The 106,972-nt window shown below is 65.5% G+C and carries 100 protein-coding genes, 2 pseudogenes and 2 riboswitches; of the genes and pseudogenes, 69 read left to right on the plus strand and 33 right to left on the minus strand.

Features of this window, described 5'->3' with window-relative positions:
• From F3H87_RS21865 to F3H87_RS18160, 8 genes and pseudogenes are all read left to right on the plus strand, one after another.
• Nucleotides 1-235, plus strand: a pseudogene (locus F3H87_RS21865) (hypothetical protein); the annotation flags it as partial.
• On the plus strand, nt 232-1,254 hold the full coding sequence (locus F3H87_RS18130; RefSeq protein ID WP_149789317.1) for a branched-chain amino acid ABC transporter permease: 1,023 nt from the start codon (nt 232-234) through the stop codon (nt 1,252-1,254). The pseudogene F3H87_RS21865 and the gene F3H87_RS18130, both read left to right, overlap by 4 nt.
• On the plus strand, nt 1,251-2,009 hold the full coding sequence (locus F3H87_RS18135) for an ABC transporter ATP-binding protein (RefSeq protein WP_223228120.1): 759 nt from the start codon (nt 1,251-1,253) through the stop codon (nt 2,007-2,009). The genes F3H87_RS18130 and F3H87_RS18135 overlap by 4 nt, the downstream gene beginning before the upstream one ends.
• Entirely contained in the window at nt 1,996-2,715 is a 720-nt protein-coding gene (locus F3H87_RS18140) for an ABC transporter ATP-binding protein (protein WP_223228121.1), read from the plus strand. The genes F3H87_RS18135 and F3H87_RS18140 overlap by 14 nt, the downstream gene beginning before the upstream one ends.
• Nucleotides 2,705-4,357: an AMP-binding protein gene (locus tag F3H87_RS18145; protein ID WP_223228122.1), complete on the plus strand. Its 1,653-nt coding sequence runs from the start codon at nt 2,705-2,707 to the stop codon at nt 4,355-4,357. The genes F3H87_RS18140 and F3H87_RS18145 overlap by 11 nt, the downstream gene beginning before the upstream one ends.
• A gap of 66 nt (nt 4,358-4,423) precedes the next feature.
• Nucleotides 4,424-5,092: a TetR/AcrR family transcriptional regulator gene (locus tag F3H87_RS18150; protein WP_149789318.1), complete on the plus strand. Its 669-nt coding sequence runs from the start codon at nt 4,424-4,426 to the stop codon at nt 5,090-5,092.
• The gene (locus tag F3H87_RS18155; protein WP_149789319.1) at nt 5,089-6,741 is read left to right on the plus strand and encodes a class I adenylate-forming enzyme family protein; all 1,653 of its coding nucleotides are present in this window, start codon (nt 5,089-5,091) and stop codon (nt 6,739-6,741) included. The genes F3H87_RS18150 and F3H87_RS18155 overlap by 4 nt, the downstream gene beginning before the upstream one ends.
• A gap of 131 nt (nt 6,742-6,872) precedes the next feature.
• Nucleotides 6,873-7,577 carry an IS6 family transposase gene (locus F3H87_RS18160; RefSeq protein ID WP_149789320.1) on the plus strand — a complete coding sequence of 235 codons (705 nt, stop codon included), beginning with the start codon at nt 6,873-6,875 and terminating at the stop codon, nt 7,575-7,577.
• Between the two features lie 234 nt (nt 7,578-7,811).
• Here F3H87_RS18160 and F3H87_RS18165 read toward each other — a convergent pair whose 3' ends face one another.
• The gene (locus tag F3H87_RS18165; protein WP_149789321.1) at nt 7,812-8,345 is read right to left on the minus strand and encodes a maleylpyruvate isomerase family mycothiol-dependent enzyme; all 534 of its coding nucleotides are present in this window, start codon (nt 8,343-8,345) and stop codon (nt 7,812-7,814) included.
• Complete coding sequence (locus tag F3H87_RS18170) at nt 8,342-9,442, minus strand: cupin domain-containing protein (RefSeq protein WP_149789322.1); 1,101 nt, start codon at nt 9,440-9,442, stop codon at nt 8,342-8,344. The genes F3H87_RS18165 and F3H87_RS18170 overlap by 4 nt, the downstream gene beginning before the upstream one ends.
• Nucleotides 9,443-9,726: 284 nt before the next feature.
• Between F3H87_RS18170 and F3H87_RS18175 the strand changes: the two genes are divergently transcribed.
• Entirely contained in the window at nt 9,727-11,862 is a 2,136-nt protein-coding gene (locus F3H87_RS18175; RefSeq protein ID WP_188129258.1) for an acetate--CoA ligase family protein, read from the plus strand.
• 33 nt (nt 11,863-11,895) lie between these two features.
• On the opposite strand, the gene F3H87_RS18180 is transcribed toward F3H87_RS18175, so the two are convergent.
• Entirely contained in the window at nt 11,896-12,678 is a 783-nt protein-coding gene (locus tag F3H87_RS18180; protein WP_149789324.1) for an IclR family transcriptional regulator, read from the minus strand.
• Between the two features lie 349 nt (nt 12,679-13,027).
• Between F3H87_RS18180 and F3H87_RS18185 the strand changes: the two genes are divergently transcribed.
• From F3H87_RS18185 to F3H87_RS18235, 11 genes are all read left to right on the plus strand, one after another.
• On the plus strand, nt 13,028-14,170 hold the full coding sequence (locus F3H87_RS18185) for an FAD-dependent monooxygenase (RefSeq protein ID WP_149789325.1): 1,143 nt from the start codon (nt 13,028-13,030) through the stop codon (nt 14,168-14,170).
• A gap of 101 nt (nt 14,171-14,271) precedes the next feature.
• Nucleotides 14,272-17,016 (plus strand): benzoate-CoA ligase family protein, encoded by a 2,745-nt coding sequence (locus F3H87_RS22180; RefSeq protein WP_149789326.1) that lies wholly within the window; start codon nt 14,272-14,274, stop codon nt 17,014-17,016.
• Nucleotides 17,017-17,045: 29 nt separating this feature from the next.
• Nucleotides 17,046-18,011, plus strand: coding sequence for a TAXI family TRAP transporter solute-binding subunit (locus F3H87_RS18195; RefSeq protein ID WP_149789327.1), 966 nt, complete (start codon nt 17,046-17,048; stop codon nt 18,009-18,011).
• Between the two features lie 67 nt (nt 18,012-18,078).
• Entirely contained in the window at nt 18,079-20,031 is a 1,953-nt protein-coding gene (locus F3H87_RS18200; RefSeq protein WP_223228123.1) for a TRAP transporter permease, read from the plus strand.
• Nucleotides 20,032-20,062: 31 nt separating this feature from the next.
• Nucleotides 20,063-20,758 carry a fumarylacetoacetate hydrolase family protein gene (locus F3H87_RS18205; RefSeq protein ID WP_149789328.1) on the plus strand — a complete coding sequence of 232 codons (696 nt, stop codon included), beginning with the start codon at nt 20,063-20,065 and terminating at the stop codon, nt 20,756-20,758.
• A gap of 25 nt (nt 20,759-20,783) precedes the next feature.
• Complete coding sequence (locus F3H87_RS18210) at nt 20,784-21,608, plus strand: universal stress protein (RefSeq protein ID WP_149789329.1); 825 nt, start codon at nt 20,784-20,786, stop codon at nt 21,606-21,608.
• An 11-nt stretch (nt 21,609-21,619) separates the two neighbouring features.
• Nucleotides 21,620-22,267, plus strand: coding sequence for a maleylacetoacetate isomerase (gene maiA, locus F3H87_RS18215; protein ID WP_149789330.1), 648 nt, complete (start codon nt 21,620-21,622; stop codon nt 22,265-22,267).
• Between the two features lie 264 nt (nt 22,268-22,531).
• Nucleotides 22,532-23,806 carry an acyl-CoA dehydrogenase family protein gene (locus F3H87_RS18220; RefSeq protein WP_149789331.1) on the plus strand — a complete coding sequence of 425 codons (1,275 nt, stop codon included), beginning with the start codon at nt 22,532-22,534 and terminating at the stop codon, nt 23,804-23,806.
• 141 nt (nt 23,807-23,947) lie between these two features.
• Nucleotides 23,948-24,538: a GntR family transcriptional regulator gene (locus F3H87_RS18225; RefSeq protein ID WP_149789332.1), complete on the plus strand. Its 591-nt coding sequence runs from the start codon at nt 23,948-23,950 to the stop codon at nt 24,536-24,538.
• Between the two features lie 512 nt (nt 24,539-25,050).
• Nucleotides 25,051-26,091: a phosphotransferase gene (locus F3H87_RS18230; protein WP_149789333.1), complete on the plus strand. Its 1,041-nt coding sequence runs from the start codon at nt 25,051-25,053 to the stop codon at nt 26,089-26,091.
• A gap of 29 nt (nt 26,092-26,120) precedes the next feature.
• Nucleotides 26,121-27,161 (plus strand): zinc-binding dehydrogenase, encoded by a 1,041-nt coding sequence (locus F3H87_RS18235; protein WP_149789334.1) that lies wholly within the window; start codon nt 26,121-26,123, stop codon nt 27,159-27,161.
• Nucleotides 27,162-27,208: 47 nt separating this feature from the next.
• Here F3H87_RS18235 and F3H87_RS18240 read toward each other — a convergent pair whose 3' ends face one another.
• Complete coding sequence (locus F3H87_RS18240) at nt 27,209-27,802, minus strand: TetR/AcrR family transcriptional regulator (RefSeq protein ID WP_149789335.1); 594 nt, start codon at nt 27,800-27,802, stop codon at nt 27,209-27,211.
• Between the two features lie 251 nt (nt 27,803-28,053).
• Here F3H87_RS18240 and F3H87_RS18245 point away from each other — a divergent pair, with 251 nt between their 5' ends.
• The 13 genes and pseudogenes from F3H87_RS18245 to F3H87_RS18305 all read left to right on the plus strand — a co-directional run bounded on the left by F3H87_RS18245 (nt 28,054) and on the right by F3H87_RS18305 (nt 41,423).
• On the plus strand, nt 28,054-28,539 hold the full coding sequence (locus F3H87_RS18245; RefSeq protein ID WP_149789336.1) for a 6,7-dimethyl-8-ribityllumazine synthase: 486 nt from the start codon (nt 28,054-28,056) through the stop codon (nt 28,537-28,539).
• 289 nt (nt 28,540-28,828) lie between these two features.
• Nucleotides 28,829-29,812, plus strand: coding sequence for a TRAP transporter substrate-binding protein DctP (gene dctP, locus F3H87_RS18250; RefSeq protein WP_149789337.1), 984 nt, complete (start codon nt 28,829-28,831; stop codon nt 29,810-29,812).
• Between the two features lie 119 nt (nt 29,813-29,931).
• Complete coding sequence (locus tag F3H87_RS18255; RefSeq protein ID WP_149789338.1) at nt 29,932-30,708, plus strand: alpha/beta fold hydrolase; 777 nt, start codon at nt 29,932-29,934, stop codon at nt 30,706-30,708.
• A 121-nt stretch (nt 30,709-30,829) separates the two neighbouring features.
• Nucleotides 30,830-31,918 carry an LLM class flavin-dependent oxidoreductase gene (locus F3H87_RS18260; protein ID WP_223228124.1) on the plus strand — a complete coding sequence of 363 codons (1,089 nt, stop codon included), beginning with the start codon at nt 30,830-30,832 and terminating at the stop codon, nt 31,916-31,918.
• Nucleotides 31,919-31,947: 29 nt separating this feature from the next.
• The gene (locus F3H87_RS18265) at nt 31,948-32,769 is read left to right on the plus strand and encodes an alpha/beta fold hydrolase (RefSeq protein ID WP_188129259.1); all 822 of its coding nucleotides are present in this window, start codon (nt 31,948-31,950) and stop codon (nt 32,767-32,769) included.
• Nucleotides 32,770-32,971: 202 nt separating this feature from the next.
• Nucleotides 32,972-33,595, plus strand: a pseudogene (gene ribB, locus F3H87_RS18270) (3,4-dihydroxy-2-butanone-4-phosphate synthase); the annotation flags it as partial.
• Between the two features lie 113 nt (nt 33,596-33,708).
• Nucleotides 33,709-34,206 carry a TRAP transporter small permease gene (locus tag F3H87_RS18275; RefSeq protein ID WP_149789341.1) on the plus strand — a complete coding sequence of 166 codons (498 nt, stop codon included), beginning with the start codon at nt 33,709-33,711 and terminating at the stop codon, nt 34,204-34,206.
• The gene (locus tag F3H87_RS18280) at nt 34,206-35,504 is read left to right on the plus strand and encodes a TRAP transporter large permease (RefSeq protein ID WP_149789342.1); all 1,299 of its coding nucleotides are present in this window, start codon (nt 34,206-34,208) and stop codon (nt 35,502-35,504) included. Before F3H87_RS18275 ends, F3H87_RS18280 begins: the two co-directional genes overlap by 1 nt.
• A gap of 130 nt (nt 35,505-35,634) precedes the next feature.
• Complete coding sequence (locus F3H87_RS18285) at nt 35,635-36,405, plus strand: flavin reductase family protein (RefSeq protein WP_149789343.1); 771 nt, start codon at nt 35,635-35,637, stop codon at nt 36,403-36,405.
• Nucleotides 36,406-36,434: 29 nt separating this feature from the next.
• A complete protein-coding gene (locus F3H87_RS18290; protein WP_149789344.1) occupies nt 36,435-37,211 on the plus strand; it encodes an SDR family NAD(P)-dependent oxidoreductase in 777 nt (258 codons plus the stop codon).
• Nucleotides 37,212-37,268: 57 nt separating this feature from the next.
• Nucleotides 37,269-38,393, plus strand: a complete 1,125-nt coding sequence (locus tag F3H87_RS18295; RefSeq protein ID WP_149789345.1) for a zinc-binding dehydrogenase — start codon at nt 37,269-37,271, stop codon at nt 38,391-38,393.
• 37 nt (nt 38,394-38,430) lie between these two features.
• On the plus strand, nt 38,431-39,219 hold the full coding sequence (locus F3H87_RS18300; protein WP_149789346.1) for an SDR family NAD(P)-dependent oxidoreductase: 789 nt from the start codon (nt 38,431-38,433) through the stop codon (nt 39,217-39,219).
• 422 nt (nt 39,220-39,641) lie between these two features.
• A complete protein-coding gene (locus F3H87_RS18305) occupies nt 39,642-41,423 on the plus strand; it encodes a histidine kinase N-terminal 7TM domain-containing protein (protein WP_149789347.1) in 1,782 nt (593 codons plus the stop codon).
• Nucleotides 41,424-41,494: 71 nt separating this feature from the next.
• On the opposite strand, the gene F3H87_RS18310 is transcribed toward F3H87_RS18305, so the two are convergent.
• Nucleotides 41,495-41,998 carry a MarR family winged helix-turn-helix transcriptional regulator gene (locus F3H87_RS18310; protein ID WP_149789348.1) on the minus strand — a complete coding sequence of 168 codons (504 nt, stop codon included), beginning with the start codon at nt 41,996-41,998 and terminating at the stop codon, nt 41,495-41,497.
• A gap of 241 nt (nt 41,999-42,239) precedes the next feature.
• On the opposite strand from F3H87_RS18310, the gene F3H87_RS18315 reads away from it, so the two are divergent.
• The 7 genes from F3H87_RS18315 (at nt 42,240) to thiC (ending at nt 49,523) form a co-directional block, all read left to right on the plus strand.
• Entirely contained in the window at nt 42,240-42,893 is a 654-nt protein-coding gene (locus tag F3H87_RS18315; RefSeq protein ID WP_149789349.1) for a cysteine hydrolase family protein, read from the plus strand.
• A gap of 44 nt (nt 42,894-42,937) precedes the next feature.
• Nucleotides 42,938-44,116 (plus strand): substrate-binding protein, encoded by a 1,179-nt coding sequence (locus tag F3H87_RS18320; protein ID WP_149789350.1) that lies wholly within the window; start codon nt 42,938-42,940, stop codon nt 44,114-44,116.
• A gap of 23 nt (nt 44,117-44,139) precedes the next feature.
• The gene (locus F3H87_RS18325) at nt 44,140-44,883 is read left to right on the plus strand and encodes an ABC transporter ATP-binding protein (protein ID WP_149789351.1); all 744 of its coding nucleotides are present in this window, start codon (nt 44,140-44,142) and stop codon (nt 44,881-44,883) included.
• Complete coding sequence (locus F3H87_RS18330; RefSeq protein WP_149789352.1) at nt 44,876-45,583, plus strand: ABC transporter ATP-binding protein; 708 nt, start codon at nt 44,876-44,878, stop codon at nt 45,581-45,583. The genes F3H87_RS18325 and F3H87_RS18330 overlap by 8 nt, the downstream gene beginning before the upstream one ends.
• Before the next feature lie 7 nt (nt 45,584-45,590).
• Nucleotides 45,591-46,436, plus strand: a complete 846-nt coding sequence (locus F3H87_RS18335; RefSeq protein WP_149789353.1) for an ABC transporter permease subunit — start codon at nt 45,591-45,593, stop codon at nt 46,434-46,436.
• Nucleotides 46,433-47,413 (plus strand): branched-chain amino acid ABC transporter permease, encoded by a 981-nt coding sequence (locus F3H87_RS18340; RefSeq protein WP_149789354.1) that lies wholly within the window; start codon nt 46,433-46,435, stop codon nt 47,411-47,413. The genes F3H87_RS18335 and F3H87_RS18340 overlap by 4 nt, the downstream gene beginning before the upstream one ends.
• A 94-nt stretch (nt 47,414-47,507) precedes the next feature.
• A riboswitch (TPP riboswitch) is annotated at nt 47,508-47,624 on the plus strand.
• Between the two features lie 90 nt (nt 47,625-47,714).
• Nucleotides 47,715-49,523 carry a phosphomethylpyrimidine synthase ThiC gene (gene thiC / locus F3H87_RS18345; protein WP_149789355.1) on the plus strand — a complete coding sequence of 603 codons (1,809 nt, stop codon included), beginning with the start codon at nt 47,715-47,717 and terminating at the stop codon, nt 49,521-49,523.
• Between the two features lie 64 nt (nt 49,524-49,587).
• Here thiC and F3H87_RS18350 read toward each other — a convergent pair whose 3' ends face one another.
• From F3H87_RS18350 to F3H87_RS21870, 8 genes are all read right to left on the minus strand, one after another.
• Nucleotides 49,588-50,037, minus strand: coding sequence for an NUDIX hydrolase (locus F3H87_RS18350; protein WP_149789356.1), 450 nt, complete (start codon nt 50,035-50,037; stop codon nt 49,588-49,590).
• A gap of 32 nt (nt 50,038-50,069) precedes the next feature.
• Nucleotides 50,070-50,205: riboswitch (TPP riboswitch) on the minus strand.
• Nucleotides 50,206-50,304: 99 nt separating this feature from the next.
• Complete coding sequence (locus F3H87_RS18355) at nt 50,305-52,137, minus strand: acetyl-CoA hydrolase/transferase C-terminal domain-containing protein (RefSeq protein ID WP_188129260.1); 1,833 nt, start codon at nt 52,135-52,137, stop codon at nt 50,305-50,307.
• 3 nt (nt 52,138-52,140) lie between these two features.
• Complete coding sequence (locus F3H87_RS18360) at nt 52,141-54,228, minus strand: 3-hydroxyacyl-CoA dehydrogenase NAD-binding domain-containing protein (RefSeq protein ID WP_149789357.1); 2,088 nt, start codon at nt 54,226-54,228, stop codon at nt 52,141-52,143.
• Nucleotides 54,228-55,505 (minus strand): acetyl-CoA C-acetyltransferase, encoded by a 1,278-nt coding sequence (locus tag F3H87_RS18365; RefSeq protein WP_149789358.1) that lies wholly within the window; start codon nt 55,503-55,505, stop codon nt 54,228-54,230. The genes F3H87_RS18360 and F3H87_RS18365 overlap by 1 nt, the downstream gene beginning before the upstream one ends.
• Nucleotides 55,502-57,751: an acyl-CoA dehydrogenase gene (locus tag F3H87_RS18370; RefSeq protein WP_149789359.1), complete on the minus strand. Its 2,250-nt coding sequence runs from the start codon at nt 57,749-57,751 to the stop codon at nt 55,502-55,504. Before F3H87_RS18370 ends, F3H87_RS18365 begins: the two co-directional genes overlap by 4 nt.
• A gap of 134 nt (nt 57,752-57,885) precedes the next feature.
• On the minus strand, nt 57,886-58,083 hold the full coding sequence (locus F3H87_RS18375; protein ID WP_149789360.1) for a dodecin family protein: 198 nt from the start codon (nt 58,081-58,083) through the stop codon (nt 57,886-57,888).
• 72 nt (nt 58,084-58,155) lie between these two features.
• Nucleotides 58,156-58,713, minus strand: a complete 558-nt coding sequence (locus F3H87_RS18380) for an RNA polymerase sigma factor (protein WP_149789361.1) — start codon at nt 58,711-58,713, stop codon at nt 58,156-58,158.
• Nucleotides 58,710-58,886, minus strand: coding sequence for a NepR family anti-sigma factor (locus F3H87_RS21870; RefSeq protein ID WP_188129261.1), 177 nt, complete (start codon nt 58,884-58,886; stop codon nt 58,710-58,712). The genes F3H87_RS18380 and F3H87_RS21870 overlap by 4 nt, the downstream gene beginning before the upstream one ends.
• Nucleotides 58,887-59,006: 120 nt before the next feature.
• Here F3H87_RS21870 and F3H87_RS18385 point away from each other — a divergent pair, with 120 nt between their 5' ends.
• The 4 genes from F3H87_RS18385 to F3H87_RS18400 all read left to right on the plus strand — a co-directional run bounded on the left by F3H87_RS18385 (nt 59,007) and on the right by F3H87_RS18400 (nt 63,372).
• On the plus strand, nt 59,007-59,822 hold the full coding sequence (locus F3H87_RS18385; protein ID WP_149789362.1) for a response regulator: 816 nt from the start codon (nt 59,007-59,009) through the stop codon (nt 59,820-59,822).
• A 116-nt stretch (nt 59,823-59,938) separates the two neighbouring features.
• A complete protein-coding gene (locus F3H87_RS18390) occupies nt 59,939-60,454 on the plus strand; it encodes a pyridoxamine 5'-phosphate oxidase family protein (protein ID WP_149789363.1) in 516 nt (171 codons plus the stop codon).
• A gap of 211 nt (nt 60,455-60,665) precedes the next feature.
• Nucleotides 60,666-62,429, plus strand: a complete 1,764-nt coding sequence (locus tag F3H87_RS18395; protein ID WP_149789364.1) for a sensor histidine kinase — start codon at nt 60,666-60,668, stop codon at nt 62,427-62,429.
• A 55-nt stretch (nt 62,430-62,484) separates the two neighbouring features.
• Nucleotides 62,485-63,372: a formate/nitrite transporter family protein gene (locus F3H87_RS18400; protein ID WP_149789365.1), complete on the plus strand. Its 888-nt coding sequence runs from the start codon at nt 62,485-62,487 to the stop codon at nt 63,370-63,372.
• 20 nt (nt 63,373-63,392) lie between these two features.
• Here F3H87_RS18400 and F3H87_RS18405 read toward each other — a convergent pair whose 3' ends face one another.
• Entirely contained in the window at nt 63,393-64,373 is a 981-nt protein-coding gene (locus tag F3H87_RS18405; RefSeq protein ID WP_149789366.1) for an SDR family oxidoreductase, read from the minus strand.
• A gap of 144 nt (nt 64,374-64,517) precedes the next feature.
• Between F3H87_RS18405 and F3H87_RS18410 the strand changes: the two genes are divergently transcribed.
• Nucleotides 64,518-65,009, plus strand: coding sequence for an MgtC/SapB family protein (locus F3H87_RS18410; RefSeq protein ID WP_149789367.1), 492 nt, complete (start codon nt 64,518-64,520; stop codon nt 65,007-65,009).
• A 106-nt stretch (nt 65,010-65,115) separates the two neighbouring features.
• Here the strand turns inward: F3H87_RS18410 and F3H87_RS18415 are convergent, their stop codons facing one another.
• The 15 genes from F3H87_RS18415 to F3H87_RS18480 all read right to left on the minus strand — a co-directional run bounded on the left by F3H87_RS18415 (nt 65,116) and on the right by F3H87_RS18480 (nt 78,476).
• Complete coding sequence (locus tag F3H87_RS18415; protein ID WP_149789368.1) at nt 65,116-66,066, minus strand: PRC-barrel domain containing protein; 951 nt, start codon at nt 66,064-66,066, stop codon at nt 65,116-65,118.
• Nucleotides 66,067-66,226: 160 nt separating this feature from the next.
• The gene (locus F3H87_RS18420; RefSeq protein WP_149789369.1) at nt 66,227-66,412 is read right to left on the minus strand and encodes a DUF3008 family protein; all 186 of its coding nucleotides are present in this window, start codon (nt 66,410-66,412) and stop codon (nt 66,227-66,229) included.
• 348 nt (nt 66,413-66,760) lie between these two features.
• Nucleotides 66,761-67,882, minus strand: a complete 1,122-nt coding sequence (locus F3H87_RS18425) for a c-type cytochrome (protein ID WP_149789370.1) — start codon at nt 67,880-67,882, stop codon at nt 66,761-66,763.
• Nucleotides 67,879-68,457, minus strand: coding sequence for a cytochrome c oxidase assembly protein (locus F3H87_RS18430; protein ID WP_188129262.1), 579 nt, complete (start codon nt 68,455-68,457; stop codon nt 67,879-67,881). Before F3H87_RS18430 ends, F3H87_RS18425 begins: the two co-directional genes overlap by 4 nt.
• Nucleotides 68,451-68,822 (minus strand): hypothetical protein, encoded by a 372-nt coding sequence (locus F3H87_RS21875; RefSeq protein ID WP_188129263.1) that lies wholly within the window; start codon nt 68,820-68,822, stop codon nt 68,451-68,453. The genes F3H87_RS18430 and F3H87_RS21875 overlap by 7 nt, the downstream gene beginning before the upstream one ends.
• Complete coding sequence (ctaD, locus tag F3H87_RS18435) at nt 68,819-71,359, minus strand: cytochrome c oxidase subunit I (RefSeq protein ID WP_149789372.1); 2,541 nt, start codon at nt 71,357-71,359, stop codon at nt 68,819-68,821. Before ctaD ends, F3H87_RS21875 begins: the two co-directional genes overlap by 4 nt.
• Nucleotides 71,356-72,384, minus strand: coding sequence for a cytochrome c oxidase subunit II (locus tag F3H87_RS18440; protein WP_223228125.1), 1,029 nt, complete (start codon nt 72,382-72,384; stop codon nt 71,356-71,358). Before F3H87_RS18440 ends, ctaD begins: the two co-directional genes overlap by 4 nt.
• A 50-nt stretch (nt 72,385-72,434) precedes the next feature.
• The gene (locus F3H87_RS18445; RefSeq protein WP_149789373.1) at nt 72,435-72,620 is read right to left on the minus strand and encodes a PLDc N-terminal domain-containing protein; all 186 of its coding nucleotides are present in this window, start codon (nt 72,618-72,620) and stop codon (nt 72,435-72,437) included.
• Nucleotides 72,621-72,760: 140 nt separating this feature from the next.
• Complete coding sequence (locus tag F3H87_RS18450; RefSeq protein WP_223228126.1) at nt 72,761-73,720, minus strand: YihY/virulence factor BrkB family protein; 960 nt, start codon at nt 73,718-73,720, stop codon at nt 72,761-72,763.
• 7 nt (nt 73,721-73,727) lie between these two features.
• Nucleotides 73,728-74,555 carry a DUF3618 domain-containing protein gene (locus F3H87_RS18455; protein WP_149789374.1) on the minus strand — a complete coding sequence of 276 codons (828 nt, stop codon included), beginning with the start codon at nt 74,553-74,555 and terminating at the stop codon, nt 73,728-73,730.
• Nucleotides 74,545-74,943, minus strand: coding sequence for a phage holin family protein (locus tag F3H87_RS18460; RefSeq protein WP_149789375.1), 399 nt, complete (start codon nt 74,941-74,943; stop codon nt 74,545-74,547). Before F3H87_RS18460 ends, F3H87_RS18455 begins: the two co-directional genes overlap by 11 nt.
• The gene (locus tag F3H87_RS18465; protein ID WP_149789376.1) at nt 74,940-75,467 is read right to left on the minus strand and encodes a hypothetical protein; all 528 of its coding nucleotides are present in this window, start codon (nt 75,465-75,467) and stop codon (nt 74,940-74,942) included. Before F3H87_RS18465 ends, F3H87_RS18460 begins: the two co-directional genes overlap by 4 nt.
• Nucleotides 75,468-75,648: 181 nt before the next feature.
• Nucleotides 75,649-77,052, minus strand: coding sequence for a dihydrolipoyl dehydrogenase (locus F3H87_RS18470; RefSeq protein ID WP_149789377.1), 1,404 nt, complete (start codon nt 77,050-77,052; stop codon nt 75,649-75,651).
• 25 nt (nt 77,053-77,077) lie between these two features.
• Nucleotides 77,078-77,557 carry a hypothetical protein gene (locus F3H87_RS18475; RefSeq protein ID WP_149789378.1) on the minus strand — a complete coding sequence of 160 codons (480 nt, stop codon included), beginning with the start codon at nt 77,555-77,557 and terminating at the stop codon, nt 77,078-77,080.
• 79 nt (nt 77,558-77,636) lie between these two features.
• A complete protein-coding gene (locus F3H87_RS18480) occupies nt 77,637-78,476 on the minus strand; it encodes a DUF305 domain-containing protein (RefSeq protein WP_149789379.1) in 840 nt (279 codons plus the stop codon).
• Between the two features lie 186 nt (nt 78,477-78,662).
• Here F3H87_RS18480 and F3H87_RS18485 point away from each other — a divergent pair, with 186 nt between their 5' ends.
• The 8 genes from F3H87_RS18485 to F3H87_RS18520 all read left to right on the plus strand — a co-directional run bounded on the left by F3H87_RS18485 (nt 78,663) and on the right by F3H87_RS18520 (nt 83,949).
• Nucleotides 78,663-78,944, plus strand: coding sequence for a hypothetical protein (locus F3H87_RS18485; RefSeq protein ID WP_149789380.1), 282 nt, complete (start codon nt 78,663-78,665; stop codon nt 78,942-78,944).
• An 82-nt stretch (nt 78,945-79,026) separates the two neighbouring features.
• Entirely contained in the window at nt 79,027-79,587 is a 561-nt protein-coding gene (locus F3H87_RS18490) for a type 1 glutamine amidotransferase domain-containing protein (protein WP_149789381.1), read from the plus strand.
• 84 nt (nt 79,588-79,671) lie between these two features.
• Entirely contained in the window at nt 79,672-79,869 is a 198-nt protein-coding gene (locus tag F3H87_RS18495) for a CsbD family protein (protein ID WP_149789382.1), read from the plus strand.
• 56 nt (nt 79,870-79,925) lie between these two features.
• Nucleotides 79,926-80,567, plus strand: a complete 642-nt coding sequence (locus tag F3H87_RS18500; RefSeq protein ID WP_188129264.1) for an HdeD family acid-resistance protein — start codon at nt 79,926-79,928, stop codon at nt 80,565-80,567.
• A 39-nt stretch (nt 80,568-80,606) separates the two neighbouring features.
• A complete protein-coding gene (locus F3H87_RS18505) occupies nt 80,607-80,831 on the plus strand; it encodes a hypothetical protein (RefSeq protein WP_149789384.1) in 225 nt (74 codons plus the stop codon).
• A 50-nt stretch (nt 80,832-80,881) separates the two neighbouring features.
• The gene (locus F3H87_RS18510) at nt 80,882-81,079 is read left to right on the plus strand and encodes a hypothetical protein (RefSeq protein WP_149789385.1); all 198 of its coding nucleotides are present in this window, start codon (nt 80,882-80,884) and stop codon (nt 81,077-81,079) included.
• A gap of 906 nt (nt 81,080-81,985) precedes the next feature.
• Complete coding sequence (locus F3H87_RS18515; RefSeq protein WP_149789386.1) at nt 81,986-82,558, plus strand: TRAP transporter small permease subunit; 573 nt, start codon at nt 81,986-81,988, stop codon at nt 82,556-82,558.
• Nucleotides 82,558-83,949 carry a TRAP transporter large permease gene (locus F3H87_RS18520; protein WP_149789387.1) on the plus strand — a complete coding sequence of 464 codons (1,392 nt, stop codon included), beginning with the start codon at nt 82,558-82,560 and terminating at the stop codon, nt 83,947-83,949. Before F3H87_RS18515 ends, F3H87_RS18520 begins: the two co-directional genes overlap by 1 nt.
• A 71-nt stretch (nt 83,950-84,020) precedes the next feature.
• Here the strand turns inward: F3H87_RS18520 and F3H87_RS18525 are convergent, their stop codons facing one another.
• Nucleotides 84,021-85,115, minus strand: a complete 1,095-nt coding sequence (locus tag F3H87_RS18525; RefSeq protein ID WP_149789388.1) for a TRAP transporter substrate-binding protein — start codon at nt 85,113-85,115, stop codon at nt 84,021-84,023.
• Between the two features lie 316 nt (nt 85,116-85,431).
• Between F3H87_RS18525 and F3H87_RS18530 the strand changes: the two genes are divergently transcribed.
• Nucleotides 85,432-87,069, plus strand: coding sequence for a GMC family oxidoreductase (locus F3H87_RS18530; protein ID WP_149789389.1), 1,638 nt, complete (start codon nt 85,432-85,434; stop codon nt 87,067-87,069).
• A gap of 99 nt (nt 87,070-87,168) precedes the next feature.
• Nucleotides 87,169-87,780, plus strand: a complete 612-nt coding sequence (locus F3H87_RS18535) for a TetR/AcrR family transcriptional regulator (RefSeq protein WP_149789390.1) — start codon at nt 87,169-87,171, stop codon at nt 87,778-87,780.
• 37 nt (nt 87,781-87,817) lie between these two features.
• Here F3H87_RS18535 and F3H87_RS18540 read toward each other — a convergent pair whose 3' ends face one another.
• Nucleotides 87,818-88,540 (minus strand): TetR/AcrR family transcriptional regulator, encoded by a 723-nt coding sequence (locus F3H87_RS18540; protein WP_223228127.1) that lies wholly within the window; start codon nt 88,538-88,540, stop codon nt 87,818-87,820.
• An 87-nt stretch (nt 88,541-88,627) separates the two neighbouring features.
• Here F3H87_RS18540 and F3H87_RS18545 point away from each other — a divergent pair, with 87 nt between their 5' ends.
• Together F3H87_RS18545 and F3H87_RS18550 are read left to right on the plus strand one after the other, a co-directional pair.
• Nucleotides 88,628-89,788 carry an efflux RND transporter periplasmic adaptor subunit gene (locus F3H87_RS18545; RefSeq protein ID WP_394852176.1) on the plus strand — a complete coding sequence of 387 codons (1,161 nt, stop codon included), beginning with the start codon at nt 88,628-88,630 and terminating at the stop codon, nt 89,786-89,788.
• A 22-nt stretch (nt 89,789-89,810) separates the two neighbouring features.
• Nucleotides 89,811-92,954, plus strand: a complete 3,144-nt coding sequence (locus tag F3H87_RS18550; protein WP_149789391.1) for an efflux RND transporter permease subunit — start codon at nt 89,811-89,813, stop codon at nt 92,952-92,954.
• Between the two features lie 19 nt (nt 92,955-92,973).
• Here the strand turns inward: F3H87_RS18550 and F3H87_RS18555 are convergent, their stop codons facing one another.
• On the minus strand, nt 92,974-93,612 hold the full coding sequence (locus tag F3H87_RS18555) for a TetR/AcrR family transcriptional regulator (protein WP_223228129.1): 639 nt from the start codon (nt 93,610-93,612) through the stop codon (nt 92,974-92,976).
• Between the two features lie 174 nt (nt 93,613-93,786).
• On the opposite strand from F3H87_RS18555, the gene F3H87_RS18560 reads away from it, so the two are divergent.
• The 7 genes from F3H87_RS18560 to F3H87_RS18590 are packed head-to-tail and all read left to right on the plus strand — an operon-like array spanning nt 93,787 to nt 101,203.
• The gene (locus F3H87_RS18560) at nt 93,787-94,611 is read left to right on the plus strand and encodes an ABC transporter ATP-binding protein (RefSeq protein WP_149789392.1); all 825 of its coding nucleotides are present in this window, start codon (nt 93,787-93,789) and stop codon (nt 94,609-94,611) included.
• Nucleotides 94,608-95,489, plus strand: coding sequence for a branched-chain amino acid ABC transporter permease (locus tag F3H87_RS18565; RefSeq protein WP_149789393.1), 882 nt, complete (start codon nt 94,608-94,610; stop codon nt 95,487-95,489). Before F3H87_RS18560 ends, F3H87_RS18565 begins: the two co-directional genes overlap by 4 nt.
• A gap of 3 nt (nt 95,490-95,492) precedes the next feature.
• The gene (locus tag F3H87_RS18570) at nt 95,493-96,536 is read left to right on the plus strand and encodes a branched-chain amino acid ABC transporter permease (protein ID WP_149789394.1); all 1,044 of its coding nucleotides are present in this window, start codon (nt 95,493-95,495) and stop codon (nt 96,534-96,536) included.
• Nucleotides 96,537-96,570: 34 nt separating this feature from the next.
• On the plus strand, nt 96,571-97,752 hold the full coding sequence (locus F3H87_RS18575; protein ID WP_149789395.1) for an ABC transporter substrate-binding protein: 1,182 nt from the start codon (nt 96,571-96,573) through the stop codon (nt 97,750-97,752).
• A gap of 5 nt (nt 97,753-97,757) precedes the next feature.
• Nucleotides 97,758-98,567, plus strand: a complete 810-nt coding sequence (locus F3H87_RS18580; protein WP_149789396.1) for an ABC transporter ATP-binding protein — start codon at nt 97,758-97,760, stop codon at nt 98,565-98,567.
• Nucleotides 98,568-98,585: 18 nt separating this feature from the next.
• Entirely contained in the window at nt 98,586-100,388 is a 1,803-nt protein-coding gene (locus tag F3H87_RS18585; protein WP_149789397.1) for an AMP-dependent synthetase/ligase, read from the plus strand.
• 17 nt (nt 100,389-100,405) lie between these two features.
• Entirely contained in the window at nt 100,406-101,203 is a 798-nt protein-coding gene (locus F3H87_RS18590; protein WP_149789398.1) for an enoyl-CoA hydratase/isomerase family protein, read from the plus strand.
• A 10-nt stretch (nt 101,204-101,213) separates the two neighbouring features.
• Here F3H87_RS18590 and F3H87_RS18595 read toward each other — a convergent pair whose 3' ends face one another.
• On the minus strand, nt 101,214-102,197 hold the full coding sequence (locus F3H87_RS18595; RefSeq protein WP_188129265.1) for a LysR family transcriptional regulator: 984 nt from the start codon (nt 102,195-102,197) through the stop codon (nt 101,214-101,216).
• A gap of 386 nt (nt 102,198-102,583) precedes the next feature.
• Here F3H87_RS18595 and F3H87_RS18600 point away from each other — a divergent pair, with 386 nt between their 5' ends.
• The 5 genes from F3H87_RS18600 to F3H87_RS18620 form a co-directional block, all read left to right on the plus strand.
• Nucleotides 102,584-103,351: an SDR family NAD(P)-dependent oxidoreductase gene (locus F3H87_RS18600; protein WP_149789400.1), complete on the plus strand. Its 768-nt coding sequence runs from the start codon at nt 102,584-102,586 to the stop codon at nt 103,349-103,351.
• A 195-nt stretch (nt 103,352-103,546) separates the two neighbouring features.
• Nucleotides 103,547-105,064 carry a flavin-containing monooxygenase gene (locus F3H87_RS18605; RefSeq protein WP_149789401.1) on the plus strand — a complete coding sequence of 506 codons (1,518 nt, stop codon included), beginning with the start codon at nt 103,547-103,549 and terminating at the stop codon, nt 105,062-105,064.
• A gap of 105 nt (nt 105,065-105,169) precedes the next feature.
• The gene (locus tag F3H87_RS18610; protein WP_149789402.1) at nt 105,170-106,153 is read left to right on the plus strand and encodes a TRAP transporter substrate-binding protein; all 984 of its coding nucleotides are present in this window, start codon (nt 105,170-105,172) and stop codon (nt 106,151-106,153) included.
• Between the two features lie 26 nt (nt 106,154-106,179).
• The gene (locus F3H87_RS18615) at nt 106,180-106,686 is read left to right on the plus strand and encodes a TRAP transporter small permease (protein ID WP_149789403.1); all 507 of its coding nucleotides are present in this window, start codon (nt 106,180-106,182) and stop codon (nt 106,684-106,686) included.
• 14 nt (nt 106,687-106,700) lie between these two features.
• Nucleotides 106,701-106,972 (plus strand): TRAP transporter large permease subunit (locus F3H87_RS18620; RefSeq protein WP_149792011.1); only part of this gene is annotated, 272 nt, incomplete at its 3' end.

Here is a 106,972-nt window from a genome sequence, read left to right on the forward strand (position 1 = left end):
GAAATCCGAAAGGGCAAAAGTGGACGACTTTTACGCCGCCCGCGACAACACTATGCCGTCGCTACCGTGGCCGAGTATTGCTCCGCCGTTCACAGCAGCCTTGCTGCTGGGCATGATCGAAAGTTTCGGCACTTATCTGTTCCCGCAGTATCCGGGCATCTTCTTCCTGCTGGCGCTGGCGGTCATTTTGCTGGTCAAGCCCTCGGGGATCATGGGCAAGGAGCAGACCGCATGATCGACTATCGCGTAAGGTTCCGTACAAACCTGGTGATCGCCGCCTGCGGTCTGGCCGCGTTCGCGGTGGTGCCATTTGTGGCCAATAGCGGGCTGTTGTTCCTGGCCGGTCTGGTTGCCATCAACATCGTCTTCGGTCTGTCGTGGAACTTTCTGTTCTCGGGCGTTGGATTGCTGAGCTTCGGTCATGCCATGTTCTTCGCGGGTGGGGCATATGGCATGGCGCTGATCACGCGGCATGTCCCCGAAATGCCGTTTCTGCTCGCACTTGTGCTGGGCGCGGCCTGCGGTGGGCTGATTGCGCTGGTCTTTGGCGTGGTTGCCCTGCGCCGGGCCAGCGGGGTCTACTTCGCGGTTCTGACCTTGGCCTTCTCAGAGCTGATTCACATCCTGATCACCAAGACCACCTTTCTGGGCCGCAATGACGGGCTGACCGGCATCCCGCGCCCGGTGATCGAGCTTGGTTTCGGAACGCTGAACCTGACCAGTGCGACGGCCTATTATTACTTTATCATCATCGCGATGACGCTGGTGGCGGTCATGATGTGGTGCTTTCAGAATGCACCGGCCGGGCGTTTGCTCCAGGCTATCCGGCAGGACCAGATGCGCACCGCTTTCCTGGGCACACCGATCCAGGGCTGGCAATTGACCGCCTTTGTCATCTCGGGCACGGTTGCCGCCTTCTGCGGTGCGGTCATGGTGCCGTTCACGCAGATCGCCTCGCCCGAAATCGCTTATTGGACCGTTTCGACCCAACCGATCCTGTTCACCCTGCTGGGCGGCGCCGGGCAATTCTGGGGGCCGGCGGTGGGGGCCATTCTGTTCGGCGCTATCGACTATGGAACACGCACTATGCATGGGTTGTCCGAGATCACTGTGGGCGTCCTGCTTTTGGCAGTTGTGCTGATTATTCCGGGTGGCTTGCTGGGGTTGCTCAAGCGCCGCCGCGCGGCTGCAAGCAAGTCCGCCCGCTCTGAAACCGCTGGCGAACGGACATCCGAAACGGAGGCTGGCAAGTGACCCGGATCATGGAAGCACGCGCCATGCACAAATCCTACGGTCAGGTAAAGGTGCTGGAGGATGTCAGTTTCGATCTTGAGGAAGGCGAAGCGCATGTAGTCATCGGGCCGAACGGTGCTGGCAAGACCACGCTTTTTCGCTGCCTGAGCGGGGAAACCCGTATCAACAGTGGCTCGATCATGCTGAACGGCCAGGATGTGACGGGGCTTGCAGGTTGGCAGCGCGTTCAGCGTGGCATCGGGCGGTCATTCCAGGTCGCACGGATATTCCAGGACATGTCAGCCTTTGAAAACCTGATCGTGGCGATCGAGACGCGAGAGCGCAGTGAAAAGGGTCTTTGGGCCAGTTTCGGCCATATCGCGCCACGGCGAGCCGTGATGGACGAGGCTGAACGCCTGGTTCATGAACTGGGGCTCGAGGGGACGCTGGACGACCCGGCCGGAACCCTGTCGCATGGCGACAAGAAGCGGCTGGAACTGGCGATGAGCCTTGCATTGCGCCCCAAGGTTCTGATGCTGGATGAACCGACTGCGGGGATGTCACCATCTGACCGATCTGAAGCTGTGCGCCTTATTTCAGATGTGCGTGCCCGGTATGGTCTGACGCTTCTGCTGACCGAACACGACATGGAGGTGGTGTTCGGCCTCGCGACACGTCTGACAGTTCTGCATCACGGCGCGATCATCGCCTCGGGCGAGCCGCACAAGGTGCGCGCAGATGCGCGCGTAAGGGAGGTTTATCTTGGCCAGCACTGAACCCTTGCTCAAGGTACGAGGCCTGAACGCCTATTACGGCGGCAGTCACATCATCCAGGATGCCGCACTGCGCGTGGAGCCCGGTGAAAGCGTGGCGCTTTTGGGCCGCAATGGCGCAGGCAAATCCACGTTGATGAAAAGCCTTCTGGATGCAGGCCCCCGCGTGACGGGTGAGATCATGTTCGACGGTGTTGCTCTGGCGGGGGTGGCCACCGATGCACGCACCCGGCACGGCCTGGTTCTGGTGCCCGAAGACCGGCGGATCTATCCCAACATCACCGTGGCCGAGAATATCGCGCTTGGCCGTCACGCCGCCCGACCCGGTGCGAAAGTCAACAGTGACGAGATCTATGACTTGTTCCCGTTGCTCAAGCCATTGCTGCAGCGTGCGGGCTACCAACTTAGCGGCGGGCAGCAGCAACTGGTTGCGGTTGCGCGCGGCCTGATGGGTGCGCCGCGTCTTTTGCTGCTTGATGAGCCGGTCGAAGGGTTGGCCCCTGTCGTGGTCGATGAGATCGCCCATGATATCGGGCGCATCCGGCAGACCGGCGAGCTTGCGCTGCTGATCGCGGAACAGAACCTTGGCTTTGCGCGCCGCGTCACTGATCGGGTCGTGCTGATCGACAGCGGGCGTATCGTCTTTGATGGAGGCTGGGATGCCTTTGACGCCGACCCGCAATTGAAGGAGCGTTACCTTGCAGTCTGAATCCATGTCCAAACCGCAGGGCGGGTGGCCACTGCGTTTCGCGCCGGGCGAACGTGAAGCCCGCCGGGCTTCGGGGGAATGGCCCGGCCTGACATTGGCTGATAGGGCAACCGAAAGGGCCGAGCTGCAACCCGAGGTGATCGCCGTTATGGACGAGAAGGGGGCAGTTGACTATGCCACCTGCCTCGCACGCGCCACCGACGTGGCGCGTGGGCTGCTGGAACTGGGGATTGCCCCCGGCGATACTGTCAGCTTTCAACTGCCGAACTGGACCGAGGCGGTGATCCTGAACCTGGCATGTGCCCTTGGCGGGTTTGTCATCAATCCCGTGATACCCATCTATAGGCAGGCGGAACTGGCCTTTATCCTGGCCGATTGCCGCGCGCGGATCGCGTTCATTCCAGGGGAGTGGCGTGCGGTCGATTATGCCAAGATCTATGACGAGCTTCGCCCCGACCTGCCCGATCTGGCCCATGTCGCCAGCGTGCGCGGGAGTGGGGAGCTGACCTTCGACGCGATCGAGGCGCTGGGGCAAAGCGTCAAACACCCGCTGAAGGCGGCAGACCCCGACAGCGCCAAGCTGATCATCTATACTTCGGGTACAACGGGTCTGCCAAAGGGCGTGATTTATTCGCACAACCAGTCGCGCCGTCCGCTGTGGTCCAGCATGGAGGCTTGGGGGTTGAGTGCGGGTGACACGCTGTTGATGCCCAGCCCGGTTACCCATGTTACGGGGTACTCCTATGGAATGGAGATGCCGTTCCAGTTCGGTACACGCAGCGTGCTGATGGAGCGTTGGGACGCGGCGAAGGCCGTCGAGATTTCCCGTCGCGAAGGTGTGGACTTCATGATCGGCGCCACGCCCTTTCTGGCCGAACTCGTAGATCAGGCGGGACGGCAGGGAGAGCGGCTGCCCAACCTGCGTGTCTACGGTTGCGGCGGGGCTGCCGTGCCCCCAGCGCTGATCGACAGGGCCAACCGTCACTTCGTCAATTGCCGCGCTTTCCGGGTATTTGGAAGTTCTGAATGTCCCATGGTTACGCAGGGCTGTCTTGATGACACGGAACTTGCCGCGCATAGCGATGGGCGGGTAACGGATTGGGACGTCAAGGTGGTCGATGACGCGGGGCTCCCCCTACCCGCCGGGAGGGAGGGCGAGATTCTGGCCCGTGGTCCTTCGCTGTTCCGGGGGTACACCGACCCCGCCGCCACCAAGGAATCTTTCGACGGCGAAGGGTATTTTCGCACCGGCGATCTGGGCATCGTGACCGAAGATGGCATCCTGACTGTCACTGGCCGCAAGAAGGATATCATCATCCGCGGCGGCGAAAACCTGAGCGCCAAGGAAATCGAGGATGCCCTGCACACACACCCTGCCATCCGTGAGGCCGCTGTCGTTTCGATGCCGCATGACCGGCTGGGCGAGGGCGTCTGCGCCTACGTGATCCCCGCCGTGGCCGTGCAGGTGCCGCCTTTGGCCGAGATGACAGAGTTCCTGCTGGACTATGGGTTGGCGCGGCAGAAATGCCCCGATCTTTTCGAAGTCGTGGATGACCTGCCCCGCACCGCCTCGGGGAAGGTGCAGAAACATGTTCTGCGCGCGCGCATCCGCGACCTTCTTGCCGCCGAGGGCACAGGCTAACGGCGACAAGGCGTCCCTGCCTTGCCCAGGGCCCGCCCGGTCGCATATGCAGGCAAGGTCAAGAGGGTGAAAGATGATATGGCAAAACGCGCTCGGAAAGCACAGGAGACACGGCAAAACATCCTTGATGCGGCTGCTGTGGTTGTAGGTCGGTATGGATATGGCAAAGCCTCGATAGGGCGCATCGCCGAAGAAGCAGGTGTGGCCCATGGTTTGATCTACTTGTACTTCAAGAACCAGCAGGATCTGTTCGACCAGTTGCTGCCTCATGTGGGCGAAGCCATGCTGCGTTTCATCGCCGAAGTGACGCTGGATGCCTCGACCTTTGCCGAGCGCGAACGCAAGGGCCTGGATGCCAACTTTGAATTCCTTCAACGGCATCCCGCCCTGCATCGTATCCTGAACGAAGCGGCCTTTTTCGCGCCTGAAGCCCACCAGCAATATCTGCGCCGTATGGCGGGCGGTTACACGCGGTCGCTGCAGCGCGGCTGGGCCACAGGCGAAATCCAAGGATACGATGAGAGTGAGCTCGAAGTCATTGCCTACATGATGATCGGTGCGCGCGAATACCTGCTGGAACGCTATGCGGCCCAAGGCACCGTGATCACTGATCTGCCCGCCGAGGTTAAGAAAACATATTTGCGGATCGTGGCGCGAAGCCTTGGGTTGGATGACAGTTTGATGTTCCCCGACCAGAATGATCCTTCCAGGTCGGCGTCACGCGCACAGCCATGACAGACAAGAATACTCAGTATCAGGGCCGTTTGGCAGATCAGGTTGATCATGATGGTTTGAGTGTTCCTGCGCTTATGGAGTTGCAGGCTCGCACACGCGGCGACGCGCTGGCGCTGTCGGCGATGACATGCGGGGCCGAACGCCGACGCCTGACTTATGCCGAACTGAACGCGGCAAGCCGACGCGCGGCCACGCGGTTTCAAGACATGGGGATGCAGCCGGGCGATCGGCTCGGGATCTATCTGACCAATGATTGGGCGCTGGAGTGTTTCGTTGCCGCCCTTGGAGCATTGAGGTTCGGAGCCGTGGTGGTGCCGTTGAACACCCGCAGTTCGGCAGCAGAGCTGTCGCATGCGATTGCTTTGACCGCACCATTCGCCATCCTGAGCAACGCCGATGGCCGCGCGCCCTTGGACGCGGCAGTTGCCCTGACAAAAGCCCAGGGCGCCATATCGCCCGTCAGCATAGATGCCGGGCACATCACGGAACCCGGTGACGAACAGCCACAGATACCCTTGGACGATCCGGGGGCAGATGCGCTGGGATGTCTATTGTTCACGTCCGGCACCACGGGAAAGGCCAAGGCGGTGATGCACAGCCATCGCACGATGATCGCGACGGGTCACTGCAGCGGCGGTGCGTTGGGCCTGCGTTCGGATGACGTATACCAGGGCGCTTTCCCGTTCTTCACCAGCTCGGCGCTCAATCTTGCGGGCATGTCATGTTGGGTCGCCGGGGCCGGCCTGGTGATCGAAGGCCAGATTGACACCGGCGCCCGGCTTGACCTGATCCGTAGCGAAGGCACGCGTTTCTACCACGGTGTGCCCTCGATCCTGAACTTCATGATACAGGCCCATGATACGGCGCGGCATGACCTGCGCGGGTTGCGCGTCATCGCCAATGGCGGCGCTACAATGCCGGGTGAACTGACCGAGCGGATTGCGAGAACATGGCCCTGGGTGGATCAGGTTCAGATTTATGGGATGACCGAAAGTGGCCCGGCTGGCACGGTTTTGCCGTCCGATCGCCTTGCCGAAAAGGGCGGATCCGTCGGGCGGGCAATGGCGGGATTGAACGTGGAAATACTGGATGACGCGGGCCACCCCTTGCCCGCAGGCACGATGGGCGAGATTGCTCTGACAGGTGCGCCTGTGGCCTTGGGCTATTACCGCAACGCGGCCGCCACCGCCGCGGCCTTTGACGGGCGGCGCATCCGCACGGGTGATGTCGGGCAGCTCGACCGCGACGGTTTCCTGTGGTTCGGGGATCGCAAGAAAGACCTGATCAACCGGGGCGGATTGAAGATAGCCTCGGTCGCGGTCGAGAACGCGCTTTATCGTCACCCAGATGTGCTGGAGGCTGCGGTGATCGCCGTGCCGCATCCTCATCTGGGAGAAGATGTCGCCGCCATTGTCACGGCGCGACCCGGGAGGGCGGGCGATGCTCTGGCGGTCGCATTGCAGGATATGTGCCGCGAGGAACTGGCCGATTATGCCGTGCCGCGTCGTATCCTGTTTCGTGAGAGCCTGCCGCGCAATCCGATGGGCAAGATCCTGAAGGCCGATCTGCGCCGCATCATGGCGGATGAAGTAGCAGCGCGCGATGCGACGGACCGTGTGAAAGACGACGGAGAAGAGGACTGCACATGACCCCGGACGGGCAGGGTGCTATACGTACGTCACTGGAGTTACCCTTGGCGGACCCGCCTGACTATGGGCGCCATGATACTGTCAAAGAAAACTGGGTTTAGACGGGCAGGGCGGTTTCGTAGCGTTCGCGTATGACAAAACCCGATCCATTCAAATACTTTACAACGAGCCGTGAGATCATCCGCCTGGCGGTGATGTTGTACGTGCGGTTCCCACTGTCTCTGAGAAATGTCGAAGACCTGCTGCACGAACGCGTTATCGATGTGAGCCATGAAGCCATTCGATATTGGTGGCATCGGTTCGGGCCGATGTTTGCATCGGAAATCCGAAAGCGGCGGATTTCCGGGATGAAATCCAGCAACTGGTGCTGGCATCTGGATGAGATGTTCGTGAAGATCAACGGCGAGCGCCACTACCTCTGGCGGGCTGTGGATCACGAAGGCGAAGTCCTGGAAAGCTTTGTGACCAAGACGCGAGACAAGAAGGCGGCGCTAAAATTCCTAAGGAAAGCAATGCGCAAGCACGGACGCCCAGACGTCATTGTCACGGACAGGCTGCGTTCGTACGGCGCCGCGTTGAAGGAGATCGGCAATGCAGATCGACAGGAAACGGGGCGTTGGCTGAACAACAGAGCGGAGAATTCACATCTGCCGTTCCGACGGCGAGAACGGGCGATGCTGCGCTTCCGACGCATGCGAAGTTTACAGAAATTCGCCGCCGTCCACGCCTCGATCTACAACTTGTTTAATTCGGAGCGCAGCCTTTCCTCCAGGTCACATTTCAAATCGAACCGCGCCGCGGCCTTGACCGAGTGGCGTGGTCTCTGCACGGCATAAGGGACAGGCATTCTGTCCTTGTGGAGACTGGTTCGAATTTGTCTGGCAGCACCCTCATCGGTCTGACAGCTCCCTTGCGGACGATCTCGATCCCGCATTGCGCGGCGTAACGCCTTTTGGGGAGCTTCCGAGGCAGGTGCTGGTGGAAAACGAGCAGGCGGCATTTCGCGGCAGTGGCGCGGCCTGCATCTTGCCACTGCAGGGGCAGGCGGGGAAACGGCGATTTGCGTCGTGTCAGTCCTTGTTTTCCAGCTGCGCAGCGGCTTCGGACAAAAGCCTTGCGCGCAGGGCGGGCAGTTGGTGCACCGGCATCTGCGACCCGTCGAGGAGGCGCACATGGCGGTCCCACCCGGAGTCTTCGAGGTCGCGCCATTCGACATCGAGATGCACCCGGGAATGGTCGAACAGGTGTCGCAGGGCGCGGGGGGGCAGGGTAGCACCGTGCGCGATCTCGGCGTCGCGGGCCTCGGGCGAGGGATACATCGGTTGTTCGACGCCGCTGCGCACGCCTTCGATCAGCCGTGTCAGCGCGCGCGCCTGGTAGCTGACGCCGGCCACAACATGGGCGCGGGTCAGGCCCGGCACCGATGACGGTGCGTAAAGGGCGTCGTCGGACAGGTCGTTCAGCTTGCGGGCGAAAAGGGCGGTCGCGCGTCGGGCCAGCAACAGCTCGTCATGCGGTGCCTGTGCCGCGTCATAGCGCGCGCCCGCGCCCTGCCGCGCGCGCAGGGCATCGCGCGCGGCCTGTTCTTCGGCTGTCAGTTTCACGCGCCGCCTACCTGCGTCCGCATGAAGTGCAGCCGCTCCATGATGGGGGCATCGGAAAAGCGGAACAGGTCGAACTGCGTTTCGGCCTGAAGCGACCAGGACACCCACGAGGGCACGACGAAGATATCGCCTTTTTCCAGCGTCCTCGTCTCGCCGCCCAGAACCACGGTGCCCTTGCCTTCGAACACCTGGAACACGGTCGACCCGACCTCTTGCCGGGCCGGGGTTTGGGTGCCGGCGCGCAGGCGGTGAAACTCGCACCGGATGGTGGGCATTACGTCGCCGCCGGTGGTCGGGTTCACATAGCGGATGGCCGCGTGGCCCTGTTCGACGGTGGCGGGCTGGCCCTCGTCCTCGAGCAGCAACTGCTCGGTCAGGGCGCGGTCGGTGAATTCCCAGCGATAGGCGCCGATGGGCGAACTGACGGTGTCGTTCAGCTGCGACAGCGGGCGCAGGCCCGGGTGACACCAGAGCCGCTCGCCCTGGCTGTAGTTCGGCGTGGCGTTATCGGTCACCCGGTCCGAGCCGAACTCGAAAAAGCCCACGTCCATCTGCTGGCTGAACGGAATGTCGAGCCCGTCGATCCACGCCATCGGTTCGGTGGCGACGTTGTGATGGCCGTGAAAGTTCCAGCCCGGGGTCAGCAGCAGGTCGCCGCGGCTCATGCGCACCGGGTCGCCGTTGACCACGGTCCAGACGCCTTCGCCCTCGACGACGAAGCGAAACGCGTTTTGCGAATGGCGGTGCTCGGGGGCATTTTCGCCGGGGCAAAGATACTGGATCGCGCACCATAGCGTCGGGCTGATATAGGCGTTGCCGCCCAGGCCGGGATTGGCCAGGCCGATGGCGCGGCGTTCGCCGCCGCGGCCGACCGGCACCAGCTCGCCCGATTTTTCGGCCAGGGGCAGCAGGTCGGACCATTTCCAGACATGCGGCAGGGCCCGGGGTTTGGGGGTGATCGGCATCAGGTCGCCCAGCTGGGTCCAGAGCGGCAGCAGGTTGGCCTGTTCGAACCCCTTGTAAAGCGCGCGCAGCTCGGGCGTGTCCTCGGGCTGCATGCCGTGTTCGACCGTGTCGTGCGTCGTTGCCTCGGTCATGTGGTGTCCTCCTGGTTTCTCGGCGCAGGCGAGCCGCGCGGGGGGCGGGCAGGGCGGTTTCCACCGGTTCGCACCGGGGCCAACCGGCCATATCCCCACCTTGTCCGGCCGTGGTTTCCGCGTGCGGCGGTCTCTCTCCCGGAAAGGACGGACAAGGCTGCGGGGAACCTAGACATGTTTTCCATAATATGCAAATAGTTTTCCAAAAAGGAAATATGCGGAGGCCGGACCCGGGCGTTGACGCGCCCCGGGGTCGCGCCGGCCTGCCGCAAGGAGGAGACGTGATGATGACGCAATACGGCAGCACGGCCGGCGGCGATACCGGTACAGGGTCCGCCGGCGAGCGGACCCGGCGCGAAAACCTGGACCGCATGTTCAACCCGCGTTCGATCGCTGTTGTCGGCGCCTCGCGCGATCCGGCCAAGGCCGGGTCGCAGGCGCTGGCCACGCTGGCGGGGTTCCCCGGCACGCTGGTGGCCGTGCATCCGCGCGAAACCGAGATCCGGGGTGTGCCCTGTTACCCCGGCCTGGCCGATCTGCCCGAGCCTGTCGACCTTGCCATCCTGGCGATTCCCGCGCGGGCCTGTGTTCAGGCCGCGGCCGAGGCCGCGGCGCGTGGCGTCGGCGGTGTCTTTATCGTGTCGGGCGGGTTCGGCGAAACCGGGCCCGAGGGCGCCCGGCTGGAACAGGATCTGGTCGATATCTGCCGTCACACCGGGTTGCGCCTGCTGGGGCCGAACACGTCGGGTTTCGTGAATCCGGCGGCGGGCTGCATCGCCAGTTTCGTGCCGGGCGTCGACACGCTCGCGCCCGGACGGATCGCGGTTCTCGCCCAGTCGGGCGGCGTGAACCTGAGCCTCGGTTACCTGCTGAACGGCCTGGGCGAGGGGGTGTCGATCGCGGCGGGGTTGGGCAATGCTGCCGATACCGATACGCGCGACATGCTGGAACTGTTGGCCGAGGACGACAATACCGACGCCATCGCCCTGCACCTGGAAGGCGTCAACGACGGGCGGGCGCTGTATGAAACGCTGTGCCGCGTGACGCCGCGCAAGCCGGTGGTGGCGGTGGTCGCGGGCCGGGCGGATATCGGCGATTTCGCGGTGTCGCATACCGGCAACCTGATGGGATCGCGCGACCGGACCGTTGCCGCGCTTGTCCAGGGCGGAGCCGTCGTCGTGGATACGCTGGACGACCTGGCGCAGGCGGCAGCCGTTTTGGCCCGTCGACGTTTACCGCCCAAGCCGCGTAGCGCAATGACGCTGATCACCGGGCAGGCCGGGCCGGGGTTGCTGATCACCGACGCGCTGAAGACCGCCGGAATCGACCTGCCCGAGCTGGGGGGCGCCACGCTGGAGCGGATCGGCGGGCTGTTGCCGCCGATGACCTATATCAGGAATCCGATCGACACCGGACGGCCCGGGCCGGGTTTTCCCGATATCGTGCACGCAGCGGCGCAGGATGCGGCCATCGACGCGGTGCTGGTGTTCGGGATCAGCGAGCCCTCGGTTCTGGACCCGGCGCAGGCGCTGACGCCCGCGCACGAGGCCACGGGCAAGCCGGTGCTGTTCGGCACGCTGGGCCCCGACGGAGACCTGGAAAAGGCGCGGCGCGACCTGCGCGCCTCGGGCACCCCGATGGTGCTGGGGCCGGACCGGCTGGCGCTGGCGGGGATCGTGCTGGACGCGGATGCGCGCCACCAGTGGCTGCTGGCGCAGCGCGGCGACGCGCCCGAAACGCCCGACGCGCCGGGGGGCGCAGCGCTGACCGGCCCCATCGACGAAAGCGCGGCCAAGGCGTTGATGCGGTCCTATGGCATCGCGGTGCCGCGCAGCATGTTGTGCGAAAGCCGCGCTGCGGCGCAGCGCGCCTTTGCCGATCTCGACAAGCCCGTGGTGGTCAAGATTGCCGCTGCGGATGTTGCCCACAAGACCGAACTGGGCGGGGTCGTGCTGGACGTGCGCGACGCTGCGCAGCTTGACGCGGCGCTTGACCGGATCGCACGCATTCCGACGGCAGCGCCGAACCGTGTGTTGATCGAGGAAATGGCCCCCGCCGGGGTCGACCTGATCCTGGGCGGGGTCCGTGACCCGTCATGGGGACCGTGCGTCGTGATCGGGCTGGGCGGGGTGCTGGCCGAGGCGGTCGCGGATTCGGCGGTGGCGATCGCGCCGGTGGGGCGGGCCGACGTGGCGCACATGCTCGACAGTCTGCGTGGCAAGCGGATGCTCGACGGGTTCCGCGGCCTGCCGCGTTGCGACAGGGCGGCGATTGCCGACGCCGCCGCCGCGATTGGCCGGATAATGCGGGACCACCCCGGGATTTCCGAGGTCGAGATCAACCCGCTGCGGGTGAATGAGGTCGGCGCGCTGGCGCTGGATGCGCTTGTCGTGCTGGGCGACGACGCGGGCGTGCAATAGGCATCGACCAATCGGCGGTGGAGCGGGGCCGGTTCAGCCGGCTTTCCGCTCGACCGATTTCTCGGCGCAATAGGCGGTCAGAATGCGCACCTGATCGGAGTCGGGTGCCAGAATTGCCGGGTCGGTGCCGACCAGGGTAATGGCGGCCTGCGCCTCGCCTTGCCAGTCCAGGATCGGTGCGCTGACCGCGATCAGTCCGGGAATGAAGCGGCCCTCGACCGTTGCGAATCCCTGTTTGCGCAGGCGGGCGACCAGCGCGGCCACGCTTGCCTTGGTCGGCTCGACATCCTGCAATGCGCCCGACTGGCGCGCCAGGCGCCTGATCTGGCTGTCGCGGGCGGGGGCGATGGCGCGCGGCGGCCCCCAGGCCAGGAACACCCGCCCTGTGGCCGAGTTGAGCAGCGGCAGTGTGGTGCCGAGCCCCATGGACGTATCGGTGGGTGAGGCGCCCCTTTCCCATCGCACGACGGTTGCGCCGTCATTGGCCCAGACGGCCAACAGCACGGTCATCCCGGTTTCGGCCGACAGGTCGGGCAGGCCCTCGGTCGCGGAGTTCACGAAATCGTGCCGCGTCAGCGCGGCAAGCCCCATCTGCAACGCGGCCGGGCCCAGATCGTAGCGCCCCGAGCGGCCCTGTTGCTTGACCAGCCCGGCCGAGACGAAGGACGCCAGGTAGCGGTGCACCTTGCTGGCGGGCATGTCATGCGCGCGGGCGATTTCCGACAGGGTGGTGGCGCCGTTGATGGACACCAGGTGATTGAGGACGCTGAGGGCCGCATCGAGAGACTTGAGGCCGTGATTGCCTTCGGCTGACATGGTTTTCCCCCATTGCTGGCCGGGTTTCGTTCATCTGTGCGGGTGGTCCGTTCCGCCCGAATCCGCCCCGAATCGCCGCCCCGACTGGTGCCGGGCTCCATGCGGATCGGTGTCGGCGGCTCCGGTCCGGCGTGGCCTTCCGCGGGGCTGCCAAGGTTGCAGCATAGGCGCAAATGCCGCCCCTATCCAGCGAAAGATATTGGGATATTCCCACCGGATCGCGGATTGGGTCGGGGTTGAGCAAAGGGCGGGCCGCGCATCTCATGATTTTCGCTATATGAAAATATTTGCTTATAATGGAAATATGGGCTAGCCCCGTGGCGAAGTCGATAGGTTTGAGGGAGGAACCATGACCAAGGTATCCAGCGTCGATATTCTGGGCGGCGGTCCGGCCGGACTTTACACGGCGATCCTGCTGCGCCGGCACATGCCGGATGTGAAGGTGCGGGTGACCGAGCAGAACCCGAAAGGCGCGACCTGGGGGTTCGGTGTGGTGTTCTCGGACCGGGCGCTCGATTTCCTCAAGGCGGACGATCCCGAGACCCATGACCTGATCGTGCCCGGCATGGAACGCTGGGAAAACATGACGCTGAACCTGCCCGACGGCACCGTGACGCTGGACGGCGTCGGTTTCACCGCCATCGGGCGACTGGAACTGATCGAGACCCTGCGCAAGTGCGCCGAGGAGCTGGGTGCGGAACTGCGCTTTTCGCAGCATGTGGATACGCTCGACGAGCTGGAGGGTGATCTGATCGTGGGGGCCGACGGGCTGAACTCGCTGGTGCGCGCCAGCGACCCCGAGGCATTCGGCGAAACCATCGAGCAGCGTAACAACCATTTCGCCTGGTTTGGCGCCGACCGGCCCTTTGACACGCTGACGCAGACCTTCGTGAACACCGACAAGGGCGCGTTGAACGCGCACCACTACCGGTTCTCGCCCGACCGCTCGACCTTTATCGTGGAATGCACCGACGAGGTGTTCCGCGCCTGGGGTTTTGCCGACATGGACGAAGACCAGAGCGCTGCGGCCTGCGAAGAGATTTTTGCCGATGTGCTCGAGGGTGCCAGGCTGATCACCAACAGGTCCATCTGGCGGCAGTTTCCGAAACTGTGGTGCAGCCAGTGGTATTCGGGCAACCGGGTGCTGATGGGCGACGCGGTGCACACGGCGCATTTCTCGGTCGGGTCGGGCACCCGTATCGCGATGGAGGATGCGCTGGCGCTGGTGCAGGCGCTGGCCGCCGAGGACAGCATGGAGGCGGCGCTGGAACGCTACCAGGAAAGCCGCCCGCCGATCGCCCACAAGATCGTGGAGGCGGCCACCGTTTCGGCGATCTGGTACGAGACATTCGGCCAGAAGATGCAGATGCCGCCGATGGAATTCGCCCATGACTACCTGATGCGCTCGGGGCGGATCACGCCCGAACGCCTGCGGGAAATGGCGCCCGGATTTTCCGCCGACTACGCCGCCTACAAGGCGAAATCCGCCTGACACGATCCATCGTGACCGCCTGATCGGGCTGCGCCGCGTGGCGGCGCCTGCCGCGCGGTCCGGCAACCGATCACAACATCCACCCAGCAGAGGGGCCCAGAATGTCCAGTTTCTCAACCGTCGATATCCTTGGTGCCGGCCCGGCGGGCCTTTATGCCGCGATCCTGCTGCGCCGTCATTTCCCGGATGTGTCCGTTCGCGTGATCGAGCGTAACCCGCGCGGGTCGACCTTCGGGTTCGGAGTGGTCTTTTCCGACCGGGTGCTGGCCACGCTGCAAGCGGACGACCCCGAAATATACGGCCTGATTGTGCCGCACATGACGCAATGGCGCGACATGGCGCTGGTGACGCCCACGGGCCGCGAGGTGATCGACGGCATGGGCTATGCCGCGATTGCGCGTGTCGCGTTGAATGAGTTGCTGACCAAACGCGCCGAAGAGCTGGGCGCGGTGCTGGAATTCGGGCGCGAGGTGACCGATCCGGCCGCGCTGGATGCCGACCTGGTGATCGGGGCGGATGGGCTGAATTCGGTGCTGCGTGACAGCGATGCCGCGGGTTTTGGGCCGCAGCGCGACCATTTCGGTAACCATTTCGCCTGGTTCGGTGCGCCGGTGGCGTTCGAGCGGCTGACCCAGACATTCGTGAAGTCCGACAGCGGCACCTTTACCGCGCATCACTATCCCTTCGGCCCGGATCGCAGCACCTTTATCGTCGAATGCGACGACGCGACCTTCCGCGCCTGCGGCTTTGCGGAGATGTCGGAAGAGGAAAGCGCGCGCCAGTGCGGTGCGGTTTTCGCGGATGCGTTGCAGGGCCGCGGGCTGCTGACCAACAATTCGGTCTGGCGGCAGTTTCCCCGGCTCTGGTGCGACAGCTGGGTTTCCGGCCGGCGCGTGATCCTGGGCGATGCCGCGCACACGGCGCATTTTTCCATCGGGTCGGGCACGCGCCTGGCGATGGAGGATGCCTTTGCCCTGGTCGCCGACCTGCGTGCGCATGACGACCTCGACGCCGCGCTGGCCGCGTTCCAGCGCGAGCGCCCGCCGGTGGCCAGGGGCATCGTGGATGCGGCCAATACCTCGGCCCGCTGGTACGAGGATTTCGCGGCCAGGCTGGACCGGCCGGCCCTGGATTTCGCCTTTGACTATCTCACCCGGTCGGGGCGCATGGACATGGACCGGCTGCGCGAGGCCGCGCCGGGCTTTATGGCGCGGTATGACAGCATCAAGGAGGCGGCGCCCGATCCCGTCGTCGACCCGGTGGCCCCGGATGTCGCCGGGGCGCACGAAATCGGGTTCGACAAGGCCGCGCATAGCAATTGTTCGGGGCTGCTGTGGCAGAACCTGGACCGCAACCCTGACAAGATCGCCATCGTCAGCCCGCTGGGCAGCCTGACCTATGCCGAACTGATCGCCGAGGCCGCGCGCTGGGGCGATGCGTTTCGGCGGGCGGGGCTGACGCGGGGCGAGCGGATCGCCTTTTTCCTGGACGACACCCCGGTTTACCCGGCGGCGTTCTACGGTGCGGTGCGGTCCGGGTTCGTGCCGGTGCTGCTGAACATCCAGACCAAGCCCGATGTGCTGAACTATTTCCTGAAAGACAGTGCCGCGCGTTTCGCGCTGGTCGAGTCCGAGCTTGCCGGGGTGTTCGATGCCGAAACGCTGGAGGACACGCGGCTTGAAACGTTGATTATCGCCAATGGCATGTCGGATAACGGCCTGGCCGTCAGCGCCGAAACCTTTCTGGAGGGGACCGCGACTACACTGGAGCCCGCCGATACCGGCCCCGACGACATGGCGTTCTGGATGTATTCCTCGGGGTCGACGGGGCGGCCCAAGGGCATCGTCCACCTGCATCACGACATGGCCTATATCCAGCAGAGTTTCGGCCAGCATGTGCTGAAGCTGACCCGCGATGACATTTGCTATTCGGTGCCCAAGGCGTACTTCGCCTATGGCTTTGGCAATTCGCTGGTGTTTCCCTTCGTCTGCGGGGCGACCTCGGTCATGGTGCCGGGACAGCCGCAGCCGGACGTGGTGCTGGACGCCATCGCGGCCTTCCGACCGACGGTGTTGTTCGGCCTGCCCACGCTTTATACGGCGCTGGTGCGGGCGCAGGATGTCGCGCAGCGCGACCTGTCGTCGTTGCGGAAGTCGATGTCGGCGGCCGAGGTGCTTTCGGCAGATGTGTATACCGCCTGGAAAGAACTGGTCGGGCATGGCCCGACCGAGGGGCTGGGATCGACCGAGATGCTGCATATCTACCTGTCGAACCGGCTGGACGATCACCGGCTGGGCGCGGCGGGCGCGCGCGTGCCGGGCTATGAGATCCGCCTGGAGACGCCCGACGGCAAACCCGCCGCGCCGGGCGAGGAGGGCGTGATGTTCGTGCGCGGCCATTCCTCCGCGCCGACCTACTGGAACCGCCCCGACAAAACCCGCGACACCATGCGCGGCGACTGGATCTATACCGGCGACCGTTTCGTGGAAGAGGACGGATTCTATTACTTCCGCGGGCGTTCCGACGACCTGGTGAAGGTGTCGGGCCAATGGGTCTGGCCGCTGGAGGTGGAACGCTGCCTGAACGAGCACCCGGATATTCATGAATGCGTCGTTTTGGCCGAGCAGCTTGAGGACAAGCGCACGGCCCTGCGCGCGGTTGTCAGCCTGGTGCCCGGTGTCGCCGCCGACGAGGCCGAGACCAAAAAGCTGCGGGATTTCGTCAAGGTGCACCTGACGCCGTTCAAATCGCCGCGGCTGTTCGACTATGTCGCCGAGCTGCCCAAGACGGGGACCGGCAAAATCGACCGTCAGGCACTTGTCCGCAAAAGCGATGCGGTTGCCTGACCCTTACGTATCTCAATGGGAGGAATGACATGAAATACCTGACAAGACTTGCTTTGGCGGGCGTCGCGGCGATCGGATTTGCCGCGGCCGCGCATGCCCAGGTTCTTTCGTTTTCGACGCCGCCGCAGGGGTCGGTCTGGAACACGATGGCCTCGGTCATCTCGGGCCAGGCGCGCGGGTCGGCGGACATGCGTCTGGTGGTGCAGCCCTATGGCGGCAACGCGCAGATGATGCAGGCAGTCGACGAGGGGCTGGCGGAATTCTCGCTCAATGACGTGAACGACGTGATCACCGCGGTATCGGGCACCGGCGAATATGACACGCCGATGCCGAACCTGCGCGTCGTGGCGCGGGTCAACCCGTTTCCCGTGGGACTGTATGTCAAGGAAAGCTCGGGGCTGAGCCACGTTTCCGAGCTTGCCGGGCGCAGCGTGCCCTCGGGCTGGGATGCGTTTCCCATCGCCCGGTCGCATATCTCGGCCATCCTGGCCGCCGGCGGGCTGAGTTGGGACGATGTCGACCAGGTGCCGGTGCCCGAACTGATCCGCGGATCGGATGATATGGCGTCGGGCCGTGTCGACAGTGCCTTTTTCGCGGTGGGCGGTCCAAAGGTGGCGGAAATCGACGCTGCGGTGAATGGCGTACGGTTCCTGGCGGTCGAGGCCAATGACGAGACACTTGCCAGCATCCGGCAGGTGCGCCCGGCCTTCTACTTTTCCGAGGTGACGCCGGCGCCGGTGCGCGTGGGCGTGCCCGAACCGATGATGTTCGTGACCTGGGACAACGTGCTGGTGGCCGGCGCGCATGTGCCCGACGCGCAGGTGCAGGCGCTGCTGGCCGTGCTGTTCGACGAGCGTGAGGCCATCGCCGGGGCGTATCCGCCGCTGGGCGCGCTGAACCTCGAAACCGCCTACAAGCAGTACCCCGGTGTCGAGTATCACCCCGGCGCTGCCTCCTTTTTCGAAGAGCGTGGCGTTGCCATGACAACGGACTGACGGCGTTCGGTACGACGAACCAATGCGGGGGCGAAAGGTCGCCCCCGCTGCAATGAAGGGGAACGGTTTGGAACAGAACGAAAGACCCGTGCCGTCGATCGGCGCGAAGGGCCTGGTGGTCAGCCTTATGGCCGGCGCGCTGACCCTGGTTGCGATGGTGCAGGCGGCCGGTCTGCCATCGCGGCTTGGCTTTTCATATTATACCGAGCAGTTCCTGGCCGTTGTCCTGGGGCTGAGCCTGGCGATCGTGTTCCTGGTGTCGGATCGCGGCGAAAAGGGCAGGACGGAGCGCGGCCTTTCGGGGCTGCTCGACTGGACGTTGTCGGCACTCGGGCTGGGGCTGTCGCTTTACGTGGCGGTGGCCTATCCCACGCTGGTGTCCAGCGCGATGTCGTTGCCGTGGGATGCGCTTGTCGTCGGTGCGGCGCTGTTCCTGTTGGTGCTCGAAGGGTTGCGTCGCGCGGTGGGCTGGACGCTGGTCATCGTGGTGCTGGTGATCGTGGGCTACGGCACGATCGGCCACCTGGTGCCCGGCGCCCTGCAAACCCGCGAGGTCGCGCCCGCGCGGCTGGCTGTCTACCTGGCGTTCGACCCGAACGGCCTGTTGGGGCTGACCCTGAATGTTGCGGCCACGGTGGTGGTGGCCTTTGTCTTTTTCGGCCAACTCCTGCTGCGCTCGGGCGGGGCGGATTTCTTCAACGATATAGCCATGGCCACGATGGGCCGGCGGCGCGGCGGGGCGGCCAAGATCTCGATCGTCGCGTCGGGGCTGTTTGGCTCGATCTCGGGCGTGGTGGTGTCGAATATCGTGGCGACGGGCGTCGTCACGATCAGGTTGATGGTGCAGTCGGGCTTTCGCCGCACCACCGCCGCCGCGGTCGAGGCGGTCGCCTCGACCGGCGGGCAGATCGCGCCGCCGGTGATGGGGGCGGTGGCCTTTCTGATGGCCGATATCCTGCAACGGCCCTATGCCGAGATCGTGGTGGCCGCGATCATCCCGGCGCTGCTGTATTACGTTGCGCTTTTCGTGCAGGCGGACCTTCAGGCCGCGAAGCAGAAGATCAGGCCGCTGGACCTGGACGACATTCCCGCGACGCGGGCGGTGATGGCCAGGGGCTGGGTGTTCATCCTGCCCTTCGCGGCGATCGTGATCGCGCTGTTCTGGTTCAACCAGCGGGCCGAGACGGCCGCGCTGTGGGGCGGTGGCGCCGCGCTGCTGATCGGCCTGACCGTGGGCTACGGCAAGACCAGGATGGTGCTGCGCGACCTGTGGAAATCGGCGGTGGAGGCCGGGCGCTCGATCACCGAGATCATCATGATATCGGCCGCAGCCGGGTTCATCATCGGGGTGCTGAACGTCACCGGCCTTGGCTTTGCGGCAACCTTTGCGCTGGTCGACCTGGGGCAGGGCAGCCTGTTCCTGCTGCTGCTGATCTCGGCGCTGGTCTGCCTGGTGCTTGGGATGGGTATGCCGACCGTCGGGGTTTACCTGCTGCTGGCCGTTCTGATCGCGCCCTCGCTGGTGCAGTCGGGGGTGGAGCCGATCGCCGCGCATCTCTTCATCTTCTATCTGGGCATGATGTCGATGGTAACACCGCCCATCGGCATCGGCGCCTTCTTTGCCGCGGCCATCGCCAAGGCGTCGCCGATGGCGACGGCGTGGGAGTCGATGCGCTTTGGCTGGACGGCCTATATCGTGCCGTTCCTGTTCGTCTTTTCGCCGTCGCTGCTGCTGGTGGGCGAGCCGGGCGAGATCGTGCTGGCGGTGCTGACCGCGGTGATCGGCGTCTACGCGGTTTCCGCCGCCTTCGTTGGCTGGCTGCATGGACCGGCCGGCGCCATGCGCCGGGGTCTTGTTGGCGTCAGCGGTCTGGCGCTGCTGCTGCCGCCGGGGATCGGCGGCGCGCAGACCTTATGGATCAACGGTGCGGGTCTTGTCGTCCTTGCCGCCTTGTGGCTGCAGGCGCGGCGCGATCACGCCGCGCCGGACGCCACCCCGGAACCCGAAACAAGGGGCTGATGCCTGCCCCCAACGACCGAAAGGAAAGATCATGGCTTATGTCTTTGAACCCCCGGCGCAACCCAGCGTCGCTGTCGCAAACAGCGACGACCGCCTGCCGGTGCGCCGCATCTTTTGCGTCGGGCGCAACTATGCCGCCCATGCCCGCGAGATGGGCAAGGATCCAGATCGCGACCCGCCGTTTTTCTTTACCAAGCCGGCCGATGCCGTCGTCGACAGCGGCGAAACCGTCGCCTACCCGGCGCAGACCGAGAATTTCCACTACGAGGCCGAGCTGGTCGCTGTCATCGGGACGGGCGGTCGCGACATCGCCGAAGAGGACAGCCTTGCCCATGTCTGGGGCTATGCCGTCGGCAACGACCTGACCCGCCGCGACCTGCAACTGAAAGCGCGCGAGCAGGGCCGCCCCTGGGACTGGGGCAAGGCGTTCGACCGCTCGGCTGTGATCGGGCCGGTGCATCCGGTCGCCGAGGTCGGGCATCCCGACAAGGGCGCGATCCGGCTGACCGTGAATGGCGAAGTCAAGCAGGATGCAGACCTGGCCGAACTGATCTGGTCGGTGCCCGAGATCATCTCGATCCTGTCGCACTCGATCGAGCTGCGCCCGGGCGATCTGTTGATGACCGGCACGCCCGCCGGTGTCGGGCCGCTTGCCGAAGGCGATACCTGCAAGGTGGAGATCGCAGGGCTCGGGGCGATCGAGACAGCCATCGGCCCTCGGGCCTGACACCGCCATCGGAAGGGGACGGATCATGTCGCTGAAGAACCTGCTTCTGGCCTATAGCGGCGAGGCGTCGTTCGCGAGCAGCCTGGCCCATGCGATCCGGCTGGCCCGGCATCACGATGCCTGGATCACGGCGATCATGCGCAACGGTCCGTCCTATATCGACCGCTACGGTGCCGGGCTGACCGATGCGCTGCGCGCACAACTGCTCAGCAGCGAAGAGGCCGACGTGAAAACCGCCGTGACCCTGTTCCGCGATGCAGTGGGCGCGGCGGGGCTGGATCACCGGGCCGAGTTCCTGTTGCCGGACCAGACCGGCGGCCTGCGGCCCAGCGAGATGGCCCGGCATTACGATCTGGTGATCACCGGCCCGCAATCGGACCTGCCGGGGGAAGAGCACCATGCCGCCAGCCCTGACCTAATCGCCCTGCGCAGCGGCCGACCCGTCGTGGTGGTGCCTGGCGGTTATGACGCGGCGACGCTGACCGATCATGTGCTGGTGGCCTGGGATGACAAGCGGTCGGTCGCGCGGGCGCTTGGCGATGCGATGGGCATCCTGGAGGGCAAGCGGCAGGCCACCATCCTGACCGTCGGCGGCGCGCGGCCCGCAACCCCGGCGGATGGCGGCATCATGCGCCACCTCGAACGGCACGGCATTGCGGCGCAGCACCTGCACAAGACCCATCGCGGGCGCAACGTCGCCTCGGTCATCAAGGACACCGCCGACGAGGTCGGCGCCGGGTTGATCGTGATGGGCGCGTATGAACACAGCAAACTGACGCAAGACCTGTTCGGCGGTGTCACGCACGAGGTCATACGGACCACCCGCGTGCCCGTCTTCATGTCGCACTGAGAGGGACACGGATGACTTACCGGCTGCACAATTTCTTTCGCTCCTCGACATCGACCCGGCTGCGCGCCGCGTTGAACCATAAGGGGCTGGCCTATGACTACGTGCCTTACGTGCTGCGCGACGGCGAAACCCGCACACCTGATTACCTGGCGATGAACCCGCAGGGGCTGGTGCCGACGCTGGAGCGGGACGATGGCGCCTTCATGATGCAATCGCTGGCCATCATCGAATGGCTTGACGAAACCCACCCCGAGCCGCCCCTGTTGCCGGCCGACCCTGATGGACGGGCCCGGGTGCGCGCGCTGGCCTACATGATTGCCTGCGAGATTCACCCGCTCAACAACCTGCGTGTTCTCTTTCGCCTGCGCGATCAGTTCGGCGCAGATGAAGAGGCGCAAAAGGATTGGTTCACCCATTGGGTTACCACGACATTCGACGCGCTGGAAACCGCACTGGCCAGCAGCGACCGTACCGGCACCTGCTGCCACGGTGACACGCCGACATTGGCCGATATCTGCCTTTACGCGCAGGTCTGGAACAATCGCCGCTTCGGCATCGCGCTGGATAGCTGGCCGACGATCGCCCGCATCTACGCGGGCCTCGACAAGTTGCCTGCCTTTGCCGCCGCCGCGCCGCCGGAACAGCCCGACGCGGGCTGAGTCGCGCCGCATCGTCGTGCGTTTGCCGGCCTTTCGGCCGGGCGCCGATGTCTTCGCATATTTGTAAACCCGGGAACCGGCGCGCCGCCGGGCGTGGCGGCTGCCGGCCTGGGCCCGGCTGCCGTGGGCATGTGCGCGCCGCCGGCCGATCATCCAGCAGATGCAGCAGGAAAAGGCAATTTCGTATATTTTTTCGTCTGACAATATTGTTGTCAGAAAGTTTACGGAGTATGTCATACCCAATGCAACAATAGGAAGACGTCGATGATCCCTGAGAAATCGGAAAAGACACTTCGCCTCGAGGCAGAGCTGATCGAGTTCATGGAAACCCATATCTATCCTAACGAGGCGCGGTTTTATCGTGAGTCCGAAGAGGTCGGGCCCTGGGGTGTGCAGCCGGTTGTCGAGCAGCTCAAGGCCAGGGCGCGGGAGCAGGGGCTGTGGAATCTCTTCCTTCCCGAGTCCCATCGCGGCGCCGGGCTGAAGAATGTCGAATACGCCCCGCTTTGCGAGATCATGGGGCGCAGCCACCTGGCCCCCGAGGTCTTCAATTGTTCCGCGCCCGATACCGGCAACATGGAAACGATCGAACGCTATGGCACCGAAGAGCAGAAAGCGGCCTGGCTCGAGCCGCTTTTGCGCGGCGAAATCCGGTCTGCCTTTGCGATGACCGAACCCGCAGTCGCCTCGTCCGACGCGCGCAATATCGAAAGTTCGATCATTCGGGATGGCGAGGAATATGTCATCAATGGCCGGAAATGGTATACCACCGGCGCGACCGATCCGCGTTGCAAGATCATGATCTTCATGGGCAAAACCGACCCGGATGCCGAAACCTATCGCCAGCAATCGATGATTCTGGTGCCAAAGGACACGCCCGGCGTGACCGTGATGCGGTCGATCCCGGTTTTCGGCTTCTACGGCGTGCCGGACCGGGCTGCGGAGGTGGTGTTCGAGAATGTGCGCGTGCCGGCTGGCAACATGCTGCTGGGCGAAGGGCGTGGGTTCGAGATTGCCCAGGGCCGGCTGGGGCCGGGTCGGATTCACCATTGTATGCGGTTGATCGGGCTGGCCGAAAGGACGCTGGAAAAGATGGTAGCGCGCGCCGCCGACCGCGTGGCCTTTGGCAAGGCACTTTCCGAGCAATCGGTCACGCGCGAACGGATCGCGGAATCGCGCATCATGATCGAACAGTCGCGCCTGCTGACATTGCGGGCGGCCCACATGATGGACACGGTCGGCAACAAGGAGGCGCGGCGGGAAATCGCGATGATCAAGGTCGCGGTGCCGAACATGGCCTGCCAGGTTGTCGATTGGGCGATACAGATGTTCGGCGGCGGCGGGACGAGCAACGATTTCGGCCTGGCCAGAGCATATGCCACGGCGCGGCTGCTGCGGCTTGCCGACGGGCCTGACGAGGTGCATCGCGACCAGCTTGCCCGTCTCGAATACAAGAGGCAGGCGGCAAGGAACATGAACGCGCAACCGCAGGACTGGCGCCCCGCGCTGAGTGCCGTCGCACTGGGGCCGCAGGGCTGAGGCCCGGCACATGGCTCCGCCATATGGACAGTCTGCCGGTGTTGAACTAGTGTCTGCCCGGCGTATTCATCAGCAAGTCGGAATGTGATCCACGTGACACCCCAAGGCGAAAGGCCAACCTCTGGCGCTGCGGAAACGGTCGTGCGCGACATCATGCGCGGGCTGTATGAGGGGCGCTATGTCTCGGGGCAGCGGTTGGTCGAACCTGACCTGATCGACCGTTACGGCGTCAGCCGCTCGACAGTGCGCGAGGCGATAAAACGGCTTGCCGCGCAGGGCGTCGTGGAAACGCGCCACTACCATGGCGCCCGGATCATGACCGTGACCGAGGAAGAGGCCCGAAACATCCTGCTGATCGCCGAGCTTCTCGTGGGGCTTGCCGCACGGCAGGCGGCGGAAAAGATTGACCGGGGAACTGCCAGGCAGGATCTGCGCGAGGCCCTCGATGCGGTGACGGCCGCATCCGAGGGGAGCGACCGCTTCGACGTGATCCTGGCCCGCAACCGGTTTCACCGCACGCTTGCGCGGATCGCCGGCAGTCGTGTGCTGGAAACCACGCTTGGCAACCTGCACGTGCACCTGGTGCGCAATAAGCTGGTGATGACATCCGAGCAGCGCGCAGCCTCTTACAACAGGATCGCCGATGCCATCCTTGCCGGCGATGCGGATGCCGCCGAGGCCCACGCGAAGGCGCATGTGCGGGCGATGATCGAGTTGCTGGAAAAGACCTGAACCTGCGCCGGTCGCTGAACGCCTTTCGCAGGCTGGACCCGCTTCTTGACCGGCTGTTTGCCGATTTCGACGCCGACGAAGCGGTGGCCGGGCACACGAACCGGCGCGGATGGGATACCGTTCTTTCGTCGAAGGACGCGATGGAAGGGGCCAGGGGCCATCGCGTTCAGGGAATGCCGGCCACCCGAGTGGCGGGGTGAGCGACCGGATATGCGCGGGGGAAATTGAAAGGATGACAGGTGCTATGCGGCGCGATATCGACTTTCTCATCGACGACCGCCCGCGCGGGCCGGGGAAACGACGCGGATCTTGCCGGGGAAAAGCGAAGGGTGTGCCGCTACTATTATGGTGTCAAGGTTCTCCGCATTCCGGCTATTTTGGCGCTGGTGCGCGATCGGCAGGGTCTGACACGCGAGGTTCCGAACCATGTTTCCGCATGAACCGTGCCATGTGAAACACGAGGACCGGGCGGCCGCGCGGCGCCCCGACGCAGATAGACCGGAGTAACGGCAATGACCCAAACCCAGAGAAACCCGGGCCAATGGCCCGATGAAACCAGGCTGGCCGCGTGGATGCAGGAAAACGTTGCCGGTTTTCAGGGGCCCGTCGCCTTGTCGAAATTCGAGGGCGGGCAATCGAACCCCACGTTTCGCGTGGATGCGGCATCGGGCCGGTATGTCCTGCGGCGCAAGCCGCTGGGTCCGGTGCTTCCCAGTGCCCACGCCGTCGATCGGGAGTTTCGTGTTCTCGAAGCGATGCGCAAGGGGGGCGTGCCGGTGGCCGATGTTCATGCGCTGTGCCAGGATAGCAATGTCATCGGCAGCGATTTCTACGTTATGGATTTCGTCGACGGCCGCGTTTTCTGGGATCCTCGCTTGCCCGACATGTCACGCGACGAGCGCGCCGCAGTCTTTGCGTCGATGAACAGCACCATCGCCCAGATCCACAGCCTGGACCCGGATGCCATCGGGCTGTCCGATTTCGGCCGGAAAGAAGATTATCTGAAACGGCAGATCGCGCGCTGGACACGGCAATACGAAGCGGCGCGCACCGGCCCGAACCCGGCGATGGAAGGGTTGATGAAATGGCTGCCCGAGCATGTGCCCGCCGAGCATCCCGTGCGGGTCGTGCATGGCGATTATCGACTGGATAACGTGTTGATCCATCCGGCCGAGCCAAGGATTGTAGCGGTTCTGGACTGGGAATTGTCGACACTGGGAAATCCTATCGCCGATTTTGCCTATCACATGCTGAGCTGGCATTTCTCGGCGGCTCTGTTCCGCGGCATGGCGGGAGAGGACCTGGCGGCCCTGGGCATCCCGGATGAACGGCAATACCTGGAGCAATACCTTGCCAGCACTGGCCTGGATGCACCCGGGGACTGGGAGTTCTACATCATTCTCAGCATGTTCCGCATCGCCTCGATCCTGCAAGGGATCGCCAGGCGTTCGCAGGACGGAAGCGCGGCCAATGCCGACGCCGCCGAGATCGGCGCCAAGGCTGTTCCCATTTCCGAGCTGGCCTGGGGACTGGTGCGGGCGCGCAACGACTGACCCGTCAGGAGCGACCGGGAGGGAATATTATGAAAGCTGCCGTATTCAAGGGGCCGGGAGAGCCTTTGGAGGTGCGGGACGTGCCTGCCCCCATCCTGGGAGCGAACGAGGTGATCCTGAAGGTGGAAGCGTGCGGTATCTGCGGATCGGATCTGCATGCGACCGAACAGGGCCCTTTTCTTCAGGCCCCGGGGACGATCTTGGGCCATGAATTCGCCGGCACGGTCGTGGCCTCGTCGGATGCGGCGGTGCCCGAAGGGCTGCGCGCCACGGCGGTTCCGGTGAACGTGGGGGCCTGTGTCGAATGTCGCGCCACGGGCACCTGCGGCAAGGGGCTTGGCATCTTGTGCCCGAACAGAAGACTTACGGGCCTGAACCGGGATCTTCCCGGTGCCTACGCAGAATATGTGAAGGTCGACTCGCGTCAGGTCGTGTCCTTGCCCGCCGGAGTGAGCTTTGCCAGCGGCGCCCTTGTCGAACCGTTGGCGGTGGGGCTGCACGCGGTGAACCTGGCGGCGCTGACGCCCGGTGCACGGGTTCTGGTGATCGGCGCGGGCTTCATCGGGCTGTCTGTCCTGTTGTTCGCAAAAACGCTGGGGGCGTCGGTCGTCGTTGTATCGGAACGCTCGGCCGGGCGCCGCGATGCGGCGCGGGCCGCAGGGGCCGACGACGTGATCGACCCGCTGGCCGAATCTGACCTGGGCGCCGCCTTCGCGGCTCGTGCCGGCGGGGCGCCTGACGTGATTTTCGAATGCGTCGGGGCGCCTGGCGTAATCCAGAGCTGTATCGATGTCGCGGCGCCGCGTGGCACGGTGGTGGTCGTGGGGGTTTGCCTGAAAGAGGATACGATCCTCCCGGCGCGGGCGGTGCACAAGGAACTTAGGCTGCAGTTTGCAATGGGGTATTCCGAGGCGGATTTCGGGCAGGTTCTGGGGCTCCTGGACCGTGGAGAGATTGCGGCTGAGGAGTTGATCACAGATCGCGTTTCCTTGTCGGACCTGCCCGATGCCTTCGAGGGGCTGCGCAGCCCTGACACGCAGATCAAGGTCATGATATGCTCGGAAACATGAGGTGCTGCCCGCGATTGCGGGCGTGAGTGTCCGGTAAAACGGTCTGTTCAGGCAGCACCGACAGATGTTTTGTGCAGCACACTGTCGAGAATTTCGACCAGGATGCGCTCTACATCGTCATCCAATGCGCCGAGGCTGGTTTCGCAGGCAGCGGCAGTCACCGTAAACTCCCGAAACAATTGCCATCCGTAGAGAAACGCACTGAGGATAGCGGCGAGTTTGCGCGTGTCCTCTTCGGGAATGCCCGGCCCCCGCAAGACCTGGGCGAACGTGGCCACGCCCCCGGGCCTGCGGGCGATTTGCAGGGCTTCACGGCGTTCGAGCATCAGAAAGGCAAGCAGCCTGACAAAGGACGGCCGGTTGATGCAAAGTTCGCGCTGGAGAAGCGGAATGATTTCCGCGGGCTCCGATGCGTTCGAAAGCAGGCCGGTGAACGCCTTGACATGCCGTTCAAGCACCTGATCGAGCAGCGCCTCCTTGGAGCCGAAATGACGGTGCACGAGGCCGTGGTTGACATTGGCGCGCAGCGAAATGTCCCGCACCGTCACCGTGTTGGGCCCCCGTTCGGCGAAAAGTTCATCGGCCGCGTCCAGCAGGGCCTCGGTCGTTGCCTGTTTTCCCTTGGGTTTGTCATCGGTCATCACGGGGGCCCTCCATTGCAATATGTCTGCCTCGCCGGTGCCGAGGGTCTGGCGTCAATAACAGTTTACAAACTGTAGTCAAATGACTATAGCTACAAAATGTAGCCGGTCGACTACATCACTTCGCGCGACGGGGGCCGGGGGAGAAATAGCCCCGGGGCAAAGTTTGGGCAGGGGGCGGGCGATCGGATGGTCTGGGGGGCGGTCGTGCCGCTGGTATCGGCGGCAGGGCCTGCAAAGGGAGGAGCCGCATGGCCGGAAAGCTGAAAGTCGCCTTTGTCAGGGCACTCTGGCATCGTGAAATCGTCGACCAGGCATGCCGGGGCTACGAAGCCGGCATGAAGGCGGCCGGGGTCGCACATGAAACGCGGTTCTTCGAAGTTCCGGGCGCATTCGAGATGCCGCTGCTGGCAAAGCGGCTGGGTCAGACTGGCGATTACGATGCGATCGTGGCGGCGGCCCTGGTCGTGGATGGCGGGATTTACCGCCACGACTTTGTGGCGCAGGCCGTGGTCACGGGGTTGATGCAGGCGCAGATGGAAACGGGTGTGCCGACCTTTTCGGTGAGTCTTACGCCGCATAATTTTCATGACTGCGAAGAACACAGGACGTTTTTCCATGACCATTTCCTCAAGAAGGGGGCCGAGGTTGCATCGGCGGTGCGCGATGTCTGCGCGCTTGGGGTCTATGGGAATGCCGCGACCGAACCGGCGCGGCGGATAGAGGCCTTGCGATAGAGGCACGGAAATACCGCCGCGGCGTGATCGGGCGGGACGGGTTTGAATTTCAGCTATCCGACGGCTTGAGCCGGGCGGTCGAAGGTGAAGTGCTGCTTGAAATTCAAGTATCTGATATGTATCGGAAAAATAAAAATCGTCGGACAATATAGCTTGACAATATCGGCAACGGTGACCGATATTCCGCTGCACGGAAGAGCTGGAAACCGGCGTTCCGATCTGAGCTGCAAGATGTCGGGAGCGAGGCGTTCTGGCGGTTCAGCACCACTAATCGGGAGGAGACCTGAGAATGAACAAGATACTTCGGCAAAGTGTATGCGCGTTGGCGCTGACAGTGGCCTCGGGCATTGGCGCCCAGGCAGAGAACCTTCGTCTCTTGACGAGCTGGGACATGACCATGCCGGCCAATGTTCACATCGTTCAGAACTATGTGGAACGGGTCCAGGAGCGCAGCGAAGGCGAGATCGAGATCACCATCGACGGGCCCGAAGTCGTTGCCGCGTTCGAGCAGATCGAACCCGTGCAAGCCGGCGTTTTCCAACTTCTGTTCACGCATCCGGCCTATCACACCAGCGTGACATGGGCGGGGTTCTCGCTTGATTCCAGTGTCGATCCGGGGCCGGAAAAGCGCCGCGAGATCGGGCTGTGGGATGCTATGGACGAGGCCTACAACAAGATCGGGCTGAAGCTGATCGCGCTGCCGGGCAGCGGTAATCAGGGCTACCAGTTCGTCGTTTCCAAGAAGCCCGAGGACGGGGACATGCCGTTTGCAGGTCTGAAACTGCGCGGATCGCCCTCCTACAAGCCGATCATCGAGGCCCTGGGCGGTGCTCTGGTCGTTCTGCCGGGCGGCGAAACCTATGCCGCGATGGATCGTGGCGTCGTGGACGGCGCCGGCTGGCCGCTGATCGGCTTTGAATCGACGAAGCTTGCGGAAGTTTCCGAATATTACGTGCGCCCGACCTTCGGCTCCAGCACCTATGTGCTCTTGATGAACCTCAATGCCTGGAGCGCCCTTGACGAGGACACGCAGAAGACCCTGCTGGAAATCGGCGCCGAGATCGAACGTGATGGTTACAAGGCGTTCGAAAAGCTGAAGACGCAGGAAGTCGAGCGGATGCAGGCAGCGGGGATGGAGGAATACGCCATCAGCGATGCTGCAGCCGAGCGCATGCAGGAAGCATTCGTCAAGGAGCAGCGAAGCACCGCGCTGGAAGCGGGCGGGGACGAGACCCGCAAGGTCATCGAGATCTTTGAGGCGAACGGCCTCTAAGGCCGACGTTCCGATCACCACAATTTCTTTCGGCACATAGTCGGTAGCGGGCGACCTTCGCCCGTTACCCGGTGCCGATCGTCAACTCATCCAGGAACCCAGATTGAGGAGAGAATAGAATGCGGCACCGCAAGCAGCTGTCGACGGGAGTTGAACTCGACGTTTTCGACAAGGGAAAGGGAGATGCAGTGCTGTATCTGCACGGCTTCCTGGATTTCTCCGCAAAGGATGCGTTTGTTGATCCGATCGCGTCCGGCCACCGGTTGATTGCCCCTACCCATCCGGGATACGGCGACGCGCCGGTGCCGGCATGGCTCGATTCGGTGACGGATGCGGCCTTTATCTACTGGTCGCTTCTCGATGAACTCGGGATCGACCGTTTCCACCTGGTGGGCGGTGCGCTTGGCGGGTGGATCGCTGCGGAAATGGCCACAATGGCGCCGGAGCGGGTGAAAAGCATGACTCTGGTTTCGCCGGTCGGGGTCAAGCTCGGGGCGCGGGACGCTCTGGATATCCCCGATCTTTACAAATACCCGCACGATGAGCTTTACCGGGCGTTCTTTTCGGACAACGCCGATGTCACCTTTGACCCGGATTCGCTGTCTGACGAAGAGATTGTCGCGTTCATCCGCAGCCGAGAGGCGGTCGCGCTCTATGCGTGGGAGCCCTGGATGCATAACCCCAAGCTTCGTCACCGGCTTTCGCGCGCCAGCGTCGATACGATCCTGGCCCGGGGGGCCGAGGACAAGATTGTCGCAAAGTGGTACGCTGACGGCTTTGCCGAGCTTCTTCCGAACGCCACCCGGACAGAGATCGACGGCGCGGGCCACGACCTTTTGCACGATGCGCCCGGCGAACTTGCCAAACTCGTGATGAAACAAATCGGCGCCCAATGAGCGCGCCGGCACACATCAGATAAACGACAGGAGAATTCCCGATATGCGTGTATGGCATTTCACTGAGACTGCGTATCCGTATCTTCCGCCCGAAGAAGATTTCGAATCGATCCGGATTACCTTGCCCAACCGTTACTTCGATCCGGTCAAGGGCGCCGAATTGTACAACCGGTATCTCGACGAGTGGTTGATCGCCGAGGACGAGGGCCTTGATATCATCGTAAACGAACACCATCAGACGGCCACCTGCATCGACCCGGCGGCGCCGCTCATCCTGTCGGCGCTGGCACGTCAGAGCACCAAGGCACGCCTGCTGATCCTGGGGAACCCGCTGGCCAACCGCAAGAATCCGGTGCGCGTCGCCGAGGAAATGGCGATGATCGACGTACTCTCGCATGGGCGGCTCGAGGTCGGCTTCGTGCGGGGGGTGCCCTACGAGGTTCTGCCGGCCAACAGCAACCCGGCGCGGATGAACGAACGCATGTGGGAAGCGATCGACCTGATCAACGAGGCCTTCACCCGGCATGACGGCCCGTTCAGCTTCGAGGGCGACTTCTTTCATTTCCGCAACGTGAACATCTGGCCGCGCCCCTACCAGCAGCCGACGCCGCCGATCTGGGTCAGCTCGACCAGCCCGGGCGGGGCACGCAAGATCGGCACATACGGCTACCGGCTTGCCACCTTCCTGACCGGGTTCGACGGCACGCGGAAGGTTTACGATTCCTATCGCGAGGGCTGGCGCTCTGCCGGGCTGGGTGACGATATCCCGACCGACCGTCTGTCTTATTCGGGCATGGTTTATACCGCCGACACGGAAGAAGAGGCCTATGCGGGCGCGGAAAAGCTGTTGTGGTATGTGACGTCGAACAAGGTGCCGGCGCATCTGGCCAACCCGCCGGGCTATGTGCCGACCGCCGCGAACCTTCAGATCATGCGCGGAGCCGAACATCCGCTGAAAGCCTTCCAGCAGCAGCCCAGCGTCGAAAAAGCCATCGAAAAGGGCATCATGTTCGCGGGCACGCCCGACCAAGTCTACAATCAGATCAAGCGCATGTACGACTATGTCGGCGGTTTCGGCAACTTCCTCATGATGGGGCAGGCCGGCTTCCTGGAACATGACGAAACCGTTGCCGGCATCCAGAAATTCGCGCGCGAGGTCTATCCCCGTCTGCAGGCGGATTTCCCGGGCACCAGGATTTCCGGGTATTGATGGAGAGGATCGACAGGATGCAACCCATCATGAAAAACGTGACCAGCAAGTATGTCATGGTCGACGGGGTCAAGACCCATTACCTGGAAGGGGGGGACGGGCCGCCGCTCGTCCTTCTGCACAGCGGCGAATTCGGCGCCTCGGCCGAATTGACGTGGGAATACAACATTGATGCCCTGGCTGAGCATTTCCGCGTCATCGCGCCCGACTGGCTGGGTTACGGCAAGACCGACAAGCTGTTCGATTTCGGCAACATGCTCTATGCGCGTATTCACCACATCACCCGGTTTCTGGAAACGCTGTGCATCGGTAAGGCCCATTTCATGGGCAACTCTATGGGCGCGACCGTTCTGCTGGGACATGCGGCCGAGGAAAGCCCCGAATGGGATATCGACCGCATCGTATCGGTCAGCGGCGGCGGCCATATTCCCGAAAACGAGTTTCGGCAGATGCTGAACGACTACGACGGAAGCCGGGAGCACATGGCGCTGATCATCCGCAGTGTCTACATGCGCGAAGAGGTGCATCACGATGACGATTTCATCGACCGCCGTCATCAGTCCTCGCTCGAACCGGGCGCTTGGGAGTGTACGGCAGCGGCGCGGTTCCGCTCGCCCTTCACCCCGCCGCGCGGTTTCGGCCGGTCCAAGGGCTATCAGTCGATCAAGGCGAAAACGCTTCTGATTGCGGGTGAAAAGGACAACCTGCGCGAACCCGGCTATGCCGAACCCATTCATGAGGAAATCCCGGACTCCAAACTGGTGGTGCTGAAAGGCGCCGGACATGCGGCACATGTCGATCAGCCGGAGGTTGTCAGCAAGTTGGCGATCGACTTTCTGACCGCCGATTGAGCCGCGCAATGCGCGGGCTCGCCTGCACGGGCACAGCGGGGCAGGGGCACAAGAGCGCCCCGGCCCCGAAGCCCGGAATGCCCCGAAAGAGAGGGCTGCCCGGCGCTGTCGTTGTTTTGTCGCCATCGGGCACGCGGCCTTGGCCTTGCCCGGACGGCACCACCCGAGTCTTCCAGGAGGACGGCCCATGACCATGGCCATGATGAATGTAAAAAGCTTTCCCGCCGGCGATGTCATCGTCGGGCCGGAAGAAATCATCGAATGCGCCGCCGCCGGGCGGATGTTCGTGCTCGTCGACGACGAAGACCGGGAGAACGAGGGCGATCTGGTCATTCCCGCCGATGCTGTCGACGCTGGCGCGATCGCATTCATGGCGCGTCATGGCTGCGGCCTGATATGCTTGGCCGTCGATCCGGGCACCGCGGCGCGGCTGGCGCTGCGCCCGATGGTGGAGACCAACGAATGCGAAAACCAGACGGCCTTTACTGTGTCGATCGATGCCAGGGTCGGAACCACGACCGGAATATCGGCGGCGGAACGGGCGCGCACCGTCGTCCTGGCCGTCGATGATGCCAGCGGCCCGTCGGATTTCGTGTCGCCGGGGCACATGTTTCCGCTGATTGCGCGTCCGGGCGGGTTGCTTGAACGCACCGGCCATACCGAGGCTGCGGTGGATGTTGCCCGGATGGCCGGACGCAAGCCCGCCGGTGTGATCTGCGAGATCATGAACCCCGATGGCACGATGGCCCGTCTCGACGACCTGATCGTATTTGCCCGCCAGCACGACCTGAAGATAGGCAGAATTTGCGATCTTGTCGCATTTCGCGGGACATCCGCCAAAGAGCATTAGGCCAACCGGGCGTCAGACCCGAAATCGCACCGTGGCTGACCTGTCCGAAATCAGGACTCCCGGTGGTCAAACGCAAGGAGGAGTGAAGAATGCGATCCAGTGCTTCATACAGGTTTTCTCGCGCCAGTTTCAATCTGGGTGTTGCCGCGATTACGTCGATCATCCTGTTTTCGATGCTTGATCTGATTTCCCGAACCTTGGGTAAACCCGTTGCCTGGGTTCCCGAGGTGTCGGTCTATTTCTTTTGTTTCGCAATTTGCTCGTCCATGCCCCATGTGACCCGGCGAGGCGCCCAGATTGCCGTTTCACTGCTTCTCGAGACGCTTCCGCCCGGTGCGCGGCAGCGATACGTGCCCTTAATCGAATTGCTGTCTTTCCTGGTTTGTATAGTCATTGCCTACCTGTGCGCCGAAATCCTCTGGCAGCAATACAGGGCCGGAACGATCACGGTTGCCGATATCTCGATCCCGAAATGGATTCTGTCGGCGATGCTGACCTACGGGTTCCTGCTCAGCGGCGTGATGCATCTCGTGAATGCCCTGTCCCTGCGCAAACAGGCCCTTGCTGCCCGGAAAGATAACACCTGATGGCTGCCTCATACCTTCCAATCCTTGTCATGTCGGTCGGGCTGATCGTGATGTTCGCCCTGTCGGTGCCGATATATATCAGCTTTCTTTGCTGCAACCTGATGGCCGTGATGCTGATGATGGGGCCGGCCGGATCGGTGCTGTTCGTCAACTCGATCTCGTCCACCGCAACATCCTACACGCTGGTGCCGCTGCCGGCCTTCATCCTGATGGGTGAAATCCTATACCGGGGGAATGCCGTGGGTCAGATGCTGACCGCGACCGATCGCCTGATCGGCGGATTCCGGGGGCGCCATTTCGTGCTGGGCATGTCGATCTCGACCATCCTTGCCACGATGTCGGGCTCTGCAATGGGGTCTGCGGCGATGCTGTCGCGTTCGGTTTACCCGGAAATGCGTTCGCGTGGATACGATCAGAAAATGTCGGTCGGCGTGCTGATCGGCGGGGCCTGTCTTGCCCCGATCATCCCGCCAAGCGTGCTGGCCATCCTGATCTCGATCCTTGCGCAAATGTCGGTCAAGGACATGTTCGTTGCGGGTATCATACCCGGGCTCATGATCTTTGGCATGATCATCGTCTATATCCTGGTCCGGGTCGCCCTGCGCCCCGACATCGCGCCCATCGACGAAGATTACAGGCGCCCCTCGGCCCGCGAAATCATCGGGGCCATCGGCAAGCTGCTGCCCTTTACACTGGTTATCATCTTTGTCGTCGGCTCCATCATACTCGGAATCGCAACCCCCATCGAATCCGCCGTGGCCGGCGTGTTCGGGGCGATGATCGTCGCGCTGATCTTTGGCCGGCTGTCGCTGCGGATGATGATCGACGCCCTGCAATCCACGACCCTCACGACGACCATGGTCATCGTCATCATGTTCTCGTCGCAGCTGTTCACGCAGTTGCTGGGTTTCAGCGGGACAAGCCGCCTGATCAGTTCGGTGGTTGCCGACCTCGATCTGCCCGACCCGGTCATGCTGCTGATAATGATGGCGATTCCCTTCGTGCTTTGCATGCTGCTCGACGAGATCGCGGCGATGCTGATCCTGATCCCGATCTACCTCACGATCCTGCCGCATATGGAAATCGAGCCGATCGCCTTCTGGGTTCTGTTCCTGATCAACATGACCGTTGGTGCAATGACGCCGCCTGTCGGGTATGTGCTGTTCGTGATCCGGGGGGTCATCGGAGATATCTCGATGCAGACGATCTTTTCCGCTGTTCTGCCCTATGTCCTGATCTTTCTGCTGGCCATGGTGATCCTGGCAACCTTCCCGCAGCTTCTGACCATGCTGTTATAGACCCTGCGCGCGACCCGCCCGCGGCAGGCGGGCAAAACAAGACAGGATCGCCCCCGCCGGGCGGGGGCAGATCACGCGGTTTTCCCCGGGGCCTCCCGACGCCGCAATCCGATCATGAAGGAGCAAGGCAATGCAACTTGGTATCACCGATCTGGGCGTGTTCGAACTGTCCGATCCCTGGGAGTTCACACGGCTCGAACTGGTGGTCGACCCGATGGAGCCGGACCGCTTCCGGCACCTGGCCGCGCGGTTGGGCGATCTTGAGGGCGACGAGCATATCTGGCTGGCGCCCGGGGTCCTGAAATTCCTCAGCCACGAGGCCAGCAACCCGGACTGGGTTGCCGGGTTCGATGCCATGATCGCCAGGGCCGCGGAATTCGGCTGGGTGAAAGACGGGAAGGTGCGTGCCCATATCGTCCGCGGCGCACCCCCCGCGCGGGTGACGAGCGATCAGTTCCGCGATGCCATGCGCCGCCTTGCCGCCAGCGTATGCGCCGTCACGACCGGCACGATGAAAGACCCTGCCGGCATGGTGGCGTCCAGCGTGGTGTCGATCTGCGCCGAACCGCCCGCTCTGGGGGTGTTTGTCCATAAAACCAGCTCATCCCTTCCGCGCCTGGTCGAGGAGGGTCGCTTTGCCGTCAATATCCTGGCCAAGCAGCATGCCGACCTGCTGCCACAATTCACCAAGGCGCCGCAGGGGTCCGCCCGGTTCGAAGGGACGGATTGGACACCGGGGCCGATGGGGTTGCCCACGCTGGCGTCCGCGCTGGCCAGTATCGAATGCAGGATCGCGACCACCATCACACTGGGCACTCATCTTCTGCTTGTCGGACGTGTCCAAACGACCCACACGCAAGACGCCGAGCCGATGGTGTATTTCGATGCGGGTGTCCTTTGAAACCCGCCGCCAACCAAGGAGACGCCGGCATGTCCCCCCTCTTTTCTCTCGCTGGCCGTGTGGCCGTGATCACCGGATCCTCCCGCGGGATCGGCTTTGCCATCGGTATGGAAATGGCGCGTTCGGGGGCGCAGGTGGTCATTTCCTCGCGCAACCAGGCGGCCTGTGACGCGGCTGCTGCCGAGATCAACGCCGCGACAGGGCGCGAGGCGGCCAGCCCCTTTGCCGCAAGCATTTCCGACAAGGAAGCGCTGCGCGCGCTTGTCGCCCATGCCGAAAGCACCTTCGGCAAGGTCGACATCCTGGTGTGCAACGCGGCAAGCAACCCGTATTACGGCCCGCTGGCCGAGATCCCCGACGACAGGTTTCGCAAGATCCTCGACAACAACATCGTAGCCAACAACTGGCTGATCGGAATGGTCCTGCCGCAGATGCGCGCCCGGCAGGATGGGGCGATCATCATCGTGTCGTCCATCGGCGGGTTCGTCGGGTCGCCCGTCATCGGGGCCTATAACATCTCCAAGGCGGCTGACATGCAGCTTGCGCGCAATCTTGCCGTGGAATGCGGGGGCGACAACATCCGGGTGAACTGCATCGCGCCCGGCCTGATCAAGACCGCTTTCTCGAAGGCGCTCTGGGACGATCCCGAAACCTATGACACCTATATGCGCGGCACCCCCCTGAAGCGTGCCGGCACGCCGGAGGAAATTGCTGGGGCGGCGGTTTTCCTTGCCGGGCCGGCCGGGTCGTTCGTGACGGGGCAAACGATTGTCGTCGATGGCGGCACCACCATTCAGGGCATCTGACCAGACAGAGGCGGGGCCTTGCCCGCAACGCAATATGACAGCGAAAGGAAAATCGACATGGATCGCGCAGCGCCGCTCAGAACACGCAGACTGCTCAGCCGGATTTCGGACGACGGCGAATTGCATGCATGGATCGAGCATTGCGACGTCCCGCCACCCGGCCCGGGCGAAATCACAGTTCGACTGGAAGCCCGCCCCATTCATTCCTCGGACATGAACGTGATGTTCGGCCCGGCCGATTTCAGCAGGGCGATGAAATCGGGAACCGCCGACGCCCCCGAAATCAGGGTGCCGCTCAGGGCCGGGGCAATGGCGGGCCAGAAACTCCGGGTCGGGCAGCTGATCGAGCCGGGAATGGAGGGCGCGGGTACTGTCCTCGACACCGGCGAGGGAGCCGAGCACCTTGCCGGCAATCGCGTGGCCGTATGGGGCAAAAGCACCTATCGCGACATCCAGGTGTTCTCGGCGTCCTCTTGCCTGGAACTGCCCGATGACGTGACGCTGGAAGACGGGGCCGCTGCCTTCGTGAACCCGCTGACCGCGCTTGGCCTTCTCGAAACCGCGAAGGCCGAAGGGCACAAGGCATTGATCAACACGGCTGCCGCCTCGAATATCGGCCATATGCTGATCCGGCTGTGCCACGAAGACGGGCTTGCCCTGGTCAGCGTGGTGCGGCGCCCCGAACTGGCTGCGGAACTGCGCGCCCTTGGCGCGGACCATGTTGTCGACACGTCCGCGGACGACGCCGACGCGCAGCTTGTCGACGCCATCGGCGCGACCGGCGCCAGGCTCTGCTTCGATGCGGTGGGCGGAAAGCTGACCGGCCGCATTCTGGAATGCATCGAAACCAGCGCCCGTGCCTCCATGACGCAATTCAGCAATTACGGAAGCCAGGACCCCCGGCAATGTTACATATATGGCGCGCTCGACCCGTCCCCGATCGAGATTCCGCGCACGGCTGGATTGTTCTGGTCCTGTCAGGGCTGGCTGCTTTTCCCGTATCTCGAAACACTCGGCCCCGAAAAGACCGCCGAACTGCTTGCGCGCGTCCGCAGGGGGCTGGGCACGACGTTCCGGGGCCAGTTCTCGAACAGGATCGAATTGACGGATGTGCTGCGCCTCGACGCGATCAACACGTTCTTCGCGCGCGGAACCGGCTCCAAGACGCTGATCACCGGATGAAACCGCACCTGGCCACAGTTCACGGGAGGATGACGCAGTGACCCAGAGGTTTAGCGGAAAGGTCGTGGCCCTCACGGCAGCGGCATCGGGCATCGGGCTTGCCGCCCTGGAAAGATTTGCCGCCGAAGGGGCCATGATCTGTGCCTCGGATATTTCGCTGGAGGCGTTGAAAACGGCCGTTGCACCACTGGCGCTGCCGGAAGACCGGCTTTTGCTGCGGGAATGCGACGTGACCGACATCGGGCAGGTCCAGTCCTTTATCGACGATGGCGTTCGGCGGTTCGGTCGGCTGGATGTTCTGGTGAACAATGCCGGCACGGGGGCGCTGGCCTATGTGACCGAACTGGACCAGGAGGCGTGGCACAAGGTTATCGCGGTGACCCTGGATTCTGTTTTCTACGCGTGCCGGGCGGCCATGCCGCACCTGGCCCGGACGCAAGGCGCGGTGGTGAACACCGCGTCGATTTCTGGCCTGTTCGGCGACAATGGCCTGTTCGCCTATAACGCGGCGAAAGGCGGGGTGGTCAACCTGACCCGTGCACTGGCCGTCGATCATGCGCCGGAGAACGTGCGCGTCAACGCGGTGTGCCCTGGCCTGACAGCGACCCCCCGCACCGCGTGGATGATGGAGGATACCGAGATCAGGGCCGAGTATGATCGCAGGCTTCCCATGGGGCGGCCCGGCACGCCGGATGAAATGGCGGCCGCAATCGCCTTTCTTGCTTCGTCGGACGCCTCTTACATCACCGGGGTCAATCTTGCGGTTGACGGTGGGCTGACCGCGGCAACGAACCAGCCGGCCTTCGGGCGGCTTCGGAAACAGTGATCACGGCAGATCAGGGGCCAGCCCGTCCGACAGCGCGACATCGCGGGTGACTGTCCGGGCCCGATGACGGGGTTTCATGCCGATATGCATGGGATCATGCCCACAGATTGTGATCCCATGCATATCGCCAGTTCAGGCGCGCATGGGCTGTCGCGTGCCCCCGAACAGGCGCCCGGGGACAATTTAAACTTGTATCCGCGCTCCCTTTTCCATAGACGGGCCGCGTCTGGTGAGTGAGGCGCGGCCTGTTTCCCCCTATCCCTGGGCGCGCCGTATGGGGCTTTGCGGCCTGGTGGTCCGGTGATGTCCGGGCAGGTGCCGGAGCCTTCGGTTTTTTTTGCCCGTTGCCTCAGGCGTTTGATGCCTTCCTCCTTCGCGGATGCCGCGACCGCGCATTCCAAATTGGGCACTTTTGCCAAGCCATGACCTGTCTGACGAACCTGGCCCTTGCCGCCCCCTCTGCCGTTGCCGCCCTCTTGTGGGTGATCTGCGCCGCTATCCTGATCTGGGTTATCCGTCACCATCGCTTTGCGGGGAAAACCGCCTTTGTCCTGACGCTGAGCGCGATGCTGTGGTGGTTGTTCACGGTGGTGTTCGATATTGGCGCACGAAGCGAAGCGTGCAAGGTCGGCTGGTCGCTGGTTGCCTGGCCGGGGATCACGTTGCTTCCCATCGCCTGGGCGTTCTTCGTCTACGACTATACCCTGAACACGCAAGAGAAACGCCAGTTGGTCCGGCGACTGCTCTATCTCGGTCTGCCGTGCCTGGTGGGGCTCATTGCCCTGACCAATGGCCGGACGCAGCTTCTCTACGGCACCGGCACCCGGCTCGTGACCGAGGGCGGGCGGGCATATGTGATCTTCGACCACGGGCCGCTTTTCTATACCGTCGCCGCGGGGCTTTACATCTTTGTCCTGAGCGCCCTGGGCGTGCTGGCCTATGCCTTTCTCAAGGCCAAGAAAAGCATCCGGCCCTTCCTGGGCGTCCTGATCTTGATTACCGCCGCCCCCCTGTCGGCCAACCTGGCCTATATCGGCTGGGGCGTTACCATATACGGGTTCGACCCGACCCCGTTCATGTTCGCCGTGGCGCTGATCGCGCTGAGCTGGCTGATCGTGAACAACACCATGATGGATACCGCCGCGCAGGGGCGGAGCGTGCTGTTCTACGCGACGCAGGACCCGGTGATCCTGATGGATGCGGGCGGCCGGTTCGTCGGCGCGAACTCGGCCGCGAAGGCAACCTTCGGAAAGTCGCTCCCGCGCGAGGGGGAGCCGCTCGACCGGCTGGGCCTGATCGGTCCGGTCCTTGCCGGTTTCGCGGAAACGGGTGAGCTGAAATGCGACGATCCCATCCGGTACATGGGGCGCGTGTTCGATCCGCGCGCGCTTCCGATCGAAAGCCCGGTCCAGACGAAGGGCAACCTGCTGGGCTGGGTGGTGTCCCTTGTCGACATCACCGAAAGGGAGCGTTCAGCCGAAGCCCTGCGCGAGGCATTGGCCAATGCCGAGGCGGCCAACCAGGCGAAATCCCAGTTCATGGCGATGATCAGCCACGAATTGCGGACACCTTTGACATCGGTGAAAGGCGGGCTGGACCTGGCGCTGAACGGGGTCGTCGGTGAGCTGGGCGACCCTTTGAAGAACGTGTTGACCATCGCGCAGCGAAACAGCCTCCGGCTGATCAAGCTCATTGACGATGTCCTTGACCTGCAAAAGCTCGACCTCAGCACGATAACGCTCGAGTCCGAGGATCTGGATGCGGGCGGTTTCCTGCGGGACATGGTCGAGGAATACGACGCCTATGCCGACGCGTCCGGTGTTCGGATCGTGATCGTCTCGGACGATCCGGGGGTGACGCTGCGCGCCGATCCCTACCGGCTGAAGCAGGTCGTCGGAAACGTGATATCGAACGCGGTAAAGTTCTCGGCCAGGGGGGCGCAGGTGGAATGTGCGGCCGGGGTCGTCGGCTCAGCCCTGCGGTTTTCGATCAGGGACAGCGGCATCGGCATTCCCGAGGGTCAGGAAGACAGGGTTTTCGGACGGTTCAACCAGATCGAAAGCGCGGCGTCGCATGTCTCTGGCGGATCGGGGCTGGGTATGCATATCGCCAAGCTCCTGATCGAACGGATGGGCGGCGCGATTTCCTATGAAAGCCGTTTGGGCGTGGGCACCACGTTCCATATCGACATCCCGCTTTCATGAGAGGGTGATGCCGGAGCGGGCGGGGGGCAGTCAAGATAGGTGCCCGGTCCGAGACCTTTCCCGTAAATGCGTTACCCGACCAGTTTCTTCAGCAGCGCGGCAAGTCTCCGGGTTTCCGTCGGAGAGAGGTTTTCGGAGATGAAGTCCGAAATGCAATGCCCGTGCCCTTCCAACTGCCCGGCAACCGCCCGGCCTTCTTCCGTCAGGCACAGGCAGCGGGAGCGTTTGTCCTTCGGGTTTACCTGAACCGTTACCAGGTTTCGGCCGACGAGGCGGGCGATCATGGGGTTGAGCGTGGGCATGTCGATGGAGGTAAAGGCCGAAAGCGCACTGAAGGAAATGCCCGGAAACCGGCCGATCGTCGTCAGCGTGGCGAATTGCGTGGTGGTGATCGACGACTGGCCGGCAATCTCGGCCATGTAATTGTTGAAACGGCTCACGGCATACTGGTTCGCCGAACGCAGCAGAAAGCCGATGCTTTCCTGCAGGTCATAGGCTTGCCGGACCGGTTCCGCCGTGTGCGAGTTGGCGGGCTGCGTCTTGTTTTCGGCCTCTGCGTTTCCGGCGGTGTCCATTCAGGGATGGCCTGTCCTGGCTGCACTCGTCATCTGAGCGGTGTCACAATGCTATAGATTTACGCATCATAGGTTGTGCTTTCTGATTGGTAAACCCGGATGATATTATATTTTTCAATTGCTTAGGTTTTATTTGTCGCGGTCGAACACGTCACATTTACATCGTAGACGAAATAATTGTTGACGCTGATCGAAGCGGATTACTATGCTTTTCCTCATAGGAAAAAGGGAGAGGCCACCGATGGATGTGTTTTCGGCCAAACGCTCGGAATCCAACGCCTGGACGTTGGTTCCCGACAGGACGGCAGTGCTTGTCGTCGATATGATCCGCGATTTCTGCGACGAAGACGGGCTTATGCCGTTGCCCGGGGCGGAAAGGCTTTATCCCGTGCAGAATGCGATTACCGACGCAGCACGTGCGCGCAACGCGATGGTCGGATGGGTCGTGGATTGCCACCGGCCCGGGGTGCGTCAGGACCGGGAATTCCTCAAGCGGACGCCGCATTGCATCGAGGGCACGCAAGGCGTTGAGGTCATGCCGCAACTTGAACGGGACGCTGGCGATTTCCTGTTCGTCAAGCGGCGATACAGCGCCTTTTTCGGCACCGACCTCGACCTGACGTTGCGCGACAATCAGATCGACACGCTGATAGTTTTCGGTGTCGTGACGAATATCTGCGTCCGTTCGACGGTGCATGATGCGTTTTTCAACGGATACCGGGTTGTCGTGCCCCATGATGCCTGCGCGGCAACCGGCCCGAGAGAGCAGGACTCATCGCTTTACGACATCGCAACCCATTTTGGCGTGGTGACGGATTCGGCCCGGACCATCGCCGCGCTGAAAGGGCAGGGGACATTGGAGAACCTGCCGGAATTCGAAACCGCGCCGACCTGACAGGGCTTGGGCGCCAACCAGATAACAGAACAGGGAGAACGAAAATGACCGGAAGAAAACAGAATCTGACCCGTCGGAGGTTTTTTGAACTCGGAGGGGCGACGGCGGTTGCCTCGCTGGCGGCGCCCGTCGTGGCCCAGCAGGCCGAGCCCATTCGCATCGGGGTGCTGCAGCCGTTCACCGGCGGGCTTGAGGCGCTTGGCCAGCAGGGTGCGAACGGTGCCGAGCTGGCCTTTCTGGACGCCAATGACGCGGGCGGCGTCGATGGGCGCATGTTCGAACTGATCCGCGCGGATACCGCGACCGACCCGAAAACGGCGGTCGAGCGCGCCAACGACCTGATCCGCCGCCAGAAGGTCGCGGCCATCATCGGCCCGGTGACCAGTGCGAACAGGGACGCCATGCGGCCGACCATCGAACGCGGGAAAACCCCGCTGCTTTATGCAACCGACTACGAAGGCGGAGTTTGTTCGCGCTACATCTCCTGCTACAGCGCCTTGCCCGATCACTGGGTCGTTCCCATTGTCGCCCATGCGGTGAAAAACCTGGGCGACAGCTTTTATCTGGTCGGCTCCGACTATGTCTGGCCCCGCGAGATGAATGCCGCGTTCATCGCGGAATGCGACAAGACCGGCGGCAAGGTCGTCGGCGAGGAATATACCCCCTGGGGCGCGAAGGATTACACCGCGACTCTGCGCAAGATCCGCGATTCCGGGGCGAAAACGGTCGTCATTTCCATCGCCGGGGCCGATGCGATCACGTTCGTCAAACAGTTTGCCGCGACGGGGATGAAAAAGACGACGCAGGTGGTGTTCTTCGGCTTCTCGGAAAATTACCTTGCCGGGCTGAGCGACGAGGAAAGCGAGGGGATCATCGCGCCCACGAATTTCACCTCGTCGCTGACCAGCCCCGAGGCCGAGCACCTGAAAGAGCGGGTGCGGGCGCGTTTCGGTGCCGATGCCATCGTTTCGAACACGGTCGACGCCCATTGGAGCCTGGCGCGGATGTATATCGAAGGCGTCCGCCGGGCGGGCGGCGACGACAGGGAGGCCGTGACCGACGCGATGGTCGATCAGACGCTGATGTCGGGCAATGGCGAGGTCTATCTGCGGCCCGGCGACCGTCATGTGGATCTGAACGTATTGATCGCGCAGGCGCAGGGCGGCCGCCTCGAGGTGATCGAGGAACTGGGGCGTATCGCCGCGACCGATCAATGCACGTGACCGGCGTGGAGGCGCCAGCGCCTTTGTTGAAAGTCGACGGCCTTGCCAAACGTTTTGGCGGGGTCGTCGCGCTGTCCGACGTGAGTTTCGAACTGGAAGAGGCGTCGATTCATACCATCCTCGGCCCGAACGGTTGCGGAAAGACGACGCTGTTCAACGTGATCGACGGATCGCTGCGGCCAACCGCCGGCCGCGTGGAATTCGCCGGCCAGCGGATCGACGGCATGACCGCCGCGCGGATCGCGCGCCTGGGCATTGCGCGCAAGTTCCAGGTGCCCGGCGTTTTCGGGGAACTGAGCGTTGCGCAGAATCTCGAAACCGCTCTGGCCTGCCATGGCGGAAGGTACGGGGTCGGGGCCTTGCTGCGGGTCCGGCCCGATGCGGTGCGCCGGGACGAGCTGGCCGATCTGTGCGGCCTGAGTGCGAAGCTGCAGGTCCGCGTCAGCGAACTGGCGCATGGCGAGAAGCAAAGGCTGGAAATAGCGATGCTGCTTGCGGGCGATGTGCGCCTTCTCATGCTCGACGAACCGACCGCGGGGATGTCGGTTACCGAAACCGAGGCGGTTGCCGCGCTGGTCCGGCAATTGCGCGACGAACGCGGGCTGACGGTGCTTATCGTCGAGCACGACCTTCATTTCGTGCGGTCCCTGGCCGAACCGGTGCTTGTCGCCAACGAGGGCCGGATCATCGCGCGCGGGGATTATGAAACCCTCCGCCACGATCCGCGCGTGATCAGATCCTATCTCGGGGAGGGCGCGGATGCTTGAGATCAGGCAACTGGCCGCGGGATACCCCGGAGGCGGGCGCGTTCTGGACGGGCTTGACCTTTCGGTGCCCGAGGGCGCGTTCGTCGCCGTTCTGGGCCGGAACGGCATGGGCAAGACCACGCTGATGCGCGCGATTTGCGGCCTGCTTCGGGCCAGCGAGGGCACGATCGGGCTGGGCGGCGAGGACATCACCGGCCTGGCCTCTTACGCCAGGGCGCAGCGCGGTATCGGCTATGTGCCGCAGGGGCGGGAGATATTCGGCGATTTCACGGTTGCCGAGAACCTTACCATCGGGCGCATCGCCAAACCCGGGCTGTCCCCGGCGGTCCCGCGGCATCTGCTGGAGTTGTTTCCGATCCTGGCGGAGCGGTCCAGGCAAAGGGCAGGCAGCCTTTCGGGCGGCCAGCAGCAGCAACTGGCCATCGCCCGGGCGCTTGCCGGAGAACCGCGCCTGTTGCTTCTGGACGAACCCGCCGAAGGTATCCAGCCCTCGATCGTGCAGGAGATCGCGCAAAAACTTCGTGAAATCGTCGACACGACCGGGCTGACCGTTCTGATGGCCGAACAGAACCTGGCCATGGTCGACGGTTGGGCCGACAGCCTGGCCTTCGTAGATCACGGGGCGATCGCCGAAAGCGGCGTTGCTGCGGCGGGGATTCGCCAGGATCAGTCACGTCTTTCGAAATACCTGTCCATTTGAGGTCTCCATGGAGCTTTTCCTCGATACGCTGAACTATTTCTCGTTGCTGATGCTGGTCGTTCTCGGGCTGGTCGTCATCTTCGGGTTGATGAATGTTATCAACATGGCGCATGGCGAGTTCCTGCTGGTCGGCGCCTATACGGTGGTTGGGATAACCGGCGCCGGATACAGCTTCTGGCTTGCCCTGGCGCTGGCGCCCGTCGCGGGGGCGGTCGTGGGGCTTCTGGTCGAGGCGCTGGTCGTCCGAAGGATCTATCACCGTTTCCTGGATACGATCCTGGCGACATGGGGGGTGTCGCTGATCCTGAAACAGGGCGTTATCCTTGTCTTCGGGCCGACCGCGCAAAGCGTGGCGAACCCGCTGCCCGGCGTCATGAATGTTTTTGGCGTGGATTACCCGCGAATGCGCCTTCTGATCATGGCTGTCGCGATCCTTCTGACACTCGTCCTCTATATTGCCATGTTCCGCAGCAATCTGGGCCTCAGGCTGCGCGCGGTGATCGCCAATCGGGACATGGCGTCGGCGCTGGGCCTGAACACGCGCCGCATGGATATGGCCAGCTTCGGCCTCGGCGCGGCCCTGGCGGGGTTTGCCGGCGCGATCATCAGCCCGGTAATGAGCGTCGATCCCCAGATGGGGGCTGGATTTCTCATTCCCTCTTTCCTGTCCATCCTGATTGGCGGGGTGAATTCGTTGATCGGGCCGCTTTTCGGGGTTGCGGCGATATCGGGGTCTTCGAACCTGATTGCGGGCTGGCTGTCGCAGGCCGATACGCAGATCATCGTGTTCCTTATGGCGATGGTCGTGATCCGCTTCTTTCCCGAAGGTATCCTGAAGCGGAGGCAGAAATGATCGGAGCGAAACGCGAGGGCCGCACCGGCCTTATCGCCACGGGCCTGTGCTGGATAATCCTGTGCGGTGTCGGCGTCCTGGTCGATGACTGGCTGCTGGCGCAGGTTGCGATATACTTGTGCTACGGAATTTTTGCGATGGGCCTCAGCCTTATCTGGGGCCAGGCCGGTATCCTCAGTTTCGGGCAGGCGATTTTCTTCGGGGCCGGGGCATACGGGTTCGCGGTCGCCACGCTGGACATGCTGCCCGGAACGGGCACGGGCATCCTCACCGGCCTCGTTTTCGCGGTCGGGCTTGCGACGGTGCTTGCCTGGGCTCTCGCATGGCTCACCTTCGCCGGCAGGGGATTGTCGGGGGCGCATTTCGCCATCGTCACGCTTTGTGCGGCCGCGGTTGTCGAGATTGCCGTGACGAGGTCAGGCTTTCTGGGCGGATATAACGGGCTGTTCGGTGTGGCGCCCTTCACCTGGGGAGGGGAGATGATCGCCGAAAGGCCCATGTATTACATCATGCTGGGCGTCGCTTTCGCGGTTTTCCTCGGGGTGACGGCGATCGTGCGGTCGCCCTACGGAACGGTTCTGGAGGCGATCAGGGACGACGAGAACCGCGTTGCCCATCTCGGTTACGAGACCCGGCGCCTGAAGACGGTCGCTTTCGTGATTGCCGGGGCCCTGTCGGGATTGTCCGGCGCGTTGTTCGCGGCGCAGTTCGGTTTCGTCTCGCCCTCGCTTCTGGGGTTCGCGCTTTCGACGCAGGTGCTGATCTGGGTTGCGGTCGGCGGGCGGGCGGTGCCGCTTGCGGCGATGGTCGGCGCGCTTGTCGTGTCGGGTGCCGAAAACACCTTGTCGAATACGCTGGGGGATCTCTGGCTGCTGGTGATCGGGGTGATCTTCGTCGTGGTCGTCATTGCCGCGAAGAACGGCCTTTTCGGAACCCTGTTCCGGCTGCCGCCGCCAAAGCGCCTTCGGAAAACCTGAGACGGGCGTTTCCGGGCAGGCCCGGACGTGAGGCAGGCGGAGCTTCCGTGCCCCGCCCGCATTGACAATCCGCCGGCATCCGGCGCAGGGTGGGGGCATTCACCCGGGGGGTCCCGACAAGGGGCTGAGATACTGCTGGCATATGCGGCGCAGTGACCCGACGAACCTGATCCAGTTCACACTGGCGTAGGGATGGTGCACCGGCCGCGCGGGCGAAATCGTCACAGGACTCATCGCGGGCCTTCCTCCATTCGACGCGGAACTGGGTCTCCAACGCTTATGGCCATGGAGGCTCCGACCGATGAAAGACCTTTCCCCGACCGTCACCACGGGTCCGCTGCCCGCATCCCGCCGCGTCTGGCACAAGGGCGAGCGGCATCCCGATATCCGCGTGCCCATGCGCGAGATCGACCTGCATCCCAGCGCGGGCGAGCCGCCGGTCACCGTCTATGACAGCTCCGGCCCCTATACCGACCCGGCGGCCGGCATCGCCATCGACCGCGGCCTGCCGCGCCTGCGCGAGGGCTGGGTCGCCGCGCGGGGCGATACCGAAACCTACGACGGCCGGCATGTGCGGCCCGAGGATAACGGCTTTGCCGAGGGTGCGCGGCTGGTGCCGGAATTCCCGGTGCGCCATACCCCGCGCCGGGCCACCGGGGGGCGGGCGGTCACCCAGATCGCCTATGCCCGCGCCGGGATCGTCACGCCCGAGATGGAGTTCGTGGCGATCCGCGAGAATCTCGGCCGCAAGGCCGCGAAAGAGGCGCTGGCCCGCGACGGCGAAAGTTTCGGTGCCGAGATCCCCGATTTCATCACGCCGGAATTCGTGCGCGACGAGGTGGCGAAGGGCAGGGCGATCATCCCCGCCAACATCAACCACCCCGAGGCCGAGCCGATGGCGATCGGCCGAAACTTCCTGGTGAAGATCAACGCCAATATCGGCAATTCGGCCGTGACCTCCTCGATGGCCGAGGAGGTGGAAAAGATGGTCTGGGCGACGCGCTGGGGGGCCGACACGGTGATGGACCTGTCGACCGGCCGCAACATCCACAACATCCGCGACTGGATCATCCGCAACAGCCCCGTGCCCATCGGCACCGTGCCGCTTTACCAGGCGCTGGAAAAGGTCGGCGGGATCGCCGAGGACCTGAGCTGGGAGGTGTTCCGCGACACGCTGATCGAACAGGCAGAGCAGGGGGTGGATTACTTCACCATCCACGCGGGCGTGCGGCTGCACATGATCCCGATGACGGTGGACCGGGTGACGGGGATCGTCAGCCGTGGCGGGTCGATCATGGCCAAGTGGTGCCTGCATCACCACCGCGAAAGTTTCCTCTACGAGCATTTTGAGGAAATATGCGATATCGCAAGGGCTTACGACGTATCCTTCAGCCTTGGCGACGGGTTGCGCCCGGGCTCCATCGCCGATGCCAACGACCAGGCGCAATTCGCCGAGCTGGAGACCCTGGGCGAGCTGACGCAGATCGCCTGGGCCAGGGACTGCCAGGTGATGATCGAGGGGCCGGGCCACGTGCCGATGCACAAGATCAAGGCCAACATGGACAAGCAGCTTGAGGTCTGCGGCGAGGCGCCGTTCTACACGCTCGGGCCGCTGACCACCGATATCGCGCCGGGTTATGACCATATCACCAGCGGTATCGGCGCGGCGATGATCGGCTGGTTCGGCACCGCGATGCTGTGTTACGTCACGCCCAAGGAACATCTCGGGCTGCCCGACCGGGACGACGTGAAGACCGGGGTGATCACCTACAAGATCGCGGCCCATGCCGCCGACCTTGCCAAGGGGCATCCGGCGGCGCAGATCCGCGACGATGCGCTGTCCCGCGCGCGGTTCGAATTCCGCTGGGAGGACCAGTTCAACCTCTCGCTCGACCCGGAAACCGCGCGCTCCATGCATGACGAGACCCTGCCCAAGGAGGCGCACAAGGTCGCGCATTTCTGCTCCATGTGCGGGCCGAAATTCTGCTCGATGCGGATCTCTCACGACATCCGGTCCGAGGCCCAGAAAGAGGGGATGGCGAAGATGGCCGAGAAATTCCGCGAGGGCGGGGCCCTTTACATGCCGCTGGACAAGGACGGCGGGGCCTGACCGGCCATGCGGCCAGCCCCGGTGGATCGGGGCGTGTTGGCGGGCAAACGGACCGGGGTGGCGGTCAGGCTTGCGCGGTCTGCATCAGCGCGGCGGCCTGTGCCGCCACCTCGGCCACATCGAGGCTCAGCGCCAGGCCGGTATCGTGGATGCTGTCCAGGTCGATCCACCGCGCCTCGAGCGCATCGTCGCCCGCGACGGGCTCACCCGCCGTCCACCGGCACAGTGCTGCGACGAGGATGAAGTGCCGGCGAAGGTCGCCGCCGGGCCCGTGGTCGAACGCGTCCAGCGCGGTGAAGATGCGCGGCTCGGTTGCGCTGATGCCGGTTTCTTCCTTCAGCTCGCGCAGGGCGGCCTGCGCGAGCGTTTCCCCGCGTTCGATCTTGCCCCCCGGAAACCCCCACCGCCCGGCATCGGGCGGATTGGCGCGGCGCACCAGCAGGACCTGGCCATCGCGGATGACAACCGCGATGGTCGCGGCGATCGGGCGGTCGGGTGTCGGGGGTGTGGGCATCGCGGCCTCCTGTGCTGAGGCCGGCAAGGGCAAGAAAACGCGGCGGTCCTGTCCCTTCGCCGGCATGACCCGGATCAGGTTCGAAGGGTTACTGCGCCGCCCGTGTCGTCCTCGACCGCCGTGCCAGCAGACTCTCAGCCCCTTGCCGGGACACCCCTGGATGCCCTCAGGGTAGCAGTTTGCGCGGCAGGCTCAACGCGGGTTTTCCACCGCACCGCCGGGGCAGGGGCAAAGGGTGCAAGGTCCGCAGGCTGTGACCCCGCGGTATCAGCGCCCGGTGCGTCGCAGCGCACCGCGCAACAGCACCCCGAGCGCGCGGTCCCGTATCCCGCGCGGCGCGGCAAGGCCCATGCGGTCAAGGCATTCCGCCTCGTCGCCCCGTGCGCCGCCCAGCCCGGCCAGCGCCAGCGGAATGATCGCCCGCAGCGCGCCGCCGGATTGCTTCAGCCGGTCCAGCGCGGGCAGGAGGCGCCGTTCGGTTTCGGTGAAATCCGTGCCGAACGGGAAATCGGGCAGGCGGCCCTGGCGGAACGGTGCCAGCCAGTGCCCCACGCGTTCGGGCGTGTTACCCCTTGCGCCCGGCGGAATCTCGTGGTCCCGGGGCAGCTTGCCGGCCTCCTTGGCCTGCCGCATCAGGCCCGGCTGAAACCGGCTGTCCGCGATTTCCAGCATCGCGGCGATCACCCCGGCATCGCTTTTGCCCCGCAGATCGGCGATGCCGTATTCGGTGACGACGATATCGCGCATGTGCCGGGGTACGGTGACATGGCCATAGGACCAGACGATATTGCTGGTCGTCCGGCCCCGCCGGGTGCGCGTCGCCGGCAGCGTGATGACCGAGCGCGCGCCGTCCAGCGCAAGGGCCTGTTCGACGAAATTGACCTGCCCGCCGACGCCGCTGACCACCTGGCCGTCTTCGGTGGCGTCCGACACCGCGGCGCCCAGCAGCGTCGCCTTCATCGCCGCGTTGACAAAGCGCGCATCGGTGCGGGCGGCGCGCTTGTCGGCCTCCTTGCCGTAAAGAGCGTTGGTGAAAGAGACGGGTTCCATGGCGATCAGGGCGCGGCGTTCGGGCGGCATGTCGCGCAGACGGCGATAGAAATCGCGGGTCTCGACGAAAAACGCGGCGTGGATGGCCGCGCCCGCCACCCGGCGCCGGATGATCCCGGCCTCGAACAGCTGCAGGATGCCTTCGACCAGCATCTCGGTCACCGCATAGAGACCGTGTTCGAACCGTCCGGTGTCAGTAAAGGCGCTGCCGCGCGGAAACGGGCAGGCCGCCCAGATGTCGGCGATCTCGTCACGGTCGCGCAGCAAAAGCGCCTGCGCGGTGGCGTCGCCCAGGCTGCCGATACCGATCTGCAATGTCCCGCCGTCGCGGACCAGGCGCGAGACATGCAGGCCGATGGCGTATTCGGCATCGCTCACCGGCTGGCGCACGGCCGAGAACAGCTCGAACGGCTCCTCCGGGTCCAGCCGGAACGCGGCCTCGTCATCGGCGACCCGGGCGCTGCCGCCCATCGGCGGCAGGTCGGGGTTGGTTTCGACACCGAAGGTAAAATCCAGCACGCCCGCGCGGCGCATTTCCAGCAGGTCGGCAGTGATGTCGGTGTTGCACGACAGGCTCAGCCCGTCCGGCATCGGCGCCACCAGTTGCAGCAGCAGGTTCGGCCGCCAGTCGGCGACGACGTCCAGCGCGTGTGTGTAATTCGCCGAGACATAGGCCTGCTGCGCCGCCTTCACGCCCATCCAGCGCCCCGCCAGCAGGAAGAATTCGCGGATCTCGATGTTGTCGGGCAGCCGCCCGTCGCGCAGCCAAGTGGCATAGTCGATCTGCGGATAGGCGCCGAACAGCCGGTCCAGCGCGGGGCCCAGCAGCCGCCGCGCCAGATCCTCGGGGGGCGCCGGGCGTTCGAGCGTGAGCGCGGTGAAGACGGTCAGGCTCAGATCCGGGCGCCCCGCGACCAGGCGGGTCAGCGCGTTCAGCAGCGTGACCGGCTTGCCCAGCCCAAGCGGCAGGGCCAGGCGAATGTCGGGGCCGACCCGCGCGACGATGGCCCGGGCCAGATCGTCGGCATTCTGGCTGCGCACCGGCTGCATGGCCTAACCGATCTGCGCCCAGCCCTCGTCCGGCGCGAAGCGGGGGCCGTGGGCGTCGGCCAGCGCGGCCAGCCGCGCGCGAACCTCCTCCGGGCCGCGGTCGCGGGCATAGCGCATCGGCCCGCCGCGGAACGGCGCAAAACCGGTGGCGAATATCATCGCGGCGTCGATCTCGTCTTCGCTGCGGGCGACCTGCTGGCGCAGGCAGGTGACACAGGCATCGCATATCGGCAGGATCAGGCGGTCGGTCAGGTCGTCGGGCATGTCGCTGCTGCCGTCGTCTTCGGCGGGGGCGGGCTCTGGCGGGCCATCGGACCAGTCATAGAAACCCTTGCCCGCCTTCTTGCCGGTTTCGCCGGCCGCGACCCGGTCGCGCAACGCGCGGGGGATGTCGGGAAACGGTTTCTCAAGCTGCCCGGACAGGCTTTCGGCGACGTCGAGACAGATATCGAGCCCGACCTGGTCGGCCAGCGTCACCGGCCCGGCGGGCATCCCGAAATCCAGCGCGGCGCGGTCGATGCGGTCCTTCGGGACGCCTTCCTCCATCAGGACCAGCGCCTCCATCAGATAGGGTATGAGCGCGCGGTTCACCAGGAAGCCCGGCGTATCGGCGACCCGCGCGGGCAGGCGGCCGATCTCGCGGCAGAACGCGGCAAGGCGGTCGATCGTCTGGTCGCCGGTCCGGTCCTGCCGGATCACCTCGATCAGCTCCATTTTTTCGACCGGGTTGAAGAAATGCAGCCCCGCGAAACGCTCCGGTCCGATCACGCCCTGCGCCAGATCGGCAAGCCGCAGGCTCGACGTGTTGCTGGCCAGGATTGCCCCGGGTTTCATCCTTTTGCCCAACATGTCGTAGATGCCGCGTTTGATCCCGGCATCCTCGGGCCCGGCCTCGATCACCAGATCGGCCTGCGCGATGCCGTATCCGTTCGGATCCGGCATCAGCCTGTCAAGCGCGTCACGGGTTCCGGCGGTGCCCAGGTGCCGGTCCTTGCAGATCCGGCCGGCCCTGCGCACCGCATGTCCCAGCGCCGCGGTGTCGGGATCGCTCAGCGTCACGCGGCACCCCCTGATGGCGGCCCAGGCGGCGATCCCGGCCCCCATTTCGCCGGCGCCGACCACGTGAACCCATGCAATATCGCTGTCGCCCGGGCCGGCGGATTTCAGCCCCTGCCGCAGAAAGAACGCGCGGATCAGGTTGCGTGACGTGGCGCTGTCCAGCAGCGCGGCGAACGAGGCGATCTCGGCCGCCTGCATCGCCTCGCGGTCGCCGCCATGTTCTTCCCAGAGGTCGATCAGCCGGTAGGGGGCCGGGTAATGGTCTTCGCGGACCTTTTCGGCGGTTCCGGCCCGCATCTGCCGGGCGGCAAGGCTGCGCGCCGGGGCCATTCCGAACGCCATTGCCTTCAGCCGGTGGCCGCGCGCATCCGCATCCGTCACCGCCGCCCGGACGGCGGCGGCGACATGGCGCTCCTCGGTCACCTCGTCGGCGATGCCCAGCGAAAGGGCCTTCGCGGTATGCGCCGTCTTGCCGGTCAGCATCAGCGTCATCGCCGCGTCGGGCGCGATCAGCCCGGTCAGCCGGAACGTCCCGCCCAGCCCGGGATGCAGGCCAAGGTGCACCTCGGGAAAGCCGAAAGAGGCACCCTCGACCGCGATGCGCCGGTCGCAGGCCAGCGCCAGCTCGAACCCCGCGCCAAGGGCCGCGCCGTGCACGACCGCCACGGTGGGGCACTCCAGCGCCTCGAGCCGGTCCAGAACCCGGTGGCCTTCGCGCAGCAGCGCCCCGGCATCCTGTCCGGCCAGGTCGGCCAGCTCGCCGATCTCGGCCCCGGCGGCGAACCCGCCGGTCTTGGCCGAGCGGATCACCAGCGCGGCGGGCAGGTCGGCTTCCAGCGCGCCCAGCACCCCGTCGAGTTCGCGCAGCGCCCCGACCGAGACGGTGTTGGTGCCCGTGTCGGGCTTGTCGAGCGCCAGCCAGGCGATGCCGTCGCCGTCGCGGCCCATCCGCCAGTTCCCCTTGCGCTCCGCGTTCCGTGCGGCGCCAAGCTCCAGCCGGGTTTCGCCCAGGTGATCCAGAACCACACCCATCACGCCGCCTCCAGCAACATCGCACCGCCCAGGCCGCCGCCGATGCATTCGGTGGCGATGCCGTGTTTCGTTTCCAGCCGCCGCATCGCGTTGGCCAGGTGCAGCACGATGCGGTTGCCGCTGGTGCCCACCGGATGACCAAGCGCGATGGCGCCGCCATCGACGTTCAGGCGGTCGTGGCCGATGGTGCCGAAGGCCGCGTCCAGCCCCAGCACGTCGCGGCAGAAATCCGGGTCCTGCCAGGCGGCGAGACAGGCCAGCACCTGTGCGGCGAATGCCTCGTTGATTTCCCAAAGGCCGATATCCTCGCGCGTCATGTCGCGCCGGCCGAGGATTTCGGTCGCGCACAGCACCGGGCCAAGGCCCATCACCGAGGGGTCCAGCGCCGACCATTCGCTGTCGACGATCCGGGCCAGCGGGGTCAGCCCATGCGCCTCGACCGCTGCTTCGGAGGCGAGGATCACCCAGCTTGCCCCGTCGGTGATCTGCGAGGCGTTGCCGGGCGTGACCTTGCCGTGCGGGCGTTCGAAGGCGGGTTTCAGCCCCGCCAGCGCCGTGGTGTTGCTGTCGGGCCGCACGCCGTCGTCATGGTCGTATACCGTCCCGTCGCGGGCAAAGGCCGGTTCGATTTCCAGCCAGCCTTCGGCCTGCGCCCGCGCCAGCCGCTTGTGACTGGCGACCGCGTATTCGTCGGCCGCCGCGCGGCTGATGCCGAAGCGATAGGCCAGCACCTCGGCGGTCTGGCCCATGTTGAGCGTGCTGATTGGATCGGTCAGCCCGCGCTCCAGCCCGATCAGCGGCTTGAAGAAATCCGGCCGGATCGCGCCCAGCAGCCTGGCGCGCTCCAGCGCGTTGCCGGCCTGCGCCATCCGGGCATACCATTTCACCGCGTCCTCGCGCAGCACCAGCGGCGCATGGCTCAGCGCCTCGGCGCCCCCCGCCAGCACGATCTCATGCGTGCCCTCGCGGATGTAGCGATAGCCGGTGTCGATGGATTGCATCCCCGAGCCGCAGTTGATCTGCACCGTAAAGGCCACCTGGTCGGCGCCCAGGCCCAGCCGCAGGGCCGCCACCCGCGCCGGGTTCATCTCGTCGGCGATCACGTTGACGCAGCCCAGTATCACCAGGTCGATGGCCTGCGGCCCGAATGGCTGGCGCGTCAGCAGGGGCCGGCCCGCCTGCACCGCCAGGTCGACCGGGGTGAACGGGCCCGGCCCGCCGCGGGCCTTCAGGAACGGCGTGCGCGCGCCATCCACGATATAGACGGGGCGTGTCATTCGGCGACCTTTCTCGCGGCTTGCGCGTTGTCATCCGCGAAGCGGTAGTAGCGGCTCAGTTCCCCGGGCGAGAAATCGTCGACCCGGACCACCTCGCGCACCGCGTCCTCGGCCTCTTTCAGCCGGTCGGCGTCCGCGGCGCCGATCACGCCGGTTGCGACGCAATCCTCAAGCGATTTGCCCGCTTCGCGCACGGTCTTGCGCAGCGGTTCGGTTTCGGTGACCAGCGCATAGGCCCGGTTCAGCAGCGCGATGCCGTCGCGCGCGCAGCCGTCGAACATGCGCCCGGTGACCCGGTCGCGGGTCTCCGACGGATCGTAGATCAGCCCGGCGACATCGGCGGTCAGCGCGTCGTTTGGTCCGCGCCCGTCCGCGGCGGGGCGGATCGTCAGCCGGACCAGCCCGGTCACGAACCGGCCCGGCAGGTTGGCCAGCACCTCGTCCAGGCTGCGCCCGATCCGGGCGAACCCCTGCTGCGCGTTGAATGCGACCAGCGGGAAATCCGCCTCGGGGCGGCCGTCATCCTCCCACCGTTTCAGGACGGCGGACAGGAAATACAGCTCGGACAGGACATCGCCCAGCCGGGCCGAGATCATCTCGCGCCGCTTCAGGTCGCCGCCAAGCGTGACGAAGGCCGCCTCGACCGTCAGGGCGAAGGCCGATGCCCAGCGAGAGGCCTGCCGGTAAAGCGGCGTTGCCGGTCCGGCCCACGGGGCGGGCGCGAAGCGTGCGCCGGTCCAGGCGCGTATGCCCGCGCGGCCGAGATTGCCCAGCAGATGCCCGGCATGTTTCCAGAAATGCCGGTCGAAGGCATCGAGCGACGCCTCGGGGTCCTGCTCGTCCAGCGCCTCAATCTCGGCCAGAAGGTGCGGATGCGCCCGGATCGCGCCCTGACCGAAGATGATCAGCGACCGGGTGACGATATTTGCGCCCTCCACGGTGATGCCGATGGGCAGCGCCCGGTAGATCGGGGCCAGGTAGTTGCGCGGCCCGTCGATCACCGCCTTGCCGGAATGCACGTCCATCGCATCGTTCAGCGCCTCGCGCATGGTATAGGTCGCGTTCGATTTCATGATCGCCGAGATCACCGCCAGCTTGCGCCCTTCGTCCAGCCCGGCGCAGGTCAGCCGCCGCGCGGCGTCCAGCCGGTAGGCGGCGGCGGCCAGCCGGGCCATGGGTTCCTGCACGCCGCCGAACTTGCCGATCGGCAGGCCGAACTGTTCGCGGATACGGGCATAGGCGCCGGTGGTATGCGCCGACAGCGCGGTTGCCGCCGCCGACAGCGACGGCAGCGAGATACCCCGCCCGGCGGCCAGCGCCGCCATCAGCATTTCCCAGCCGCGCCCGATACCGTCCTGCCCGCCGATGACGTGCTCCAGCGGGATGAACACGTCCTGGCCCGAGATCGGGCCGTTCTGGAACATCGTGTCCGACGGGATGTGCCGCCGCCCGCGTTCCACGCCCGGCAGGTCGGCGGGGACCAGCGCGCAGGTGATGCCCCGATCCGTGTCGCCGCCCAGCATCCCGTCGGGATCGTGCAGGCGGAAGGCCAGGCCCAGCACCGTGCAGACCGGCGCCAGGCTGATATACCGCTTGGCAAAGTTCAGCCGGATGCCCATCACTTCCTTGCCCTGCCAGGTGCCCTTGCAGACCACGCCGCTGTCGGTCATCGCGGCGGCGTCCGAGCCCGCGCTTTCGCTGGTCAGCCCGAAGGCGGGCAACTCGCGCCCGTCGGCAAGCCGCGGCAGCCAGCGGTCGCGTTGCTCGTCGGTGCCGAATTGCAGCAGCAATTCGCCCGGCCCCAGCGAGTTGGGCACCATCACCGTCACTGCCGCGACGACGGAGCGCGAGGATATCAGCCGGATCACCTCGGAATGCGCATAGGCGGAAAATCCGAGGCCGCCATAGTCCTCGGGGATGATCATGCCGAAAAAGCGGTGTTTGCGCAGAAAGGCCCAGACGTCTTCGGGCAGGCCCGCGAGGGACCGGTTGATTTCCCAGTCGTCGAGCATCGCGCACAGGTCCCGGCAGGGGCCGTCGATGAAATCGCGCTCGGCCTTGCTCAGCGTGGGCGATGCGGCCTGCCGCAGCTTGTCCCAGTCGGGGCTGCCGGTGAACAGCTCGGCCTCCCACCAGACTTCGCCGGCCGCGATGGCGGCGGCTTCGGTGTCCGACAGGCTCGGGACCGCCTTGCGGGCCAGCCCGTGAACCGGTTTTGTCAGAAATCGCTTGCGAAGGTTCCTCATCGTCGTCCCCCTTCAGCCTGAAACGCACGAGGCCGTGCTCCGTTCCCTCGAACCCGGTTCGGGCGTGGCGTCGGTGGCGGGAAAAGCCGCACCCGGATGTTCCGGGCACGGCTTGTCGTGGTGCGCTTGCCTGCTCAGTCGTCCAGTACGAAGGTGACCTTCATCGTCACCTTGTATTGATCGGGATCGCCGACGACCAGTTCCTGATCCTTGATCCAGCAGGATTTCACGTTGCGCAGCGTCTTCTTGGCGCGTGCCAGTCCCTGCGTGATCGCGTCGTCGAACCCCGAGGACGACATCGCTATGAGTTCCGTGCTTCTTGCGACAGTCATGAGATCTCCTTTGCTGCTTTCGGGTTGTATCAACACGCGGCAGGCCGGGACGTTCCGTATCCGGCTGCCGCTTCAGTATCCCCCGCCCGCTTGCTGGTTCACCACGGCCATCGTCTGCAGGTCGGTGGCTTCCAGCGGTTCGTCTTCGCTCAGCCCCATCAGTTCGGCCAGCCGTTCGCGGGCGCGGCTGGCGCGGCTCTTGATCGTGCCGACGGCGCAGCCGCACATCTCGGCGGCCTCGGCGTAGGAAAAGCCGCCCGCGCCGACAAGCACCAGCGCCTCGCGCTGTTCGTCCGGCAACTGCGCGAAGGCCTTGCGGAATTCGGCAAGCTGAAGGCGCCCGTCATGCGCGGGCTTGGCCGAAAGCTGCCCGACGAACACGCCTTCGGGGTCGGCGACCTCGCGTTTCATCTTGCGCCGGTTGGAATAGTAGGTGTTGCGCAGGATGGTGAACAGCCAGGCGCGCAGGTTGGTGCCCGGCGTGAACTTGTCGACGTTGCGCCACGCCTTTTCGACCGCATCCTGCACCATGTCGTCCGCCATCGCCGGATTGCGTGTCAGGCTCATGGCGAACGCCCTGAGAGCGGGTAAATGATCCACGATTTCGTCTTTCGGGTTTGTCGGGGTCATTTGCTCGCGTCGCCTTCTTCATCCGCTTTCCTGAGCTGCGCGAGAAGATCCCTGAACTTGTCCGGCACCTCCTGATCGACCATTTCCTGGTAGACCTTCCTGAGGTTTTCCTCGATCATTTGCCGTGACTTGCCGGTTGTTCCCGGTCTCCGGTTGCTGCCTTCGCCCGCCATTCCGTCTGATCCTAACCTTGTTTTTTTCCATAACAGGACGGAACCTAACGCCGGGATGGCGGTTGGGTTCCATAAATTTTGAAAAAACGGGCAAGATGGGAGCCGAAAAGGATGGGAAATATGGAAACCGAGAATGCACAACCCGGTCTGGCAGAGCTTGTTGGCAGCAATCTGCCTTACCTGCGCCGCTACGCCCGTGCGCTGACCGGCAGCCAGGCGTCGGGGGATGCCTATGCCGCCGCCACGCTGGAGGCGATCCTGGCCGACGACACGACCTTCGATGGCGATCTCGCCCCAAGGGTTGCGCTGTTCAAGGTGTTCCATTCGCTGTGGCATTCCAGCGGCGCCCCCTCGGACGGCGAGGAAACCGGCCTGCGTGCGCGTGCCAACCAGCACCTGAGCAAGCTGACCGCGAACAGCCGCGAGGCGCTGCTGATGTCCGCCATCGAGGAATTCACCCCCGACGAGATCGGCGCCATCATCGGTGTCTCGCCCGAAGAGGCCGACGCGCTGGTCGCCGCCGCCTTCACCGAGATGGAAAATGCGATCGCGGGCCGGGTGCTGATCATCGAGGACGAGGCGATCATCGCGATGGACCTGGAAACGCTGGTGGCCGAGATCGGCCACCAGGTCACGGGCGTGGCGCGCACGCGGGACGGCGCGGTCCAGCTTGGCCAGCGCGAAAAGCCCGACCTGATCCTTGCCGACATCCAGCTTGCCGACAATTCCTCGGGCATCGATGCGGTGAACGATATTCTGGAAAGCGTCGGCACCATGCCGGTCATCTTCATCACCTCCTTTCCCGAACGCCTGCTGACCGGCGAGCGGCCCGAGCCCGCCTTCCTGATCGTCAAGCCCTATACCGAGGCGCAGGTGCGCACGGCGGTGTCGCAGGCGATGTTCTTCGCCTCGACCGAGACCCTGAAACGCGCCTGACCGGCGCTGTGCCTCCCGCTTGCGGGATGGAACCGGACGCGGCCGTTGCCGTTGGGGCTGCAACGGCGCGTGCCCGCCCGTGGCCGCGCCGGAAACCGCAACGATTGGAGAAAGAGATGGCAAAGCAGGTGGAAACCGACACGGACGCGAAACAACAGCTTTGGAAGCGTCTGGAAGGCAGCCGTATCTCGATGCTCGGCGTGACCGGCGCCGCGCAGCATTCGCAGCCGATGACGCATTTCGCCGACCGCGAGGCCGGCGTGCTGTGGTACATCACCTCGGGCGAAACGGACCTCGCCGCGGCGGTCGGCGGCGGTGCCGATGCCAGCGTGATCTTCATGGCGCCGGAAGAGGATTACCAGGCCGCGGTGACCGGCCGGCTTGAGACCGTGACCGATGCCGACAAGCTGGACGCGCTGTGGAACGTCGCGGTGGCGGCCTGGTTCGCGGGCGGACGCGACGACCCGCAGGTGCGCCTGCTGCGCTTCACCCCCGACGAGGCGTCGATCTGGGCGTCGCAGGCCAACCGGGTTCTGGTCGGGCTGAAACTGCTGCGCGCCGGAACGCGGGACGGGGCGCCCGAGCCCGATGTCGGTGTTCACCGGGTGGTGTCCTTCGGCCGGGCCGCCTGACGCCGCGCAGCTGCGGTTTTTCCCGGGGAACAGACTTGCACGTCCCGGGGCGCCGCCTGACATGTTACAAGACATCATCATGTCATGGAGTCGGGCCAGTGACCGGGACAGTTGAAGACCGCAGGCGCACGGCGCTGCACTCATATCCGGCGGCGGTGCCGGCGATGATCGGGGGGACGTATTGAACCAGAAACAGCCCGGACCGGAAAACATGCGTCCGAACGGGGTTCCGCCGGACACGCGCTGGAACACGCTGCAGATGCGTGCGGCCATCGTGTTGACCATCGTGCTCTTGCCGCTGGGCCTGCTGGCGGTCCTGCAGACCCAGCGCGCGGTCGAGGGGGCGCAAAAGGTCTATCGCGCCGATATCGTCGCGCGGACCTCGCGCGCCGTATGGCCCGAGCACGAGGCGATTTACCACGCCTTCGGGCTGGCGCAGGGGCTGGCGGCGACGGTGGGGGAAATCGACATGTCCCGGGCCCAGTGCGTCGAGCTGATGGAAAGCGTCGTGGCGCGCGGAACCGGGGTCGGCTTTGCCGCCTACCTGGACCGGGAGGCCCGGTCGCGCTGCAACAGCCTGGACCAGGAAATCGACTTTTCCGCGAACCGCGACAGTCAGCGCCTCTATGCCGAACCGAGATCGGATATCAGCTTTACCCCTTCGACCGAGGCCGGCAGCGCGGCGGCCATCGTCTTCAACCAGCCCGTCTATGACCGCGCCGGGGCGTTCGACGGGTTCGTTTCGCTGTCGTTCTCGGCCTTGCCGCTGGTCGAGCTGCGCGAGCGTGACGACCTGCCCGATACGACCCGCATCCTCATCTTCAACAACAAGGGGGAAATCCTGACATCGGACATTGCGCCGGACGAGCTTCCGGCGCTGCTTCCGGCGGATATCGAGCTGATGGATATCGTGCGCGAAAGGGAGTTCGTGTTTCACGGCGCCAGCCAGAACGGCGAGATGCGGGATTTCGTGCTTGTCCCGATCGTGCCGCGCCGCGCCTATGCGCTGGGAAGCTGGGAACGCGACCTGCCGTTTTCCTACGCCAGCCCGGTGTCCTGGTCGATGATGCTGTTCCCGGTGATCATGTGGCTGGTGACGCTGGTGGTTGTGCTGCTGACCCTGCGCCACATGGTCATCCGGCCGATCAAGACGTTGCGGATGCGCTTTCGCAACTTTGCCGACGGGCGTTCGCTGCTGCGTGGCAACTCGCTGAAAAGCGCCTCGTCCGAGCTGCGCGAGATCGGCGGCGCCTTCGAAAGCCTCGCGGAAAAGGTCGTCCGGGACGAGGCGCTGCTGGAAGACCGGATACACGAACGCGAATTGCTGCTGCGCGAGGTCCACCATCGCGTCAAGAACAACCTGCAACTGATGTCCTCGATCATCAACATGCAGATCCGGCAGGCGGACGAGCCGAAGGCCGAAGAGGCGTTGCAGCGCGTGCGGGGCCGGCTGGCGAGCCTCGCCAAGTTCCACAAGGATCTCTACCAGACGTCGTCGCTGGCAAAGCTGCGGGTCGACGATCTGCTGCGGGACCTGGTCGAACAGACCTATGCGATGGGGGCGGAACCGGGCAAGCATATCGAACTCCGGTTCGATCTCGACCCGGTCGAGCTGTCGCCCGACCAGGCCAGCCCGCTGGCGATGCTGGCGACCGAGGCGGTGACCAACGCGCTGAAATACCTGTCGGCCGACCCGGGCAGGCCGCGCTACGTGAAGATGACGCTGCGCGCCGAACCGGGCGACGCGCCGGACGGTGAGCCGCTGATCCGGCTGGAGATCGAGAATTCCATGGCCTCGGACGCGCCGGTGGACGGCGCCGGGCTGGGCATTCGCCTGATCGCGGCCTTCGCCTCGCAGCTCGAGGCGGGAACGCAGCACGAGCACAAGGCGCATTGCTACCTTCTGACGGTGGTCTTCCGGCGCAAACCCTTCGGAACGACCGAAACCCTTTCGGCCGCGCTGCGGCATCCCTGACATCCCGGCAAGGGGGCGGAACGGAACCAACCCCGGCGCGTTGCGGTTGTCCTGCATGGCAGAGGAACACCACCGGGCGACCGGCCCCGACCCGGCCGGGGGCGGCGCCGAGACAGAGGAACGCGAAGAGGCCTTCGTGCTCGAGGCAACGCGGCTCTCCGCGCGCCTGATATACGAGGTGATCCGCCGCGACGGCGAGGCCGAACTGGACCGGCCCTTCGTGTCGCTGCTCTGGTCGGGCTTCGCGGCGGGTATCCTGATCAGCCTGTCGGTGCTGGGCGAGGCGATCTTTCGCGCGAACCTGCCCGACACCAGCGGCGCCTTCCTGATCGAGAACCTGGGCTATAGCCTGGGGTTCGTCGTCGTCATCCTGGGCCGGATGCAGCTTTTCACCGAGAACACGATCACCACCGTCCTGCCGGCCATCACGCGGCGCAGCCTGTCGTGCTTTCGCGCGATGATGCGGCTTTGGGGCGTCGTGCTGGGTGCGAACGTACTGGGCGCGTTGCTTGCGGGATGGTTCATGACGATCCCCGGCGTATTTTCGGACGACATGACCGAGGCGATCACCGGCCTGTCCCGCCACGCCGTCGGCATGGGGACGTGGGACAGCTTTATCCGCGCGGTGCCCGCGGGCGTGCTGGTCGCCTCGCTGGTCTGGATCATGCCATCGGCGCGGGGTAACGAGCTGCTGGTGATCCTTGCCTTTACCTGGGCCATCGCCGCGGGCGATTTCACCCATATCATCGCCGGTTCGGTCGAAATGGGGTTCCTGCTGTGGCGCAACGAGCTGGACCTGGTCGAGGTGCTCATGACCTTTTTCCTGCCGGTGCTGGCGGGCAATGTCGTCGGCGGAACCGCGATTTTCACGATGCTGGCCTGGGGGCAGGTCAAGAACGAGGTCCGGCAGGGACGCGGCAGCCCTGCCGACCACGACCACTGATCCCTTGCCGGACAGGTGCGTCAGCCAAGCACCAGCCCGATCAGCAGGCCGACGGCCGGGGCCGCCCAGAACACCGACAGGCGCAGCCGGTCCGCATCCACGATGATCGCCCGGTTCTCGGCCCGGGCACCGAACCGGCCCTCGGCCACGGGCGCGGCCGAAGGCACCGGGCCGGCAAGGTTGTTGGGCCGCCCGCCGGGTTCCGCGATGTCCGATTTCTGCATCTCGGCCCCCACATCCGCCAGCCTGTGATCGAACCAGTCGGGGAAGATCATGTTGCCCAGGATCAGCCGGATCACCGACCGGCCGACGAAATATTCGCGCCGGCCCTCGCGGACGGCGCGCATCACCCCGCGCGCGGCGACGTCGGGTTCGAACACCGGCGGGGCGGGCTGCGGGCGCATGGCCATCCGGTTCAGCGCCCAGTCGAATTGCGGCGTGTTCACCGCCGGCAGCTGCACCAGGCTCAGCGTGATGCGCGACCCCTCGCGTATCAGTTCCGAGCGCAGAGCGGCGCTGAATCCGTTGATCCCGTGTTCCGAGGTGCAGTAGGCGGATTGATAGGGGACCGAGCGATAGCCGAAGCCGGACCCGATATTGACGATCCGCCCGGTGTTGCGCCGCTCCATCAGCGCCAGCGCCGTCCGGGTTCCGTTGACCGCGCCCAGCAGCGTCGTGTCGACGATCCGGTCGAATTCACCGGCCTCCATCGCCGCAAAGGGGGAAAACGAGGTGAGCATCGCGGAATTGACCCAGACCTCGACCGGGCCCAGCAATTCCTCGATGGCGCTGCCGGCCCGCGACACCTCGGCCGCGTTCGAGACGTCGCAGGGCAGGCAGGCGACGCGGTCGCCGTATTCCCGGGCCAGCGCCTCGAGCCGGTCCTTGCCGCGCGCAAGCACGCCGACGTCATAGCCCGCGGCGATCAGGTGCGACACCACGCTGCGCCCGACGCCCGCCGTGCCACCGGCGACGACTGCGACCCTGGTTGCGTCCGTCATGGGTTTTCCCGTTTTTTCATGCGATTGCGTTGATTTCTGAAAGCCCAACCCGCGGACAGGCATACAGTTCCCTGCCGGATGCGCCGGGAACCGGAGCGACCGGATGCCGTTGATCTTCACCGGACACGAGGAGGGAAGATCACGATGCAAGACCTGTTCGACGAACTGTTGGCGACCACCGCCCTGCCGCTCGAGGTGATCGTCGCGCGGCTTGTGGGCGCTCTCGTCCTGTGTGGCCTGATCGGCTTCGAACGCGAGACGCGGCAGCGGCCTGCCGGGCTCAGGACGCATATGCTGGTCGGCCTGGCCGCGGCGCTTTACACGCTCATCATGCTGGAGGCGCTGGTCAGGTCGCAGGCCCATACCGGGCAGGTCGCCATGGACCCGCTGCGCCTGATCGAGGCGGTGACCAGCGGGGTCGCCTTCCTGGCCGCCGGCATGATCGTCTTTTCGCAAGGCAAGGTCAGGGGGCTGACCACGGGCACGAGCCTGTGGCTGGCCGCCGCGATCGGCCTGTCCGCCGGGTGGGGGATGTGGTCGATGGCGCTGGCCACGACGGTGCTGGCGCTGATCGTCATCAGGCTGATCAAGATCGCCGAGGAGGAGGCCGGGGGAAAACCCCGCGACAAGGACTGATCCCGCGTGGCATGCTACTTGCCGCCACGGGCCGGGCGGGATTCGAAACAGGAAAGAGGCGCGGGAAACCGCGCCTCTTCGCCGTTCTGCCGGAAGGGCTTACGACTTACGACTGGTCGGACCACTCTTCCATGGTCTCCAGCTCTTCCTGGGTGGCCGAGACATAGGCGCGGATCTCGTCGCCTTCGGTCCGGCGCAGTTCCACCTGGTCCATCGGCAGTTCCACCGACTTTTCGCCGATGCCGAGGAAGCCGCCCACGTCGAGGATGACGCCGGTGACCTCGCCGTCCCCGGTCACGTTCAGCTCGCTGAGGTCGCCGATCCATTCGCCGTCTTCACCATAGACGGCCGCGCCCAGCACCTCGTCTGTCGTGACTGCGCCCCACTCGACGGGTTCTTGCTGGCGTTGCGGGCTCTGGTCCAGTTCGCGGGCCATCTCCTCGTTTTGCGAGGCGCGCATCCAGCCTTCGTCTTCCGCGCGGGTCTGGTCGTATGTGCCCAGCTCTTCGAAGGTCGCGCGATTGCCGGCGAAGACCACGTAATAGTCGCCCTCGTCATCGGTGTCGGGGACGAAACGCACGTCCTGGATGCCGATCCGGCGCTCGGTCTCGCCCATGCCGAGGAAACCGCCGGCATCCACCAGAAGCGCCTGCACTTCACCGTCCTCGGTAACGATCAGGTCGTCGATATCGCCGACCATCTGCCAGTTGTCGGGGATCTCGCTGACACCGGCGGCCATGTCGCCATCGGCGGTCGCATCGTTCTGCTCGTTCTGCGTGGCCGAACCGTCTTCTGCAGGTTCGCCGGCCATGAAGATACGCTTGTCGATCAGGGTCGAGACCTGGATTTCGGCGCCGGGCATGGCGCTGGTTTCCGCGGCGGTATCGGTGTCCATGGCGTCGGTGCCGCCCGTGTCGGCCTGTCCGGTGGTGCCGGTGGTGGTATCCATGCTGTCGGTCTGCCCGGTGGTTTCGGACGTTTCGGAACCGTGCTGTTCGGCAAGGGCCGGTATCGCCATGCAGGCAACGACGGCTGTGGTTGTCAGAAGGCGTTTCATCGTCACTTTCTCCATTTCATCCATAGGTGTTCAGGGGCGCTTGTCCCACTGATGGAAAAACACGCGGCGCGCGAACGGGTTTCGGAAAAAGAAAAAAGAAATAATGGAACCCGTCGGGCCGTTCCTGGTTCAGGACGGTTCGGGCAAGGGGCACCGGCGGTCAGTCGTCGACATGGTCGGGTTTGTCCTTGCGGCTGGTGCCGGCCATGTCCTCCAGCTCCCGCTCGCTCATCGAGTCGTACATGCTTTTGGCCGGTTCCTCGAGGTCGCCGACGGCGGTTTCGCCACGCTTGGCCGACAGGGCGGCACCGGCCGCCTTCTGCTGTGCTTTCGATCTGGCAGGCATCGGGATGTCCTTTCATGTCAGGGATCGGCCTGTGCGCCGATATCTGGTGAACGGATATCGCGCCCGGATGTTCCGCCCTGCACCTGTCCGGAACAGCCGCGCAGCGGCCCGGGCATCGCACGGCCGCCCCCCGGCCGGGCGATTGGCTGCCGCCAGTGCCACGGTTTTAGGGAGGAAGTGGCGGCGCGATAAAATGCCATTCCACAAGCGTTGGATCGCCCGACCGCGGCCGTGCGATGCCCTCTGTTGCGCGCTGCCCGACCATCATTTTCATCCCGCACAGCCCGTTTCCGCTTCGTGCAGCATGGCGGGGAAGAACCCCCGCCCCGGTGGGGCAGCGACGGTGGCTTACCGCTCCCGGTTGGCCCCGGCGCTGGCGGCGGTGCTGTAGAACGCGGCGAGGTCGGCGATCTCGTCATCGTCGAGGCCGCGCGCGGCGGCCGCCATCCGGGGTGCGCCGGGCGTGTCGGGGATCGGCCCGTCGCGCCACATCCGCAGCCAGACCACGATCCAGCGCGCATCCTGCCCGGCGAGCCGGGGAATGTCGGGCGCGCGCGGCGCCGTGCCGTCTCCGCCATGGCAGGCGATGCAGGACGGGATCTCGTCATGCTCATCGCCGCGTTCGGCCAGGGTGCGGCCGCGGGCGGCGTCGCCCGGCGGCGGGGCTCCGTCCGGCACGGGTGACGCGGGCGGCATCCCGGCGAAGCGGCGGGCCAGCTCCGCCCGCAGCCGGGGGGACAGCGCGGCGGCGACGGGCTCCATGAAGCCGCTTTGGCGGCGGTTCCCGGCATAGGCGTCCAGTGCGGCGGCCAGGTACTCGGCGCTCTGGCCGGCAAGTTTCGGCGCGGTGCCGTCCCGCCCCAGCCCGTCGCGGCCGTGACAGCGGGCGCAGCCGTCGAACGGGGTCTGCGGGCCCGCCACGCCGCCGAGCGTCATGGCCGCCGCGTCGGATGGCGGGGGCGACGGGCCCCAGGCCAGGTCGTGATAGTCCCCGGGGCTGAGCGCCGCGTAGTTGCCGAGAAACGCCGCCAGCGCCCAGGGCTCGTCGTCGCGGCCTTCGCCGGCCCATCCGGGCATGCCGGTGTATTTCAGCCCGTGCCGCGCCAGCCAGTAGTATTCCCCGGTGCTGTATTGCGCCGACTCCAGCCGTGTCGGCTCGGGCAGCATCCCCCTGACGACGGGGCTGCGGGGCCGGCCCGGCGCCCCGTGGCAGGCGGCGCAGCCGGTGGCGAAATGCCCCGCCCCCAGGCGGATCAGCGCGGGGTCGTCCGGGTCGAACCAGTCGGGCGGCTCGGTCCGGGCGGCGCGGATGGCCACGGCGTTCTTCATGTAGCCGTTGAGCAGCGCGCGTATCGGGGCGTAATGCTCGACCGAGGCCGCGATATTGTAGGGCGCGGCAAACCAGAACGCCGCGGCGGCGACGGGCAGGAAGGCGGCGGCCAGGGCGATATGGCGGTGTCTCCGCTTCATCGCGCGGGCTCCGGCAGGGTCAGGCCCGGCGCCAGCCGCACCAGCGCCGCGGCGAGATAGATCGCCCCGCCGCCCACCGCCATCAGCGCCCCGGCGACCTGCTGCTCCTGCAGCGGGCCAAGCCCGAACCATCCCGCGCAGATCTCGCCATAGAGCGGGCGCGGCGCGAGGCCGATCAGGGCCCCGAGCAGCGTCATGTGCATCACCGTCCCGAACAGCACGCAGGCGCCGCCGAACCGCCCCGCCGACCGCGCGGCCGCCCACACCAGAAGGCCCGCGCCAAGGAAACTGGCCTGTTCCAGCACGAAACCCGTCCGGTCGAGCCTTGCCCAGAGATGCGCCGCCGGCGCGTGCCAGGCCCAGACCAGCGCCATCTCGACGGCCAGCACGGCAAACAGCCCGGCGGGGCCGGGGCGCAGCGGCAGGCGCGGAGCCAGCAACGCCGGGGCCAGCGCCACCAGCGTCAGGTGCACGCCCATATGGACGATGATCGACCCGGTGGTCAGCGCCGCGACCGGCGAAAGCCAGATCAGCGCCAGCATCGCCAGCCCGGTTATGCGCATCGCGCTCAGCATTGCCGGAACACCAGCACGGGCAGGGCGGTGAACAGCACGGCCACCCCGTTCAGCGACGCCAGAAGAAGCGCAACATGCCCGAGGAACGCTTTGCGCCCCTCCGGTTCGTCGCGCGAAACGTGGCGGCCCGGCCGGCGCAGGCCGCCATAGCGCCGCACCGCGACCACGGCCGCCCAGCCGATACCGCCGAGCGCCGCCACGGTGATCGCCGCAATGGCCCACACGACCGGCGTCAGCGGCGCCGCGCCCGAGGCGCACCAGACGGCGGCGACCCAGTAGCATGTCAGGAAATGCGCCGCCCAGATCACCGGCGGGATGACCACGATCCAGACCGACCCGTCGTCTATGAGGCGCGGATAGGTCATGATGCCCCCGACGGGATCAGCGGCGCCAGCGCGATCAGCGCCCAGGTCACGCCGGTCTGCACCAGCAGGAAGGTCCAGAACAGCACGCTGTTTCGCAGCTCCGCGTCGTGGGTGGCGTCCATGTGCCCGGCGCGGAAACGGGCCAGGCAATAGAGCGGCATCAGGATGCCGGCGGCCACATGCGCGCAGATCCACAGGATCAGCACCCAGATCGTCGCGTCGAAGGCGTGCCGCGTCGGGTCGAGCCCGGCACGGAATGCCGCGAATGCCAGTGCCGCGGCCCCCGCCACCGCCGCGACCGGCACCAGCAGCAGGGCAGCTCCGGCGCCCCGGCGACCGGCCGCGTTCAGCCCGCGCGCCGCCATCATCAGCGCCCATGCCGCCGCGATCAGCAGCGCGCCGCCGGATGCCGGCAGCGGATCGGGCGGCGTTGTGCCCGGCGGGGGAAAGCTGCCATGCACCGTCCAGAAAAAGGCATAGGCAAAGACCAGCCCGACGAAGGCGGTGGTGTCGCCGATCATGGTGATGAACATCGCCCACCAGCCGGCCGAACCCGCCCCGCTGGCGTAAAGCGGCAGTTCCAGCCCGCGGCCGCAATCGCGCCGGGGCGTTTGGGGGATGCCGCCGGTGCCGGTCCAGAGCCAGTACAGCACGGTGGCGACGAAGGCGGCAAGCGCGGCGGCGGCGGCAAGCCACCAGTGGTAGGTGGCAAAGATGAAGGCCGCCCCGAGGAACCCGGCCGCGAAGATGGTGACGAAACCCGGCCCCGGGATGCGCTGCACGAACATCGGCCGGGCGTCGAGGATATCGGTCACCATCATCTCGCGCCGGCCGTCCTTCGCGTCGCTCAGGTACCACGCGCCGCGCAGTATCTCGTCCTTCAGGCCCGGCTGCTGCCACAGCGGGTAGCGGGTGGTGATCTCGGGCACCGAGCGGATGCCCCACGGACTGCCGGGGCCTTCGCGGGCCCATTCCAGCGTCGCCGCCTTCCACGGGTCCGCCGGCGCGGTGGGGGTGCGGCCCTTGGGGCGCAGCACGTCGAAGGCGAAGACGACAAATCCCGCGGCCAGGATATAGGCCCCGGCGCTGGACACGAGGTTCAGCTCGTTCCACCCCATGTCCGCCGCATAGGTCCAGACCCGGCGCGGCATCCCCAGCACCCCGGTCCAGTGCATCGGCAGGAAGGCGATGTTGAAGCCCGCGAACATCAGCCAGAAGGCCCATCGCCCCAGGCGCTCGGACAGCATGTGGCCGGTGGCGAAGGGATACCAGTAATACACCCCGGCAAAGATCGGGAACAGCATCCCGCCGATCAGCGTGTAATGCAGGTGCGCGACCACGAAATAGCTGTCATGGGCCTGGAAATCGAACGGCACGATGGCGACCATCACCCCGGTCAGCCCGCCGAAGACGAAGATCGCCAGCGCCCCGCCGGCAAAAAGCATCGGCGCGTTCAGGCTTGCCCGGCCGACAAGCAGCGTTGCGATGAAGCAGAAGATCTGGATGCCGGTCGGAATCGCCACCGCCTCGGAGGCGGCCGAGAAGAACCCGAGCGAGATGTTCGGCAAACCCGTGGTGAACATGTGATGCACCCACAGCCCGAAGCTGAGGAACGCCACCCCGATGGCCGACAGGATCACCCAGGAATGGCCCACCACCGGGCTGCGCGTCATGGCGGGCAGGATGGTGGCGATCAGCGCGATCGAGGGCAGGAAGATGATGTAGACCTCTGGGTGGCCGAAGATCCAGAACAGGTGCTGCCAGAGCAGCGGATCGCCGCCCCGGTCGGCATCGAAAAAGGCCCAGCCGAAGGCACGCTCCATCTCGAGCAGCAGGTCGCCGGCGATGAGCGGGGGAAAGGCGAACAGGATCATCCCGGCCACGACAAGCACGTACCAGCAGTAAAGCGGCATCAGGTTCAGGCGCATCCCCGGCGGGCGGCATTTCAGGACGCCCACGATCAGTTCGATCGCCGCGGCGATCGAGGCGACCTCGATGAAGCTGAGCCCGAGCAGCCAGATATCGGTGCCGATCCCGGTCTGCTCGGGGTCCGAGGACAGCGGCGGGTACATGAACCACCCGCCCGAGGGCGCGGCGTTCCAGAAGATCGAGCCGCAGACGAACACCCCGCCGATCACAAAGCACCAGAACCCGAAGGCCGAGAGGCGCGGAAAGGGCAGGTCGCGCGATCCCAGCATCTCGGGCAGGATGAGGATGGCGACCGCCTCGAAGATCGGCACCGCGAACAGGAACATCATCGCGGTGCCGTGCAGGGTGAAGACCTGGTTATAGAGTTCCATCGACAAAAGGTCGTTTTCCGGCACCGCAAGCTGGGTGCGGATCAGCAGCGCCAGCAGCCCGGCAAAGGTGAAAAAGCCGAAGGCGGCCAGGATATACCACTTGCCGACATGGGAATTGTTGACCGCCGAGACATAGCGCCAGCCGGTCGGGGTGCGCCACGCCTCGGCCAGAGAGGCGCGTTCCGCCGCGTCGCGTCCGCCGTCGCGCGGCTGGTGATCGTCCGGTACCTGGGTCATTTCAGCGCCATCAGAAAGCCCACGAGCGCATCCAGCGCCTCGGGCGAAAGATCGGGATAGGCGGGCATTTCCACGCCCGGTTTCATGTCCTGCGTGCGTGTGATCCAGCGGCGCAGCGCGGCATCGGTCAGCGGCGCGATCCCGGCCCCCAGCCTTTGCCGCGCGGCGAAATGGGTCAGGTCCGGCCCGACCTGTCCCGCCGCCTCGGTGCCGCGCACGCTGTGGCACGCCCCGCAGCCGGAATCGAGGAACACCGAAAGCCCGTCCTGCCGCGCCAGCGCCTGCGCCGATGCGGGTTCCGCTTCGGCGGCCAGCCAGTCGCCGAAGGCCGCGGGCTCCATCACCGTCACGTCGAAACGCATCTGCGCATGTGCCCCGCCGCAATATTCCGCGCACAGCCCGCCCCAGCTTCCGGGGGTCAGCGGCGTCAGGGTCAGCCGGTTGGTGCGGCCGGGGATCATGTCCATCTTGCCGCCGAGCGCCGGCGCCCAGAACGCGTGGATCACGTCGTCGGAACTCAGCAGCAGCTCGGCCGTCTCGCCGCGCGGCAGGCGGATCTCGTTGGCGGTGACCACCGCGCCCGCCGGCGTGTCATAGACCACCCGCCACCACCATTGCTCGCCATCGACCTGCACGCTCAGCCCCGGCTGCATCGCCGCGAGCGCCCGCAGGGTGACAAGCCCGATCACCAGCAGCGCGGCGACGATGATGCCCGGCACGATCGCGCCGCCGCCGATGATGATCGCGCGGACCAGCCCGCGGGTTTCCTCCCGCCGGGACCGGAAGGCGGCGATGGCCAGCGCCATGACCGCCAGCCACAGAACCGCCGCCCCGAACAGGAAGGGCCAGAACAGCGTTTCGATGATGCGCGCCTCGGCCCCGGCACCGGCCAGCCAGGAATGCCGGCCCCCGCAGCCGGTCAGCAGCGGGGCGGCAAGCACCGCGATATGGGATTTGACCCGGATGGCGTATTCTCCCTGACAAAGCTTCGCCGGATCAACGCCGCAGGCGGGGGCCTGTTCCACCGGCGGGCTCTGGCCCCCGAGCGGGCGGGGCTGCGGGGGCACGCCTTCGCTCAGGCGCGCAGCGGTCGCGGCCCGGCGATCAGCCAGATGATGAAGCCCAGAAGCGGCAGGATCAGGATCAGCAGGACCCAGAGAACCTTTTTCCCGGTTGTTGTCGCCGATCCGACGACCGAAACGATGGCCCATATATCGAGGGCAAGCAGGATCAAGCCGCCCAGTCCCGTAATTTCCAGCATGTCGCCTCCTTCGCAGCGCAGTTTCCTTGCGGTGCCGGTCAAACGTCCGAACCGCCCGGCGGGTTCCGGCGCGGGGCGTTGCGGCGGCCGGAATGCCGGGCCTGTCGGGCGGTTTTCGTGCATCCCGCCTGCTGGCGGGCTCAGCGCCCCCTGGTATCCGGCCCGGCCAGCTGATCGGCCTTGACCGCGCCGCGCAGCCCGAGGGGCATCCCCGGGCCGGTGGTGGAATCGGGGCGCACCTGCGCCTCGGCCTCGGCGTTGATCTCGGCCCCGAACAGCAGCACGAAGGCCGAAAGCCACAGCCACATCAGCAGCACGATCACCCCGGCCAGCGCGCCGAAGGTTTCGTTGTAGCTGCCGAAGGTCTCGACATAGAGCGAGAACGCGGCCGAGGCGGCGATCCACGACACGCAGGCCAGGATCGCACCGGGCCAGAGCCAGCGCCAGCGCGCCGAGGCCCGGTCGGGCGCGGTGCGGTAAAGGATCAGGATGCCGCCGACCGTCATCGCCAGCAGAACCGCCCAGCGGGTCAGGCCGATCACGATGTCGGTAAGCGGCCCGAGCGCCAGCAGCTTCAGGATGCCGGGCAGGACCAGCGTCGCCCCGAGGCCGAACACAAGGCCCAGCAACAGGATGGCGGTGAGGGCGAGCCTTGTGACGGTCAGCCGGACGATGCCGCGTGTCTCGGCCTCGTCATAGGCGACATTCATCCCCTCGATCAGGCTCGCCACCCCGCGCGAGGCGGAATAGAGCGCAACGCCCAGGCCGAACAGCGCCGCCAGCCCGAGGCCGCCCTTTTGCGACCCGGCCACCTCGACGGCCTGGTCCAGCACGATCCGGGCGACGTTGCGGGGCATGAAGGCGGTCACGGTCTCGATCTGCCCGGTGACCTGTTCGGGCTCGAACATCAGCCCCGAGATCGCCATCAGCGCGGTGATCGCCGGAAACAGCGCCAGAAGGCCGTAGAACGCGACGCCGGCGGCGATAAGGCCGATATGGTCCCGGCCGGCCTTGTGCCACACCCGGATGGCGATCATCCGCCAGGCGGCGGGCGGAATGTCGCGCGGGCGGGCCGCGTCGCGTCCGGGAACCGCGGGCACGGGCGGGTCAGCCCCGCGATATGTCCGGGGTGCCGGCACCGGCCCTTGCTTCGCCGACGATGTCGCCGACCTCTTCGGCGGCGGCCTGCACGGCCTGTCCGGCCTTGTGGCTTTCCTCGCGGAAGATGCGCTCGGCCTCGTCGAAAAGCGCGTCGCGGGTCTCGCCAAAGGTCTCGTCCTCGCGCCGGGTGCGGGGCAGGGCCCCGGCCAGCGCGGCGCCCGCCGCCATGGCGATGGCGCCCGCGACGAGCGGCCGCTCCTCGATGAAATCGGCGGTAGCGTCGCGGCTGCGCCGATACCCGCGCAGCGCGGCCTCTTCGGCCTGTCCGGCCATGTCCAGGGCACGGCTGCGGGCGTCGATGACGCGCTCGCGGGCGGTTTCGCCCAGGGTCTCGGTGCCCTGGGCAAGGCGTTCACGGGTCTTGCGCGTGCGCTCGGCGGCGTTTCGGGCCATCTGCCCGGCGCCGTCGTCGGGATCGGGTTGCGCCCAGTCGGGATAGCCGGTCCAGGGGATGCCGGTATCCGGGTGCCGGTCGAACGATCGCCGGTCCGCGCCCCGGCGAAGACCCTCGGCGGGATCGTCATGCGACCGGCCGAAGATCAGCCAGGCAAGGCCGACGCCGGTCACCGCAAGGGCAAGCGGGTTCTGCTTGGCCGAACGCGACACGGCGGTGCCGAATTCGCCGCCATGGCGCCGGACCCCGCCGGCGATCTCGCGGATCACCGCCTCGGGCGAGAATTTCCGTTGCAGCGCATCGACGGCATCGGCCAGTTCGGCGCGCTCGCGCTCGATATCGCGTTCGATCTGGTCGGGGGTTCGGGTGTCAGTGGGCATCGGCAGATCCCTTCACGGCTTGGGCATCGCGCCTGAGATTGGCCGCGGTGCGGCTGGGGGCGATGCTGGTCAGTTTGAGGTCGTTCAATCCCTTGTGCGCAAAGCCATAGGCGACGATCGCCAGCACCACGCCGACAAGCATCGCGGCCCAGCCCGGGTCCATGCCCGCCTCGGCCAGCCCGGCGACGATGGCGCCGGTCAGCACGTTCAGCGCGGTCAGGGCAACGGCCAGCGCGGCGGCAAGCAGCCCGAGTGCGGTGCCCGCGCGCCGCAGGTTCCGGTCGATCTCGGCGCGGGCGAGGTCGACCTCGCCGCGCAGCAGCGCGCCGACATGGGCCAGCGCGTCGGCGATCAGCCCCGAGGCGGTTTCGGTCGGTTCATGGGTCATGGTGTTTCTCCTGTCCGGGTGATGTCCGGGGTGGGGCCGTCACCGCGATTGGTGCCGCTGGCGGTCACCGGCCGCGCGTGCGCCGTCGCCCGGCTCCGGGCGGGGTTGTCATCCCCGTCGCCCAGCCGTGCCCGGCGCGAGGCCTTGGCCATGCGCGCGCCGGCAAAGCCCAGAAGGGCCGCGCCGCCGAGAAATCCGACCGGGTTACGGCGGGCGAAATCGCCCAGCTCGTCGGCGATCTGGCCGAGATCGCGGTCGCGCAGGCTGTCGGCCAGGTCCGCCATCGCGTCGGCGGCGGCGCCGAAGGTGCGTTCGCGCGGCGAGCCGTCGCGCAACTCGTCCGAGGCGCGGCGAAGCGCCCCGGATATCGCCGACATGTCGTCGGCGACGCTGTCCCGGGCGGCATCGGCGATATCCCGGCCAAGCGCCCCGGCCTCGTCGCGCATATCCGCGGCGGCGGCTCCGGCGGTTTCGGGATTGCCGGCCGGTGCCCGGCCAGCGGGGGTCTGCGGTTTGGTGTTCATGGCGGAATGCTCCCCCTGAGGTTCAGAAAACGAAGTTGACGATCGCCAGAGCGATCACGATCAACCCCACGAGATAGATGATGGCATGCATAAGCGCCTCCGTTCCTGGCGCGGCCTCCGGGCCGCCTGATCCTTCAACGCGGCCTCGGGCCTATTGTTCCCCGGCACGCGGTGGGGCGGCTCAGCAACTGCCGGGGCGGTCCTGGTCGTCGCGGTCCCAGGGGCGTGCCGTCGCGCTCTGCCGGCAGAGTGCGCGCAGGGCGGGGCGCAACCCCTCCTCGATCGTCGGGTGGTAGAACGGCATGTCGAGCATGTCGCCCGCGCTCATCCCGCGCTCGACCGCCCATGCCAGGAGGTGCCCGAGATGTTCGGCCCCCGGCGCGCAGATCTCGGCCCCGGCAAGGCGGCCGTCCTTTTCGGCGAACAGGCAGCCGGCGCCGTGTTCCTGCGCCTCGATGCGCGCGCGGCCCCGGCCGCCCCAGCGGCAGGATGCCGAAAGCAGCTCGTCGGTGTCGCGGCGGCCGACCAGCGCGATTTCGGGCCGGCTGAAGGTGATGGCGAAGGCCACCGTCCGATGGCCTGCCGACACGTCGGGATAGCGTGCCGCGTTCTCGCCGGCGATGGCCCCTTCGGCCGAGGCTTCGTGCAGCAGCGGGCGGTGGGCATTGGCGTCGCCCGCGATGAATACCGGGGCGTCCCCGCATTGCAGGCTGCCCGGATCGAAGACCGGCACCCCGCTGTCGTCCGTCCTGAGCCCGGCCCTGCCAGGGTCCAGCCCGTCCAGCGCCGGTGGCCGCCCGGCCGCGACCAGCAGCGCCTCGAACGTCGCGGACTGGCCGTCGTTCCAGGTGACGCGCACCCCGTCGCCATCGTCCTCGGCCGAGGTGTCGGCGCCCAGGTAAAGCTCCATTTCCGTTTCCAGCACCGCGCAGAGATCGCGGGCGACATCCGGGATGCCCAGCCCGCCGGGAGTGCGGGTGCGGTCGAACAGCGCCACCCGGACCCCGAGGCCGGCCAGCGCCTGCGCCATTTCCAGCCCCAGCGGCCCGGCGCCGATCACGGCGACGGAGCGGGGCAGGGTGGGCAGGTCGAACAGCGTTTCGTTGGTCAGAAGCCGCCGCTCCGTCACCGGGCGGAAGGGGCCGGGGATCGCCGGCCTCGCCCCGGTGGCGATCACGGTTGCCCGGGTTGCGATCTCGTCGCCGCTCTCAAGGCGCAGCCGGTCCGGCCCGATGAACGCGGCGTGGCCGGTGATGCGGTTCGCCTGCGGAATGTCGTCGATGGTGTCATGCACCGAACGCACGAAGCGGTCGCGTTCGCGGCGCAGCCGCTCCAGCACCCCGGCGCCGTCGATATCGGGAGGCGCGGTCACGCCGAACGCCGCCGCATTCCGGGCCGCGCGCGCCGCGTCCGAGGCGGCGATCAGCAGCTTCGACGGCATACAGCCGACCGTCGCGCAGGTGGTTCCGGCGAAATACGGGTCGATCAGCAGCGTTTTCGCCCCGGCCTCGCGCGCCCGGCGCTCGGCCGACAGGCCGGCCGTGCCCGCGCCGATGATTGCAACGTCGCATGATAGGGTCGCCATGATTTTCTCCCGTTCCTCTCCGCGGTCACGCCAGCGGGCCGGGCGTGCCCGCAGCGGCCGGTGCAGGCGATCCGGCGATCAGCCTGCGCGCCCGGTCCACCCGCGACTGGACGATGGCCGTGTTGAGCCCGCAGATCCCGGCCGCCGTGTCGCGGCTTTCCCCGAGCATGACGACAAGCACAAGCAGCTCCCGGTCGTGAACGGCCAGCTTCGCCACGGCGGCGGGCAGGTCGCTCCGGGGCGGCGGGCGCCGGTCCGGCCGGGGTGCCCCGGGCCCGGTGGTCGTCACCGCGCGTGTCTGTGCGGATGCGTAATACCTGCCGCGCATCGTGCGCAGCAGCCAGATCTTGAGGTTCGCGCCGCCGGGCAGCGTGCGAACCTCTGCGATCGCGCCGCGCAGCGTGTCGCGGACCAGCGCGTTCGCATCCTTTCGGGAACAGGTCAGGGCAAGGCCATAGGCCCGCAGAACGGGCAGCAACTCGACGATCTCTTCCCTGTCGGTCATGGTCCGTCACCTCCTTGAAATCCGGTATCCGGTCAACGAAGACCGCGCCTTCGGGTTCCCGCGCCGGTGTGGCCGGTCCCTAGCCGCACCGCCAGAACCCGCGATATCCGACCTCGAAATCCGGCCCGATGGTGGCCACCAGCGCCGCGTCGGAGCGCCAGTCGCCCTCATCGCCAAGCTCGCTGACGCGGACCGAGATCCCTTCGGCCGCGAATGTCCCGCCATCCCCGCTCAGCGCGATAACGGTGTTGTTCACCATCACCGCGCCCTGCGCGCCGTCGCCCGAGGTCCAGAGCACCGGCTCGGTTTCGGGCGAGGTGTTGAAGCGGCAGCCACCGTCCTGCGGCAGAACCCGGCCCGCCGCGTCGCGCCCCAGCGGCTCCAGGTCCAGCGTCGGGACACGCACCCGCGCGATGGCATCCGCGACGCTGCCGGCCTCGGGCGGGGGCGTTCCGGCGATGTCGCGGACCAGGTTGCCCGCGTCGATATCGGCGATCAGGTACCGCATCTCGGCGATTTCCCTGCGCTGCGCCGCGATGATCTCGTCGGCCAGCTTGCGCACCCGCGCGTCCTCGATCCCGGCGCGTTCCGAGGTCATGACGGCGATCGAGTGATGCGGGATCATCGCGCGCATGTAGCTTGTGCCCGAAACTGTCGCCTGGGCGCGGACCAGCCACAGGAAGGCGCCGAAGGCGATGACGGCACCGGCGAAAATGGCGATGTTCAGCGCGCGATTGGTATACATTCCCAGCATGAAGGCCAGCATGATCACCGCCATCGTCGCCCCCATGACAAGCGCCATGTAAAGGCGCGTCTCCGAGAAGAACACATGCTCCCAGGCGTAGGTGTTGAGATACATCAGCACGAACATGGTGACCGTTGAGGCGGCAATCATCAGGCTGAACCGGGTATAGGACATGTGACCCTCCGTTTGCGTGGTGGCTGTATCCGGCCAACCGCTGCCGGCGCGGGATGGTTCCAACGGCACCGCGCGCGCGGACCTTGCGGGGGGGGGGGGCCAAGGGAACAACGGGCTGCCCCGCGCGTTGGGCAGGCGAGCGGAAAAACACCGCCCCGCAACCCCGCAGACGAGAGGTACATTCCCATGACTCCGCCAGACACAAGACTGGACAAGCAGAAGCGACGGCACCGTGGCCCGCTGATCGGCATGGTCATCGTCGTGATCTTCGCCTTCGCGGTGATCTTCTACTGGATTGCCGAACTGGCTTACGAGGCACCGGGCCCGCAGGGGCAGGAGGAGCAGGAAGAGCAGCAGGAGACCGAGCCGCTCAGCCCCGAACAGCTCGATTCCGGCGATGTCGAGGTTCCGCCCACGGCCCCGGTCGATGAGGTCGAGCCCGGCGATGAGGACGTGATCATCGAATGACGGGCTTCTGGCGCCCTTTCGGGCGGTCCGGGCCGTTTTTCCGAAACTGCCCCATGGTGCAACATCTGCAGGAGAAAGACACATGACCAGTATCAGCAAGGCCCGCATTCTCGTTCTCGCGGCGGATGGGTTCGAACAGTCCGAACTGGAGGTGCCGGTCGAAAAGCTGCGTGCGCGCGGCGCCACGGTCCGCATCGCCAGCCCCGAGGGCAAGGACATCCGTGGCTGGAAGGATGGCGATTGGGGCGACAGCGTGCAGGCCGATGCCGCCATCGCCGATATCGGCGAGGGCGATTTCGACGCGCTCGTCCTGCCGGGCGGCCAGATCAACCCCGATATCCTGCGCCTTGACGAACAGGCCGTGCAGCTGGTGCGCGACTTCTACGTTTCGGGCAAACCGATAGCCGCCATCTGCCATGGTCCATGGCTGCTGGTCGAGGCCGACGTGCTGCGCGGCCGCGACGCCACCTCGTACCGCTCCATAGCGACGGATGTCAGGAATGCCGGGGCGAACTGGAAGGACGAAGAGGTGGTCGTCGACCAGGCGATCGTGACCAGCCGCGCGCCCGGGGACCTGCCGGCCTTCGTCGCCAGAATCGCCGAGGAGATCGAGGAAGGCCCCCATGAGCGGCGTGCCGCCTGATCCCCGCGCGGCCGCGGAACCCTTCACCCGCCGCCACGTTGACCGGGCGGACTGTAATGCAAACCTGCAAGAAGGAGACAGGACATGAACTGGGATCGGATCGAAGGCAACTGGAAGCAGATCAAGGGACAGGCGCAGGCCAAGTGGGGCGATGTGACCGATGATGAATGGCAGGCCGCCGAAGGCCGCCGTGAAGAGCTGATCGGGATCATCCAGGAACGCTATGGCATCGCCCGCGACAAGGCCGAGGCCGAGGTCGACGACTGGGCCGGCAGGCTCTGAGGCCGCCACCGCCACGAGGTGACAGGATGCCTGCCGATATCGGGAACGGGCCTGCCATGACCCGCGGGACGCAGCCGGAAACCGGGTCGCCCGGTTTGGATGCGCCGTCGCTGGACGACAGCGCGGCAGAGGTCGCGCTGGGCCCCGACGAGTTTTCGGCACATGGCCGGGGATTGCTGGCGGTCATCGGGATCGCCAGCATCGTCGCCGGGGCAGGGGCGATCCTGCTGCCCTTCGTCGCCTCGGTGGCCGCGGCGCTGGTCACCGGGTGCTGCCTTGTGTTTTCCGGTATGATCGGGCTGGCGGCGGTGGTCCGCCGGCGGCACGACTGGCAGATGGCCAGCGTGCTTGCGCTTTCCATCGTTGCCATAGGGATCGGCGGGCTGATGATCGTTCAGCCCTTTGTCGCCGTTCTGGCGCTGGCCGCGCTGATCATCGTCTGGCTGGGGCTGAGCGGCGCCCTGCGCATCTGGTACGGGATCAGGCGCCGCAAGCGGGCGGGCGCGGTGTGGATGGTGATCTCGGGTATCGCCGCGCTGTCGATTGCGCTGCTCTTGTCGGCCGGGCTGCCGTTCAGCGCCGCCTGGCTGCCGGGCGTGGTGCTGGGGATCGACCTGGTTTCCTGGGGCGCGCTTCTTGTCACGCTCGCGTTCTCGGCCGGGGCTGGTCATGCCGGGCGCAGGAACGAAACGGCGTGACGCGCGTTGGATTCGGGTGAGCACAGGAGGGCCGTCCCGATGACCGCCGCGCGAGAAGGCAGGCCGCCGCAGGCCGAAAAGGGCAGGACGCCCGCCGAAACCGAGGTGCCCGCCGGGCCGGGCGATGCCGGGGCATCGGACAAGCCGCGCCTTCTGAAAAAGAAGCCGCGCCGCCATCCGGCCCGCCGCAAATACGACATCCTGATACTGGTGGCGCTGGTGGTCGGCGCAACCCTTCTGTCGCTGCTTTTCTCATTGCTCTGATCCCGGCCCCGACGGTCGGGCGAGCGCCGCTTTCAAGGAGGACGATACGGATGGCAGACCGCAAACGATCGCAAGACCGCAGCAAGGACACCGACCGGCTGTTCGGGCCGGAAGGGCCGGTCGGCCACCAGGGCCGGACCGGCGGTGAGCTTCAGCGCAAGAAGGCCAGCAAGGACGAGTTGAAGCGCGCCACCGAACGCCCCGCCGGCGCCACCCGCGTCAGGAAGTCGGACGAAAAGGACGACTGACAGCCCATCCGCGGCAGTCGCCGGCTGCCGCGGTCCTTTCCGTGATCGGACCTGTCGGGACTCACCGGATGCGTCCTGTCGACCCTCGCCACATCCCCCCTCAAATCGGAGTGCCTGCAGCAGCCAACCGCCCGGCCCGGGGGCAGCGTTCGAATGCCGGTTCGGGGCTTCCGGTCGCCGGTGTCGCAACCGCGCGGTTTTTTCGTGTTTCCGCGCGGTATCGGCGGCCAGCCGAAAAAATGCCCCCGCCATGTCGCAGGCGGGGGCAGGCACCCGAGGGAGAGGCGGGTAACGACCCGGGTTTGCCGGATAGGGACGGGGACAAACCCGGGTAAAGCGACGCGACGCTGCGCCGGCTTCAGCCACATAACCCGGCAGATCGGGATTGGTTCCGGGGCTTTCGGATTTTTCCGGGCAGGCGTGCGATCTGTCGAAACGGGGGTAAAATCCGGTTCCGCGTGACCGGCAGGGAAGGCCGCGCTGCGCGCGGCATCACCGGAATAGGCCCGCCGCACCGGCGGTGCAGCAGGCCCGACTATCTCAAATCACTCTCTCTCACGAATGCGAAGTGTCGTAAGGTCTGGATGTGACCATTTTATGGCGGGTTTCTGTAAAAACCGCCGCACCGCACGGACCGCCCGCCCTGTCCCGTGCGGATTTCGCCGCCACGGGCCCTGGCGTGACGGCGACGATCTGGCGCCCGCTTTCGTGCGCATACGCGCAAACTTTGCTTGAGAAGCCGCGCCTGCCGGGATAGTCACGCACCCAATCGTTCATGAGCCGGAGCTTGCCGGGCAGCAACGGATGCGGGGCAGCGGGCTCGATACCCGAAACGACAGCCCCCCGGGATTTGCTGCAAGGCCGCGGCGCCGCAGGGTGAATTCGCTGAGGAAAGGAACCGGGACTATGAGGGCATTGGGACGGCTGGCCTCTGTATTATGCGCGATCAACGCGTTCATCGGCGTGGTGTTCTCGTGGTTCGCGCTCGGGATCGTGCTGGTGTGTTTTACCGTCGTGGTCCAGAGATACGTCTTTTCGGTCAGCCATCTGTGGATGCAGGACCTCTATATCTGGCTGAACGGGGCGATGTTCACGGCGGTGGCGGGCTATGCGCTGATGCTTGACCGTCACGTGCGGGTGGACATCTTCTACCGTCCGGCAAGCTTTCGCCGCAAGGCGGTGGTGGACCTTGTGGGCGTGGTCTTTTTCCTGATGCCCTTCGTCTGGGTGGTCAGCGCCTATTCCCTCAAATTCGTATCGCGCTCCTGGCAATACCAGGAAGGGTCGGCCAATGTCGGGGGGATGCCGGGGCTTTACGTGCTGAAAAGCTTTATCCTGGCCTTCGCCGTCCTGATTGCCCTGCAGGGGGTGGCGATGATCCTGCGCTCGGTCCTGATCCTTGGCGGGCGCGAGGACCTGGTGCCGGACCGTATCCGGTATTCGAAAAGTGACGACGCCACGCCGGAGGTTACCGCCTGATGGACCCCGTACTGATTGGAGAGATCCTCTCCGGCCTCATGTTCTTTGGCATCATCGGGTTCCTGCTGCTGGGCTTTCCCGTTGCCTTCACCCTTGCGGGCGTTTCGCTGATCTTTGCCCTGATCGGCATGTCCTTCGGCGTTTTCGACCCGTCGAATTTCGGCTCTTTGCCGAACCGCTATATCGGCTACATGACCAACGAGGTGCTGGTCGCGGTGCCGCTTTTCATCTTCATGGGCGTGATGCTGGAGCGGTCGAACATCGCCGAGCAACTGCTTCTGACGATGGGAAAACTGTTCGGCAACATGCGCGGCGGGCTGGCGATTTCGGTCGTCATCGTGGGTGCGATGCTTGCCGCCTCGACCGGCGTCGTCGGTGCGACCGTGGTGACGATGGGCCTGATTTCGCTGCCGGCCATGCTGCGCGCCGGGTACGATCCGCGGCTGGCCACCGGCGCGATCTGCGCCTCGGGGACGCTGGGGCAGATCATCCCGCCCTCGACCGTGCTGATCTTCATGGGCGACATGCTGTCGGGCATCAACAGCCAGGTGCAGATGGCCAAGGGCAATTTCGCGCCGACGCCGGTTTCGGTCGGCGACCTGTTCGCCGGGGCGCTTCTGCCGGGTGTCATGCTGGTCGGGCTCTATATCCTGTGGATCATCTTCAAGGCGGTCGCCGATCCCGAAAGCTGCCCGGCGACGCCGGTGCCCGAGGATCAGCGCGGTGACCTGTGGCGCGAGATCGTGGTGGCGCTGGTGCCGCCGCTGCTGCTGATCCTGGCGGTGCTCGGCTCGATCCTGGGCGGGATCGCCACGCCGACCGAGGCGGCCTCGGTCGGGGCGATCGGCGCGACGATCCTTGCCGCGTTCCGCTGGCGGCTGAGCTTTCGCGTCCTGCACCAGACGGTGATCAGCACGGCGACGATCACCTGCATGGTGTTCATCATCCTGTTCGGGGCCTCGGTCTTTTCCATCGTGTTCCGCATGATGGGGGGCGACAACCTGGTGCATGAATTCCTGAACGGGCTGCCGGGCGGCACGCTGACCGCTGTGGCCGTCGTCATGTTCATCATGTTCCTGCTGGGCTTCATCCTCGACACGTTCGAGATCATCTTTATCGTGATCCCGATCACCGCGCCCATCCTGCTGGCGATGGATGTCAGCCCGGTCTGGCTGGGCGTGCTTGTCGGGGTGAACCTGCAGACCTCGTTCCTGACGCCGCCCTTCGGTTTCGCGCTGTTCTACCTGCGTGGCGTGGCGCCGGATTCGCTGCCGACATCGGCGATCTACCGGGGCGTCATTCCCTTCGTGATCCTGCAGATCGTCGGGATCGCGCTGCTGTTCCTGTTCCCGGGGATCGTGACCTGGATGCCCTCGGTCCTGGCGAACTGACCGACCCCCGGCCCAACGAAAAAAGCCCGGCGTTTCCGCCGGGCTTTTCCGTTCGGTGACGGGGCACCGTTTCAGAGGTCGAGATACTGTTCCCGTGCGCGGACAAACACGCTGTCGTTGCTTTCGACGCGGGTCCGCATGACGTTCAGCGATTCGATGAAGCTTTCGGTCACCCGGCGGGTCATCTCGTCGTCGCTTTCGCGCAGCTGCATCATCAGCTCTTTCGATGCATCCGCCCCGGCCTTGAGGATTTCCTCGGGGAACTGGCGAACCTGCACGCCATGCTCTTCGACCAGCGTCTTGAGCGCGCGCGGGTCGTTGGCGGCGAAGTCCGAGGCGACCATGTCGTACTCGGCCTGGCTCACATCGCGGATAAGGGCCTGCAGGTCGTCGGGAAGCTCCTGGTACTTGGCCTTGTCGACCACCAGTTCGGTTGCCAGGCCCGGCTCCACGAAGGACGGGAAGTAATAGTTCTTGGCCACCTGGTAGAAGCCCAGTGCCAGGTCGTTATACGGGCCGACGAATTCGGCCGCGTCCAGCGTGCCCGACTGCAGCGCCTGGAAGATCTCGCCGGCCGCCATGTTGGTCACGGTGGCGCCGAGTTTTTCCCAGACCTGGCCGCCCAGGCCCGGGGTGCGGAACCGCACGCCCTTGACCGAGTCGAGCCCGGTCAGCTCGTCGCGGAACCAGCCGCCGGCCTGCGTGCCGGTGTTGCCCGACAGGAAGCCCTGGACGCCGAACTGGTCATAGACCTCGTCCCACAGCTCCTGGCCGCCCATGTGGCGCATCCAGCCGGCCAGCTCGCCCGCGGTCATGCCATAGGGCACGCCGGTGAAAAAGCTCAGCGCGGTGGATTTGTTCTGCCAGTAATAGGCGGCGCCATGGCTCATCTCGGCGCTGCCGTCGATCACGGCGTCCAGCGCCTGAAGCGGCGGCACCAGTTCGCCCGCGGCGTAAACCTGAATGGTCAGCCTTCCCCCCGAGGCTGCGGTGATCCGGTCGGCAAGCCGCTGCGCCCCGACACCGAGGCCGGGAAAGTTCTTCGGCCATGTCGTGACCATGCGCCACGTGATATTGCCCTGCGCCACGGCGGGCGCGGCGAGCGACGTCGCGGCGGCACCTGCGCCGGCGATGCCTACATTCTTGATAAACGAACGACGGTCCATTTTTCCTCCTGACAAGAACGATTGATTGCACTGATCCATGAGGTCGATCTCAAAGACCACAATAGCTGTATAGGGGCGGGAAATGGTTGTCCATCCAAGGCTGTAACCGGCACCGCGCCTCCGGTGCCCGCTTTGCTGCCGGATCGGCCGGGCGGGGCTGCGGAACAAGGGTGCCGGGCGTATGTCGGATGAAAAAACTAGACAAGTGTTTAGATTTTGATGTTAAGTTGTGCCATCAACGCCGTCCGGCAAACTCTGTTCCCCGTGTCCTGACCGGGAACAGGTGTGACACCGGAGGTTCGGGAGGAGGGAAAGCATGTCATATGATTTCGTGATCGTGGGCGGAGGATCGGCCGGGGCGACGATCGCCGCGCGGCTGAGCGAGGATTCCAGGGTGAAGGTCTGCCTGCTGGAGGCGGGGGGCGCGGGCAGGGATATCCTGATCCGGGCGCCGCTGGGCGTGGTGGCGATGCTGCCGGGTTACGGCAGGATCAACAACTGGGCCTTCAGGACGGTGCCGCAGCCCGGCCTGAACGGCCGCCAGGGTTATCAGCCGCGGGGCCGGGCATTGGGCGGGTCGTCGGCGATCAACGCGATGCTCTATATCCGCGGGCAGAAGCAGGATTACGACGGCTGGGCCGCACTGGGATGCGAGGGCTGGGGATGGGACGATGTCCTGCCCTATTTCAGGAAGGCCGAGAACAACGTGAACGGCGCCGACGATTTCCACGGCGGTGCGGGCCCGCTGCACGTTTCGAACCAGAAGGCGCCGCGCCCGATTTCCAAAGCCTTTGTCGAGGCCAACACCCAGGTGCAGATCCGCGAGATCGCGGATTTCAACACCGGCGACAACGAAGGGGCGGCGCTGTTTCAAAGCAGCATCTTCCATTCGCCCGAAAAGAACGGCGAGAGGTGTTCGGCGGCGGCGGCCTACCTGCATCCGGTGATGGGCAGCCGCCCCAACCTGACGGTGATCACCAGGGCGCGGGCGTCGAAGATCCTTTTCGAGGGCAAGCGCGCGGTCGGGGTGCAGTATCGCGTCGGAAAGAAGACGCATGAGGTGCGCGCCGACAAGGAGGTGATCGTCAGCTCCGGCGCGTTCCAGTCGCCGCAACTGCTGATGCTGTCGGGCGTGGGTCGGCCGCAGGACATCACGCCGCACGGGATCGGGATGGTTCACGAACTGCAGGGTGTCGGCCAGAACCTTCAGGATCACCTGGATTTCATCCTGGCCTACAAGACGAAGGACACCGACAATATCGGCCTCGGGCTGCGCGCGACGCTGAAACTGACCTCCGAGATACTCAAGTGGCGCAGGCACGGCAACTCGATGGTGGCCTCGACCATCGCCGAGGCCGGCAGTTTCTTCAGGTCCGGCCCCGATGTGGACCGCGCCGACCTGCAAACCCATTTCGTGATCTCGATCGTCGACGATCACGCCCGCAAGCTGCACCTGGGGCATGGTTATTCCTGCCATATCTGCATCCTGCGGCCGCATTCGCGCGGCGAGGTCGGGCTGAACTCGGCCGATCCGATGGACGCGCCCAGGATCGACCCGAAATTCCTGAGCGACGAGCGCGATCTGGCAACCCTGATCAGGGGCGCGCGGAAGACGCGCGAGATCATGACCGCCCCGGCGATGAAGAAATACATCCACAAGGAGTTGTTCGGCCTGCATGACGACATGACCGACGCCGAATGGGAAAGCGCGATCCGCAACCGCGCCGATACCGTCTATCACCCGGTGGGCACCTGCAAGATGGGGGTCGACGAGATGTCGGTCGTCGATCCGCACCTGAAGGTGCGCGGCCTCGACGGGCTGCGCGTGGCCGACGCCTCGATCATGCCGCTGCTGGTCTCGGGCAACACCAACGCGCCCTCGATCATGATCGGCGAGAAATGCGCCGACATGATCAGGGCCGAATATGCCGCCGCCCCGGTCGCCGCGCGGTAGCGCGCGGCCTGAAAAGGGGCGATGGAACCGCCCCGCGATACCCCCCTGTTCCGGGCGGAAAGGCTTGCAACCCGCCCGTAACAAAGCCATGTGAGTGCCATGAACGAGATGCCCGCCAAACTGAAGGCCCGTGCCGAGCGCAAGACCGCCAAGCGGGAGGAAAAGAAACGCCAGATCGCGGAAAGCGCGATCGAGGCGCTGAAAGAGCTTGGCTATGCCAACACCTCGTTGCGCGACATCGCCGACAAGAGCGACATGTCGCTGGGGATGCTGCATTACTATTTCGACGACCGGACCGACCTGATCCTGTATTGCGTCTCGATCTACAAGGAACAGTTCGTGCGCGACATCTCGGACGCGCTGGACAGGGCCGAGGGCCGCGAGGCCGTGATAGACGCCTTTTCCGAGGCGCTGGTGGCCTCGATCGTCGATGACGAGATGATCCACCGGCTGTGGTACGATATCCGCACCCAGGCGATGTTCGATGCCGCCTTCCGGCCCGTCGTGGCGGAGATCGAGCAGAAACTGATCGGCATCGTGCGCAACGCGTTCCTCAAGGCCAATGGCGCCGAACCGGGGGATATCGCGCTCCAATACGCGCTGCTCGACGGGGTTTTCCGTTACCTCATGCAGGGCCAGATCGGCGCGAGCCCGAAACCCCGCGCGGACCTGGTGGCCACGTTCCGCACGCTGCTCGGGCAATTCCTGTGACCTGATGGCGGGCGCCGGGGCAGGGCGGTCGCCCGGCCTAATCGCCGCGCGGACGGACCCCGTTGAGGAAGATGTCGATCGCCCGGTCGCGGCGCGCGGCCTGTTCTTCCGGGTCGAGCAGGATGCGGTCAGGGTCCAGAAGGCAGGGGATGGTATTGCCGACCACCATGTCGACCAGCAGTTCGGCGGCGGCGGCTATCTCTTCCGGGACGATCTCGATCTCGCCTGATTCGGCGCTGCGGGCCAGTTCCTCGTGCAGCAGGTCGGCGACCTGGCCGGGGCCTTTGCGGCTCAGGCTGCGGCCGAGTTCGGGATAGTTGGGTGCCCCGGCGATCACCGCCCGCAGCATTTCCAGCGGGACAAAGGGGTTCTCGACCCGGGGGGTGAAGGTCAGCAGGATGCGCAACCGTTCCTCGAGCGATGCGCCCCGCTCGTCCGGGTCCAGCGGGCGGAACAGCGACTGGCTCATGCGTTTCAGCCCGGCGCCCAAAAGCTCCTCGCGGCTGCCATAGAGCGCGTAGAGCGTGCGTTTCGACATGCCCGCGCGCTTGGCGATATCGGCCATGGTCACATCGTCGGGGCCGCGTTCCGACAAGAGTTCGATGGCGCGGTCCAGCACCAGCGCCTCGCGTTCCGCGGGGTCCATCTGCACGGGCCTGCCGCGCCGGCGGGCCGCCCGCTCATCACATCCTGCCGGTTTGTTCGGCATCCCGATCTGCTCCTGCCCCGGTTTTCCCACGAAGGGGTCGGCCCGCAGCATATCCGAACTTTACAAAACTATCCAGTTTCCTTATTGCGGTCTCCAATCGCCCCGCCGGCCCGGCGGGTGTATTCTATTCTGCCGGAGATTTTCGTGCCGACATTCCGTCTTATCGCCCCGATCCTGGCCGCCGCGCTCGCTTTCACGGCGCCGGCCTCCCCCGCGACCGCCCAGCAGGCCCCGGGCGGCGAAGCCCCGCCCATGCCGGTCACCGTGGTGACGGTCGAGGCCAGCGACGTGCTGCTTACCTCCACGCTTCCGGGCCGGGTGGCCGCCTCGGGCCTGGCCGAGGTGCGCCCGCAGGTCAGCGGGATCGTCACCGAGCGGCTGTTCGAAGAGGGCAGGCCGGTCGAGGCGGGCGATCCGCTCTACCGTATCGACGCGGCCAGCTACGAGGCCGCGAAAGCGGCTGCCGAGGCCGGGCTGGCGCAGGCCGAGGCGCAACTGCGCGCGGCGCAACGCGAAGAGATGCGCCAGCAGGAGCTGCTGGACCGGAACGTGACAAGCCGGCAGGTGTTTGACGATGCGGTGGCCGCCCGCGACGTGGCCGCGGCCGCGGTGAAGGTGGCCGAGGCGCAGGTTCTGGCCGCCACGATCGACCTTGAGCGCACCACGATCCGCGCCCCGATCTCGGGCACGGTGGGGCTGAGCCAGACCACCCAGGGCGCGCTGGTGACCGCCGGGCAGTCCACGGCGCTGACGGTGATCCGCAAGCTCGACCCGGTGAATGTCGACGTGACGCAATCGGCCGCCGAGATCCTGCAGTGGCGCCGCACCGGGCAGCAGGTGGCCGAGGAAGAGGGCGTGACGGTGGCCCTGCGCCTGGCCGATGGCGGGCAATACGAGCACGAGGGCTTTCTTGCCGCCGCCGAACCGCATGTGAACGAACAGACCGGCGTGATCGTCCTGCGGCTGGAATTTCCCAACCCCGAAAGGTTCCTTCTGCCGGGCATGTACGTGCAGGTCGTCATGCCGCAGGGCGTGGTTCAGAACGCGATCCTCGCCCCGCAGGAAGGCGTGACGCGCGACCGCCGCGGCCGGCCCGTGGCGATGGTGGTGAACGAGGAAAACCAGGTCGAGATGCGGGAACTGACCGTGCAGCGCGACCAGGGCAACCAGTGGGTTGTGACCGAGGGGCTGACCCCCGGCGACCGTATCATCGTGGCCGGGCTGCAGAAGGTGGCGCCCGGCATGGTCGTCAAACCCGAGGAACGCGGGGCCGCCGAGGCCGCGCCGACCGGAAACTGAGCGCGAACCCGGGAGTCCGCCAATGGCCCGCTTTTTCATCGACCGGCCCGTCTTTGCCTGGGTGATCTCGATCCTCATCATGGGGGTCGGTCTGCTGTCGATCTTCACGCTGCCGATCGCGCAGTATCCGCAGATCGCGCCGCCCTCGGTGCGCATCAGCGCGCAATATCCCGGCGCCTCGGCCGAAACCGTGGCCAATACCGTGACCCAGATCGTCGAACAGCAGATGACCGGGCTGGACGGCATGCGCTACATGTCGTCCTCTTCGACATCGGCGGGCACGACGAACATAACCCTGACATTCGAGGCGGGCACCGACCCGGACGTGGCGCAGGTCCAGGTGCAGAACAAGCTGGCACAGGCGACGCCGCTCTTGCCGGAAACCGTGCAGCGGCTGGGCGTGCGGGTGCAGAAGGCGTCGTCGTCCTTCTTCATGGTGATCGCGCTGATCTCCGAGGACGGCCGGCTCGACCAGGCCGACCTGTCGGATTACCTGAACTCGAACATGGTGGACGAGTTCAGCCGGATCGAGGGCGTGGGCGGCGCGCAGGTTTTCGGCGCGCAATACGCGATGCGGATCTGGCTCGACCCGTCCAAGCTGGCGGCGTTCGAGATGACGCCGTCGGACGTCGTGAACGCCGTGTCGGCGCAGAACGCGCAGATTTCGGCCGGCTCCTTCGGATCGCTGCCCGCCCCCGAGGGCCAGCAGCTTAACGCCACGATCACCGCGCAATCCCTGCTGCGGACGCCCGAGGATTTCCGCAATATCGTGCTGCGCGCGGAAACCGATGGCGGCCTTGTGCTGCTGCAGGACGTGGCGCGGATCGAGATCGGCGCCGAGAACTATGCCACCATCGCGCGGTTCAACGGGCAGGCCTCGTCGGGGATGGCGCTGAACCTCGCCTCGGGGGCCAATGCGCTGGACACCGCCGAGCGGGTGAAGGAGCGGCTCGAGGAATACCAGCAATATTTCCCCGAGGGCGTAAGCTATGTCATTCCCTACGACACCACGCCCTTCATCGAAATCTCGATCCACGAGGTGCAGAAGACCCTGTTCGAGGCGATCGGGCTGGTGTTCCTGGTCATGCTGCTGTTCCTGCAGAACTTCCGCGCCACGCTGATCCCGACCCTTGCGGTGCCGGTCGTCATCCTGGGCACCTTTGCGATCCTGTCGCTGGCCGGGTTCACCATCAACACGCTGACCATGCTGGCGATGGTGCTGGCCATCGGCCTTCTGGTGGACGACGCCATCGTGGTGGTCGAAAACGTCGAGCGGATCATGGAGGAAGAGGGCCTGCCCCCGCGCGAGGCCACGCGCAAGTCGATGGGGCAGATCACCGGCGCGCTGATCGGTATCGCGCTGGTGCTGTCGGCGGTGTTCGTGCCGATGGCGTTCTTCGGCGGTTCGACCGGCGTGATCTATCGCCAGTTCTCGATCACCATCGTGTCGGCCATGGCGCTTTCGGTGCTGGTGGCGCTGACGCTGACGCCGGCGCTGTGCGCCACGATCCTGAAAGCCAAGGATGCCCATCACACCCGCCGCGGGCCGCTGGGCTGGTTCAACATCGGCTTCGACAAGGTGACCGGCGGCTATGCCGCGACGGTGGGGTATATCATCCGCCGCTCGGTCCGTATGCTCGTCCTCTATGGCGTGATGGGCTATGGCATGGTGTTCCTGTTCAACAACACGCCGACCGGCTTCCTGCCCGCCGAGGACCAGGGCATCCTGATGACCCTGATCCAGGCCCCGACCGGGGCCACGGCCGAGCGCACGCAGGCGGTGGTCAACGAGGTCGAGGATTACTTCAACGGTGCCGAGGCCGATAACGTGCAATCCACCTTCGGCGTTGTCGGATTCAGTTTCGCGGGGCAGGGGCAGAACATGGGGCTGGCCTTTATCCGCATGAAGGACTGGGAGGAGCGGCCGTTGCCGTCGCAATCCGTGCAGGCGGTGGCCGAACGCGCCTTTCCGGCCTTCATGGGCATCCGCGACGCGATGGTGTTTCCCATCGTGCCGCCCTCGGTGATCGAGCTGGGCAATATCTCGGGGTTCGATTTCTACCTCCAGGCCCAGGGCGGGCAGACGCATGAGCAGCTTCTGGAGGCGCGCAACCAGCTTCTCGGGCTGGCGGCGCAAAGCCCGCTCATCGCCTCGGCCCGGCCTTCGGGGCTGGAGGATGCGGCGCAGTTCAAGCTGGATATCGACTGGCGCGCCGCCGGGGCCGTGGGGGTGACGCCCGCCAATGTCGGCACGACGCTCAACATCGCCTGGGCGGGTGCCTATGTAAACGACTTCAACGACAACGGCCGGATCAAGCGCGTCTACGTGCAGGGCGAGCCCGACAGCCGGGCAACGCCCTCGGACCTTCAGAAATGGCGGGTCCGCAATGCCAGTGGCGAACTGGTGCCCTTTGCCAATTTCACCACCGAAAGCTGGGAATACGGCGCGCAGGGCATTTCCCGCTACAACGGGGTTCCGGCGATGCAGATCCAGGGCTCGCCCGCGCCAGGCGTGACCACCGGCGAGGCCATCGCCGAGATCGAGCGCCTGGTGGCCGAATTGCCGCCCGGCTACAGCGCCGCCTGGACCGGCCTGTCGCTTGAGGAACTCGAATCCGGCGGCTCGGCCTTCATGCTCTACGCGCTTTCGCTGGCGGCCATCTTCCTGTGCCTCGCGGCGCTTTACGAAAGCTGGGCGATCCCCTTCTCGGTCATGCTGGCGATGCCGATCGGCGTGCTGGGCACGATGGGCGCGGCCTATTTCCTTGGCTTCGAGAACGGGGTGTTCTTCCAGGTCGGGCTGCTGACGGTGATCGGGCTGACCGGCAAGAACGCGATCCTGATCGTGGAATTCGCGCGCGAACGGTTCGAAGCGGGCGAAGACCTGTATTCCTCGGTGCGCGAGGCCGCCCGGCAGCGGTTCCGCCCGATCATCATGACGTCGCTGGCCTTTACGCTGGGGGTGGTGCCGCTGGCGCTGTCCACCGGCGCGGGTGCGGGCGGGCGCACGGCGGTGGGCTCGGCGGTGCTGGGTGGCACCATCACCGGCACGGTGCTGGGGGTGATCTTCGTGCCGCTGTTCTTCGTGCTGGTGGCGCGGATCTTCAGCCGCAAGCGGGTGCGGGACCAGGCCGGCGCCCCGGCGCCCAAGAGCGCCACCGCCTGACCGGGCCGCCGCCGGGCCGTCAGCGGCCCGGTGCCTCCTGCCGGGGCAGCACGCCCGACATCAGCTGCGCCACGGTCGCCTCGGCGACCTCTTCGCGCGACATCGGGCCCTCGGGAGTGAACCACCGCGCGATCCAGTTCAGCGCCCCGGCCATGGTGAACGAGATGATCCGCTCGTCCCCCTGCGCGATCGTGCCGTCGGCGATGCCGTCGCGGATCACCTGGCGCATGGTCTGGTCGATCTCGCGCTTGAGCGCGCGGAACCGCGCCCGCGATTTCGGGGACAGTTCGTGATCCGCGGTGCGGGTGATGCAGATGCAGAAATCCTGCGTCATGCAGATCGCGTAATCATAGGCCAGCGAGCGCAGCCTTTCGATGCCGGTGCCGCCCTGCGCCTCGACCCGTTCGGCGGCGGCGCGGATCGCCTCGAGCCCCTGCTTGACGCAATCGAACAGGATCTCGTCCTTGCTTTTGAAATAATGATAGATCGTCGGCTTGGTCACGTTCAGCGCCTCGGCCACGTCGTCGAGCGATGTCGCGTGAAACCCCTTCTGGTTGAAGAACCGCACCGCCGTCGTCAGCACCGCCTCGCGCTTGAGGGCGCGTTGCCGCGCGCGGTCGGCCTTTCCCGGCCATGGTGACGAAACGTTATTCTGCAAATTGTCCGCCACGGGCCCGTTTGTCCGACATTTCCTCTTGCGTCATCAATTTACCCATGAGTAACATTCCGGTCAACCGGGGGGTAATCCCGGGCAACGAGGGGGAGGATCGGTGTTGACCAACGGGGGCTTGACCCGGATGCCGGGTGCGACCACCATGCAGGCCATGGGGGTATGCGCATGAGTGATGCGGCCGCGCTGAAGGTTGCGGGCGTGACGCTGTCTTTCGGCGGGGTCAAGGCGCTGCGCGATGTGTCGTTCGAGGCGAAGGCCGGGTCGATCACGGCGGTGATCGGGCCGAACGGCGCCGGCAAGACATCGGTGTTCAACTGCATTTCCGGGTTTTACCGGCCGTCGTCGGGGCAGGTTCTGCTGGACGGGCAGGATATCAGCGCGCTGCGCCCGCCAAGGCGCGCGGCGCTGGGGATCGCGCGGTCGTTCCAGAATATCGCGCTGTTCCGCGGCATGACCGTTCTGGACAACATCAAGCTGGGCCGCCACGCCCATATGAAGACGAACCTGCTGCAGGCGATGCTCTATTCCGGCGCCGCCGCGCGCGAGGAAGAGGCGCTGCGCCGCGATGTCGAAGAGCGCATCATCGACTTCCTGGAAATCGACCATATCCGCAACATGCCGGTTTCGGTCCTGTCCTACGGGTTGCAGAAGCGGGTGGAACTGGCCCGCGCGCTGGCGATGCAGCCGCGTATCCTGCTGCTGGACGAACCGGTGGCGGGCATGAACCGCGAAGAGACCGAGGACATGGCCCGCTTCATCCTGGACGTCAAGGAAGAGTGGGGCGTCACCATCCTGATGGTCGAACACGATATGGGCCTGATCATGGATATCTCGGATCACGTGACGGTGCTGAATTTCGGCGAGGTGATCGCCGAGGGCCTGCCGGCCGAGGTGCAGGCCGATCCGCATGTCGCCGAGGCGTATCTGGGCAGCGGCGATCCCGCCGCCCTGATGAAGCGATTGCACGAGGAGGCGGAGCATTGAGCGACTGGCTGTTCTTTATCGAGGTGTCGCTGGCCGGGCTTGGCTCGGGCGCGCTGCTGTCTCTGACGGCGCTGGCCTTTGTCCTGATCTACAAGGCGACGCAGGTCGTGAACCTTGCCGTGGGCGAGATCCTGATGCTGGGCGGCTATCTGTTCTTCGCCTTCGCCGCCGGCATGGGGCTGTCGCCCTGGGTGGCGATCCCGCTGGCGGTGATCGGCGGCGGCATCGTGGGCGGCATCGTCGAACGCGGCATCATCCGCCCGATGCTGGGCGAGGCCGCGATCTCGGTCTTCATGGTGACGGTCGGCCTCGGCTCGGTGCTGGTCGGGCTGGTCGAGCTGATCTGGGGCACCGATCCGCGCAGCCTGCCGAATTTCATCGCCACCGCGCCGCTGTTCCTGGGCGAGGCTTACGTGTCGCGCAAGATCGCCGTGGCCTTCGTGGTGGCGGGCATTGTCGTGACCGTCTTCCTGGTCCTGTTCCGGTTCTGGCGGGGCGGCGTCGCGCTGCGCGCCACGGCGACCGACCAGGCGGCGGCCTATTCCTGCGGCATCAACGTGCCGGGCGTGTTCTCGCTGGCGTGGATCATCGGCTGCGCCACCGCCGCCGGGGCCGGCGTTCTGCTGGGCGCGATCAGCGGCATTTCCCCCACGATGGGCATTTTCGGCCTGTCCGCGCTGGTCGTGGTGATCGTGGGCGGGCTCGATTCGATCCTGGGCGCGCTGGTCGGCGGGCTGGCACTGGGGCTGATCCAGTCCTGGACGGGCACCTACCTGGGCGGCGAATATACCAGCGTCGTCACCTTCAGCCTGCTGATCGTCGCGCTGATGATCCGGCCCTACGGCCTGTTCGGCACCCATGAAATCGAAAGGCTGTAAGCGATGATCATCGGCACGGCGAAAGAAAGCTATCGCGCCGACGAGGCGCTGCTGACCACGAAACCGCAAAGGGTCTGGATGGCGATCTTCCTGGCCTTCCTGGTGATCGTGCCGTTCTCGGTGAACGATTACTGGCTCTACATGGTCTGCCTGATGACGATCAACGTGGTCGCCGCGACCGGGCTGAACATCCTGACCGGGTTCACCGGGCAGGTCAGCCTGGGGCAGGCGGCCTTCATGGCGGTGGGCGCCTATACCGTCGCCTGGATGGAGCGCGACCTGGGCACGCCCTTTCTTGTCAACCTCGTGGGGGCGGGGCTGGCGGCGGCGGCCCTGGGCATCGTGGTGGGCATCCCCAGCCTGCGGGTCAAGGGGCTGTACCTGGCCATCGCCACGATCGCGGCCTCGTTCATCCTGCATTTCGTCTTCGTGCACTGGGAAAGCGTGACCGGCGGCAACACGGGCATCAACGTCGCCCCGGCCAGGATACCGGGGATGGAACTGACCACCTATTTCCAGCTTTACTGGGTGATCATGCCGGTCACGATCATCATGGTGGTGGCGGCGGCGAATATCTTTCGCACCCGGATCGGGCGGGCCTTCATCGCCATCCGCGACCGCGATATCTCGGCCGAGGTGCTGGGCATCCCGCTGCTGCAATACAAGCTGATGAGCTTTGCCATCGCGTCGTTCTATGCCGGGGTCGCGGGCGGGATGTGGGCCTATTTCTTTCGCGTGGTGACGCCGGAAAGCTTCCCCTTCATGATGTCGATCTTTCTGCTGGCGGCGATCATCGTGGGCGGCATGGGCACGATCCTCGGCGGTGTGGTGGGCGCGGTGTTCATGACCATCACGCCGGAGCTGCTGCGCTTCGTGGTGGAATGGGTCAGCCCGTGGGTGCCCAATGCCGGAACGCTTCTGTCGCCGGTGCGCACGATCGTCTTCGGCGGTCTCATCATCGGTTTTCTGGTCTTCGAGCCGCAGGGGCTGGCCGAGATCATACAAAGGGTGCGCCGGTTCTTCCGGCTGTGGCCCTTCAGAACCTGACGACAACACGTCGCAAACCCAGGGAGGAACTAAAATGTTCAAAACGACCAGACGTACAATGATGGGCCTGATGGCCGGGGCGGCAAGCCTTGCCATCGGTGTGGGCGCGGCCCGCGCGCAGGACGGCGATATCGTCATCGGCGGTTCGCTTCCGATGACCGGGGTCTTCGGATTTGCCGGTGTCGCCGTCGAGGCAGGGATGCAGGATTACATCAAGATCGTGAACGATCAGGGCGGGATCGGCGGGCGCAACCTGCGTCTTGCCTACGAGGATACCGCCTACAAGGTCGATCAGTCGGTGGCGGTGTTCAACAAGCTGACCAGCCAGGACGAGATCCACCTCTATTACGGCGACTCGACCGGCTTCGCCAAGACCATCGCCCCGGAACTGGCCCGCTCGGGCGAGATGATCATGGGCGGCGCGTCCTTCGCAAGCGAGCTGAACGACCCCGAAGCATACCCTTATATCTTCATGGCGGGCCCGGATTATTCCGAGATGTTCGGCATCCTTCTGGAATATATCGCGCAGGAAACGCCGGGCGCGCGCCTGGTGCTGGTGAACTCGGACACCGAATTCGGCCGCGACCCGATCGAAAGCACCCGCGCCAAGGCCGCCGAGCTGGGGCTTGAGATCGTCGAGGAAATCATCACCGCGCCCGGTTCGGTCGACGTGTCCACCGAGGTGCTGAAACTGCGCCGCGCGCGCCCGGATTACACGCTGTTCCACGGCTATGTCCTGTCGCCGCTGCCTGAATTCATGAGCCAGGCGAAACAGCTCGGGCTTGAGACCAAGTTCATGGGCACGTTCTGGTCGATGGACAGCTCGCTCTGGGAAGGCGTGGGCGAGGCTGCCGACGGCTTCATGGGTGTGATGCCCTATCGGTATTACTACGACGATGCCGAGAATGCCCCGATGATGGAAACCATCCGCGAGATGCGCCCCGACTATCAGGCCACCGGCTATATGCAGGGCTTCCTGTCGGCCATGCTGATGGCGGAATCCGCGCGTCGCGTCCTTGACAATGGCGAAGAGCTGAACGGCAAGACCCTCAAGGCCGCCATGAACACGATCGAGGATTTCGACACCGGCGGGATCATGGGCGTGCCGATCTCGGTTCCCGGCAACTCGGTGCCCGTCGGGCGTGTCTACCAGTTCGATGCATCGGCCGGCCGCATGGTGGCGGTGTCGGACTGGATCAGCCTCGACAAGGAGTAAGCCACGTGACCGGGGACACCATTCTGGACGTCGAGAATATCGAGCTTGTCTATAACAAGTCCGTTCAGGTTCTCAGGGGCTTGTCCCTGAAGGTGCCTCGCGGTCAGGTCGTCACTCTTCTCGGCTCCAACGGGGCCGGGAAGTCATCCACCCTCAAGGCGGTATCGCGCCTGCTGTCGCTGGAAAACGGCGAGGTAACGGCAGGGCGTATCCGCTTCGACGGGCAGGACACCCGCGGGATGGAGCCGCACGCGCTGGTGCGCAAGGGGCTGTTTCACGTCATGGAGGGGCGGCGCGTTTTCGAGGATCTGACGGTCGAGGAAAACCTGACCGCCGCCACCTTCGCCCTGTCTGGGCGGGGGGTGAAACGCACCTCTTTCGACATGGTCTATGACTATTTCCCGCGCCTGTACGAAAGGCGCCAGTCCCGCGCCGGGTACCTGTCCGGCGGGGAACAGCAGATGCTGGCCATCGGCCGCGCGCTGATCGCGCAGCCCTCGCTGATCCTGCTGGACGAGCCGTCGCTGGGCCTGTCGCCGCTGCTGGTCGAAGAGATCTTTACCATCATCGGCCGGATCAACCGCCAGACCGGCGTGTCGATGCTGCTGGTCGAACAGAACGCGGCGGTTGCCTTTGCCATCGCGCATTACGGCTACATCATGGAAAACGGCAAGATCCAGCTCGACGGCCCGTCCGAGCGGCTGATGGCCGACCAGGACGTGCGCGAGTTCTACCTTGGCCAGTCCGATGGCGAAAAATCGCGCAGCTACCGCGAAATCAAGCATTACAAGCGTCGCAAGCGCTGGCTGTCCTGAGACCGGAGAGATGCAGGCATGACACCGGACTATCCAGATTACACGCTGCCGCAGATGCTGCGCCAGAACGCGCAGGCCCATCCCGCGCGCACGGCGATCCGGCAAAAGGATTACGGCATCTGGCAGGTCACCACCTGGCAGGGATATTACGACCGCGCGCGCGACGTCGCCGCCGGGCTGCGCCGTCTGGGCCTGCCCGAGGGCGGGCACATGGCCGTCCTGTCCGAGAACCGGATCGAATGGGTGCTGGCGCAGATGGGGGCGGGCTGTTGCGGTGCGATCACCGTGGGCGTCTACCCGACCAGCCCCGCCGCCGAGGTGGCCTATGTGCTGGAACATTCCGACGCCGAGATCGTGATCTGCGAGGATCAGGAACAGGTCGACAAGGTGCTGGAAGTGCGCGACAGCCTGCCGCGCCTGGCCCGCATCGTGGTGATCGAAACCAAGGGAATGCGCAGCTATCCCGGCGAGTTTGTCACCTCTTTCGCGCAGCTCGAGGCCGAAGGCCGCGCCGCCGGGGACGAGGGGCATCGCATGGTCGAGGAGGTGCTGGGGCGCCAGACCCTCGATGATATCGCGCTGATGATCTATACCTCGGGCTCGACCGGCAAGCCCAAGGGCGCGATGCTGACCTATCGCAACCTGCGCGCGCAGGCGGTGGCGGTCACCGAACGGCTGGGGCTGACGGCGGCGGATTCGCACCTGTCCTACCTGCCGCTCTGCCACGTGGCCGAGCAGATGACGACGGTCATGGCGCCGCTTTACAACGGCAGCCTGGTGAATTTCGGCGAGTCGCTGCGCACCGTCCAGGAAGACCTGCGCGAACTTGCCCCCTCGATGTTCCTGGGCGTGCCGCGGATCTGGGAAAAGCTGCATTCCGCCATCCATATTCGGATGCTCGAGGCAGGGGGATATCGCAAGGCGCTCTATGACCGGGCGATGCGGGCGTGCGAGCCGCTGGCGACGGTGCCGCGGGCGCAACGGACGCTGGGGCAGAAACTGACCTTCGCCTTCTGGTACTGGCTGGTGTTCCGCGCGCTGCAGAACTTTATCGGGCTGCGGCGCACGCGGATCGCGATGACGGGCGCGGCGCCGATCTCGCCCAGTATCGTGGCATTTTTCCGCACCATTGGCGTGCCGCTGATCGAGGTCTACGGCGCCACCGAAACATCGGGCGTGGTGCTGGGGCAGCGCCTGTCCCATCTCGATCCCGGCAGCGTGGGCGAGGTGGTGGTGAACGCCGACGTGCGCCTGGGCGAGGCCGATGAGCTGCTGGTCAGGGGCGATATCGTCTTTGCCGGCTACTACAAGAACGACGAGGCCACCAAAAGCACCATCCGCGACGGCTGGCTGCATACCGGGGATGTCGTCGATGTCCGCGACGGGCAATACCGTGTCGTCGACCGCCTCAAGGACATCATGATCACCGCGGGGGGCAAGAACCTCAGCCCTTCCGAGATCGAGAACACGGTCAAGGGCAGCCCCTTCATCAAGGAATGCATCGCCATCGGCGAGCGGCGCAAATTCGTGGCCGCGCTGATCCAGATCGACTTTGAAACCGTCGGCAAATGGGCCGAGGAACAGGGCATTCCCTACACCAATTTTCGCAACCTGTCGGAAAACCCCGCGGTGCGCGACCTGGTCGCCGCCGAGATCGACCGCGCCAACAGCAGCCTTGCCAATGTCGCGCGCATCCGCAAGTTCCACCTGCTGACCAAGGAACTGGATCACGACGATGACGAGGTGACGGCCACGATGAAGGTGCGCCGCGCCAATATCGCGCAGAAATACGCAGGCGATATCGAGGCGTTGTATGCCTGAGCACGAAAGGAAAGCCCATGTCTGACAACCAGGTGCTGCTGGAGATTGCCGACGGTATCGCGCGGATCACCCTGAACCGTCCCGACAAGGGCAATGCGCTGGGGCAGGCGATGGCCGACGCGCTGCTGGCGATCGCGGGGCAGGTGGCCGACGATCCGGCGGTGCGCGTGGTCGTGCTGACCGGCGCCGGGCGGATGTTCTGCGTGGGCGGCGACATAACCGAATTCCTGTCCGGGGGCGACGATCCGACCGTCGGAATGACGCGTCTGGCGGGCACCTTGCACAAGGCCCTCAACCGCTTTGCGGCGATGCCGAAACCGCTGGTCACGCTGGTGAACGGCCCGGCCGCCGGCGCGGGGATGAGCATGGCGATCGCCGGCGATATCGCGCTTGCCGCGCCGGGTGCCTATTTCACATGCGCCTACGGCAAGATCGGGCTGACCCCGGATGGCGGCATGACATGGACGCTGCCGCGCCTGGTGGGGATGCGCCGCGCGCAGGATCTGCTTGTCACCAGCCGCCGCGTGCCCGCGCCCGAGGCGGCAGAGATCGGGCTGATCACACGGACCGTCGCCGAAGGGGCGCTGGAGGACGAGGGCATGGCGCTGGCCCGCGACCTGGCGAACGGCGCGGTGGCGGCGATGGGGCAGGCGCGGGGGCTGCTGCACGAGGCGTTCCTAAGCACCTTCGCCGACCAGATGGACCGCGAGGTGCAGAATATCGTGGATGCCGCAGGACGCCCCGAGGGCCGCGAGGGGATCGCCGCGTTCCTGGCCGGCCGCGCGCCCGATTTCCGGGGCACCCCCTCGGGCTGAGTCCGCAGGCTCAGCCGGCGCTGCGGTCGAGCGTCTTTCGCGTGAAGTAATCGCGGATTTCGCCGACAAGGCGATTTTGCAGGTTCGAGAATATCTTGGTCTTCCTGCGGATCAGGTACAGCGGCACGTTGATCGGCGCGTCCGCGATCTCGACCATGCGCAGCGTGCCGGCGGCGATATCCGCCTCGATCGAGCTTTCCAGGATGATGCTCACGGCCCTGTCCGCCCGAACGGCCTGCAGGATGGCCTCGGGGTGGCCGAATTCCAGCACGATGTTGCGCCGCACGATGCCGTAGGAGCGCAGGATATCGTCTTCGACGTCGCGCGCGATATAGCCGGCGGGCGGGGTGACGAATGGCAGCGTGGCCAGTTGCGGCGGCGTGACCCGGCTGCCCACAAGCGTCGAGTCCGGCGCCGCGACCAACCGCAGCGGTTCGGTATAAAGATGCTCGAATTCGAGGTCCTCGAACGGCTGGTCCTTGTCCAGGATGGTGACGGCGAAATCGGATTCGCCAAGGCGCACGGCCTCCATGGCGACGCGGGGATTGGACGTGTTGACCCGTATCCGCGCCCCCGCGAACCGCCTCTGGAAATCAATCACGATCCCCGGCAGCACGTAGGTGCCCACGACCATCGAGGATGAAATCCAGGCCGCGCCGACCTCGCCTGCCTTGAGATGCTGCAGCTCGCGGGCGATCTCGGTGCTGCCCACGACCATGCTGTTGGCCCAGCGATAGACCCTCTTGCCGGCCTCGGTCAGTTCGACCGACCGCCCGACGCGGTTGATCAGCTTGGTTTCGAACTTTTCCTCAAGGCTCCTGACATGCGCCGTCACTGCGGGCTGGGCGATGCCAAGCTGTTTCGCGGCTTTCGTGACGCTGGACAGCTGCGCGACGGTGCGGAACACCTCGACCTTGTGGAGCGTGACGTGGCCCATCCGTGCCCGGATGCTGGTGTCGAAGGGGGTGGGGTCCGTTTTCTTTGAGCCGGTCATCTGCTTCTGGTCTGTCCCGGCGCGCGAACGCATCGCTTGCCACTGCACGAAGGCGCCATGCCTGCCCCGGTCACGGCGCGCGCGCGCCCCGGGTGTTTCGTCTGACCGGGTCAGGTTGGGCCGCAACCGCCCCCGCTGTCAAGGCCGCGGGTGTCCGGCAGGGCGGTTGCGATGCCGGACGCGGTGCGGTGAGGGACAGCCTGAAGATGTATAAGGCCATCGTTATGAAAAGTTTACAAAGACATATTTGACGTTCTTTTGTAGATATCTAAGACTGAACTACATACTGCGGAGGAGAAGCTTGGGAGGGCTTGCAGGGTGCGTATTCAGCATTATTCGCCGGCGTGGTGCCGTGACCGGAACGTGGCTGCCGGGATTGGCCGGGCATGACCGGGTTTCTTGATTTCTCCGGGAAGGTCGCGCTTGTCACCGGTGCCGGGCAGGGGCTCGGCCGGGCCTACAGCAGGGAATTCGCCCGCTTCGGGGCGGCCGTGGTGGTGGCCGACATCGCCGCCGACAACGCCGAAAGCGTGGCACAGGAAGTCCGCGACGCGGGCGGGCAGGCCATCGCGGTGGCCGTCGACGTCGCGTCGGAGGACTCGGTCGCCGCGATGTACGAGAGGGTCGAACAGGAGTTCGGCCGCCTCGACATCCTGATCAACAATGCGGCGCTTTTTTCGACGCTTAAGATGCGGCCTTTCGAGGATATTCCGACATCCGAGTGGCGCAAGGTGATGGATGTCAACGTCACCGGCGTCATGCTGACCACGCGCGGCGCGCTGCCGCTGATGCGGAAGAACAAGTGGGGCCGCATCGTCAATATCTCGTCGGCGGCATGGGCGATGGGGCGGCCCCATTACCTGCATTACACGACAAGCAAGGCGGCGCTGGTGGGGATGACCCGCTCGGTCGCGCGCGAGCTGGGCCCCGACGGCATCACCGTCAACTGCCTGCTGCCGGGCGCGACCCATACCGAGGTGTCCCGCGAAACCGTCAGCCCGGCCCAGATGGAGGCGTTCCTGCAGATGCGGTCCATTCCGCGCCTGGAAACCGCCGAGGATTTGTGCGGCGCGGTGCTGTTCTTTTCCAGCGAGGCCAGCAGCTTCATCACCGGGCAGACGCTGACCGTCGATGGCGGGTTGAGCTACGACTGACCGACCCTGCGCGCCGGCCGGCAATGCCGTGGCGCGCGGGAACTGCAAGGACAAGCGGCGGCGCGGGGCCATGCAATCGCATTCCGCGGCGCCGCGACAAGGGAGGAGCATTACGATGAAAGCAATTGCAGGTCACACGACCGCCCGGGGCAGGGATGCCGCCGTTGCGGCGCAAGCCGAGGGGCATGTCGGACAATGAACGTGATCAACCGGGAAACGACACCCGATCCGCAAGGGATGCTCGATGTGCTTGTCATCGGCGCCGGGCTGGGCGGCGTGGGCGCGGCGGCGCAGCTTATCGAAGGCGGGTGCAGCAATATCGTGGTGATCGAGGCGGCCGACGAGGTCGGCGGCGTCTGGCGCCAGCACCGTTATCCGAACGTGGCCTGCGACACGCCCATCGACCTTTACGCCTACAGCTTCTACCCCGGCAACAAGTGGTCGACCAATTTCGCACCGGGCAATGAAATCCGGGCCTACCTTCACGAGCTGTCCGACCGTTTCGGCGTGACGCCGAAGATCGCCTTCAACACCCGCATCGACACGGCCGAGTGGGACGAGGCAGCTGCCTGCTGGCATGTCACCAGCACGGACGGCCGGTCGTGGAGCGCGCGTTACCTGATCTGGTCGGGGGGGCTGTTCTCGCAGCCGACGCTGCCCAGGATCGAGGGGCTTGAAGGTTTCACTGGCGAGTCGATCCACACGTCGGACTGGCATGACGGGATCGACCTTAAGGGCAAGCGTGTTGCCCTTGTCGGGGGCGGCGCGACCTCGATCCAGGTCGTGCCCTACGCCGCTGAACTGGCGGACAAGCTTTATGTCTTCGTGCGCACGCCGTCCTATGTCCTGCCGCGGCCGGATATCTCGTTCGCCGATCAGGACCGCAACAGCCCGGAATTCGCCGAGCAGCAACACGCGCGCCGCATGGAGTGGTTCGAACGTTTCGAGGTGATTGCGAAATCGCGCTTTCCCATGAACAGCGAGATCATCGCCGAGCAGGAGGCGGTCTGGCAGGAACTGTTCGACGAACAGGTCACGGACCCGCATGCCCGCGAGGTGCTGACGCCGAAGTACCGTTTCGGTTGCAAGCGGCCGCTGTTCAGCACCGATTACTATCCCGCCATCGGCCGCGACAACGTCGAACTGATCGGGCGCGGCGTGTCCGGCCTGTCGGGCGATTGCATCGTCGATGTCGAAGGCGACCGTTACCCGGTCGACATGGTGATCTGGGCGACCGGGTTCGAACCGGCCAACATGCTGGGCAACCTGGTGGTCAAGGGCCGCGACGACCGCGTGCTTGCCGAGGAGTGGCACGAGGTGCCGCATGCCTATTTCGGCACCATGGTCGACGGGTTCCCCAATTTCTTCATGATCTGCGGGCCGAACGGCGGCGGCGCCTCGGTGACCGACATGGTCGAGGCGCAGACCGGCTTCATCCTCGATGCGATGGCCGGCGTGCAGGCGCAGGGCGCGGATGTGGTGGAGGTCGACGCCGACGCCTATCGCCTGTTCAACGAGGATATCCAGGCGCGCGCCGATGCCAGCGTGATGGTGCAGGGCAACTGCATTTCCTACTACCGCGTCGGTGGCGACGGCAAGGTCTTTACCCACTGGCCCGACACGATCGAGGCGTTCCGGCGCCGGGTCAGGGACGAGGCGCTTGCGGGTGTGATCTATCGAACGTCCGAAGGCGCGGACCGTGCCCCGGCCTGAGGCCGGGCAGGGCATCATGTACCGGGGGCATGGCATGACGTGACCCCCGGCCAGAGTACCAGTTCCGGGCCCGTTCGCCCGATTTCACCAAGGGAGGAAGCAACCATGAAGAGATACACACTGAGTTCGCTGCTGGCGATGTGCCTTGCGACAAGCGCAATCGGCGAGGAGTTCCCGTATTCGCTGCCGTTCAACGCCGCGAACGAGTTTTCGCAGATCGGCGTCGAATGGTCCGAAGCCGTGTCCGAGGCGACCGATGGCGAGATCCATTTCCAGCCCGATTTCAACGCCGCGCTGGTCTCGATCCCCGAGGCGCTGGATGCGGTGGGCAGCGGCGTGGTCCCGGCCGCGCAGGCGGTGGTGTCCGCGATGGCGGGTGTCATCCCGGCCTTCGCCGCGATCGAGATGGGCGACGGCGTGCCGACCGACAATCCCCCGACCGAGGACGCCATGGCCGAGATCTTTCCCCAGATCGAAGCCCTGCTTGCCCAGCATGACGTCAAGGCGCTGTGGATGATCCCGGCCTTCGGCGGCGGTATCGCCTGCCGCGACGGGTTCCTTGAAACCGTGGACGACTGGAACGGCAAGAAGATCCGCGCCGCCGGCCGCTGGCAGGCCAAGCAGGTCGAGGCCGCGGGCGGCACGCCCATCGCGCTGCCGGCGTCGGATATCTACACCGCGCTGCAGAACGGCACGGTCGATTGCGCCCTGACGGTGCCCACGATCTTCCTGGCCAGCTCGATGTACGAGGTCGCCCCGTATTTCTCGGGCTACGATTTCACCGGCAACGGGCTGATCACCATCGTCGGCAACGACGTCTGGGAAGGGCTGACCGACGAACAGCGCGAAACCGTCGGCCAGATCTCGAAAGAGATGACCTCCAAGGGCACCAAGCGCCTGCGCGAAATCAATGCCGCGGCCATCGCCCAGATCGACGAAAAGGCGCAGCGTTACATGATGACGCCCGAGGCGCGGAACGGGCTGGCGCGTGCCTGGGACCCCGTGTTCGAGGAGTTGCTGGGCACCGTTACGGACGAAACCGGTAAAAGCCTGGTCTCGAAACTGTACTCCTACCGGACGCAACAGTGAGTGCCCAGCTAAGCACAGACGGTCCGATGGCGGCGATTTCGCTTTTCAGGCGCGTGGTAGAGGGGGTGAACGCCCTCTTTACCGCCATCGCCTGTGTGCTGGTCGCCGCGATCGGCATCATCGTGGTCTGGGCGACTCTGGCGCGCAGCTTCGGCACGCCGGTGATCTGGGCGCATGACTATGCCCAGATCGCCTTTGTCTACGTGGTGTTCCTGTCGCTTGCGCCGGCGCTTCAGGCCGGGCAGCACGTGACGGTCGAGCTGTTCGAGGGGCTGGTGCCACGGGTGTTCAGGAAGTACCTGGATCATGTGGCCGCCATCGCCTGCATCGTGTTCGGCGCGGTCTTCTTCTGGTATCTCTGGCAGCTTACGGCGCGGTCCTTCGGGGATAATCGCCTGGCGAATGCGGTCGTCGTCGTCCAGCTGAAATGGATACAGGTCATCGGGCCGGTCGGGGTTCTCCAGTTCGTGCTGACCGCCCTGCTGCGGCTTGCCGAGGCGCAGCAGCGCCTGCGGGCGCGGCCAACGGAATAAGGTAAGGGACAATCATGGACGCATCCTTGTGGTTCGCCGCGTTTATCGGCGCACTCACGCTCCTGCTGGCGCTGCGCATTCCTGTCGCGGTCAGCATGGGGCTTATCGGCATCGCGGGCACGGCGGTTTTCGTGTCGCCCCGCGCGGTGGTGCAGATCGCCAATATTGCCTATTCGCAAACCTGGAGCTTCGTCCTCGTCATCGTGCCGCTGTTCGTCCTGATGGGCGAGGTGATCGCGATATCCGGGCTGGGGGCGGCGCTGTTCCGGGCCGCCGCGATCTGGCT

It is taken from the genome of Lutimaribacter pacificus, from assembly GCF_900142185.1.
Classification (GTDB): Bacteria; Pseudomonadota; Alphaproteobacteria; order Rhodobacterales; family Rhodobacteraceae; genus Lutimaribacter; species Lutimaribacter pacificus.

Bases quoted from the DNA above. Each gene is read 5' to 3' on its own strand.
- F3H87_RS18130 (WP_149789317.1), top strand. From the start codon at position 232: ATGATCGACTATCGCGTAAGGTTCCGTACAAACCTGGTGATCGCCGCC.
- F3H87_RS18155 (WP_149789319.1), top strand. From the start codon at position 5,089: ATGACAGACAAGAATACTCAGTATCAGGGCCGTTTGGCAGATCAGGTT.
- F3H87_RS18160 (WP_149789320.1), top strand. From the start codon at position 6,873: ATGACAAAACCCGATCCATTCAAATACTTTACAACGAGCCGTGAGATC.
- F3H87_RS18170 (WP_149789322.1), bottom strand. From the start codon at position 9,442: ATGACCGAGGCAACGACGCACGACACGGTCGAACACGGCATGCAGCCC.
- F3H87_RS18175 (WP_188129258.1), top strand. From the start codon at position 9,727: ATGATGACGCAATACGGCAGCACGGCCGGCGGCGATACCGGTACAGGG.
- F3H87_RS18180 (WP_149789324.1), bottom strand. From the start codon at position 12,678: ATGTCAGCCGAAGGCAATCACGGCCTCAAGTCTCTCGATGCGGCCCTC.
- F3H87_RS18185 (WP_149789325.1), top strand. From the start codon at position 13,028: ATGACCAAGGTATCCAGCGTCGATATTCTGGGCGGCGGTCCGGCCGGA.
- F3H87_RS22180 (WP_149789326.1), top strand. From the start codon at position 14,272: ATGTCCAGTTTCTCAACCGTCGATATCCTTGGTGCCGGCCCGGCGGGC.
- F3H87_RS18195 (WP_149789327.1), top strand. From the start codon at position 17,046: ATGAAATACCTGACAAGACTTGCTTTGGCGGGCGTCGCGGCGATCGGA.
- F3H87_RS18205 (WP_149789328.1), top strand. From the start codon at position 20,063: ATGGCTTATGTCTTTGAACCCCCGGCGCAACCCAGCGTCGCTGTCGCA.
- F3H87_RS18210 (WP_149789329.1), top strand. From the start codon at position 20,784: ATGTCGCTGAAGAACCTGCTTCTGGCCTATAGCGGCGAGGCGTCGTTC.
- maiA (WP_149789330.1), top strand. From the start codon at position 21,620: ATGACTTACCGGCTGCACAATTTCTTTCGCTCCTCGACATCGACCCGG.
- F3H87_RS18220 (WP_149789331.1), top strand. From the start codon at position 22,532: ATGATCCCTGAGAAATCGGAAAAGACACTTCGCCTCGAGGCAGAGCTG.
- F3H87_RS18230 (WP_149789333.1), top strand. From the start codon at position 25,051: ATGACCCAAACCCAGAGAAACCCGGGCCAATGGCCCGATGAAACCAGG.
- F3H87_RS18235 (WP_149789334.1), top strand. From the start codon at position 26,121: ATGAAAGCTGCCGTATTCAAGGGGCCGGGAGAGCCTTTGGAGGTGCGG.
- F3H87_RS18240 (WP_149789335.1), bottom strand. From the start codon at position 27,802: ATGACCGATGACAAACCCAAGGGAAAACAGGCAACGACCGAGGCCCTG.
- F3H87_RS18245 (WP_149789336.1), top strand. From the start codon at position 28,054: ATGGCCGGAAAGCTGAAAGTCGCCTTTGTCAGGGCACTCTGGCATCGT.
- dctP (WP_149789337.1), top strand. From the start codon at position 28,829: ATGAACAAGATACTTCGGCAAAGTGTATGCGCGTTGGCGCTGACAGTG.
- F3H87_RS18255 (WP_149789338.1), top strand. From the start codon at position 29,932: ATGCGGCACCGCAAGCAGCTGTCGACGGGAGTTGAACTCGACGTTTTC.
- F3H87_RS18265 (WP_188129259.1), top strand. From the start codon at position 31,948: ATGAAAAACGTGACCAGCAAGTATGTCATGGTCGACGGGGTCAAGACC.
- F3H87_RS18275 (WP_149789341.1), top strand. From the start codon at position 33,709: ATGCGATCCAGTGCTTCATACAGGTTTTCTCGCGCCAGTTTCAATCTG.
- F3H87_RS18280 (WP_149789342.1), top strand. From the start codon at position 34,206: ATGGCTGCCTCATACCTTCCAATCCTTGTCATGTCGGTCGGGCTGATC.
- F3H87_RS18285 (WP_149789343.1), top strand. From the start codon at position 35,635: ATGCAACTTGGTATCACCGATCTGGGCGTGTTCGAACTGTCCGATCCC.
- F3H87_RS18290 (WP_149789344.1), top strand. From the start codon at position 36,435: ATGTCCCCCCTCTTTTCTCTCGCTGGCCGTGTGGCCGTGATCACCGGA.
- F3H87_RS18295 (WP_149789345.1), top strand. From the start codon at position 37,269: ATGGATCGCGCAGCGCCGCTCAGAACACGCAGACTGCTCAGCCGGATT.
- F3H87_RS18305 (WP_149789347.1), top strand. From the start codon at position 39,642: ATGACCTGTCTGACGAACCTGGCCCTTGCCGCCCCCTCTGCCGTTGCC.
- F3H87_RS18310 (WP_149789348.1), bottom strand. From the start codon at position 41,998: ATGGACACCGCCGGAAACGCAGAGGCCGAAAACAAGACGCAGCCCGCC.
- F3H87_RS18315 (WP_149789349.1), top strand. From the start codon at position 42,240: ATGGATGTGTTTTCGGCCAAACGCTCGGAATCCAACGCCTGGACGTTG.
- F3H87_RS18320 (WP_149789350.1), top strand. From the start codon at position 42,938: ATGACCGGAAGAAAACAGAATCTGACCCGTCGGAGGTTTTTTGAACTC.
- F3H87_RS18330 (WP_149789352.1), top strand. From the start codon at position 44,876: ATGCTTGAGATCAGGCAACTGGCCGCGGGATACCCCGGAGGCGGGCGC.
- F3H87_RS18335 (WP_149789353.1), top strand. From the start codon at position 45,591: ATGGAGCTTTTCCTCGATACGCTGAACTATTTCTCGTTGCTGATGCTG.
- F3H87_RS18340 (WP_149789354.1), top strand. From the start codon at position 46,433: ATGATCGGAGCGAAACGCGAGGGCCGCACCGGCCTTATCGCCACGGGC.
- thiC (WP_149789355.1), top strand. From the start codon at position 47,715: ATGAAAGACCTTTCCCCGACCGTCACCACGGGTCCGCTGCCCGCATCC.
- F3H87_RS18350 (WP_149789356.1), bottom strand. From the start codon at position 50,037: ATGCCCACACCCCCGACACCCGACCGCCCGATCGCCGCGACCATCGCG.
- F3H87_RS18355 (WP_188129260.1), bottom strand. From the start codon at position 52,137: ATGCAGCCGGTGCGCAGCCAGAATGCCGACGATCTGGCCCGGGCCATC.
- F3H87_RS18360 (WP_149789357.1), bottom strand. From the start codon at position 54,228: ATGGGTGTGGTTCTGGATCACCTGGGCGAAACCCGGCTGGAGCTTGGC.
- F3H87_RS18365 (WP_149789358.1), bottom strand. From the start codon at position 55,505: ATGACACGCCCCGTCTATATCGTGGATGGCGCGCGCACGCCGTTCCTG.
- F3H87_RS18370 (WP_149789359.1), bottom strand. From the start codon at position 57,751: ATGAGGAACCTTCGCAAGCGATTTCTGACAAAACCGGTTCACGGGCTG.
- F3H87_RS18375 (WP_149789360.1), bottom strand. From the start codon at position 58,083: ATGACTGTCGCAAGAAGCACGGAACTCATAGCGATGTCGTCCTCGGGG.
- F3H87_RS18380 (WP_149789361.1), bottom strand. From the start codon at position 58,713: ATGACCCCGACAAACCCGAAAGACGAAATCGTGGATCATTTACCCGCT.
- F3H87_RS21870 (WP_188129261.1), bottom strand. From the start codon at position 58,886: ATGGCGGGCGAAGGCAGCAACCGGAGACCGGGAACAACCGGCAAGTCA.
- F3H87_RS18385 (WP_149789362.1), top strand. From the start codon at position 59,007: ATGGAAACCGAGAATGCACAACCCGGTCTGGCAGAGCTTGTTGGCAGC.
- F3H87_RS18390 (WP_149789363.1), top strand. From the start codon at position 59,939: ATGGCAAAGCAGGTGGAAACCGACACGGACGCGAAACAACAGCTTTGG.
- F3H87_RS18395 (WP_149789364.1), top strand. From the start codon at position 60,666: ATGCGTCCGAACGGGGTTCCGCCGGACACGCGCTGGAACACGCTGCAG.
- F3H87_RS18400 (WP_149789365.1), top strand. From the start codon at position 62,485: ATGGCAGAGGAACACCACCGGGCGACCGGCCCCGACCCGGCCGGGGGC.
- F3H87_RS18405 (WP_149789366.1), bottom strand. From the start codon at position 64,373: ATGACGGACGCAACCAGGGTCGCAGTCGTCGCCGGTGGCACGGCGGGC.
- F3H87_RS18410 (WP_149789367.1), top strand. From the start codon at position 64,518: ATGCAAGACCTGTTCGACGAACTGTTGGCGACCACCGCCCTGCCGCTC.
- F3H87_RS18415 (WP_149789368.1), bottom strand. From the start codon at position 66,066: ATGAAACGCCTTCTGACAACCACAGCCGTCGTTGCCTGCATGGCGATA.
- F3H87_RS18420 (WP_149789369.1), bottom strand. From the start codon at position 66,412: ATGCCTGCCAGATCGAAAGCACAGCAGAAGGCGGCCGGTGCCGCCCTG.
- F3H87_RS18425 (WP_149789370.1), bottom strand. From the start codon at position 67,882: ATGAAGCGGAGACACCGCCATATCGCCCTGGCCGCCGCCTTCCTGCCC.
- F3H87_RS18430 (WP_188129262.1), bottom strand. From the start codon at position 68,457: ATGCTGAGCGCGATGCGCATAACCGGGCTGGCGATGCTGGCGCTGATC.
- F3H87_RS21875 (WP_188129263.1), bottom strand. From the start codon at position 68,822: ATGACCTATCCGCGCCTCATAGACGACGGGTCGGTCTGGATCGTGGTC.
- ctaD (WP_149789372.1), bottom strand. From the start codon at position 71,359: ATGACCCAGGTACCGGACGATCACCAGCCGCGCGACGGCGGACGCGAC.
- F3H87_RS18445 (WP_149789373.1), bottom strand. From the start codon at position 72,620: ATGCTGGAAATTACGGGACTGGGCGGCTTGATCCTGCTTGCCCTCGAT.
- F3H87_RS18455 (WP_149789374.1), bottom strand. From the start codon at position 74,555: ATGCCCACTGACACCCGAACCCCCGACCAGATCGAACGCGATATCGAG.
- F3H87_RS18460 (WP_149789375.1), bottom strand. From the start codon at position 74,943: ATGACCCATGAACCGACCGAAACCGCCTCGGGGCTGATCGCCGACGCG.
- F3H87_RS18465 (WP_149789376.1), bottom strand. From the start codon at position 75,467: ATGAACACCAAACCGCAGACCCCCGCTGGCCGGGCACCGGCCGGCAAT.
- F3H87_RS18470 (WP_149789377.1), bottom strand. From the start codon at position 77,052: ATGGCGACCCTATCATGCGACGTTGCAATCATCGGCGCGGGCACGGCC.
- F3H87_RS18475 (WP_149789378.1), bottom strand. From the start codon at position 77,557: ATGACCGACAGGGAAGAGATCGTCGAGTTGCTGCCCGTTCTGCGGGCC.
- F3H87_RS18480 (WP_149789379.1), bottom strand. From the start codon at position 78,476: ATGTCCTATACCCGGTTCAGCCTGATGATTGCCGCCTCAACGGTCACC.
- F3H87_RS18485 (WP_149789380.1), top strand. From the start codon at position 78,663: ATGACTCCGCCAGACACAAGACTGGACAAGCAGAAGCGACGGCACCGT.
- F3H87_RS18490 (WP_149789381.1), top strand. From the start codon at position 79,027: ATGACCAGTATCAGCAAGGCCCGCATTCTCGTTCTCGCGGCGGATGGG.
- F3H87_RS18495 (WP_149789382.1), top strand. From the start codon at position 79,672: ATGAACTGGGATCGGATCGAAGGCAACTGGAAGCAGATCAAGGGACAG.
- F3H87_RS18500 (WP_188129264.1), top strand. From the start codon at position 79,926: ATGACCCGCGGGACGCAGCCGGAAACCGGGTCGCCCGGTTTGGATGCG.
- F3H87_RS18505 (WP_149789384.1), top strand. From the start codon at position 80,607: ATGACCGCCGCGCGAGAAGGCAGGCCGCCGCAGGCCGAAAAGGGCAGG.
- F3H87_RS18510 (WP_149789385.1), top strand. From the start codon at position 80,882: ATGGCAGACCGCAAACGATCGCAAGACCGCAGCAAGGACACCGACCGG.
- F3H87_RS18515 (WP_149789386.1), top strand. From the start codon at position 81,986: ATGAGGGCATTGGGACGGCTGGCCTCTGTATTATGCGCGATCAACGCG.
- F3H87_RS18520 (WP_149789387.1), top strand. From the start codon at position 82,558: ATGGACCCCGTACTGATTGGAGAGATCCTCTCCGGCCTCATGTTCTTT.
- F3H87_RS18525 (WP_149789388.1), bottom strand. From the start codon at position 85,115: ATGGACCGTCGTTCGTTTATCAAGAATGTAGGCATCGCCGGCGCAGGT.
- F3H87_RS18530 (WP_149789389.1), top strand. From the start codon at position 85,432: ATGTCATATGATTTCGTGATCGTGGGCGGAGGATCGGCCGGGGCGACG.
- F3H87_RS18535 (WP_149789390.1), top strand. From the start codon at position 87,169: ATGAACGAGATGCCCGCCAAACTGAAGGCCCGTGCCGAGCGCAAGACC.
- F3H87_RS18540 (WP_223228127.1), bottom strand. From the start codon at position 88,540: ATGCTGCGGGCCGACCCCTTCGTGGGAAAACCGGGGCAGGAGCAGATC.
- F3H87_RS18550 (WP_149789391.1), top strand. From the start codon at position 89,811: ATGGCCCGCTTTTTCATCGACCGGCCCGTCTTTGCCTGGGTGATCTCG.
- F3H87_RS18560 (WP_149789392.1), top strand. From the start codon at position 93,787: ATGCGCATGAGTGATGCGGCCGCGCTGAAGGTTGCGGGCGTGACGCTG.
- F3H87_RS18570 (WP_149789394.1), top strand. From the start codon at position 95,493: ATGATCATCGGCACGGCGAAAGAAAGCTATCGCGCCGACGAGGCGCTG.
- F3H87_RS18575 (WP_149789395.1), top strand. From the start codon at position 96,571: ATGTTCAAAACGACCAGACGTACAATGATGGGCCTGATGGCCGGGGCG.
- F3H87_RS18585 (WP_149789397.1), top strand. From the start codon at position 98,586: ATGACACCGGACTATCCAGATTACACGCTGCCGCAGATGCTGCGCCAG.
- F3H87_RS18590 (WP_149789398.1), top strand. From the start codon at position 100,406: ATGTCTGACAACCAGGTGCTGCTGGAGATTGCCGACGGTATCGCGCGG.
- F3H87_RS18595 (WP_188129265.1), bottom strand. From the start codon at position 102,197: ATGACCGGCTCAAAGAAAACGGACCCCACCCCCTTCGACACCAGCATC.
- F3H87_RS18600 (WP_149789400.1), top strand. From the start codon at position 102,584: ATGACCGGGTTTCTTGATTTCTCCGGGAAGGTCGCGCTTGTCACCGGT.
- F3H87_RS18605 (WP_149789401.1), top strand. From the start codon at position 103,547: ATGAACGTGATCAACCGGGAAACGACACCCGATCCGCAAGGGATGCTC.
- F3H87_RS18610 (WP_149789402.1), top strand. From the start codon at position 105,170: ATGAAGAGATACACACTGAGTTCGCTGCTGGCGATGTGCCTTGCGACA.
- F3H87_RS18615 (WP_149789403.1), top strand. From the start codon at position 106,180: ATGGCGGCGATTTCGCTTTTCAGGCGCGTGGTAGAGGGGGTGAACGCC.